Origin of the sequence: Pseudomonas marvdashtae (assembly GCF_014268655.2) — a bacterium.
Classification (GTDB): Bacteria; Pseudomonadota; Gammaproteobacteria; order Pseudomonadales; family Pseudomonadaceae; genus Aquipseudomonas; species Aquipseudomonas marvdashtae.
In genome coordinates, this window is sequence record NZ_JABWQX020000001.1 from 2994104 (window position 1) to 3109446 (window position 115343).

At 61.9% G+C, this 115343-nt stretch carries 86 protein-coding genes and 4 pseudogenes (2 of these 90 running past the window's edge); 35 read left to right on the top strand and 55 right to left on the bottom strand.

The annotated features are described in order from the left end of the window. The 6 genes from HU742_RS13370 to HU742_RS13395 all read right to left on the bottom strand — a co-directional run. A protein-coding gene (locus tag HU742_RS13370) for a nitric oxide reductase activation protein NorD (protein WP_186642786.1) crosses the window boundary here: on the bottom strand, positions 1 to 1739 show its 5' portion. 100 nt of this gene lie to the left of the window's left edge; the window shows 1739 of its 1839 coding nt (coding positions 1–1739); it begins with the start codon at positions 1737 to 1739; its stop codon lies off the left edge, out of view. Positions 1740 to 1934: 195 nt separating this feature from the next. Continuing rightward, positions 1935 to 3362 (bottom strand): cbb3-type cytochrome c oxidase subunit I, encoded by a 1428-nt coding sequence (locus tag HU742_RS13375; RefSeq protein WP_186632777.1) that lies wholly within the window; start codon positions 3360 to 3362, stop codon positions 1935 to 1937. Between the two features lie 3 nt (positions 3363 to 3365). After that, the gene (locus HU742_RS13380) at positions 3366 to 3806 is read right to left on the bottom strand and encodes a c-type cytochrome (RefSeq protein ID WP_003202495.1); all 441 of its coding nucleotides are present in this window, start codon (positions 3804 to 3806) and stop codon (positions 3366 to 3368) included. Between the two features lie 279 nt (positions 3807 to 4085). Then, on the bottom strand, positions 4086 to 4343 hold the full coding sequence (locus HU742_RS13385) for a cytochrome C oxidase subunit IV family protein (protein ID WP_186642787.1): 258 nt from the start codon (positions 4341 to 4343) through the stop codon (positions 4086 to 4088). A 12-nt stretch (positions 4344 to 4355) separates the two neighbouring features. Beyond that, complete coding sequence (locus HU742_RS13390; RefSeq protein ID WP_186642788.1) at positions 4356 to 4940, bottom strand: cytochrome c oxidase subunit 3 family protein; 585 nt, start codon at positions 4938 to 4940, stop codon at positions 4356 to 4358. Next, positions 4924 to 5727 carry a CbbQ/NirQ/NorQ/GpvN family protein gene (locus HU742_RS13395; RefSeq protein ID WP_186632786.1) on the bottom strand — a complete coding sequence of 268 codons (804 nt, stop codon included), beginning with the start codon at positions 5725 to 5727 and terminating at the stop codon, positions 4924 to 4926. The genes HU742_RS13390 and HU742_RS13395 overlap by 17 nt, the downstream gene beginning before the upstream one ends. Positions 5728 to 5924: 197 nt before the next feature. On the opposite strand from HU742_RS13395, the gene nirS reads away from it, so the two are divergent. The 11 genes from nirS to HU742_RS13450 all read left to right on the top strand — a co-directional run bounded on the left by nirS (position 5925) and on the right by HU742_RS13450 (position 14997). Next, positions 5925 to 7604: a nitrite reductase gene (gene nirS / locus HU742_RS13400; RefSeq protein ID WP_186642789.1), complete on the top strand. Its 1680-nt coding sequence runs from the start codon at positions 5925 to 5927 to the stop codon at positions 7602 to 7604. Between the two features lie 24 nt (positions 7605 to 7628). Continuing rightward, positions 7629 to 7937, top strand: a complete 309-nt coding sequence (locus tag HU742_RS13405) for a c-type cytochrome (protein WP_186642790.1) — start codon at positions 7629 to 7631, stop codon at positions 7935 to 7937. 71 nt (positions 7938 to 8008) lie between these two features. After that, positions 8009 to 8338: a c-type cytochrome gene (locus HU742_RS13410; RefSeq protein ID WP_186632795.1), complete on the top strand. Its 330-nt coding sequence runs from the start codon at positions 8009 to 8011 to the stop codon at positions 8336 to 8338. Further along, positions 8335 to 9510 (top strand): cytochrome D1 domain-containing protein, encoded by a 1176-nt coding sequence (locus HU742_RS13415; protein ID WP_186632798.1) that lies wholly within the window; start codon positions 8335 to 8337, stop codon positions 9508 to 9510. The genes HU742_RS13410 and HU742_RS13415 overlap by 4 nt, the downstream gene beginning before the upstream one ends. Before the next feature lies 1 nt (position 9511). Then, positions 9512 to 9970 (top strand): Lrp/AsnC family transcriptional regulator, encoded by a 459-nt coding sequence (locus tag HU742_RS13420; protein WP_186632801.1) that lies wholly within the window; start codon positions 9512 to 9514, stop codon positions 9968 to 9970. Then, entirely contained in the window at positions 9967 to 10479 is a 513-nt protein-coding gene (gene ahbB / locus HU742_RS13425) for a siroheme decarboxylase subunit beta (protein WP_186642791.1), read from the top strand. The genes HU742_RS13420 and ahbB (HU742_RS13425) overlap by 4 nt, the downstream gene beginning before the upstream one ends. Beyond that, on the top strand, positions 10472 to 10915 hold the full coding sequence (locus tag HU742_RS13430) for an Lrp/AsnC family transcriptional regulator (protein WP_186632806.1): 444 nt from the start codon (positions 10472 to 10474) through the stop codon (positions 10913 to 10915). Before ahbB (HU742_RS13425) ends, HU742_RS13430 begins: the two co-directional genes overlap by 8 nt. Further along, entirely contained in the window at positions 10890 to 11411 is a 522-nt protein-coding gene (gene ahbB / locus HU742_RS13435; protein WP_186632809.1) for a siroheme decarboxylase subunit beta, read from the top strand. Before HU742_RS13430 ends, ahbB (HU742_RS13435) begins: the two co-directional genes overlap by 26 nt. 28 nt (positions 11412 to 11439) lie before the next feature. Then, positions 11440 to 12624, top strand: coding sequence for a heme d1 biosynthesis radical SAM protein NirJ (gene nirJ, locus HU742_RS13440; RefSeq protein ID WP_186632812.1), 1185 nt, complete (start codon positions 11440 to 11442; stop codon positions 12622 to 12624). Positions 12625 to 12661: 37 nt separating this feature from the next. Further along, positions 12662 to 13504: a uroporphyrinogen-III C-methyltransferase gene (gene cobA, locus HU742_RS13445; RefSeq protein WP_186632815.1), complete on the top strand. Its 843-nt coding sequence runs from the start codon at positions 12662 to 12664 to the stop codon at positions 13502 to 13504. Then, the gene (locus HU742_RS13450) at positions 13501 to 14997 is read left to right on the top strand and encodes a nitrite reductase (protein ID WP_186632818.1); all 1497 of its coding nucleotides are present in this window, start codon (positions 13501 to 13503) and stop codon (positions 14995 to 14997) included. The genes cobA and HU742_RS13450 overlap by 4 nt, the downstream gene beginning before the upstream one ends. Positions 14998 to 15308: 311 nt before the next feature. On the opposite strand, the gene HU742_RS13455 is transcribed toward HU742_RS13450, so the two are convergent. The 6 genes from HU742_RS13455 to nosR are packed head-to-tail and all read right to left on the bottom strand — an operon-like array spanning position 15309 to position 23071. After that, a complete protein-coding gene (locus HU742_RS13455) occupies positions 15309 to 15836 on the bottom strand; it encodes a nitrous oxide reductase accessory protein NosL (RefSeq protein WP_186642792.1) in 528 nt (175 codons plus the stop codon). A 29-nt stretch (positions 15837 to 15865) separates the two neighbouring features. Continuing rightward, positions 15866 to 16696 carry an ABC transporter permease gene (locus HU742_RS13460; protein ID WP_186632822.1) on the bottom strand — a complete coding sequence of 277 codons (831 nt, stop codon included), beginning with the start codon at positions 16694 to 16696 and terminating at the stop codon, positions 15866 to 15868. Continuing rightward, positions 16693 to 17610, bottom strand: coding sequence for an ABC transporter ATP-binding protein (locus HU742_RS13465; RefSeq protein WP_186642793.1), 918 nt, complete (start codon positions 17608 to 17610; stop codon positions 16693 to 16695). Before HU742_RS13465 ends, HU742_RS13460 begins: the two co-directional genes overlap by 4 nt. Continuing rightward, positions 17607 to 18920 (bottom strand): nitrous oxide reductase family maturation protein NosD, encoded by a 1314-nt coding sequence (locus HU742_RS13470; protein WP_186642794.1) that lies wholly within the window; start codon positions 18918 to 18920, stop codon positions 17607 to 17609. The genes HU742_RS13465 and HU742_RS13470 overlap by 4 nt, the downstream gene beginning before the upstream one ends. Before the next feature lie 26 nt (positions 18921 to 18946). Beyond that, the gene (gene nosZ, locus HU742_RS13475) at positions 18947 to 20866 is read right to left on the bottom strand and encodes a TAT-dependent nitrous-oxide reductase (RefSeq protein ID WP_186642795.1); all 1920 of its coding nucleotides are present in this window, start codon (positions 20864 to 20866) and stop codon (positions 18947 to 18949) included. Between the two features lie 54 nt (positions 20867 to 20920). Next, positions 20921 to 23071: a transcriptional regulator NosR gene (gene nosR / locus HU742_RS13480; protein WP_186642962.1), complete on the bottom strand. Its 2151-nt coding sequence runs from the start codon at positions 23069 to 23071 to the stop codon at positions 20921 to 20923. A gap of 153 nt (positions 23072 to 23224) precedes the next feature. On the opposite strand from nosR, the gene HU742_RS13485 reads away from it, so the two are divergent. Beyond that, positions 23225 to 25882, top strand: coding sequence for an excinuclease ABC subunit UvrA (locus tag HU742_RS13485; RefSeq protein ID WP_186642796.1), 2658 nt, complete (start codon positions 23225 to 23227; stop codon positions 25880 to 25882). A 269-nt stretch (positions 25883 to 26151) separates the two neighbouring features. Here the strand turns inward: HU742_RS13485 and hemN are convergent, their stop codons facing one another. The 3 genes from hemN to HU742_RS13500 all read right to left on the bottom strand — a co-directional run bounded on the left by hemN (position 26152) and on the right by HU742_RS13500 (position 29420). Next, the gene (gene hemN / locus HU742_RS13490) at positions 26152 to 27540 is read right to left on the bottom strand and encodes an oxygen-independent coproporphyrinogen III oxidase (RefSeq protein ID WP_186642797.1); all 1389 of its coding nucleotides are present in this window, start codon (positions 27538 to 27540) and stop codon (positions 26152 to 26154) included. Beyond that, the gene (locus tag HU742_RS13495) at positions 27537 to 28892 is read right to left on the bottom strand and encodes an oxygen-independent coproporphyrinogen III oxidase (RefSeq protein WP_186642798.1); all 1356 of its coding nucleotides are present in this window, start codon (positions 28890 to 28892) and stop codon (positions 27537 to 27539) included. Before HU742_RS13495 ends, hemN begins: the two co-directional genes overlap by 4 nt. Before the next feature lie 84 nt (positions 28893 to 28976). Then, a complete protein-coding gene (locus HU742_RS13500) occupies positions 28977 to 29420 on the bottom strand; it encodes a CopD family copper resistance protein (protein WP_186642799.1) in 444 nt (147 codons plus the stop codon). Between the two features lie 303 nt (positions 29421 to 29723). Here HU742_RS13500 and HU742_RS13505 point away from each other — a divergent pair, with 303 nt between their 5' ends. Continuing rightward, positions 29724 to 35336 carry a putative Ig domain-containing protein gene (locus tag HU742_RS13505; protein ID WP_186642800.1) on the top strand — a complete coding sequence of 1871 codons (5613 nt, stop codon included), beginning with the start codon at positions 29724 to 29726 and terminating at the stop codon, positions 35334 to 35336. Positions 35337 to 35443: 107 nt separating this feature from the next. On the opposite strand, the gene HU742_RS13510 is transcribed toward HU742_RS13505, so the two are convergent. From HU742_RS13510 to tspO, 5 genes are all read right to left on the bottom strand, one after another. Next, positions 35444 to 36793: a TolC family outer membrane protein gene (locus HU742_RS13510; RefSeq protein ID WP_186642801.1), complete on the bottom strand. Its 1350-nt coding sequence runs from the start codon at positions 36791 to 36793 to the stop codon at positions 35444 to 35446. 2 nt (positions 36794 to 36795) lie between these two features. Further along, a complete protein-coding gene (locus HU742_RS13515) occupies positions 36796 to 38166 on the bottom strand; it encodes an HlyD family type I secretion periplasmic adaptor subunit (protein ID WP_186632849.1) in 1371 nt (456 codons plus the stop codon). Then, positions 38159 to 39880, bottom strand: a complete 1722-nt coding sequence (locus HU742_RS13520) for a type I secretion system permease/ATPase (RefSeq protein WP_186610138.1) — start codon at positions 39878 to 39880, stop codon at positions 38159 to 38161. The genes HU742_RS13515 and HU742_RS13520 overlap by 8 nt, the downstream gene beginning before the upstream one ends. Positions 39881 to 40180: 300 nt before the next feature. Then, positions 40181 to 41581, bottom strand: coding sequence for an amino acid permease (locus tag HU742_RS13525; RefSeq protein WP_186642802.1), 1401 nt, complete (start codon positions 41579 to 41581; stop codon positions 40181 to 40183). 261 nt (positions 41582 to 41842) lie between these two features. After that, positions 41843 to 42283, bottom strand: coding sequence for a tryptophan-rich sensory protein TspO (gene tspO / locus HU742_RS13530; RefSeq protein WP_186642803.1), 441 nt, complete (start codon positions 42281 to 42283; stop codon positions 41843 to 41845). 148 nt (positions 42284 to 42431) lie between these two features. On the opposite strand from tspO, the gene HU742_RS13535 reads away from it, so the two are divergent. The 4 genes and pseudogenes from HU742_RS13535 (at position 42432) to HU742_RS13550 (ending at position 45818) form a co-directional block, all read left to right on the top strand. Beyond that, entirely contained in the window at positions 42432 to 43145 is a 714-nt protein-coding gene (locus tag HU742_RS13535) for a hypothetical protein (RefSeq protein ID WP_202884256.1), read from the top strand. A 698-nt stretch (positions 43146 to 43843) separates the two neighbouring features. Then, complete coding sequence (locus HU742_RS13540) at positions 43844 to 44125, top strand: fructose-bisphosphate aldolase (protein WP_186642804.1); 282 nt, start codon at positions 43844 to 43846, stop codon at positions 44123 to 44125. 994 nt (positions 44126 to 45119) lie between these two features. Then, positions 45120 to 45290, top strand: a pseudogene (locus HU742_RS13545) (fructose-bisphosphate aldolase); the annotation flags it as partial. Between the two features lie 207 nt (positions 45291 to 45497). Beyond that, entirely contained in the window at positions 45498 to 45818 is a 321-nt protein-coding gene (locus HU742_RS13550) for an isochorismate lyase (protein WP_186642805.1), read from the top strand. A 383-nt stretch (positions 45819 to 46201) separates the two neighbouring features. Here the strand turns inward: HU742_RS13550 and HU742_RS13555 are convergent, their stop codons facing one another. Genes HU742_RS13555 through HU742_RS13570 form a run of 4 tightly spaced genes read right to left on the bottom strand, consistent with a single transcriptional unit; the run spans position 46202 to position 51328 of the window. Further along, the gene (locus HU742_RS13555; protein WP_186642806.1) at positions 46202 to 46423 is read right to left on the bottom strand and encodes a formate dehydrogenase subunit delta; all 222 of its coding nucleotides are present in this window, start codon (positions 46421 to 46423) and stop codon (positions 46202 to 46204) included. Then, positions 46420 to 49296 (bottom strand): formate dehydrogenase subunit alpha, encoded by a 2877-nt coding sequence (gene fdhF, locus HU742_RS13560; RefSeq protein WP_186639368.1) that lies wholly within the window; start codon positions 49294 to 49296, stop codon positions 46420 to 46422. The genes HU742_RS13555 and fdhF overlap by 4 nt, the downstream gene beginning before the upstream one ends. Beyond that, entirely contained in the window at positions 49293 to 50852 is a 1560-nt protein-coding gene (locus HU742_RS13565) for a formate dehydrogenase beta subunit (RefSeq protein WP_186642807.1), read from the bottom strand. The genes fdhF and HU742_RS13565 overlap by 4 nt, the downstream gene beginning before the upstream one ends. Next, on the bottom strand, positions 50846 to 51328 hold the full coding sequence (locus tag HU742_RS13570) for a formate dehydrogenase subunit gamma (RefSeq protein ID WP_030138762.1): 483 nt from the start codon (positions 51326 to 51328) through the stop codon (positions 50846 to 50848). The genes HU742_RS13565 and HU742_RS13570 overlap by 7 nt, the downstream gene beginning before the upstream one ends. Positions 51329 to 51778: 450 nt before the next feature. On the opposite strand from HU742_RS13570, the gene HU742_RS13575 reads away from it, so the two are divergent. The 4 genes and pseudogenes from HU742_RS13575 to HU742_RS27110 all read left to right on the top strand — a co-directional run. Further along, positions 51779 to 53263, top strand: coding sequence for a DUF6531 domain-containing protein (locus HU742_RS13575; protein WP_186639364.1), 1485 nt, complete (start codon positions 51779 to 51781; stop codon positions 53261 to 53263). Positions 53264 to 53280: 17 nt separating this feature from the next. Further along, positions 53281 to 55905 carry an RHS repeat-associated core domain-containing protein gene (locus tag HU742_RS13580; RefSeq protein WP_186639363.1) on the top strand — a complete coding sequence of 875 codons (2625 nt, stop codon included), beginning with the start codon at positions 53281 to 53283 and terminating at the stop codon, positions 55903 to 55905. Positions 55906 to 55953: 48 nt separating this feature from the next. After that, positions 55954 to 56382 (top strand): hypothetical protein, encoded by a 429-nt coding sequence (locus HU742_RS13585; RefSeq protein WP_186639361.1) that lies wholly within the window; start codon positions 55954 to 55956, stop codon positions 56380 to 56382. Between the two features lie 508 nt (positions 56383 to 56890). Then, positions 56891 to 57073: pseudogene (locus HU742_RS27110) on the top strand (GyrI-like domain-containing protein); the annotation flags it as partial. A 24-nt stretch (positions 57074 to 57097) separates the two neighbouring features. Here HU742_RS27110 and HU742_RS13595 read toward each other — a convergent pair. The 6 genes from HU742_RS13595 to HU742_RS13620 all read right to left on the bottom strand — a co-directional run bounded on the left by HU742_RS13595 (position 57098) and on the right by HU742_RS13620 (position 63232). After that, on the bottom strand, positions 57098 to 57541 hold the full coding sequence (locus HU742_RS13595; protein ID WP_186639360.1) for an HIT family protein: 444 nt from the start codon (positions 57539 to 57541) through the stop codon (positions 57098 to 57100). A 21-nt stretch (positions 57542 to 57562) separates the two neighbouring features. Then, positions 57563 to 57925 (bottom strand): response regulator, encoded by a 363-nt coding sequence (locus tag HU742_RS13600; protein ID WP_186642808.1) that lies wholly within the window; start codon positions 57923 to 57925, stop codon positions 57563 to 57565. Further along, positions 57922 to 60108 (bottom strand): PAS domain-containing sensor histidine kinase, encoded by a 2187-nt coding sequence (locus HU742_RS13605; RefSeq protein ID WP_186642809.1) that lies wholly within the window; start codon positions 60106 to 60108, stop codon positions 57922 to 57924. The genes HU742_RS13600 and HU742_RS13605 overlap by 4 nt, the downstream gene beginning before the upstream one ends. A gap of 118 nt (positions 60109 to 60226) precedes the next feature. Beyond that, entirely contained in the window at positions 60227 to 61057 is an 831-nt protein-coding gene (locus HU742_RS13610; protein WP_186642810.1) for an amidohydrolase family protein, read from the bottom strand. A gap of 30 nt (positions 61058 to 61087) precedes the next feature. Next, entirely contained in the window at positions 61088 to 62377 is a 1290-nt protein-coding gene (locus tag HU742_RS13615) for an MFS transporter (protein ID WP_186642811.1), read from the bottom strand. A gap of 123 nt (positions 62378 to 62500) precedes the next feature. Next, the gene (locus HU742_RS13620; RefSeq protein ID WP_186639352.1) at positions 62501 to 63232 is read right to left on the bottom strand and encodes a GntR family transcriptional regulator; all 732 of its coding nucleotides are present in this window, start codon (positions 63230 to 63232) and stop codon (positions 62501 to 62503) included. Between the two features lie 329 nt (positions 63233 to 63561). Between HU742_RS13620 and HU742_RS13625 the strand changes: the two genes are divergently transcribed. Then, on the top strand, positions 63562 to 65283 hold the full coding sequence (locus tag HU742_RS13625) for an amidase (protein WP_186642812.1): 1722 nt from the start codon (positions 63562 to 63564) through the stop codon (positions 65281 to 65283). Between the two features lie 82 nt (positions 65284 to 65365). On the opposite strand, the gene HU742_RS13630 is transcribed toward HU742_RS13625, so the two are convergent. After that, positions 65366 to 66145: an EAL domain-containing protein gene (locus HU742_RS13630; protein ID WP_186642813.1), complete on the bottom strand. Its 780-nt coding sequence runs from the start codon at positions 66143 to 66145 to the stop codon at positions 65366 to 65368. Positions 66146 to 66468: 323 nt separating this feature from the next. On the opposite strand from HU742_RS13630, the gene HU742_RS13635 reads away from it, so the two are divergent. The 3 genes from HU742_RS13635 to HU742_RS13645 all read left to right on the top strand — a co-directional run bounded on the left by HU742_RS13635 (position 66469) and on the right by HU742_RS13645 (position 69328). Beyond that, the gene (locus HU742_RS13635; RefSeq protein ID WP_186642814.1) at positions 66469 to 66888 is read left to right on the top strand and encodes a helix-turn-helix domain-containing protein; all 420 of its coding nucleotides are present in this window, start codon (positions 66469 to 66471) and stop codon (positions 66886 to 66888) included. A gap of 42 nt (positions 66889 to 66930) precedes the next feature. Further along, positions 66931 to 68280 carry an OprD family porin gene (locus HU742_RS13640; protein ID WP_186642815.1) on the top strand — a complete coding sequence of 450 codons (1350 nt, stop codon included), beginning with the start codon at positions 66931 to 66933 and terminating at the stop codon, positions 68278 to 68280. Positions 68281 to 68377: 97 nt separating this feature from the next. Next, positions 68378 to 69328 carry a DNA/RNA non-specific endonuclease gene (locus HU742_RS13645; RefSeq protein ID WP_186639345.1) on the top strand — a complete coding sequence of 317 codons (951 nt, stop codon included), beginning with the start codon at positions 68378 to 68380 and terminating at the stop codon, positions 69326 to 69328. 51 nt (positions 69329 to 69379) lie between these two features. Here HU742_RS13645 and HU742_RS13650 read toward each other — a convergent pair. The 4 genes and pseudogenes from HU742_RS13650 to HU742_RS13665 all read right to left on the bottom strand — a co-directional run. Then, positions 69380 to 69493 (bottom strand): annotated as a pseudogene (locus HU742_RS13650) (SDR family oxidoreductase); the annotation flags it as partial. Positions 69494 to 69610: 117 nt separating this feature from the next. Next, positions 69611 to 70903: a PQQ-dependent sugar dehydrogenase gene (locus tag HU742_RS13655; RefSeq protein WP_186642816.1), complete on the bottom strand. Its 1293-nt coding sequence runs from the start codon at positions 70901 to 70903 to the stop codon at positions 69611 to 69613. Next, complete coding sequence (locus HU742_RS13660; RefSeq protein WP_186639342.1) at positions 70900 to 71328, bottom strand: DUF2231 domain-containing protein; 429 nt, start codon at positions 71326 to 71328, stop codon at positions 70900 to 70902. Before HU742_RS13660 ends, HU742_RS13655 begins: the two co-directional genes overlap by 4 nt. 137 nt (positions 71329 to 71465) lie before the next feature. Continuing rightward, the gene (locus HU742_RS13665; RefSeq protein WP_186642817.1) at positions 71466 to 72389 is read right to left on the bottom strand and encodes a LysR family transcriptional regulator; all 924 of its coding nucleotides are present in this window, start codon (positions 72387 to 72389) and stop codon (positions 71466 to 71468) included. 115 nt (positions 72390 to 72504) lie between these two features. Between HU742_RS13665 and HU742_RS13670 the strand changes: the two genes are divergently transcribed. The 3 genes from HU742_RS13670 (at position 72505) to HU742_RS13680 (ending at position 77317) form a co-directional block, all read left to right on the top strand. Continuing rightward, the gene (locus HU742_RS13670; RefSeq protein ID WP_186642818.1) at positions 72505 to 73500 is read left to right on the top strand and encodes an aldo/keto reductase; all 996 of its coding nucleotides are present in this window, start codon (positions 72505 to 72507) and stop codon (positions 73498 to 73500) included. Positions 73501 to 73607: 107 nt separating this feature from the next. Continuing rightward, complete coding sequence (potE, locus tag HU742_RS13675) at positions 73608 to 75017, top strand: putrescine-ornithine antiporter (protein ID WP_186642819.1); 1410 nt, start codon at positions 73608 to 73610, stop codon at positions 75015 to 75017. Next, positions 75014 to 77317 carry an Orn/Lys/Arg family decarboxylase gene (locus HU742_RS13680; RefSeq protein ID WP_186642820.1) on the top strand — a complete coding sequence of 768 codons (2304 nt, stop codon included), beginning with the start codon at positions 75014 to 75016 and terminating at the stop codon, positions 77315 to 77317. The genes potE and HU742_RS13680 overlap by 4 nt, the downstream gene beginning before the upstream one ends. A 20-nt stretch (positions 77318 to 77337) precedes the next feature. Here HU742_RS13680 and HU742_RS13685 read toward each other — a convergent pair whose 3' ends face one another. Further along, a complete protein-coding gene (locus tag HU742_RS13685) occupies positions 77338 to 78033 on the bottom strand; it encodes a tRNA (adenine(22)-N(1))-methyltransferase (RefSeq protein WP_225923571.1) in 696 nt (231 codons plus the stop codon). 194 nt (positions 78034 to 78227) lie between these two features. Between HU742_RS13685 and HU742_RS13690 the strand changes: the two genes are divergently transcribed. After that, positions 78228 to 78962: a substrate-binding periplasmic protein gene (locus tag HU742_RS13690; protein ID WP_225923628.1), complete on the top strand. Its 735-nt coding sequence runs from the start codon at positions 78228 to 78230 to the stop codon at positions 78960 to 78962. Between the two features lie 15 nt (positions 78963 to 78977). On the opposite strand, the gene HU742_RS13695 is transcribed toward HU742_RS13690, so the two are convergent. Next, complete coding sequence (locus HU742_RS13695; RefSeq protein ID WP_186642822.1) at positions 78978 to 79439, bottom strand: winged helix-turn-helix transcriptional regulator; 462 nt, start codon at positions 79437 to 79439, stop codon at positions 78978 to 78980. A 102-nt stretch (positions 79440 to 79541) separates the two neighbouring features. Here HU742_RS13695 and HU742_RS13700 point away from each other — a divergent pair, with 102 nt between their 5' ends. Both HU742_RS13700 and HU742_RS13705 read left to right on the top strand, forming a co-directional pair. Continuing rightward, positions 79542 to 80798: an MFS transporter gene (locus HU742_RS13700; protein ID WP_225923572.1), complete on the top strand. Its 1257-nt coding sequence runs from the start codon at positions 79542 to 79544 to the stop codon at positions 80796 to 80798. Further along, positions 80774 to 81046 carry a YceK/YidQ family lipoprotein gene (locus HU742_RS13705; RefSeq protein WP_186642823.1) on the top strand — a complete coding sequence of 91 codons (273 nt, stop codon included), beginning with the start codon at positions 80774 to 80776 and terminating at the stop codon, positions 81044 to 81046. Before HU742_RS13700 ends, HU742_RS13705 begins: the two co-directional genes overlap by 25 nt. A 21-nt stretch (positions 81047 to 81067) precedes the next feature. Here the strand turns inward: HU742_RS13705 and HU742_RS13710 are convergent, their stop codons facing one another. Further along, the gene (locus HU742_RS13710; RefSeq protein ID WP_186642824.1) at positions 81068 to 81958 is read right to left on the bottom strand and encodes a LysR substrate-binding domain-containing protein; all 891 of its coding nucleotides are present in this window, start codon (positions 81956 to 81958) and stop codon (positions 81068 to 81070) included. A gap of 106 nt (positions 81959 to 82064) precedes the next feature. Between HU742_RS13710 and HU742_RS13715 the strand changes: the two genes are divergently transcribed. Then, the gene (locus HU742_RS13715) at positions 82065 to 82520 is read left to right on the top strand and encodes a PACE efflux transporter (protein ID WP_186642825.1); all 456 of its coding nucleotides are present in this window, start codon (positions 82065 to 82067) and stop codon (positions 82518 to 82520) included. Positions 82521 to 82531: 11 nt separating this feature from the next. Here HU742_RS13715 and HU742_RS13720 read toward each other — a convergent pair whose 3' ends face one another. Then, positions 82532 to 83386, bottom strand: a complete 855-nt coding sequence (locus HU742_RS13720) for a LysR family transcriptional regulator (protein ID WP_186642826.1) — start codon at positions 83384 to 83386, stop codon at positions 82532 to 82534. A 74-nt stretch (positions 83387 to 83460) separates the two neighbouring features. On the opposite strand from HU742_RS13720, the gene HU742_RS13725 reads away from it, so the two are divergent. Further along, a complete protein-coding gene (locus HU742_RS13725) occupies positions 83461 to 84405 on the top strand; it encodes a DMT family transporter (protein WP_186642827.1) in 945 nt (314 codons plus the stop codon). On the opposite strand, the gene HU742_RS13730 is transcribed toward HU742_RS13725, so the two are convergent. The 3 genes and pseudogenes from HU742_RS13730 to HU742_RS27120 form a co-directional block, all read right to left on the bottom strand. Beyond that, positions 84402 to 86456 carry a 2Fe-2S iron-sulfur cluster-binding protein gene (locus tag HU742_RS13730; RefSeq protein WP_186642828.1) on the bottom strand — a complete coding sequence of 685 codons (2055 nt, stop codon included), beginning with the start codon at positions 86454 to 86456 and terminating at the stop codon, positions 84402 to 84404. The genes HU742_RS13725 and HU742_RS13730 overlap by 4 nt on opposite strands. A gap of 257 nt (positions 86457 to 86713) precedes the next feature. After that, the gene (locus HU742_RS27115; RefSeq protein ID WP_437179899.1) at positions 86714 to 87298 is read right to left on the bottom strand and encodes a methyl-accepting chemotaxis protein; all 585 of its coding nucleotides are present in this window, start codon (positions 87296 to 87298) and stop codon (positions 86714 to 86716) included. Positions 87299 to 87301: 3 nt separating this feature from the next. Continuing rightward, positions 87302 to 88105: pseudogene (locus tag HU742_RS27120) on the bottom strand (PAS domain-containing protein); the annotation flags it as partial. Between the two features lie 239 nt (positions 88106 to 88344). On the opposite strand from HU742_RS27120, the gene yghU reads away from it, so the two are divergent. Then, a complete protein-coding gene (yghU, locus tag HU742_RS13740) occupies positions 88345 to 89184 on the top strand; it encodes a glutathione-dependent disulfide-bond oxidoreductase (RefSeq protein WP_186642829.1) in 840 nt (279 codons plus the stop codon). 220 nt (positions 89185 to 89404) lie between these two features. Here the strand turns inward: yghU and HU742_RS13745 are convergent, their stop codons facing one another. Continuing rightward, positions 89405 to 90331, bottom strand: coding sequence for a Gfo/Idh/MocA family protein (locus HU742_RS13745; protein WP_186642830.1), 927 nt, complete (start codon positions 90329 to 90331; stop codon positions 89405 to 89407). 91 nt (positions 90332 to 90422) lie between these two features. After that, a complete protein-coding gene (locus HU742_RS13750) occupies positions 90423 to 91208 on the bottom strand; it encodes a DeoR/GlpR family DNA-binding transcription regulator (RefSeq protein WP_186639313.1) in 786 nt (261 codons plus the stop codon). 208 nt (positions 91209 to 91416) lie between these two features. Between HU742_RS13750 and mqo the strand changes: the two genes are divergently transcribed. Beyond that, positions 91417 to 93066 (top strand): malate dehydrogenase (quinone), encoded by a 1650-nt coding sequence (gene mqo / locus HU742_RS13755; RefSeq protein ID WP_186639311.1) that lies wholly within the window; start codon positions 91417 to 91419, stop codon positions 93064 to 93066. 62 nt (positions 93067 to 93128) lie between these two features. Here the strand turns inward: mqo and HU742_RS13760 are convergent, their stop codons facing one another. The 11 genes from HU742_RS13760 to HU742_RS13810 all read right to left on the bottom strand — a co-directional run. Beyond that, on the bottom strand, positions 93129 to 94106 hold the full coding sequence (locus HU742_RS13760) for a LysR substrate-binding domain-containing protein (protein WP_186639309.1): 978 nt from the start codon (positions 94104 to 94106) through the stop codon (positions 93129 to 93131). A gap of 41 nt (positions 94107 to 94147) precedes the next feature. Further along, positions 94148 to 95113, bottom strand: coding sequence for a peptidylprolyl isomerase (locus tag HU742_RS13765; protein ID WP_186642831.1), 966 nt, complete (start codon positions 95111 to 95113; stop codon positions 94148 to 94150). Between the two features lie 5 nt (positions 95114 to 95118). After that, positions 95119 to 95601 carry a YbjN domain-containing protein gene (locus tag HU742_RS13770; protein ID WP_186639305.1) on the bottom strand — a complete coding sequence of 161 codons (483 nt, stop codon included), beginning with the start codon at positions 95599 to 95601 and terminating at the stop codon, positions 95119 to 95121. Positions 95602 to 95637: 36 nt separating this feature from the next. Then, positions 95638 to 96285: a DNA repair protein gene (locus HU742_RS13775; RefSeq protein ID WP_186642832.1), complete on the bottom strand. Its 648-nt coding sequence runs from the start codon at positions 96283 to 96285 to the stop codon at positions 95638 to 95640. 16 nt (positions 96286 to 96301) lie between these two features. Further along, positions 96302 to 97993: a putative porin gene (locus HU742_RS13780; RefSeq protein WP_186639301.1), complete on the bottom strand. Its 1692-nt coding sequence runs from the start codon at positions 97991 to 97993 to the stop codon at positions 96302 to 96304. Between the two features lie 35 nt (positions 97994 to 98028). Beyond that, positions 98029 to 98748: an energy transducer TonB family protein gene (locus HU742_RS13785; RefSeq protein WP_225923573.1), complete on the bottom strand. Its 720-nt coding sequence runs from the start codon at positions 98746 to 98748 to the stop codon at positions 98029 to 98031. A 3-nt stretch (positions 98749 to 98751) separates the two neighbouring features. Further along, positions 98752 to 99177 (bottom strand): ExbD/TolR family protein, encoded by a 426-nt coding sequence (locus HU742_RS13790; RefSeq protein ID WP_186610023.1) that lies wholly within the window; start codon positions 99175 to 99177, stop codon positions 98752 to 98754. A 10-nt stretch (positions 99178 to 99187) separates the two neighbouring features. Further along, positions 99188 to 101020, bottom strand: coding sequence for a DUF2341 domain-containing protein (locus HU742_RS13795; protein ID WP_186642833.1), 1833 nt, complete (start codon positions 101018 to 101020; stop codon positions 99188 to 99190). Between the two features lie 31 nt (positions 101021 to 101051). Beyond that, a complete protein-coding gene (locus tag HU742_RS13800; RefSeq protein ID WP_186642834.1) occupies positions 101052 to 102647 on the bottom strand; it encodes a ShlB/FhaC/HecB family hemolysin secretion/activation protein in 1596 nt (531 codons plus the stop codon). A 147-nt stretch (positions 102648 to 102794) separates the two neighbouring features. Next, on the bottom strand, positions 102795 to 103394 hold the full coding sequence (locus HU742_RS26965) for a transposase (RefSeq protein WP_186642835.1): 600 nt from the start codon (positions 103392 to 103394) through the stop codon (positions 102795 to 102797). Positions 103395 to 103646: 252 nt separating this feature from the next. Beyond that, positions 103647 to 115343: the 3' portion of a filamentous hemagglutinin family protein gene (locus HU742_RS13810; RefSeq protein WP_186642836.1), read on the bottom strand. Its footprint extends 813 nt past the window's final position; 11697 of the gene's 12510 nt are visible here — the last part of the coding sequence; the start codon falls outside the window, past its right edge; it ends in the stop codon at positions 103647 to 103649.

A 115343-nucleotide genomic window follows, 5' to 3' on the forward strand; every position in this document is an offset into this window, starting at 1 on the left:
AGGTAGTCCCCCGCTTCCCGGTCGATGGTAATGCAGAACGGTGTCAGCCCTTGGCGCCGGGCTTCCAGCACGGCCTGGCGGGTGTCCTCGACGCCGTAGCGGCCTTCGTAGAGGTCCAGGTCATTGGGTTTGCCGTCACTGATCAACAGCAACAGTTTTCGCCGCCGCTTGCACCCGGCCATACGTTGGGTGGCTTGGCGGATCGCGGCGCCCATGCGCGTGTAATAACCGGGCTTGAGGCCCTGGATCCGGCCGCGGGTCTGGTCGTCGTAGCGCTGGTTGAATGCCTTGAGCTCGTGCATCCGCACGCTCTGGCGGCGCAGGGAAGAAAACCCGTACAAGGCGAAATCATCCCCCAGCACAGACAGTGTTTCAGCGAACAGCAACAGACTGTCTCGGATCACATCGATGACCCGGTGCTCATCATTGAGGTGGGCATCGGTGGACATCGACAGGTCGGCCAGCAGCAGGCAGGCCAAGTCTCGGCGGGTCTGACGCTGGTCCAGGAACAGGCCGCGTTCGCTGCACTGCCCGTGTTGGCGCTCGACGTGAAAGTCCAGCCAGGCTTGCAGGTCCAGCTCCGAGCCTTGGGTCTGCTGGCGCAGCCATTGGCGATCGTTGCGCAGGTGCTCGAACTGGCGGCGCAAACGCTGGGCCGGTCCGCGCAGGCGTAACGGCAGTGGCTGGGGTTCGCAGTCGCGGGGAACATAGGTCTGCACGCTGACGAAATCCGCTTGCAAGCGTTGTTGGCGATAGTCCCACTCCGGCAGGCGAATGCCCTCGCCCAGCGGCAGGTCATCGACATCGGCCGGCGGCAGGTCCAGGTGCAGTTTCAGGCCGCCGCCCTTGCGCAAACGGGTCCGGGAAAGGGTCAGCTGATCGAGGTCTTCGGCGACGCGGGCGGCGTCCGGGTCTTCGCTGTCGTCCGACCAGCGATCCAGGTCCACGTGCTCGGTCCAACTGAACAGATTTTCCAGGCGCACGATCAGCAGGCCACCGTCGCGGCTGACGTCATCGATGCGCTCGGCGCGCTTGCGTCCACCTTGTTGCTCACCTGGCGGCGTCGCCAGGTATTGCTCCGACTCCTCCAGGTCCGCCGCCTGGGGAAGGGCCAGGTTTCGGGGCGGATACAGCCATAACGGCAACGGCCAGGCTGCCCGTTCGCTGCGCGGGAAATGCTCGACACTGCCCGGCTCGCGTAGCGCCTGGCACAAGGCTCGTTCCAGCGCGGCTTCGGCCGGAGCCAGCGATTCAGGATCGGGGCGCAGCGACAGGTGCGCTTCCACCAGTCGCCGGTAGCGCGGGCGCAGCGCCGGGTAGCGCTTCAACACCGCCAGGGTCCAGCGCTGATTGTCGCGGCCCCAATGGGTCATCGGCCCCGACTGCGCGGCCAGCAACGCCAGCCAGCGATACAGCTCCTCGTTCAGCCCCACATTGGGAAACGCCGCCAGACTCGCCGGCAAGCGCAGATTGTCGCCGTCGCACCATGCCAGCGGTACTTGTTTGCAGGTGCCGGCGATCTGCTGCAAGAGGTTGCGGCGCACTAGCAGCTCGCGGTCGCTGGCCGCTTCCACGCCCTGGTGACGAGCACCGCCAGTGGCGCGAAACAGCACTTGCAGCGAGCGTTGCCGGGACACCAACTCGACCCGCGCCTCGGGAAAATCGGCACTGGCCCGGCGCGTGATGAACCGGTGCCAGACACTGCCGACCCATTCTTCCAGCTCCAGGGTGAATGCCATGGTTATTTCCTCTTGAGCCGAACCCATTGTGGCGAGGGGATTTAGCGAAACGTCGCACCGCCCCGCTGGGGCGCGAAGCGGCCCCCTACATCCTGTCTGATACACCGCAGTAGCAGACATTTTGGGGCTGCTTCGCAGCCCAGCGGGGATAAATCCCCTCGCCACAAATGGGTCCGGATTAACAACTGTGATGACTTATGAAGGCACCACCGCCGCCGGCGCACGCAGGGCCGCGCGGCCACGTTGACGGAAGCTGAACAGGTAGCAGAGCAGCCCGGCCAGGAACCCGACGCCACTGACCAGTCGCGCCCAGAACAGCGGCTTCAAGTGATCCATCGTCGCCATGAACGGCAAGGCACTGCCATCCTCCATCCAACGCTGCAGCCAGACCTGGACAACACCGGCTGCGGTGAGGAACAAGGTGATCATCACCATGGACAGGGTCATCAGCCAGAAGCCCCAGATTTCCAGGCGCTGGGAGCGCTCGTCCGCGGCTTCACCCAAGCCGCGCAAGCGTGGCATGGCGTAGCTGATCAGGGTCATGACGATCATTGCGTAGGCACCGTAGAAAGCCAGGTGTCCGTGGGCTGCGGTCAGTTGCGAACCGTGGGTGTAGTAGTTGACCGGTGCCAGGGTGTGCAGGAATCCCCAGACGCCCGCACCGAAGAACGCGGTGACCGTGGTGCCCTTGGCCCACAAGGTCGCGGCGCGGTTCGGGTGCTGGCGACGGCGGTTTTTCACCATGCTGAAGGCGAACACAACCATTGCCAGGAACGGCAGCGGTTCCAGCGCCGAGAAGATCGAACCTACCCATAGCCAGACCTCGGGCGCGCCAATCCAGAAGAAGTGGTGACCGGTGCCGATGATGCCGGTGATCAGCGCCATGGCAATGATCACGTAGAGCCATTTTTCCACCACTTCGCGGTCCACGCCGGTGATCTTGATCAGGACGAAGGCAAGCATCGAACCCATGATCAGTTCCCAGACGCCTTCCACCCAAAGATGCACCACCCACCACCAGTAGAACTTGTCGCGCGCGAGGTTTTCCGGGTTATAGAAGGAGAACAGGAAGAACACCGCCAGGCCGATCAGCCCGGTCATCATCACCATGCTCACCGTGGTCTTGCGACCCTTGAGCATCGTCATGCCGATGTTGTAGAGGAATCCCAGGCACACCACCACGATGCCCATCTTGGTGATGGTCGGCTGCTCGAGGAACTCACGGCCCATGGTTGGCAGCAAGTCGTTGCCGGTGAACTTCGCCAGCGTCGCATACGGCACCGAGAGATAACCCAGGATCGTCGCCACACCTGCGGCGGCGAACACCCAGAACAGCACCAGCGCCAGTTTCGGGCTGTGCAGTTCACGGTCGGCCTCCTCCGGTATCAGGTAATACGCCGCGCCCATGAAGCCGAACAGCAGCCAGACGATCAGCAGGTTGGTGTGGACCATGCGGGCCACGTTGAAAGGGATCAGCGGGAACAGGAAGTCGCCGACCACGTATTGCAAACCCATGATCAAACCGAACAGCACCTGCCCCAGGAACAGCATCAGGGCAAACACGAAGTACGGTTTGGCGACGGCCTGCGAGGCGAATTTCAGATGCGGATTAGCCATGCTCATCTCTCAGCCCTCCTTGTTTGGCGGCCAGCCATTGGTGTTGATTTTCGAGCTCCATTTGAGGAACTCGGCGATGTCGTCGACTTCCTGCTCGCTCAGGTTGAACTGCGGCATGGCCCGCCGGCCCGGAACGTTCAGCGGCTGCATTTTCATCCAGGCTTGCAGGAACGGCTTGAAGGCTTCGTCGCCCCCGCGCCGGTTCACCACGTTGCCCAGCTCCGGCGCAAAATACGCGCCCTCGCCCAGCAGGGTGTGGCAGCCGATGCAGTTGTTGCGCTCCCAGACGCCCTTGCCGCGTATCACCGATTCCGTCAGTTGCGCCTGGTTGCTGCGCTCCGGAAAGGTCTGTTCCGTGTGGTAGGTCAGGGCCAGGAATATCAGGAAAAAGAAGATGCTTCCCCCGAAGTAAATATTCCTGGCCATGCCTTTGGTGAAGGTATCTGACATGGTCACTTCCTCATTGCTTGGCGTGACCATTCTAGGAACTGAGGGGTCGGAAACCGCTTGATGGCGATCAAGAATCTCCGATGGTTTTGGTGGGTTGTTCAATGGGCACCGCGATGATGGAGAACGGCTCTTGTGGCGAGGGAGCTTGCTCCCGCTGGGTTGCGAAGCAGCCCTAAAACCTGCTGGCGCGGTGCATCAGATGGATTGAGTTGCTGCAATTGGGGCTGCTGCGCAGCCCAGCGGGAGCAAGCTCCCTCGCCACGGGGGTTGCGTCGGGATTCAGAGGGCAGATGAGATGACGATCCCGATCACAACCGCCAGCACCACCGCCCAACTCAACACCAACCGCCGCCACAATCGCGGCGCATGGCGCAGTTCCATGAAGCCGTCGGCGATCAGCCAGGCCTTGGCCACCGCGACCGCCAGGATGGCGATTGACACCAGCCCGCTGGTGGCGACCTGGCCCAGCGCAACGGTGCCAGTGCTCAGCACCGCAAGCGTTATCCAACAGGCGATCAAGACATGGGAAGCCGACATGTGCACCTGCGCTCAACCGAGAATGTAGACAACCGGAAACAGCAACACCCACACCAGATCCACCATGTGCCAATACAGCACGCCGGACTCCAGGCCACTGCTTTGCCGAGTACCATAGCGCCGACGCCGGCAACCTTCGGCCAGCCACGCGAGGATCACCATGCCCAGCAGCACATGAAGGAAATGGAACGCGGTGAGAATCCAGTACAAGGTGAAGAAGGTGTTGTGCTCCATGCCCAGGCCGTTCGCCAGCAGATGGGCATACTCAGTGAGCTTGATCGCCACATAACCGCAGGCAAGCAACAACGCCCCACACAACAACAGCGCGGCTCGACGCGGCCGGTCCTGCCTGACTTTCTCTTGGGCCAGTGCGGCGAACAGGCCGGCGGTCAGCAGGCTGAGGGTCATCGCCAGGCCCGTGGACCGGTCCAGCAACTGCCGGCCTTCGCTGAACATCTGCGGGTGTAACACCTGGGCAACGGTGAACGCCAGGATCAGCAAGGCGAATACCGACAGTTCGGCGAGGATGAAAAACCACATCGCCAGATCCCCGGGCAACCGCCGGGACACGCCAGCGGTTTCAGCCGAAGTGGACATCGACCACATCCATCAACGCGGCAACGGTCTGCGGGTCGTCGCTCAAGGGTTCGGCCAGACACCCAAGGCAGGCTTGGCGCGGGTCCATGCCGGCACCGATCATGCGCGCGGTGAAAATCAGCAAACGGGTGGACGCGACTTCTTCCAAGTCATGCTGATCGAGCCGGCGCAGCGCTTGCCCCAGTCGCACCACCTGGGCGGCCAGAGCCATATCGACCCCAGCCTCGCGGGCGACGATCCGCTCTTCATCGGCAATCGCCGGATAACCAAAGCGCATCGCCACGAAACGTTGCCGCGTGCTGGGTTTCATGCCTTTGAGCAGGTTCTGGTAGCCGGGGTTATACGACACCACCAGCATAAACGACGGCGGTGCCTGCAATACCTCGCCGGTGCGCTCCAGATACAACTGCCGACGGTCGTCCGCCAGTGGGTGCAGCACCACCGCTGTGTCCTGACGCGCCTCGACCACTTCATCCAGATAACAAATGCCGCCCTCGCGCACTGCCCGGGTCAAGGGCCCGTCCTGCCACCAGGTGCCCTGGGCGCCGATCAAGTGACGGCCCACCAGGTCGGCGGCGCTCAGGTCGTCGTGGCAGGCCACGGTGTACAGCGGCAGTTTCAGCCGATGGGCCATGTACTGGACGAAACGGGTCTTGCCGCAACCGGTCGGCCCCTTGATCAGCACTGGCATGCCGTGATGCCAGGCCTGCTCGAACATCGCCTGCTCGTTGTCCTGGGGTTGATAGAAAGGTTCGTCCGGACGTGGGGCGGTAGAGATAGCGTTCATGGAAAGACCTGCTCAGACAACTCGATTGCCCATCACGCTACGAGGCCCTGCGACAACCTGGCAAGGCTTGCGGCCGGCAAACTTGATCGCCGTCAAGCGGTTAACCATCCCCCCGGCATAGCCTTGCATCGCACCAAGAATCTGCGCGCCGGACGACATTTGCAGGGCAGCGCGGGTCATGCCTGAGGAGAAATGGAATGCTGATCAGCCACAAAAAAACGTGGGCCCTGAGGGTGACGGCGCTGTGTACAGCGCTGGTTGCTCCCTACGCCTTCGCCGACCTACCCACCACGCCGGAGTCACCCCGGGTGGTCAAGACCGAAGGCGCGCCAGACCTGAGCCAGGCCGACTTCGACTCGGCCAAGGAAATCTACTTCCAGCGCTGCGCCGGTTGCCACGGCGTGCTTCGCAAGGGCGCCACCGGCAAGCCGCTGACACCCGACATCACCCAAGCGCGCGGCCAGCCCTACCTGGAAGCGCTGATCACTTACGGTTCGGCCGCCGGCATGCCGAACTGGGGCACCTCCAATGCCCTGACCAAAGACCAGATCACGGTCATGGCCAAGTTCATCCAGCACACCCCGCCAACGCCGCCGGAATGGGGCATGGCTGAAACCCTCAAGACCTGGAAAGTCTTGATCAAACCCGAGGACCGGCCAACCAGGCAGCTCAACAACCTCAATCTGCAAAACCTGTTTTCAGTCACCCTTCGCGACGACGGCAAGATTGCCTTGATCGACGGCGACAGCAAGAAAATCGTCAAGCTGATCGACACCGGTTACGCCGTGCACATCTCGCGCATCTCCGCGTCGGGGCGCTACCTGCTGGTGATCGGCCGGGACGCCAAGATCGACATGATCGACCTGTGGCCGAAGGAGCCGACCAAGGTCGCGGAAATCAAGGTGGGCATCGAGGCTCGCTCGGTGGAAACCTCCAAGTTCAAGGGCTACGAAGACAAGTACACGATTGCCGGTTCGTACTGGCCGCCGCAGTTCACGATCATGGACGGCGAGACCCTGGAGCCCAAGCAAATTGTCTCGACCCGGGGCATGACCGTCGACACCCAGCAATACCATCCCGAGCCTCGCGTCGCGGCCATCATCGCGTCCCACGAGTGGCCCGAGTTCATCGTCAACGTCAAGGAAACCGGCAAGGTGATGCTGGTCAACTACCAGGACATCAAGAACCTCACCATCACCAGCATCGATGCCGCGCCGTTCCTGCATGACGGCGGTTGGGACAGCAGCCATCGCTATTTCATGACGGCCGCCAACAACTCCAACAAGGTCGCGGTGATCGACTCCAGGGAGCGCAAGCTCACCGCCCTGGTGGACGTCGGCAAGACGCCGCATCCGGGGCGCGGCGCCAACTTCAATCACCCGCTCTATGGACCGGTCTGGGCCACCAGCCACTTGGGCGATGCCGGGGTTTCGCTGATCGGCACCGACCCGGTCAAGCACCCGCAATACGCCTGGAAACAGGTCGCTTCGCTCCAAGGCCAGGGCGGCGGTTCGCTGTTCATCAAGACCCACCCCGCATCGCGCCACCTGTATGTCGACACCACCCTCAGCCCCGACGCCAAGCTCAGCCAATCGGTGGCGGTGTTCAACATCGACAAGCTTGACGCTGGCTACACCGTGCTGCCGATTGCCGAGTACGCCGGCATCAAGAAAGGCGCATTGCGCGTGGTGCAACCGGAATACAACAAGGCTGGCGATGAGGTCTGGTTCTCGGTCTGGAGTGGCCAGGAAGACGAGTCGGCGCTGGTGGTGATCGACGACAAGACCCTCAAGGTCAAGAACGTGATCAAGGACAAGCGCCTGATCACCCCGACCGGAAAATTCAACGTCTACAACACCCAACACGACATCTATTGAGCCCCATCAATAAGAGGAAAAACCATGAAGCCTATTCTGATCGCACTGGCCTTGACCGCCGCCTACAGCCTGCCGGCGTTGGCACAGGACGGCCCGACGCTGTTCAAGAGTAAACCTTGCGCGGCCTGCCATTCCATCGACACCAAGGTGGTGGGTCCGGCGCTCAAGGACGTCGCGGCGAAAAACGCCGGCGTCGCTGGGGCCGAGGCGGTACTGGCCAAACACATCAAGGAAGGCACGCAAGGCAACTGGGGGCCGATGCCGATGCCAGCCAACCCGGTGACGGAAGAGGAAGCCAATATCCTGGCTGCGTGGGTCTTGACCCTCAAGTAATCACATGACCCGTGGCGAGGGAGCTTGCTCCCTCGCCACGAAAGCGGTGCAATTTCATTCAGGAGGACGTCATGGAACGACACAGCTTCACCACCTCGATCACTGCCCTCCTCCTGCTTATCCCCGCCTGCGCGCTGGCCACTCCCGATCATCAGCGCCAGGCCCAGCTTCAACATCTTCTGGACCAGGACTGCGGTGCCTGCCACGGCCTGTACCTGACCGGAGGCCTCGGCCCGCCGCTGACCCGCGAAGCCCTGGCGGGAAAATCCCGCGACAGCCTCATCGCCACCGTCACCCTGGGCCGCCCCGGCAGTGCCATGCCCGGCTGGGCAGCGCTGTTGCCCCCCGACGACATCCGTTGGCTGGTGGACCGGCTCCTTCAAGGAAAACCTGCCTCATGATTCGCTCCCTGCTTTCTTCTCTGGCCATCGCCCTGTCGCTGGTCGCTTGCACGCAGGCACCACTGCGCGGCACCGGCGACTTGGGCGTGGTGGTGGAACGCGCCACCGGCAGCCTGCAGATCATCGAAAGCGACACCCGCTCCACACTTGCCCGCGTGGAGGGCCTGGGCGATTTGTCCCACGCCTCGGTGGTGTTCTCCAGGGATCAACGCTACGCCTTCGTATTCGGCCGCGATGGTGGCTTGAGCAAAGTCGATCTGCTGACGGCCCGCATCGACCGACGCATCATCCAGGGCGGCAACAGCATCGGCGGGGCGATCAGCCAGGACGGCAAGCTGATCGCCGTTTCCAACTACGAGCCCGGCGGCGTCAAGGTGTTCGATGCCCGGACTCTGGAACAAGTGGCTGACATTCCCGCTACGCCCCTGCCGGATGCGGGTAAACGCTCACGTGTCGTGGGACTGGTGGACGCGCCGGGCCAGCGCTTCGTGTTCAGCCTGTTCGACACCGGCGAAATCTGGACGGCTGACTTCAGTAACGGCGTCGTACCGCAAATCGAACGCTTCACCGGCATCGGCCAACAACCCTATGACGCGCTGATCACCCCGGACGGGCGCTATTACATGGCCGGGCTGTTTGGCGAAGACGGCATGGCGCAGCTCGATCTCTGGCATCCGGAACGCGGCGTGAAACGGGTACTGGGGCATTATGGACGCGGCCAGGCCAGGTTGCCGGTGTACAAGATGCCGCATCTGGAAGGCTGGGCCATGGCTGATCAGCAAGCGTTCGTGCCCGCCGTCGGCCATCACCAAGTGCTGGTGATGGACACCACCTGGCAGCAAGTCGATGCCATCGCCGTCGCCGGCCAGCCGGTCTTTGTCACGGCGCGACCGGATGGACGCCAGCTCTGGGTCAACTTCGCCTACCCCGACAACGACCGCGTGCAGGTCATCGACACCCAGACCCACGCCATCGTCGCCGACCTGCGGCCAGGGGTTGGCGTGCTGCACATGGAGTTCACCGCACGCGGCGATCAATTGTGGTTGTCCGTACGCGATGGCGGCGAGGTGCAGGCCTGGGATCCCTACCGGCTCGAACGGCTCACTGCGTTACCGTCCCTGAGCCCCAGCGGGATTTTTTTCAGCAGCCGTGCGCACAAGGCGGGCTACTGACATGACCCAAAGCCCGCTTGCCCGTCGCCTGATCGATCGATTCCAGCATGGCATGCCGGTGTGCGCCGAGCCCTATCGGGTCATGGCCCAGACCCTGGGTTGCAGCGAGGCGCAGGTCCTGGAATGCCTCCAGCATCTGCAACTGGCCGGCACCTTGTCGCGCGTCGGCCCGGTGTTCGAACACACCCGGGCCGGCGCAAGCACCCTCGCCGCCTTCGCCGTACCGCAGGAGCGATTGCAACAGGTGGCGGAACGCGTCAACCAGTACCCGGAAGTCAATCACAACTACGCACGCGAACATCGCTACAACCTCTGGTTCGTGCTGACCGGCCCAACCCGTGCTCACCTGGACAGCATCCTCCAGGAACTGGAGCAGGACACCGGCCTCACGCCGCTGGATTTGCCCATGCTCACCGCCTACCGCATCGACCTGGGCTTTGCCCTGGAGGCCACCCCATGAACACCGCCCTGACCGAGTCTCAATCCCTGGCGCTGCGCCGCCTGCTGGAAACCGGCTTGCCCCTGACCCCGCGCCCGTTCCAGGCCTTGGCCGAACAGATCGAAGCCAGCGAGCCTCTGGTGCTGGAGCAAATGCGCCAATGGAACGAACAGGGTCTGTTTCGCCGCGTCGGCCTCGTGGTCAACCACCGGGCGTTGGGGTTTTCCGCCAACGCCATGCTGGTGCTGGACGTGCCGGACGCCCTGGTCGATGAAGTCGGGCGACGCCTGGGCCAAGCCCCTGGCATCAGCCTGTGTTATCAACGACCACGGCGCCTGCCGCAGTGGCAATACAACCTGTTCTGCATGATCCACGGGCGCCAGCGGGACCGTGTCGAGGCCCAGGTCCAAGCGCTGCTCCAGGAACATCTGCTGGACGACCTGCCCCATCAGTTGCTGTTCAGTACCCATCTGTTCAAGCAGTGCGGTGGACGCTTCGCCGCACCTGCCGGAGCCGCCATTGATGGATGACCTCGACCGGCGCCTGATCAACCGCCTGCAACTGGGCCTGCCGCTGGTGCGCCAGCCCTGGGAACACTTGGCCGGCGAACTGGAAAGCAGCAGTGCTGAATTGCTCGACCGTCTGCACGAATTGCTCAACGACGGCGTCCTTACCCGATTCGGCCCGATGTTCGATATCGAGCGTTTGGGCGGCGCTTTCACCCTGGCCGCCCTGGCGGTGCCGGAACCGCGTTTCGACACCATCGCCGACCTGCTCGCCGACATGCCCGAAGTGGCCCACAACTACCGCCGCGAGCACGCCTGGAACATGTGGTTCGTACTCGCTTGCCCCAGCGAACAGGCGATTGCCGAGACCCTGCTGCGCATCGAGCGCCTGACCGGCCTGGTGCCGCTGAACCTGCCCAAGGAGGAGACCTACCATGTCGGTTTGTATTTCCCGGTCTGAAACGTTGCCCCTGGAGCAAACGCCGTTGGCCCTGCGCCTGGTCGAACTGACCCAGGCCGGCCTGCCGCTGCTCGAAGATCCCTGGGCCTGGCTGGCCGAGCAATTGGGCCTGAGCGTCGAGTCCACTCTAGACCTGCTCAAGCGCCTGCAGGCCGAAGGGGCGATCCGCCGCATCGCCGCGGTGCCCAATCACTATCGCCTGGGCTACCGCCACAACGGCATGACGGTCTGGGACGTGGCTGACGCCGACATGCCGCGCCTGGGTGCGCTGTTGGGCGCGCAGCCCTTCGTCAGTCATTGCTACCGCCGACCGCGCCGGCCCGGCTGGCGCTACAACCTGTTCGCCATGGTGCATGGCCGCAGCCGCGAGGAAATCGACAGTTACCGCGATCACTTGCGCTACCTGCTGGGGGAGGCCTGCGCCGCCGACGACATGCTGGTGAGCAGCCGCATCCTGAAAAAAACCGGCCTGCGCCTGTCGCCCCCCTCGCGCTGAACCGGCACATCGATCGAAGGAGCGTTGTATGTTAAGGATCAGCCATTACCTGCGTGCACTGGCCGGGCAATGCCCCGCCCCACGCGTCGCGCCGCCGGGCAGCAGTCGCCCGCCGGTGGTGATCTGGAACCTGCTCAGGCGTTGCAACCTGACCTGCAAGCACTGCTACGCGACGTCGGCCGACAGTGTTTTTCGCGATGAACTGGACACCGCCGCAGCGCTCCAGGTCATCGATGACCTGCATGACGCCGGGGTACGTGTGTTGATCCTGTCTGGCGGCGAACCATTACTGCGCGAAGACCTGTTCCAGCTCAACGCCCATGCCCGCGCCAAAGGTTTCTTTATTGCCCTGTCCACCAACGGCACGCTGATCGACGCCTCGAACATAGAGCAGATAACGGCGGCGAATTTCGACTACGTCGGCATCAGTATCGACGGCCTGGAAACGACTCACGATCAATTCCGCCAGCTCAAGGGCAGTTTCGCCCGTTCCATGGCGGCCATCCGGCTCTGCCGCGAGCGAGGGATCCGGGTCGGGCTGCGTACCACCCTCACTCAGCAGAACCATCCCCAGTTGCCTCGGTTGCTGGACCTGATGGATGAATACGATGTGCAGAAATTCTATCTGTCGCATCTGAACTACAGCGGTCGCGGCAGGCGCAGTCGCAAGCTCGATGCCCAGCAGCAGATGAGTCGCGAGGCGATGACGTTGATCTTCGAGCGCGCGTGGGCGGACGTCGAGCAAGGGCGCGACAGCGATTTCGTCAGCGGCAACAACGATGCCGACGCGATCCTGTTGCTGCAGTGGGTATCCCGGCGCCTCCCTCAGCAATACCCCGCACTGGAGCAGATGCTACGGGCCTGGGGCGGCAACGCTTCGGGCAGCGGCATCGCCAACATCGACAATACCGGTGAGGTCCACCCCGACACGTACTGGTGGCAGCACTCGGTGGGAAACGTGCGCCGAACGCCCTTCAAGGCACTCTGGCTGGAGCACCCCGACGCCCTTCTCTTGAAGCTGCGCGAACATCCACGCGCCGTGGGTGGACGCTGCGGCCAGTGCCGTTGGTTGAGTATCTGCAACGGCAACACCCGCACCCGCGCCTGGGCCGATGGCGATTTGTGGGGCCAGGACCCGGGGTGTCACCTGAGCGATGACGAAATCGGCTTGCAGGCGATTCCCAACGTTGCGCTGTACCCATTAGCCCGATAACCCGACGGCGAATCTGATGACGAAACAAGGAAGCCCTATGCCTGCCTCCATCGCTTTGCCCGCTGCCCTGCAATCACCGTTCAGACCGGGTGAAGTCGCCCTGGTCGGCGCAGGCCCCGGCGATCCGGGCCTGCTGACGCTACGCGCCTGGAGCCTGCTGATGCAGGCTGACGCGGTGGTCTACGACCGCTTGATCAGCCAACAACTGCTGGGCCTGGTCCCACTGACGTGCGCCCGGCATTACGTCGGCAAAGCCGCCGGTTGCCATAGTCTGCCGCAGGCGCAGATCAACGAGCTGTTGGCCGACCTCGCGGACCAGGGCCAACGGGTGGTCCGTCTCAAGGGCGGCGACCCGTTCATTTTTGGCCGGGGCGCCGAAGAGCTGGAATATCTTTTATTCCGGGGAATCGATTGCCAGGTGGTGCCTGGCATCACCGCCGCGGCCGGGTGCAGTGCCTACGCCGGTATTCCGCTGACCCATCGCGACCTGGTCAATTCCTGTCGTTTCATCACCGGCCACTTGCAGCGCGAAGGCGAGTTGGACCTGCCGTGGCGAAGCCTGGCCGACGACAGCCAGACGCTGGTGTTCTACATGGGGTTGTCGAACCTGGGCCTCATCGCCGAGCGGTTGGTGGAGGCCGGGCTGCCGGCCGATACCCCTGCGGCGTTGATCAGCAACGGCACGCGCCCCGACCAGCAGGTGCTGCGAGGCACGCTTTCACATCTGCCGGAGATGGCTCGGGGATGCGCCGAGGGCCTGCCGACATTGACGGTGATCGGCAAGGTGGTCGGTTTGTTTGCCCATCAGCCAGTACAGCATCCGGCACGTATTCATCCGCTGCCACAGCCGACAACCCACGCCTCGAAGGTGGCGTCATGAGAGGTTGGTGGTTCACGTCGCTACTCATGGTCGGCGCGGCTCATGGCGAGGTCATGGACCCGCCGGACCTGGCGTTGGCCGAGCGCAATTATCAGCAGCATTGCCAGCAATGCCACGGCGTCAATCGCATCGGCGGCGCCGGGCCTGCACTGTTGCCGCAAAGCTTGAGCCGGATCAAACCCGATGAAATCCGCCGCGTCATTGAAAACGGCCGTCCCGCCAGCCAGATGGCCTCGTTCGGCGGAATGCTGGACGGCGCGCAGATCGATGGCCTGACTCACTATCTCCAGCGCGCGCCCGCCGTCGAACCGACTTGGAGCGAAGATGACACGCGCCATAGCCATCGCCTGCTGGCGAATGTCGCGAGCTTGCCCACTGCACCTCAGCACAGCGCCGACCCGCTGAACCTATTCGTGGTGGTGGAGGCTGGTGATCATCATGTCGACATCATCGACGGCGATCGTTTCGAAGTCCTGGCGCGCTTCGCCTCGCATTTTGCCGTGCATGGCGGGCCGAAGTTTTCGCCGGACGGACGCTTCGTCTATTTCGCCTCCCGGGACGGCTGGATCAGCCTGTACGACCTGCACAACCTCAAACTGATCGCCGAAGTCCGGGCCGGGCTCAATACTCGTAACCTGGCGGTGAGCAAGGACGGGCGCTGGGTGCTGGTGGGCAACACCTTGCCCGGCAATCTGGTGGTGCTGGATGCCCGCGACCTGTCACCGGTCAAGACTATTGCAACAGTGGGGCTGGACGGCCAGGGCTCGCGAGTCAGCGCGGTGTATACCGCGCCGCCGCGCAACAGCTTCATCGTCGCCTTGAAAGACGTCAAGGAGGTCTGGGAGCTGTCCACCGGGCCGAACCCGGACTTCGTGCCGAGGCGTATCGAGGCCGAGGATTACCTGGATGATTTTTCCTTCTCGCCCGATTATCGGCAACTGCTCGCCACGTCGCGCAAGGCCAAGGGCGGGCAAGTCATCGACCTCGACACCGGGCATGTGGTGAAGGACATCGCATTGCCGGGGATGCCGCACCTGGGCTCGGGCACTTATTGGAGGCGCGATGGGCACTGGGTGTTCGCCACGCCCAATATCAGCAAAGGGCTGATTTCGGTGATTGACTTCGACACTTGGAAAGTCATCAAGCAGATCCCCACCCTGGGGCCGGGCTTCTTCCTGCGCAGCCATGCCAACTCGCGCTATGCCTGGACCGACGTGTTCTTCGGCCCGGACAACGATGCCATCCACCTGATCGACAAACAAACCCTGGAAATCGCCCACACCCTGCGCCCAATGCCCGGCAAAACCGCCGCCCATGTCGAATTCACCCGCGACGGCCGCTACCTGCTGCTGAGCATCTGGGACACCGACGGCGCACTGATCGTCTACGACAGCAACACCCTGAAGGAGGTCAAGCGCCTGCCGATGAACAAGCCGTCCGGCAAGTACAACGTGGGCAACAAGATCGAGTTTGCCGAAGGCACCTCGCACTGACCGCTCTCCTGGAGGACTGCTCTCGCTGGGTTGCGCAGCGACCCCAAAAAGGCTGGACGCGATCGATCGTTCCCACGCTCCTGCGTGGGAATGTCGCCAGGGACGCTCCGCGTTCCGCTTTCGGAAGGTGACGCAGAGCGTCACGGGATGCATTCCCACGCAGAGCGGGGGGAACGATCAAACGCGGTCAACCTGCCCCACCTCAGTGGCTGAGCCAAGGGACTGCTGCGCAGTCCAGCGGGAGCAAGCTCCCTCGCCACAAAAGCGGTGTCGGTCTATGTATCCCAAGACAATCGAAATCCCTGTGGTGATCAGTGGCTCATTGGCGACATGGCGGTGGCTTGCCCCAACAGCTTCTGGTCGATGTCGTCCAGGCGCAGGACTTTGCCGCCCGTCTCGCTGGCAAGCTTTTGAGCGGCCTTGGGGTCGGAGAACGAGGCCAGGACGACGCCCATGGCACCCTCGAGGCCGGAGCCGATGACAAAATAAGCGGTCCGGGCGTCGATCAGGTGAGCATCGTCCGGCGTGTTCCAATGGCTGCGACCCATGTCGTGGACATACAGCTCGACATCGTCGCGGTGGTTTTCTGGCTGCAGCCACCAGCCGAGCATTTCCGCTGGCGAGCAGAACTTTTTCGTCCCGCTGGCGCCGACAGCCGCGCCCTTGGGCCCTGGAAAATCAGTGATGACCATGCCGCACACATGGCATTCATCAGCAGGATGGAACGCCAGCGCCGCCTCGGCGGCAGGTGGCGATTGAGCCTTGTCGCAGGCCACCAGCGCCAGGCATACGAGCACCCCAGCCAGTACACGGCTCGCCTTGAAATAAACCCCGTTCATCACATGCTTCCTTCATCAAGATCAGAAACTCATGGGCACCGGCGATTGAACAGCCGATAGGCCAACCACAACGGCATCACCAACCACAGCCCCAGGCACAGCCACAGCAGCGGGCCGGCAACCGGCAAATCGCTGCCCAGCGTCAACACGCTCGCGCCGCTGGAGCCGGTGTCGAACCCGGACACATTGATCAGCCGATACACATCGGTCGGGTTCAACAGCAGCAACCAGGGCAGCAGCTCCGGGCTGAAGCGACCTTCGCTCAGCACCAACAGCGCCAGCAGCACCAGGTCGAACACCAACACGAAGAAAAACCACACGCCCAGCGCCAGCCCGGCCGCGGTGGATTTTTCCGCCGACAGGCAACTCAACACGTAGGCCAATCCGAGGAATACCCACCCCAGCAGCGTGCTGGACAACATGAAACGACCGAAGGCCCAGAGCAGCAGACTCAGCTCCACATCGTCCACCAACACGGCAATCGCCAACATTGCGCAGCCGAAACCGATCAAGGTCGCCAGGGCCAGGATCAGGCCATGACCGACAAACTTGCCCAGCAGCAATTGCCCGCGCCCCAACGGATAAGTGAGCAACAACAGCAACGTGCCGCTTTCGTCCTCGCCGACAATCGCGTCATAGGCCAGCAACAACGCGATCAAGGGCATCAGGAACGTCGCCAGGCTGGCCAGGCTCGCCACCGTCGCCGGCACCGAAGTGAAACCCAATTGGCCGGACGCCGCGGCGCCCAGCCAGGCAATGCCGATCGCCAGTACCGCGAACAACAGGCTGATCGCCAACAGCCAGCGATTGCGCAGCCCATCGCTGAATTCCTTGCGGGCCATGTTCCAGATCGGGTTCATTGGCTGGCCTCCTCGGCCGCTGCACGGGCCATGTAATGACGGTACAAATCCTCCAGCGACGGCGGCTTGATCTCGACATCGGTCGGGTCATCCTGGGCCAATAACTGGCGCAGCAATTTGAGCTTGCTGCCGTCTGGGGCAGACACCTGGACCCCTTCGGCGCCCCAGCCTTGGGTGGCGTGCCCTTCGCTGCGCCAATGCTGTCGCAGCCAATCGGCTCGTGACAGGCCCGAGGCGCGGATCAGCGTCGGCAGCCCCGCGTCCTCCCGCAACCTTGCCAGGCTGCCCAGGGCCAACAGCCGTCCACGGGTGAGAATCGCGGCGCGGTTGATGTGCGCTTCCACGCCCGGCAAGACGTGAGAGCAAAGGATGATGCTGGTGCCCTGCCAGCGCAGGCGATCGAGCAACTGATAAAGATCCTGGGTGGCGATGGGGTCCAGGCCCACGGTCGGTTCGTCGAGCAATAGCAGGCGCGGTTGGCCGAGCAAGGCTTGCGCCAGGCCCAGGCGTTGGCGCATGCCCTTGGAATAAGTGCGCACGCGCCGTTGGGCGGCGCCCGCCAGTCCCACTTCCGCCAACAGCCGCTCGACCTGTTCCGGCGCCGCGCCTTTGAGCCGGGCAAAGTGCTGCAAGGTCTCGCGCCCGCTCAACTGCGGATAGAACATGACGTTTTCCGGCAGGTAGCCGAGCATCCGCCGCACGTTCGGGTCACTCGGCTCGCGGCCAAAGACCCGTACCTGGCCTTCGCTGGCGCGCAACAAACCGAGTATCAGCTTCATGGTGGTGGTCTTGCCCGCGCCGTTGTGCCCGAACAGCCCGAGCACTTCGCCCTGGGCCAGGGTCAGGTCAAGCCCATGCAGCACGGCGACGTCGCCGTAACGCTGGTTGACGCCTTCGATTTCGACGATGTTCAAGACGCGTCCTCCTGGGCAATATTGCGTTGAGGGGGTTGGCTGGGCACCTGCATCAACGGATGGCTGTCCATCACCCCGGGAGATTTCATCACCGGAAACGCCCGCTGCACCCAGCGCAACACTTCCACGCCTGGACTGTTCATCAACAGGCGAACCTGCGGGTACAGCCACAGCAGCCGGTCGACGTTGTCGTTGGGTTCATAAGCCACGTCCCCCAACCCGTCGCCGTTGCGATCCCAGCCCAAGTAGTCGCTCCAGTAATTGCCGCGCCCTTCCTGCGACCATTCCTGCAGGCGCGTGGCGACGTATTTGACTTGGCGCTGGTTGTGGACGAAGGCATTGCCGGCGATGCGGTTGTCCTCCGAGCCTGCGGTGAGGTGGATGCCCACCGCGCTGCGCTCGAAATGATTGCCCTCTATGCGGTTGAACAACGAGTTGTAGATGAACAGCGCCTTGCCCTCGGCGCCGGTGATCATGGTGTCGCCGGTGGACCCGTCGCGCACGTCGGTGACGAAGTTGTCGCGCAGGGTGGAATAAGTGATGTAGTTCATCAGGATCCCGTAGTTCTGGTCCTGCTCGGAGCGGTTGCCGATCACAGTCAAATGGCGGCTCTGCATCAGGGCATAGCCGGTGCGGGTGCGCCGGGTGATGTTGTCCAACAGTTGGTTGTCGTTGGCGAACATGTAATGCACCCCGTAGCGCAGGTCCTCCAGGGTGTTGCCCTGGAGTAGGTTGCCGTTGGAGGTGTCGATGTAGATGCCGTCACGGGTGTCGCGAACGTGGTTGCCGATGACCCGGGCACCGCGCACCGCGTACAGGTGAATGCCATTGCCACGGTCCTGGGAACGCAAACCTGGATCGCCCTGGATGCGGTTGTCGATCAGGCTGACGTCCCGCGTGCCATCAACCCAGATGCCGAAGCCCTGGCCCTGCATGCGGTTCGCCCGCACCACCGCGCCTTGGCCGGCAGGCTGGATGAACACGGCGGCGTTCATGGCCGTCAGGTCATGGCCCCAATCCAGGAACGTGCAGCCCCGGACTTCGACGTTCGGCGCGCGAATGATCAACCCATTGCCCTCGCCCTGCCCCTGGAATACCGCATCGGGCGCACAGATGAGCGTCATGGGTTGATCGATGCTGAAAGAACCCAGGTACTGGCCCGCGGGCAGGCGCCATTGCTGGTCGCCCTCGGCCTGCAACGGCAAGTCGGTGATCGGCTGCGGCGAACCCAGTGCGCCGCCCGACAACAGGCAAAGCACCAGCGCAATGACCGGTCGATCAACCTTCGGGTACTGCGTATTCCCGGTCATTGCGCCTGTCTCCTCATTGAGCCGACTCAGGCCTTTTCAACCAACATGCGCCCGACCATTTCCATGTGCAGGGCATGGCAGAACCAGCTGCAGTAGTACCAATGCAGGCCGGCCTTGTCGGCGATGAAGGTGATCGACGACGTCTGTTGCGGGCTGATCTCCATGCTGACGCCGTGGTTGGTCATGACGAAACCGTGGGACACGTCCTCGATCTGGTCGATGTTGGTGATCGTCACCGTCACCTCGTTGCCTTGCTTGACGGTGAACTCCGTCAGGCCATAGGCCGGTGCCATGGACGTCATGTAGACCCGCACCTGGTTGCCGTCGCGGATGACCTTGTTGTCGGTTTCCAGATTGATGCCATCCTTCTTCGCCAGCTCCACGGTGCCCGCGAAAAACGGATCATTGCGGCTCCAGATTTTCTGAGTCTTGATCTGGTCGCGCCGGGCGAGGATGCAGTCATGGGGTTCGGCGAACGCCGGGCCGTCGTGCACCAGTTTCATTTCTTCGCCGGAGATATCGATCAACTGGTCGTTTTCCGGGTGCAACGGCCCGGTCGGCAGGAAACGGTCCTTGGAGAACTTGCACAGCACCACCAGCCACTTGCCGTCCGCCTCGCTGGTTTCGGTGAGCGAGGCATGGTTGTGCCCGGGTTGATACTGCACGTCGAGTTTCTGCTTGATGTAGTTGACCTTCTCGCCCTTGTAGGCGCGGACGGCCTCTTCCATGTTCCACTTCACCACCTGGCTGTCGATGAACAGCGTGGTGTACGCGTTGCCGCGCCCGTCGAAGGTCGTGTGCAGCGGCCCGAGGCCCAATTCCGGCTCGGCGACGATCACTTCCCGCGGGTCCTTGTAGCGGTCGTTGAACAGGTCATCCAGGCGGTCGATGGCGATCATCGAGACCGTCGGCGAGAGTTTGCCGTTGGCGATGAAATACTTGCCGTCCGAGGAAGTGTTGAGGCCATGGGGGTTCTTCGGCACTGGAATATAACGGGTGAATTCGCTGTCCTTGCCGTTGACCTTGCGCCCGTCCACCACCGGCACTTTGGAACCGTCCAGGGTGATGAACTTGCCGGCCTTGATCGCCGCCTCGATGCGCGGGATGTTGTAGACCACCACCCAGTCGCGCTCATTGCGCATCATGCCGCCCAGGTCGTAGGCCTTCTCGGAGTTGTAGCAGGTACTGGCGGCGTATTTGCCGGTGTAGTCGGCGTCGGTGTTGTCCAGGTTGCCGTCGACGATGACCTGGAAGGCCATCTCCATTTTCTCGGCGTCGATGGCGTTGAACATCGTGAAGCTGTTCTTGTCTTGGAGGTCGAACGTGCTGCCGTCGTTGGGATGAGGGATGACGAATTCGCCATTGGCGAATACGTATTTGGTGTGCGGGACCTTTTGCAGGCGCAGGCCGTGGATAGCCTGGACGTTGGGCACGGTGAGGATCTTGTCGCACTTCATGATATCCAGGCGAATGCGCGCGACCCGGGAGTTGGCCTTGTCATTGATGAACAGGTATTTGCCGTCGTACTTGCCGTCGGTCATGGAGATGTGCGGATGGTGGCAGTCACCGTTCTGGTACTTGGCGCTGTCCCCCAGGATGCGCTTGCTCTCGTTGGTCAGGCCCCACCCCGTGGCCGAGTCGACGTTGAACACCGGGATACGCATCAGCTCGCGCATCGACGGTACGCCCAGCACCCGCACCTCGCCTTGGTGGCCGCCACTCCAAAAGCCGTAGTATTCGTCCAGCTCCCCGGGCCCGACGTGGACCTTGGACTTGGCTTCCTTGGCGGCCGCCGCCCAGGACTCTCGGGTGAATGTCCCCGCCCCCAATGCGGTGGCGCCGGCCAGCACCGCGCCGGTGACCGCGCCGGTGCCGAGAAAACTGCGGCGGCTGACGCCCCTGGGCTCTTGCACTGCGTCAGGCGTTGGGAGTTTTTTATCGCTCATGCTGTGTGTGCTCCGTGAAGAATGAAAGGGTCAGGGCCAGGTCGTCCGCAGCGCTCAGGGCGTCGGATCCACCTGCACCACGGGGATCCGTTGCGGGTCAGTGGCCGTCGCCTTGCTGCGCTTCTTGCGCTTGTTGATCAACGGCGGGCATTTGTTTTCGTTGTGCCAGGTCATCTGGCAGTCGAGGCAGTAATGGCATTCATTGGCGTTGATCCGGCCATCAGGGTGGATCGCCTGGATCTCGCATTCCTTGGCGCACAGCTGGCAAGGGTTGCCGCATTCCTTGCGGCGCTTGAGCCAATCGAACAGTCGCAAACGGGTCGGCATCGCCAGGGCCGCGCCCAGCGGGCAGACGTAGCGGCAATAGACTTTGCGGGTGAACAGGTTGATGACCAGCAGCCCCGCCGCGTACGCGACGAACCACCACTGGCGGTCGAACTTGAGGGTGATGGCGGTCTTGAACGGCTCCACTTCGGCCAGCCGCTCGGCGCCGGACATCGATTCCAGCGAGACGCCGAACAGCACCAGCAAAATGATGTATTTGATCGCCCACAGCCGTTCATGGACGGCGAATGGCAGCTCGTATTGCGGCACCTTGAACTTGCGCGCCAGCTCGTTGATCAGCTCTTGCAGCGCGCCGAACGGGCAGAGCCAACCACAGAACACGCCGCGCCCCCAGAGCAGGATGCTGGCGGCGGTAAACACCCACAGGATGAAAATCAGCGGATCGCTGAGGAACAGCTCCCAACGGAAGTCTTCGAACAGGGCATGGATGAAGGTCAGCACGTTGACCACCGACAACTGCGCCAGCGCAAAGCCGCCCAGGAACACCACGGTGAATGCCAGGTAAGCGCGACGCACCCAGTGCAGCAGCGCCGGCCGCCGGGCCAATGAGTCTTGGAAAAACAGGATCGCTGTCAGCACCAGCAAGGCCGCCCCGAGCGCCGAAATCTCGACGCTTTTCTGATACCAGAGGGTCAGCCACATCGGCCGGCTGGCCTCCTCGGCTGCCGCCAGTTGCTCGGGAGTGGGCAGCGGCCGTTCCAGGTAAGGCTCGGGCAGTTGGTAGCTCAACTCGAAACTGCTGAAGGTGCCGCTGACCGGCCCGGTCTGGCGACGCACCAGCAGCTCCAGGCTCCAAGGCGCGCCGGGGTCGAAACGGTGGGAGGCGCGGATAATGAAAATCGCCATTTCATCGAAGTCCGGCATGTCATCCATCGCCACGTCATTCAGGCGTTGGAAATCCAGGTCGCGAAAGCTGATGGTGTCGCCGGACTGGCGTAACTGCACGCGGTCGAAAATGCCGCCACGCACGTAGCCCGAACCCTTGAAGGAATAGCGACCGCTGCCCATCACCGCGATCGCCTGTTCGCCCGGTTTGAGTTCGGTCATCAACGTGCGGTACTGCGTCTCGCCCAGCAGGTTGCGGCCGATGGTGGGCGCGTTCAGGTGCGTGACGTAGAGGTCGATGAACGTGTCATTGACTTGCTCGCCGCTGGCGGTTTCAACCTGCTCGGCTTCGGTGCCTTTGAATGATGCATCGACCTGGCTACGAGTCAGGTGCAGGCGCCGGATCGCGCCGTTGCCGGTCAAGGTCGTCCAATCGGCAGGCTGGAAAATATCGCTACGCACCCGCGCGGGGGCAAGGGCCAGCCCTGCATCACCCTTGACCAATCCCAGGGACACCGCCACGTCGTGGGCCGCGCGCATGATGACTTCGTTGACCACCATGGCGGTCACGGTAGCGCCAGCGATGGCATCGACTGTCACCGCACTCGGATCGCTGGAATGCCCCACTACGACGCGCCGGTTGACGTTGATGCCGCTGTAGCGCGCGCTGAAGGCGTGGAGTTTTTCTTCAGCTATGCCGATCAGCAGGATCGGTTCATGGTGTTCCAACACGTAGGCGTCGAGAATCACCCCGGCGGGATCGAGGATCACCTGTACGTTGATTGGCTTGCCGGAGTACGCCGGAATGTCCACCACATCCAGGCTCTGGAAGACGTAACCCAGGACCTTGCCGGCGGTGGAGAGCTTGCGAACCTTGAATGGGCCTTCGGGCCCGGAAGTCGAGTCGACCTGACCCAGGACGTGGTGGATGCGCTGTTGCTGGATGTCACCGTAGTCCTTGGCCTGGACGATTCCCGCAAACATCAGCAGTACAACAAACAGCCCGGGGAGCCAGGAGCGGGATGGGTGCAACATCACAAAGGGACGGGTCATGAGCGCCAGGGCTTGAAGACAGGATCTTGGCGATCATTGTGGGGGCCGTCCCTTGCCTGGGCCCTTGATTGAAATCAACTTGCGGCGGTTATCATTGCTCCACCGCATTGCACCGACGCACACAAGGAACGCTCAATGCCCGCTCGCACCAGCCCCGAATCAACCGCTTCATTGCCTGCAAGTACCGGGTTCGTCCGGGTGCGAGGCGCCCGCGAACACAACCTCAAGAATGTCGACGTCGACATCCCTCGCGATGCACTCGTGGTGTTCACCGGCGTGTCGGGTTCCGGCAAGTCGTCACTGGCTTTCTCCACGCTTTATGCCGAAGCCCAGCGGCGCTATTTCGAATCGGTCGCGCCCTACGCGCGGCGCCTGATCGACCAGGTGGGCGTGCCGGACGTGGACAGCATCGAAGGCCTGCCGCCAGCGGTGGCCTTGCAGCAGCAACGCGGCACGCCCAGCGCGCGCTCCTCGGTGGGCAGCGTCACCACCTTGTCGAGCCTGATCCGCATGCTCTATTCCCGCGCCGGCAGCTACCCGGCCGACCAGCCGATGCTGTATGCCGAAGACTTCTCGCCCAACACGCCGCAGGGTGCTTGCGCGCAATGCCACGGCTTGGGACGGGTCTATGAGGTGACCGAAGCGTCCATGGTGCCCGATCCTTCGTTGACCATCCGCGAACGCGCGGTGGCGGCCTGGCCGATGGCGTGGCAAGGCCAGAACCTGCGGGATATCCTGGTGACCCTGGGTTATGACGTCGATATTCCCTGGCGCGACCTGCCAAAGAAACAGCGCGACTGGATCCTGTTCACCGAAGAAACGCCGACCGTCCCGGTGTACGCCGGGCTCACCCCGGCCCAGACCCGCGAAGCGCTCAAGCGCAAGCTCGAACCCAGCTACCAGGGCACCTTCAGCGGCGCCCGGCGCTACCTGCTGCACACCTTCATGCATTCGCAAAGCGCCCAGATGCGCAAGCGCGTGGCCCAATACATGCGCGCCAGCCCCTGCCCGGTGTGCGAGGGCAAACGCCTCAAGCGCCAGGCACTGACGGTGACGTTCGCCGGCCTGGACATCGCCGAACTGTCGCACCTGCCATTGCTGGAATTGGCCGAAGTGCTCAAGGGTGTCGCCGCGCCCGACTACCTGCGTCAGCCTGAAGAACCCAGCGACGTCCTCAGCCACCGCCAGACCCGTGAAGCCCGCGAGCAACGTGCCGCCCGGGGCGAAAATCCCCACGCGGGCGGACCGGACGCGCGCCACACACCCAACCTGTCCCTGGAAAAACGCCTGGCCGCCCAGCGCATCGCCGCCGAGCTGTTGGAGCGGATCACCACGCTGATCGACCTCGGCCTCGGCTACCTGGCCTTGGAGCGCAGCACGCCGACGCTGTCCTCCGGTGAACTGCAGCGCCTGCGCCTGGCCACCCAGCTCAACTCCCAGTTGTTCGGGGTGATCTACGTGCTGGATGAACCCTCCGCCGGCTTGCACCCAGCCGACAGCGAAGCGTTGTTCGGCGCCTTGCAGCGCCTGAAGGCGGCGGGCAATTCGGTGTTCGTGGTCGAGCACGACCTGGACACCATGCGCCGCGCCGACTGGCTCATCGACGTCGGTCCCGATGCGGGTGAGCAAGGCGGAAAAATCCTCTACAGCGGGCCACCTGAAGGCCTTGGCCAAGTGCCTGAGTCCCGGACCCGCGCCTATCTTTTCTCGGACAGCCTTGCCGCCGCGCGCCCCCCGCGTGAACCCAAGGGCTGGTTGCGCCTTGAAGGCATCACCCGCAACAACCTCGAGAACCTGAGCGCGGCCTTTCCCCTCGGCTGTTTCACGGCGGTGACCGGCATTTCGGGCTCAGGTAAATCCAGCCTCGTCAGCCAGGCCTTGCTTGACCTGATAGGCGCTCACCTGGGCCAGGCCGGCCCCACCGCCGAGACCGATGAACAAAGCCTGGAAGACGAACCCGTGCAAACCAGTGGCGGCCATGTCACCGCCGGGCTCGATGCGATCAAGCGACTGGTGCAGGTCGACCAGAAACCCATCGGCCGCACGCCTCGCTCCAACCTCGCCACCTACACCGGACTGTTCGACTACGTGCGCAAACTCTTCGCCGCTACCGAACAGGCAACAGCGCTGGGATTCGATGCCGGACGGTTTTCGTTCAACGTCGCCAAAGGCCGCTGCGAAACCTGTGAAGGCGAAGGTTTCGTCAGCGTGGAATTGTTGTTCATGCCAAGCGTGTACGCCCCCTGCCCTACGTGCCATGGCGCCCGCTACAACCCGCAGACCCTGGAGGTGATCTGGCAGGGCTTGAACATCGCCCAAGTGCTGCAACTGACCGTGGACCAGGCGCTCGAGGTCTTCGCCGGCCAAGCATCGGCGCGGCGCTCGTTGCAAGTGCTGCATGACATTGGCCTGGGCTATCTGCGCCTCGGCCAACCGGCCACCGAACTGTCTGGCGGCGAGGCCCAGCGGATCAAACTGGCAACGGAACTGCAACGCAAGGCCCGGGGCGCGACGCTATATGTGCTGGACGAGCCCACCAACGGCTTGCATCCCCAGGACGTCGATCGCTTGCTGGTGCAATTGAACCGTCTGGTGGACGAAGGCCACAGCGTGGTGGTGGTCGAGCATGACATGCGCGTCGTGGCCCAGAGCGACTGGGTCATCGACATCGGCCCGGGTGCGGGGACGCAAGGTGGCAAAGTCGTGGTCTGCGGCACACCGGAGGCGGTCGCGGCGTGTCGGGAAAGCCGCACGGCACCGTTTCTGGCGAGGGCTTTGCAGCCGAAACACTGAACCGTGGCGAGGGAGCGGCCGCCGCGTCTTCGGCGCTGCGCTGTCGCGCAGGGAACTGGAGCGACGTCTACGAGATGTCGGTTTTTTGATCGTTCCCACGCTCTGCGTGGGAATGCATCCCGTGACGCTCTGCGTCACCCGCCAGAAGCGGAACGCGGAGCGTCCCTGGCGACATTCCCACGCAGGAGCGCGGGAACGATCGGTATGTATTTTTAGCCTTAAAAATCAGTTGGTTGTAATTTGTTCCATGAGAGCTTGCTCCCGCTGGGTCAAACCGTGCGCGAATACTGCACCGTCTGCTCTCCCGCCAGGTACGCATCGAACGCCATGGCCACGTTGCGCATCATCAGTTGCCCCTGGGGCAACAACACCAGCGAGTCCTCATGGATCTCCAATAATCCATCGCCCACCAACTCCTGGAGCCGCTCCAGCGCGTCAGCGAAGTACTCGGCAAAGTGGATGCCATGACCCGCTTCGATCCGACCGAAATCAATCCGTCCGTGGCACATCAATTCGCTGATCACTTCGCGCCGCAAGCGGTCGTCATCGCTCAGGTGGTAGCCCCGTTGCACTGGCAACAAGCCCTGGTCCAGCCACGCGTAGTATTGGGAAAGCTCCTTGACGTTCTGGTTGTAGCTGTCACCGACCTTGCCGATTGAAGACACGCCCAGGCCAATCAGGTCGCAGTCGGCATGGGTGGAATAGCCCTGAAAATTACGCTGCAAGGTCCCCCGGGAACGGGCACGTACCAGCTCGTCGTCCGGCAAGGCGAAGTGATCCATGCCGATGTAGACGTAACCGGCCGCGGTCAGCCGGTTAATGGTCAGTTCCAGCAGCTCCAGCTTACGTTCGGGTGGCGGCATGTCTTCGGGCCGGATCATCCGTTGCGCCCTCACCCGTTGCGGCAGGTGCGCGTAGCTGTACGCGGCGATCCGGTCAGGGCGCAAGGCGATGATTTTGCCCAAGGTGACATCGAAACTGGCCAGGGTTTGCAGCGGCAGGCCGTAGATCAGATCGACGCTGATCGACTTGAATCGAGCCAGCCGGGCCGCCTCTACCAGCTCGGTGACCTGGGCTTCGCTTTGCACCCGATTGACCGCGGCCTGCACTTGCGCATCGAAATCCTGGATGCCGAAGCTCAGGCGGTTGAAGCCAAGGCGACGCAAGCCTTGGATCTGTTCGGCATCTACCGTGCGGGGATCGACCTCGATGGAAAACTCATGGTCGTCACTGTCGTCCATGTCGAATGACTGGTGCAGGCAGTCCATCAGGTCAGCCAGTTGTTCATGGGTCAGGTAAGTCGGCGTGCCTCCGCCCAGGTGCAGTTGGGTCAACTTGCGCGAGCGCTCGAACAAGGCGGCTTGCAAGGCGATCTCGCGCTTGAGGTACGTCAGATACTCGACGGCGCGATGGGTCTTGCGCGTGATGATCTTGTTGCAGGCGCAGTAGTAGCAAAGGCTCTGGCAGAACGGGATATGGATATACACCGAGAGCGGCTTGGGTACCTGCGCCAGGTGGCTGCGCCCGGCCGCCTGGCGGTATTCATCCAGGGCGAACGCTTGGTGAAATTGCGGCGCGGTGGGATAGGACGTATAGCGTGGCCCCGGGCGATCATATTTTTCGACCAGGGCGCGATTGAAACCGGTGGCTGCGTTCATGAAGGGTTCAACTTTTCAAAATAGTGTAGGCCCGCGCCCGCAGCTTCCGGGTCGAACAGGTTGCAGATCGCGTCTACGCTCAGGCGCCCAGCGGGCAGGATGCCGATGAAACGGCTCGACAGCTCGATCAATCCCTGAACGTGCAACTGTTCCAACAAAGGCCAGACGCCTGCGAAATACTCGCGAAACACCAGGCCGAAACGCCTTTCAACCGCTGGGATATCCAGCTCCAGGTCACACGACAACTGCTCGGTGACCGTGGCCCCGATCAAGTCCTGCGCCTCACAACGCCAGCCACGGCACACGGGTAATTGCCCGGCATCGAGTTGCTGGCAGTACTGGAGCAGGTCGTCGGTGTTCTGCACGTACAGGTGCTCGATCTGGGTGATGGCCGACAAGCCGAAACCCACATGATCGCAGCAACCGTGACGGGTGAAACCCTGGCAGTTGCGATGCAGGCGCCCATGTTCCTGGGCGACCGCTAGGTCATCGTCAGCCCGGACAAACTGCCCCAGGCCGATGTAGTGGTAACCGGCCTCGAGCAGCTGTTCGCAGCAGCTGCGACGCATCGCGCCCTTGTCGGTCTCGCTGCAAAAGGCTCCGACCTCTGAGGCGTTCTTGGAACGGTAGCGATAAGGCGCGCGGGCGTAATCGAAGACGTACAGGCGATCCGGTTCCAGCTCGATCAATGTGGCCAGTTTCTGGGCGAAACTTTGGGGAGTCTGCCAGGCATGACCGTAGCCCAAGTCAATGCTGATCGAGCGAAAACCAAAGGTCCGCGCCGCATCGATCAGCGAGTGAATCGGGGCTGGGTTCTGGTAGCAATCGACGGACAACTCGCTGTCGCGCCCGATGTCCGGAACGCCGATGCTGACATGGGTGAAACCCTGGTCGCGGATCAGCCCCATGGTCGACCAGTCGGTATGGTGCAAGTCGACTTCGATGCTGTGGTCACCGCTTTCGCAGAAATCGAAACGCTTGCGCAGGTCGCTCATCAACCTTTGCAGGTGCGTAATCACCGGCGTTCCGCCGGTCAGGCAGAACTGCTCGACCCGCCGCCCCGAGCCCAGGTGACAGGCAACCAGGCCCATCTCATAGGTCAGGCGTTGCAGATAGCCGTCGATTTCCCCACATCGGCACACGCTGGCCAGGGTCGAGCAGGAGGCCAACCTCAAGCGCGACGGCAAATGCACCGTCAGCGACAGGGGCCGGCGCTTTTGCCGACTGGAGCGTAACCCCCTGAGCAGGTCGAGCGAGCCGATGCCAGGGTGGAATTTACGCGCACCGATCGGGCAATCCGCCTGCGCAACCGCTGGCGCAGACTCATCGAGGGTATGAAACAGGTCGAACATGACGATCTCCGAGTGGCTGCGCGACAACAGTGTCAGGCTTATCCCACGCGGCCACCTTGACCTGTATCAAGCGCCCTGCTCGCTCTACCCATTGAGGTAAAACATGCCCTTGGCCAACAGCACGATCGCGACCAGATGCAAGAAGACGCTGGCATGGATGAATCGGACGTAACCGGCCTTCATGCGCCCGCTTCGAAACAGCCACATCGCCCAGAGGAAATGCCCCAGCACACTGGCCGCCAGGAGGATCTTCAACCCAAGCAACACGCCAAACGACGATTGCAATGGCGACGCCAGCACCGCCCGGTAACGCAGCCAGACCATTGCCACGCCCGCGCCGAACAACACCAGCAATACCCAGGGCATCAATTGTCGGGCACGCCGGCTGATGCCCTGCTCAAGCAGAACCATCACTTTGGTGGGCAGTTGTTGGCGGATGCTTTCCAGGAACAGCACCTCGAAGAACACCGTGCCAATGAAGATCAGCGCGGCGAACAGGTGCAAGGTCAGAAACAGCAGATACGTCATGAGGCTCCCCGGCGGCACTTGGGGCGCTGCCTTTATCCAAGGCTAACGCCGGTCGAGCATGGGGAGGTTGATGCCAATCAAGGAAAGCACGGGCTCATCCATTCCACCGTTGATCGTCAAAAAGCGTCAACAAAACGTTACACATCGGCAGGATCGAGACAACCGCCGATCAGATCATCCAGTTTTTTGACACTTCGCCGATGTGCGGTCACAACTTTTTCGCTCCGCTGGGTCTTAACACCGAGGTCGCTGATGGAATATTGGCAGCCAATGAGGTTTTGAGCCTGATACGGAGATAAGTCCATGATTTTCAATGTACAAAATTTTGGCGCCAAAGGAGATGGCGTTACTGACGACACGGCGGCCATTCAAAGTGCGATCGATGCGGCAGCGGCCGCGGGCGGCGGTCAGGTGTACATGCCGACCGGAACCTACATCGTTTCGGGGGGAGAGGAACCTTCCGATGGCTGCCTGATGCTCAAGAGCAACGTCTACCTGTACGGCGACGGCATGGGCGACACCACGGTCAAGCTGGCCGACGGCTCCGACGCCAAGATCACCGGCATTATTCGCTCGGCCTACGGCGAGGAAACCCACGATTTCGGCGTCAGCAACCTCACCATCGACGGTAACCGCGACGCCACCACCGGCAAGGTGGACGGCTGGTTCAACGGTTATATCCCCGGCGAAGAAGGCTACGATTCCAACGTCACCCTCGACAGCGTCGAGATCAAGGACTGCTCCGGGTACGGCTTCGACCCCCACGAGCAGACCGTCAACATGGTCATCAAGAACAGCGTGTCCCACGGCAACGGCCTGGATGGGTTCGTTGCCGACTTCCTCAGCGACAGCACGTTCGAAAATAACGTCGCCTACGACAACGACCGCCACGGCTTCAACGTCGTCACCAGCACCCACGACTTCACCCTCACCAACAACGTCGCCTACAACAACGGCGGCAACGGCATCGTGGTGCAGCGGGGCAGCGAAGACATCCCCTCGCCCAGCAACATCACCATCACCGGCGGCGAGGTGTACGGCAACGGCGCCGAAGGCGTGCTGATCAAACTGTCCAGCGACGTGACCGTCACTGGCGTCGACATCCACGACAACGCCAGCGCCGGGGTCCGTATCTACGGCAGCAATCACGTCGAGGTCCTCGACAACACGCTCAACAACAATGCGTTGGGCAGTGCGGTCCCGGAAATCATCATCCAGTCCTACGACGACACGCTTGGGGTGTCCGGCAAGTACTTCAACGGCAGCGACAACCTGATCCAGGGCAACGTCATCAGCGGCAGCAACCTTTCCACCTACGGCGTCGCCGAGCGCAACGAAGACGGCACCGATCGCAACGCAATCATCGCCAACACCATCAGCCACACCAGCAAGGGCGCCACGCTGGTCTACGGCGACGGCAGCTACGTCAGCGCCACGGTGCCGATGACCACGGTTCAAGGCACGGCGGGCAATGACATCCTGACGGGCACCAGCGCCAGCGAGATCTTCTACGGCGCAGCCGGCAACGACACCATCAACGGCGCGGCTGGCAGCGACATCCTGGTGGGCGGCGCGGGCGTCGACAAACTCACCGGCGGCACAGGCGCGGATGTGTTCCGCTTCGCCAGCCAGTCCGACAGCTACCGCAATGCAACCGCAAGCTTCGATGACACCATCACCGATTTCGACGTCACCCAGGACAAGATCGACCTCGCCGACCTCGGCTTTACCGGCCTGGGCAATGGCCGTGGCGGCACCTTGCAAGTCAGCTACAACGCCAGCAGCGACCGCACCTACATCAAGGATTACGACGCCGACGGCAGCGGCAATCGCTTCGAGCTGATTCTCTCGGGCAACCTGGCAAGCACCCTGACGGCGGACAACTTCATCTTCAACCGGGTGATCACCGGCACCGCCGGCAGCGACTCGTTGCTGGGCACCGATGCGGCCGACACCCTGCTCGGCCTGGCCGGCAATGACAGCCTCAGTGGCGGCGCGGGCGGCGACAAACTCAACGGCGGCGCCGGCATGGATACCCTCACCGGCGGCGCCGGGGCGGATACCTTCGTGTTCGCCAATCGCATGGACAGCTACCGCAACTACAATACCGGTGGCGCCAACCTCGGAGACCTGATCACCGATTTCGACATCGGCGCCGACAAGATCGACCTTTCCGCCATGGGTTTCACCGGCCTGGGCGACGGCAAGAACAACACCGTCTACCTGGTTCTCAACAGTGCCGGCACCAAGACCTATATCAAGTCGCTGGAGGCCGATGCCAATGGCAACCGCTTCGAAGTGGCCCTGGACGGCAATTACCTCAACACCCTGACCAGCGCCAACTTCGTCTTCGCCACCTCGTCGCCGACCAACCAGGCGCCGGTGCTGGCCACGCCCTTGCTAGACCAGAACGCGAATGAAAAAACACCGTTCAGCTACGTGGTGCCTGCCACCAGTTTCACCGACCCGGACAATGACACCCTCAGCTACACCGCCAAGCTGGCCGATGGCAATGCCTTGCCCAATTGGCTGACATTCGATGCCGCCACGCGCACCTTCAGCGGTACGCCACCGGACACGGCGTCGGGCACCTACTCGATCCAAGTCACCGCAACCGACGGCAGCAACGCTACCGTCAGCGACAGCTTCACCCTGGCCGTGCAAGACGTGCCCAGTTCCGTGGTGATCAATGGCACGCCGAACAACGACACGCTGACCGGCACCGTGGCCAACGAGCAGATTTTCGGCGGCGCGGGTAACGACACGATCAATGGCGCAGCCGGCAACGACATTCTGGTGGGCGGCACCGGCGTGGACAAACTCACCGGTGGCACCGGCGCCGATGTGTTCCGCTACACCTCCAAGCTCGACAGCTACCGGACAAGCTCCACCAGCGCCAGTGACCAGATCCTCGATTTCGACGTGGCCGCCGACAAGATCGACGTCTCGGCCCTGGGCTACACCGGGCTGGGCAACGGGCTCAATGGCACGCTGCAGGTCAGTTACAGCGCATCGACCAACCGTACCTACCTCAAGGACCTAACGGTCGATGCCAATGGCAACCGCTTCGAAATATCCATGGCGGGCAACTTCGTCAGCAGCCTGACGGCCAGTCATTTTGTCTTCGCCGACCAGAACACCCCGACCAACGTGGCGCCGGTGGTGGTCATCCCGCTCCTGGACCAGAACACCAGCGAAAGCACGCCATTCAGCTACACCGTGGCGAGCAATAGCTTCACCGACGCCAACCAGGATGTGCTGACCTACACCGCGACCCTCGCCAACGGCAGCGCCCTGCCCTCATGGCTGAGCTTCAATGCCAGCAACCTGACCTTCAGTGGCACGCCCACCAGCACCGCGTCGGGCAACTATGACGTACTGGTCAAGGCCACCGATCCGTCGGGGGCATCGGTCAGCGACAGCTTCGCCCTGGTGGTGGCCGATGCCCCCGCCAACACCATCACCGGCACGGCCAATGCCGAGAGCCTGAACGGCACGGCCGGCGCGGACCTGATCCTGGGCCTGGGTGGTAACGACACCATCAAGGCCGGCACCGGTGCCGACATCGTCGATGGCGGTGCCGGGCGCGACTCGCTGTATGGCGGCGACGGCGGCGACACGTTCCGCTACAACAACCTGTCCGACAGCTACCGCGACTACGACACCGGAGGCGTCACCGCCACGGACACGATCTACGACTTCACCGCGGGCGTCGACAAGATCGACGTGTCCGGGCTGGGTTTCCTCGGCCTGGGCGATGGCAGCAATGGCACGCTCTACATGACCTTGAACGCGGCCGGCGACAAGACTTACGTCAAGTCGAGCCAGGCCGACGCCGATGGCAATCGCTTCGAGATCGCCCTGAACGGCAACTACCTCAACACCCTGACCGCCGATGATTTCGTCTTCGGCGAGCGCGCCCAGCAGGACATTCTTTACCTGCCGACGCTCGGCCAATCCAACGCGCGCCTGCTGCGCATGAGCGAAGACGACGATCAGTCCGGCACCTCGATGCTGGTCAACGACCTGAACAAATACACCACCTACGACGTGCGCAGCCAGTTCAGCGATGCCGACGGCAACGGCATCGACATTGCGGTGGGTGGCAGCACGGTCAACGGCTTGTCGACGCTCGGCGCCGAAGAGTTGAAATTGTGCTGGTGGTTGACCGACACCAACCAACCCGGGCCGGCGCTGTTGCGTGCGGTGACGTTGCTGCGCGACCAGCTCACGGAGCTGAAATCCATCGACAACGTCACGATGGGCATTGTCTGGGGCCAGGGCGAGGAAGCCGCCCAGGAAATCGCCCGCGCCACGGACAAGGAAGCGGCAGCGGCGGCCTACAAGGCGGCGACGCTGAAGGTCTTCGATTACCTGCACGCCCAGTTTGGCAATTTCAATGTGTACATGATGGAGACCGGTCACTACGAGCAGGACGCGGCGCGTGCCCGTGGCTACTCGGAAGAGAAGATCGCCGCCATCGTCGCGGGCGTCGGCTATGTCCGCGCCACCCAGGAAGCCATCGCGGCCGAGCGCGCCGATGTGAAGCTGGCGGTGGATTACACCGATCTGCCGCTGCGCTACGAAGTCGACCCGCTGGTGTATCCCGACGACGTCTGGCATCTGCATGAGGAGTCGGCGGAAATCGTCGGCCAGCGCCTGGCGGACTACATCGCAGGTGACCTCGGTTTCCAGGGCAACCCCAACGACAACAACAGCGTCCAGGATATTTTCGACGGCGCGCAGAATGAAGGCGGAAAGATCTCCGGCACCGATCAGGCGGACACGCTGGTGGGCAGTTCCGGCAACGACATACTGGACGGCGACTTGGGTGCCGACTCGTTGACCGGTGGCGATGGCAACGACATCTACGTCGTCGACAACGCATTCGACAGCGTGGTGGAAACCAACACCTCGACCTCGCAGATCGATACGGTCCAGGCGTCGGTCAGCTGGACGCTCGGCGCCAACCTGGAAAACCTGGTATTGACCGGCGTGTCGGACATCGACGGGACCGGCAACGAGCGTCGCAACTTCATCACCGGCAACGCCGCCAACAACGTGCTCAATGGCGCTGCGGGGGCCGACAGCATGAGCGGTGGCGACGGTAACGACACCTACTATGTCGACAACACCAGCGATACGGTGATCGAGACCAGCAGCAATCCGGTGTCCGGCGGTATCGACAGCGTCCACAGCAGCCTGGCCACCTACACGCTGGGCAACAATGTCGAGAACTTGTACATCGATAATGCGGGCGCTGCCAACGGGATCGGCAATGCGCTGGGCAATACGCTGTTCGCCGGTGCTGGCGACAACATCCTCGACGGGCGCGATGGCAATGACACGGCGTCGTTCGAGCGCGCGTCGGCCGGGGTGACCGTGAACCTGTCGACCTCCGCGCAACAAAACACCGTGGGCTCGGGGCTCGACACGCTGAAGTTCATCGAGAACCTGACGGGCAGCGCCTATGCGGACACCCTGTCGGGCAACAGTGCCGGGAACATCCTCAACGGCGGCGCGGGCAACGACACCTTGGTGGGCGGCTCGGGCGACGACCGCCTGATCGGCGGTGCCGGCACTGACAACCTCACCGGCGGCACGGGCGCGGATACTTATGCGTTTGGTGCGCTGTCGGACATGGGCGTCGGCGCGGCGCGCGATGTGATCAACGGTTTCAAGACGACGGAGCTCGATAAACTGGATTTCACCGGCCTGGACGCCAACCCGCTGACCGCCAATGTCGATGCGTTCAACTTCATCGGCAGCAACGCCTTTGACGCCACCAACGCCACCGGCCAACTGCGCTTCGTCGACGGCATCCTCTACGGCAGCATCGACGCCGACGCCACCGCCGAGTTCGAGTTCGAACTGGTTGGCGTCAAGGAGCTGCACGCCAGTGACTTCACTGCCTGAGTGATGGGGGCTGCTACGCAGCCCAGCGGGGCGGTGTGACGTTTGGCTAAATCCCCTCGCCACGGACTGCCTCTGTGGCGAGGGAGCAACAGCCGTGGGGGCCGGCCTTAGAACAAACTTTGCACCTGTTCCAGCACCGCGCGATTCATCTGGCCGGTGTGGATGTGCAGGCTTACATAGCTTTGCAGCATGTCCAATTTGGTGTCGAGCAGGTCCCGCCGCGCCTGGAATAGCCGCTGCTGGGCATCGAGAATGTCGACCGTCGAACGTACCCCGCCTTGAAACCCCTTCTCCGTCGACGTCAGCGCCCGTTGGTTGGATTCCACTGCCCGTTGCATCGCCTTGCTCTTGGCAAAACCTGCGACCACGCCCAGGTAATCGGTTTCGATGTCTTCGGCCAATTGCTGACGCTGCACGTCGTAATCGGACTGGGCGCCTGCAAGCTGTGCCTCGGCCTTGGCCACCGAGGCGCGCACCGCGCCGCCGCGATACAACGGAATGTCCAACTGCACGCCAACGTAATAAGTGTCCTGGCGCGGGTCCAGCTCCTGGTACTGACGGGTTTCCCGGCGGGTCAACTGAGTGGTGAGCGACAACGTTGGGTAGTGCCCGGCGCGCTGGCTGTCGGCCTGCGCCTCGGCCACTTTCACCGCCGCCAGCCGGGCCGCCAGTTCCGGGCTGGCCTCGCGGGCAATTGCCGTCCAGTAAGGTAAATCCTGCTCCGGCGGGATCGGCGTTCCGGTGGGAAGTTCTTCGCGCATCGGTTGGATGTCATCAATCGGTACATTGGAACGGCCCGACAGCGCCCGCAGCGCAGCCACGCGCCGGGCGTTGGCTTCGGCTTCCTGGGCCTCCACCAGATCGAGCCGAGCCTGGGCCTCGTCGATGTCGGTGATTGCGCCCTGGCCACCCTGGTAAAGCTTTTTGCTCTGGATCACCAACCCATTGATCGCGGTTTTCTGCTGGGCGATCAACTTGAGCTCGTTCTCGGCCCGAGCGACGTCGAAATAGCCCTTGGCAACCCGATCGAACAGCGCCTGGCCGGCCACATCGAACTGTTGGCTACCGAGTGCTCCCCGAGCCTTGCCTTCCTGATACGCCGCCCAACGGCCCTTGTCATACAGCGGCTGCTGCGCAGCCAAGGTCACGTTATTGGCCTGGTAATCGTTGCTGTTGACGTAGCCGCTGTCATCGCCGCCATCGGTACGCCCGCCATACCCATAACGTGATGACAACGACACTTGCGGGTACAGCCCGCCCCGACCGATCGCCTCTTCCTGGCGCGACGCATCAAAGGCATGGGTCGCCGCTTGCAAGGTCGGGTCGTTGAGACGCGAGGCATCGTAAGCGGCGATCAGGCTCAACCCGCCCTCCGCCGCCCACACCGGGCCGATCACCGCCCAACTGGTACACAAACTCAACAGCACACGGACGCCGTAACGGCAACGGTCGGTCATGCTCATTCCTCTTTGAAGGCAGCCAGCAAGCGTTCGCGCAAAGGTTTCATCAGATAGTTCATCAAGGTCCGCTCTCCGGTCACCACGGTGACATCGGCGAGCATGCCCGGGCGCACCAGCAGCCCGGCCTCTTGCAGCGAAGCCACCGTGTCGGCGGGAATCTCGACCTTGGCGGAGAAGTACGGCTGGTGGGTTTGCTGATCGATCAACTGGTCCGCCGACACCGTGGTCACGGTGCCCGTCACCGTTGGCGTATCCACCCGTTGCAGCGCGGTGAAATGCACGTGCACCGGCAACCCCGGGCGCAGCTTGTTGGCCATCAGCGGCTCAAAGCGCGCGGTGATCGCCATCGGCGCGTCCAGCGGCACAACCTGCATCAGGGTTTGCCCGGCCTGGGCGACGCCCCCGACCGTGTGGATCGACATATCCATCACCTGCCCGGCCACCGGTGCCCGGATCGCGCCGTTGTCCACTTCGAATTGTAAGGCGCGGATCTGATCGGCATAGCCCGCCGCCTCGGCGGATACTTCACTGAGCTGGGTTTCGGCATCGCGGCGAAATTCCTGCTGCGCCTGCAAAGCCTTGAGCCGGCTTTCGTTGATGGCCTGGCGCGTCCTGCCGACGTCACCGATGCCGGAAGCAATCTGTCCGGCCAGTTGCGCGGCATTACGCTCGGCCTCGAAGAGCTTGTTGCGCGGCACGTAGCCTTCCCGGGCCAGCTCGCGCAGGCCTTCGAGTTCCTGCTGCTGGAAACGCATTTGCGCGTCGTAGTTGCGCTTGACCCCTTCATACCCCTGCAACTGCTGCTGCAAGGCGCCAATTTCATGCTCGATGATCTGCAGGCGGCTACCCAGCTCGGCACGCCGCGTCAGGAACAATTGACTCTGCAGCGCCATGGCCGCCTTGACGCGCGGCTCTTCGGCCCGCTCCAGCAATTGCGCCGGCCACTGGATTTCAGCGGCGCCCAGGCGTTCGGCAATCAATCGCGCCTCGATACTGCGGTCGTTGAGCAGCTTGCCCAGGGTGACGTCCAACTGCGATTGCGCCTGCACGGTGTTCAGCTGTACCAGCAACTGGCCCTGGCTGACGCGGTCACCGTCGCTGACCAGCAGCTTCTCCACTACGCCGCCCACCAGCGATTGCACCGCCTTGCGCTCGCCCGCCACCACCACCGTGCCACTGCCCACCACGCCCTGGTCGAGTGGCGCCAAAAAAGCCCAGAGCAGGAATCCGCCCAGCGTCAGGGCCAGGAAGATCACGCCGTAGCGCGCCGCGCCACCGGCATCGGTGCTGGCGCTGGGCAAGGTGTTGCTGCTGAGTACGCTCAAGCCGTGCTCGCCGTGGACCGCCGCGGTCGGTTTCAAATCACGCATCTTTGCCTGCCTCCCGCACGGCGGTTGGCCTTGGTCCCGGCATCAACGCCTTGAGCACCCGATCCCGAGGCCCAAACGCTTGTTGAGTCCCGTCCTTCAACACAAGGATGTGATCGACCACCGCCAGCACGTTGGGCCGGTGCGTGATCAGCACCACGGTGCTGCCGGCGGCCTTGAGCACGCCGATGGCCTGCACCAGCGCCAGTTCGCCGGCTTCATCCAGGTTGGAATTGGGCTCGTCGAGCACGATCAGCGATGGGCTGCCATACAGCGCGCGGGCCAGGCCGAGGCGTTGCTTCTGGCCGCCGGACAAACCAAGCCCGCCGGGGCCCAGCGGCGTGTCGTAACCCTTGGGGAATCTCAGGATCATTTCGTGGATGCCCGCATGGCGACCGGCGGCAATAATCTTGTCGGCGTCCTGCTCGCCGAAGCGGGCAATATTGTCGGCCACGCTGCCGTCGAACAGCTCGATGTCCTGCGGCAGATAACCCAGGTACGGGCCCAAGGCGTCGTGGGACCATTGGCTGATCTCGGCATCGTCCAGCCGCACCGAGCCGCCCATGGCCGGCCATACCCCGACCAGCGCCCGGGCCAGCGTCGATTTACCGCTGGCGCTGGGACCGACCACCGCAAGCACCTCGCCTTTGCCGAGGCTGAAATTGATGCCCCGCAGGATCGGCTGCGAAGCGCCGGGCGGCCCGACATACAACTGTTCCAGGCGCACCGCGCCGGTGGGCGCAGGCAATGGCATGCGCAAGCGTTCGCGGGGGTGTTGCGCCAGCAGTTGGCTCAGGCGCTGGTAACTCTGGCGCCCGGCGTTGAACTGCTTCCACGAGCCGATGGCGATTTCCACCGGCGCCAGGGCACGCCCCAACAACAGCGACATGGCGATCATCATGCCCGCCGACAACTGGCCTTCCAGCACCAGCAGCGCGCCCAGCCCCAAGGCCAGGGACTGACCGGAGATACGCACGAAACGCGTCGCCGAGGTGATACGCGCCCCCCGATCACTGGCATGGGCCTGCGCCGCGATAATCCGTTGTTGCAGCAGGCTCCAGCGCTGGCGCAGCGGCCCGAGCATGCCCAAGGCCTGGATGACTTCGGCGTTCTGCAGCGTGCTGTTGACGTAGATCGATGACTGCACGCCCAACCGATTGGCCTCTCCCAGCCGGACGCGGGTTGCCAGCTCGCCCCACAGCGCCAGCCCGACCAACGCCAGGGCGAGCACCAGGGTCAGCACGCCGAACCAGGGGTGGAAGATGAACGCTACCAAGAGGAAGATCGGCAACCACGGCGCATCGAGCAAGGCAATCAGGCCCTGGCCGGTAATCAGCTGTCGCAGAGTGGCCAGGTCGCTCAGGACCTGTGCCGGGTTGGCGTTGTGCTCACGCAGGCTGCGGGCAAAGGCCGCATCGAAAATCCGCTCGCCCAGGGCATCGTCCAGCCCGGCGCTCATGCGAATCATCACCTCGCCGCGCACCCACTCGATCAAGGCACTGAACATGAACAGTCCGAGGGCGATCAGCGTGAGCATGAACAAGGTGGTTTCGTTGCGGCTGGTCAGGACCCGGTCGTAGACCTGCATCATGTAGAGCGACGGCACCAGCACCAGCAGGTTGATCACCCCGCTGAACAGCGCCAGCGACCCGAACACCCGGCGATAACTGAGCAAAGCGGCGTCGATGTCGTGCCGAGGATCGAGGAGCAAACCCATAGATATCAACCCGCAAAAAGAATAAACGGTCCCGGCGCAATCCATCGCGAGTTATTTCGCCCGCAGGCGTCAAAAAAAGAGCGTCAGGTAGCTGACATTGTCGCTATATGAGCCGAACGTCGCCGCTACGGACGCCAAGTACTGACAACGTAACCTAAGGTTAGTGCCAGCATGGGATCGCTGTTTTTTAGCATTGTTAATGCAAAACGGGCGCGTAAAAAAGGGCTGCTGCGCAGCCCAGCGGGAGCAAGCTCCCTCGCCACGATGAGGTGCGGACCCGGAAACGGACCCGCAGGGAGGCTAGCTCAGGGAAACCGCTTCTTCAGGCTGCGCAGGATGTCGCGACGTCACCAGGCCGATAAACGAAACGACCAAGGCCAGGCCAAGGGTCACGCTCACCTCGCTGCGGTGCTCGGGTGTCACCATCATGACCGCCAGGGCGCCACCGATGAACAAGATCACCGCCCAGGTCAGCCACGGGAACAGCCACATGCGAAAGGCCGGCTCGACGCCTTGCTGACGCAGTAACCGGCGCATGCGCAGCTGGGAAACGGCAATGACCAGATAGACCAGCAGAGCGATGGCACCAGAACTGGCGAGCAGGAACTGGAACAAGCCGGCCGGCATGAAGAAGCTGAACAAGGTGATGCCCAATCCCAGAATCGTACTGGCAATCACTGCCGCCCGGGGTACGCCAGCGGACGAAGTCGCTTCCACCGCCCTCGGCGCATCGCCACGACGGCCGAGGGAATACAACATGCGCGAGGCGATGTAGATTGATGAATTCATGCAACTGGCCACGGCGATCAACACCATCACATCCACCATGAATTTGGCGTGGGGAATATTCATCAATTCCAGTGCCCGCTGGTAAGAGCCCACGGAAGCCAGGAGCGGATCGTTCCAGGGCACTACGGAAATGACCACGAAGATCGACAACAGGTAGAACACGCCGATGCGCCAGATCACCGAGCGGGTGGCCTTGGCGATGTTTTGTGCGGGATTACTGGACTCGGCGGCGGCGATCGTCACCGCCTCGGTGCCAATGAAACTGAACATGATGGTGATGAAGGCGCCGACGACGGCTGACAATCCGTTGGGCGCAAATCCGCCGTGCTCTTCCATCAATCGACCCAAGCCACTGGCTTCACGCTCGGGAATCCAACCCATCAACACGGCGAACCCCAGGGAGATGAAACCGACGATCGCCACGACCTTGGCCATCGCGAACCAGAACTCGAACTCGCCGTACTTCGAAACGCTGAACAGATTGGTCACAGCCAGGGCAACGATCGACACCGAAGCGAACAGCCAGGCATCGACGGAGGGAAACCATTGGTTCAGCACATGACCTGCGGCAAGCGCCTCGATGGGGATTACCAGCACCCAGAACCACCAATAGAGCCAGCCGATGGTGAAGCCGGCCCAGCGTCCGATCGCCTGGTCGGCGTAGGTGGAAAATGAACCGGTGTCCGGGCGGGCGACGGCCATCTCGCCGAGCATGCGCATGACGAGCACCACCAGCAGGCCAGAGAAAAGATACGCCAGCATCACGGCAGGTCCTGCGGCAGCGATGGCATGGCCCGATCCGACAAACAGACCGGCGCCGATGATCCCGGCAATTGAAAGCATGGTGACGTGACGAGGCTTGAAGCCCTGTGCAAGGTGGCCGTTCGAATCCTTGAAGCTCGGGCTGGTCATGTTTTTGTTCTCTTATCGACATTGAGGCGTGCCGAGGGATCGTCGGTGCTTTTGGTTTTCGCTCCCTCCTGAAAGCGGCACACCCTGGATGTCTGATCCGTCCCTCGCGAATTGGGCTTTGCAGTTGAAATGTTGAGCCACGTTACCTGCCTACGCTCCCGGGTCAGTTACCTGTGAGCGCCGCCTTTTTGTCTGATTTCGCCAAACGGCATATCAGGAAATAGTGGCCATAGTCCCTACGCTGCGTTCTCGGGTCGATCATCAACGGTTGTTGCGCAGGATGGAGAAATTCAGCGCAGCAGCCACGCACAGCCATGCCAGGTAAGGGAACAGAATCAACCCGGTGATCACGTCCAGGCGCAACGCCAACACCACCATCGCGGCGACCACAAGCCAGAGCAGCGTGATCACCACCATCCCCGCCAAGACCTGATGCGCGCCAAAAAACACCGGGGTCCATAACGTGTTGAGCGCAATCTGCGCCGCCCACAAAGCCAACACCAACTGGCTTCCCGGTATCAGGCTCAAGCGGTAGCCGGCCCAGGCAAGCAGCAGGTAAATAACCGTCCAAGCCACGGGAAACAGCCAGTTGGGCGGCGTGAAACGGGGTTTGACGAGGGACTCATACCATGGACCCGGTTTGAAAATGACACCGGTGCTCGCCGCAGCGCAGCAGGCGAGGAGAAAAATAAAGAAGGTCATTGTCCGTCCTTAGCTGGGGTCAGCTGTCGTGGTGGGGAGCATGGCAGGCAGGGTTGGGTCGCGAATCGGTTCCTGCGTCCCTTCAAAGACTCGATCGGGTTCACATAAATTCAATGCGCGTTCACAATGCCGGAAAAAAGGAGCGCACATGCCGCTGAAAACCCGCGACTTTATTATTGAAGCGCTTGATGACCTGGGTATCGGCGCCTTTCCTGCCCGCCCCTTTGATTGCGCCTTCGAGTTGCTTGCAGCGCCCCCGACTCGCAAGCGCCTGATCATGGTCGGCTTCAATGGCTCGCTCGCCGACGCCATTCACACCAATGCAGGCGCAATTCATGCCGGGTATGAACAGCCGGCCTTTTCCAACGTCGCCCATGGACTGGAGGGCGGTTGGGGTCCTAAGACCCTGGCCAGGCGCCTGACGCAATTGCCTGCCGACCTGGGTTTCGACTGGCGCGATACGATCTACACCAACGCCTTGCTGCTTTGCTCAGCCGATGCCGCTTCGATTCAGAAAGTGGCACGCCAGTCCTCCGCGGCCAGTCTGGAAGCGCTGACTCGCAAATCGATGGATTTCTTTCAGCGCGTGACCGTAGCGCTCGCCGAGCCCGAATTGATCATCGCTTACAGCAATGGCCTGGGCAGCCCGTCGGCGGCGAGAATTCTCTGGGAAGCATTCGGCAACGGAGAGCTGCTGGACCATATCGATTCGTCGTCCTATCGGGCCACGTATGGATTTACGGCGACAATCAACGACCGTAAGGTTCCGGTAATAGGGGTTCGGCATATGTCCAGGTTCGTGCCGAACATTGAGGCCATTAAACTGGCCTGGGCGCGACAGCGGGCACGCCTCGCGTCCTGATCCGGTCGTTTCGGAGCGAGACATGTTTGCGAAACCTTTTTCCATCGACATCACCGAGCAGGCTCTTCAGGACCTTCGCCATCGCTTGCAAAACACCCGGCTTCCGGTGTCACTGGCCGGGCAAATAACGTCAGGCGCTGGACGCAGATGCCGTGCGGTGGTCATTTTGCGGCGTTGGAGCAGCCGGAGTTGTTGGCGGAGGATATTCGGGCGTTTTTTCGGGACTTTCGATGAGCCAAGGCGGTCCGCAAATCTTGTAGGAAATGACTACCCGTGGCGAGGGAGCTTGCTCTCGCTGGGGTGCGAAGCGGCCTAGGATCGGCGGCTCCGTTTCGTCAGACGTACCGCAGCGCCCGGTTTTGCGGCGGCTGCGCCACCGAGCGGGAGCAAGCTCCCTCGCCACGGGTTCTGCATGCGTCCTACAGGTCGGTTGTGGGGGTTGGGGTCGACTTCTATAGTTGGGCCGTCGCTGGCTTTGGCTGGTGGCTGGGTTTCGCAGCCCGAGTGAACAATCTGGATACCGTCAAATGAATTCAGGCAAACTTGCCCCGTTCATTTTATGGCGGTTGCGCGCGGGAGACTTTCGGGTCTGCCGAGTTTTGGATTGGTTCCTCGGTCTGCGAACCCTCGCGCAACTGCCACCCATTTGGTTCGCAGCAAAAAGGTGGCGATTCCTTCTACCGAATGAGTGCAACCTTATGACAACGAATGAACCGTCCGTCCGCTACACCCCGCTTACCCAGACCGCCACCACCCACCCGGTCCTGCTGATCGACACTCACGCGCCACTGCCCGAACTCCACGCCTGTGTCAGTGAACGACTGCATGCGACGCTCGATTACCTGACGCTGGTGGCCTGCTCCAGCCTGCGCGATTCTTCCTCCAGCGACCTCAACACTTTGACCAATGTCGCCCGGATCCTGGTGCAGGATGCGGCGGATGTGTTCGGCGTCATCGAACGACGGGGTCTCGAAGGCTGACCCTACTGTGGAGGCGAGCTTGCTCGCGGTATAGGCCTGGCACTGAGTACATATCCATTGCTGCGGTGATGGCGGCTAATGGTTTCGCTTTTACAGCGACTCACTTTTATGAAGCGCAAAAGTAAGCAAAACGCTTTTGCCCCACCACTCGGCACCTCGCCTAGGCTCGGTGTGCCTGAGCGAAGGCATTGCTCCGCGGGCCGCCGCGAAGGGTCATCCATGACCCAGCGCGGCTAACCCGGCATCCATGCCGGGTTGCCCACTGCGCAATGCCTGCGTTCGGCCAGCGTGGTTAACGGGGCGCCGAGATCAACGTCCACCTCGAGGCGGCCTGAAAGCCGACCTGGTTTTGGTTGGGATTGCGTTTCTTCTGAGCGAGCCTGCTCGCGATGGCAGTTGGCAATTGGCAGTTGGCGGGATGACGAAAGTACCTTGATCTTCACTCCCACAAGCAAACGCCGCTTTCGAGAGCAAACGATAAACCTGTGTCGAGGGAGTCGCCGACGCTACGCTGTCGCGCAGGGAACTGGAGCGACGTCTACGAGATGTCGGTTTTTTGATCGTTCCCACGCTCTGCGTGGGAATGCATCCCGTGACGCTCTGCGTCACCCGCCAGAAGCGGAACGCGGAGCGTCCCTGGTGGCATTCCCACGCAGGAGCGTGGGAACGATCAGTATGTATTTTCAACCTTAAAAATCAGATGGTTGCAATTTGTTCCATGAGAGCTTGCTCCCGCTGGGCTGCGTAGCAGACCCAAAACCATTCAGCGACGTGTATCTGGATAATCGCAGGGTTGCATTTTACGACTGCTGCGCCATCGAGCGGGAGCAAGCTCCCTAGCCATGGGTTCTGCGTGCGTCCTACAGGTCGGTTGTGGGGGTTGGGATCGACTTCTATAGTTGGGCCGTCGCTGGCTTTCGTCAGTGATCTGATTTCGCAGCCCGATAGATACGGTGGCAACCAAGCACCATAAAAGTAACAATGTGCGCCTTTGGCGTCCGACGTCGTTTTAGCCACGCTCGATTACCTGACGTTGGTGGCCTGCTCCAGCCTGCGTGATTCCTCCCACAGCGACATCAATACCCTGACCAACGTCGCCCGGATCCTGGTGCAGGATGCGGCGGATGTGTTCGGCGTCATCGAACGACGGGGTCTCGAAGACTGACCAAAACTTATGGCGAGGGGATTTAGCGAAACGTCGCACCGCCCCGCTGGGCTGCGTGAAGCAGCCCCAAACCTGACACCGTGTCGCATCAGGTTAAGCGTGCCAGTCCGATATGCGACTGCTGCGCAGTCGAGCGGGGGATAAATCCCCTCGCCACAAAGAGCCCTACCGGGGTTACATCAGCGTTCAACAAACGGAGTTAACCACATGGAAGTCAACAATCAGCTAACCCCCGCGCAATGCACCGGCATGGAAGACATCCGCCGGGAAATCGATGCCCTCGATCAGGCCGTTATCAAGCTGTTGGGCAAGCGTTTTCAATACGTGCTCGCTGCGTCGAAGTTCAAGACATCGGCTTCATCGGTACGTGCGCCGGAGCGTTTCCAGGCCATGCTGGAGATTCGACGGGAATGGGCCGAGGCCGAAGGCCTTAGCCCAGATGCCATCGAGAAGATGTACAGCGACCTGGTCAATCACTTCATCGCTGAGGAAATGAAACAGTGGACGGCTCATCAATCCGAAACCTGAGCCGGCACACAACCCCGTGGCGCCCTACGGGCCGGCTCCCACATGGATTGGAATACGACCGGAGAACCAGGTCGGCTATCAGGCCGCCTCGTGGTGGACGTTGATTTCGGCGCCCCGTTAACCACGATGGCCGAACGCAGGTATTGCGCAGTGGGCATCCCGGCATGGATGCCGGGATAGCCGCGCTGGCCCATGGATGGGCCTTCGCGGCGGGCCCACGGAGCAATGCCGGAGTGCGGGCATGCCGAGCCTTAGCGAGGCACCAAGTGGTGGGGCAAAAGCGTTTTGCTTACTTTTACGCTTCATAAAAGTGAGTCGCTGTAAAAGCGAAACCATTAGCCGCCATCACCGCAGAAACGGATATGTACTCGATCAAAAAGAAGTCAGGTAACCCCCTCCGGCTCCTCCAACGCCGCCAACACCAACGGATGCAACACCGCATCCGGATGTTTTTCCTGCCACGCCCCGAGATCCCGGCGCATCCCCGGCGTCCAGAAATTCTTGATGTGCTGTCGAACCCCACTCACCGCCAACGCCTGATCAGGCTCCGTGGCGAAATACCGAGCGATCTCGTTGACCATCTTGATCAGGTTCTGCGAGCTCATCGGCGCACCTCGGCTTTTTCGGCATGGCGACGTTCCTTCAGCAAGCGGCCTTGTTCATCACTGAACGCCTGGTAACGCTTCTGCCATTCCGAAGGCTGGCTGACCCGCACGATTTCCACCGCCGTGACCTTGTATTCCGGACAATTGGTGGCCCAGTCGGAGTTGTCGGTGGTGATCACGTTGGCCCCGGATTCAGGGAAGTGGAAGGTCGTATAAACCACCCCCGGCGCGACCCGCTCGGTCACCTTCGCGCGCAGCACCGTCTGCCCGGCGCGGCTGCCGATACCGACCCAGTCTTCGTCGACAATCCCGCGGTTCTCGGCATCGGTCGGATGGATTTCCAGGCGATCCTCTTCATGCCAGGCCACGTTCTCGGTGCGCCGGGTCTGGGCGCCGACGTTGTATTGGCTGAGGATCCGGCCGGTGGTCAGCAGCAGCGGATAGCGGCCGTTGACCTTCTCTTCGGTGGGCACGTAGCCGGTGAGCATGAAGCGCCCTTTGCCGCGCACGAACTCGTCGATGTGCATGGTCGGCGTGCCGTCCGGCGCGGCATCGTTGCATGGCCATTGCAGGCTGCCATGGCGTTCCAGTTCGGCGTAGCTGACGCGGCTGAACGTCGGCGTCAGGCGGGCGATCTCGTCCATGATTTCCGAAGGATGGTTGTAGTGCATCTTGTAGCCGAGGGCATCGGCCAGGGCGATGGTGGCTTCCCAGTCGGCCTTGCCGGCCAGCGGATCCATCACTTTGCGGACCCGCGAGATGCGGCGCTCGGCGTTGGTGAAGGTGCCGTCCTTTTCCAGGAACGAGCTGCCCGGCAAAAACACGTGGGCGAACTTCGCTGTTTCGTTGAGGAAGATGTCCTGGACGATCACGCATTCCAGGGCAGTCAAGGCCGCGGTCACATGCTGGGTGTTGGGGTCGCTCTGGGCGATGTCCTCGCCCTGGCAGTAAAGCGCCTTGAAGGTGCCGTCCAGCGCCGCCTCGAACATGTTCGGGATGCGCAGGCCCGGGTCGGGTTGCAGGGTGACGTTCCAGGCTTGTTCGAACTGGGCGCGCACCGCTTCGTTGGAAATGTGTCGGTATCCGGGCAGCTCATGGGGGAACGAGCCCATGTCGCAGGAACCCTGGACGTTGTTCTGCCCACGCAGCGGGTTGACGCCGACGCCCTCGCGACCGATGTTGCCGGTAACCATGGCCAGGTTGGCGATGCCCATCACCGAGGTGCTGCCCTGACTGTGTTCGGTGACGCCGAGGCCGTAGTAGATGGCCGCGTTACCCCCGGTGGCGTAGAGCCGCGCGGCGGCGCGGATCTGGGCAGCAGGCACGCCGCAGACCGGGCCGAGGATCTCGGGCGCGTTCTCTGGCAGGCTGACGAAATCGCGCCAACGGGCAAAATCTGTCGCCTCGCAACGCTCTTTGACGAAAGGCTCGTCAACCAGGCCTTCAGTGACGATCACGTGGGCCAGCGCATTAAGCATCGCCACGTTGGTGCCCGGACGCAGCTGCAAATGCAGTTCGGCACGAGCGTGGGGTGAATCCACCAGGTCGATGCGCCGTGGGTCGATAACGATCAGCCGCGCGCCCTGGCGCAAGCGACGCTTGAGCTGGGAGCCGAACACCGGGTGAGCGTCGGTGGGGTTGGCGCCCATCACCATGATCACGTCGGCTTTCATCACCGAGTCGAAGTTCTGCGTGCCGGCGGATTCGCCCAGCGTTTGCTTGAGGCCGTAACCGGTCGGCGAATGGCAGACCCGGGCGCAGGTGTCGACGTTGTTGTTGCCGAACGCCGTGCGCACCAGTTTCTGCACCAGGTAGGTTTCTTCGTTGGTGCAGCGGCTGGAGGTGATGCCGCCGATGGAATCGCGGCCGTACTTGAGCTGGATCCGCCGCAACTCGCTGGCGGCATAGGTGACCGCCTCTTCCCAGCTCACTTCCTGCCACGGGTCGCTGATGTGCTTGCGGATCATCGGCTTGGTGATGCGGTCCGGGTGAGTCGCGTAGCCCCAGGCAAAGCGGCCCTTGACGCACGAATGGCCGTGGTTGGCCTGGCCGTTCTTGTCCGGGACCATGCGCACCAGTTGTTCGCCTTTCATCTCGGCGCGGAACGAGCAGCCCACGCCGCAATAGGCGCAGGTGGTGACGACGCTGCGTTCCGGCTGGCCGATCTCCACCACGCTCTTGTCGATCAGCGTGGCCGTCGGGCAGGCCTGGACGCAAGCGCCGCAGGAGACGCATTCGGAATCGAGGAAGTTGTCGCCGCCGGCCGCTTCCACCCGGGAATCGAAACCACGCCCGGTGATGGTCAGGGCGAAGGTGCCCTGGATTTCCTCGCAGGCGCGCACGCAGCGACTGCAGACGATGCATTTGCTCGGGTCGTAATCGAAATAAGGGTTGGACACGTCCTTGGCTTCGGCCAAGTGATTGGCGCCTTCGTAGCCATAGCGCACCTCGCGCAGGCCCACCTGCCCCGCCACCGTTTGCAATTCGCAGTTGCCGTTGGCCGGGCACGTCAGGCAGTCCAGCGGGTGATCGGAAATGTACAGCTCCATCACATTGCGGCGCAGCGTGGCGAGCTTGGAGGTCTGGGTGCGCACCACCATGCCCTCGGTCACGGGCGTGGTGCACGAGGCCGGGTAACCGCGCATGCCGTCAATCTCGACCAGGCACATGCGGCAGGAGCCGAAGGCTTCCATGCTGTCGGTAGCGCACAGCTTGGGGATGGTGGTGCCGAGCAAGGCCGCCGCGCGCATCACCGAGGTGCCGGAAGGCACATTGATTTCGCGACCGTCGATGGTCAGGCTGACTTGCACGTCGCTTTCGCGCGCCGGGGTGCCCAGGTCGATGTCGCTGGCTGGGTCGAAGATGGTAATCATTGGTCGGCCTCCGTGGTCGCCAGACCGAAGTCGGCGGGGAAGTACTTGAGGGCGCTGGCGACGGGGTAGGACGTCATCCCACCGAGGGCACAGAGCGAGCCGTATTGCAGGGTGTCGCAAAGGTCTTGCAGCAACGCCGCCTGTTCCTGACGGGCGTTGGCATCGGTGCTGGCAATCAAGCGATCCACCACCTCGACGCCACGGGTTGAACCAATGCGACACGGCGTGCATTTGCCGCAGGATTCCTCGGCGCAGAACTGCAAGGCGAACCGGGCCATCCGGGCCATGTCCAGGCTGTCGTCGGCGACCACCACGCCGCCGTGGCCGAGCATCGCGCCCATGGCCGCGAACGCTTCATAGTCCAGCGGTGTATCGAACTGCGCCGGAGGCACCCAGGCGCCCAGCGGTCCGCCGACTTGCGCGGCCTTCAGCGGACGCCCGCTGGCGGTGCCGCCGCCGTACTCTTCCACCAACTCGCGCAGGCTCAGGCCGAACGCGCGCTCCACCAGGCCGCCGCGACGAACATTGCCGGCCAGCTGGAACGGCATGGTGCCCAGCGAGCGACCCATGCCGAAGTCGCGATAGAACTGCGCGCCCTTCTCCAGGATCACCGGCACCGAGGCCAGGGTCACGACGTTATGGACCAGGGTCGGCAAGCCGAACAGGCCCTGTAACGCTGGCAGCGGCGGCTTGGCGCGGACCATGCCGCGCTTGCCTTCGAGGGATTCCAGCAGCGCCGTTTCCTCGCCGCAGATGTAGGCGCCGGCGCCCACCCGGACGTCAATGTCGAAGGCGCAACCGCTGCCGCCCACGTCCGCGCCCAGGTAACCGGCCTCGCGGGCGATGTGCAGGGCTTGATTCAATGTGCTGATGGCGTCCGGGTATTCGGAGCGTACGTAGATGTAGCCCATCGTCGCGCCGACGGCGATCCCGGCGATGACCATGCCTTCGATCAGCAGGAACGGATCGCCTTCCATCAACATGCGGTCGGCGAAGGTGCCGGAGTCGCCCTCGTCGGCGTTGCACACCACGTATTTCTGCGGGCCTTGGGCGTCGCGCACGGTGCGCCACTTGATGCCCGCCGGGAACGCCGCACCACCGCGACCGCGCAAACCGGAGTCCAGCACATTGGCGACAACCTCGGCGCCGTCCATCTGGATCGACCGAGCCAGGCCGAGGAACCCACCTTGGGCGCGGTAGTCGTCCAGGGACAAGGGTTGGGTGATGCCGGCACGGGCAAACAGCAAGCGTTGCTGGCTTTTCAGGTAGGGAATGTTTTCCACCAGCCCCAACGCTGATGGATGGCTGCCTGGGTCGTGGGCGAGCGCATCGAGCAGGCCCGGCACGTCTTGTGCGGTGAGCGGGCCAAAACCCAAGCGCCCTTCGGGCGTCTCGAGCTCCACCAACGGCTCCAGCCAATAAAGGCCTCGGGAACTGGTACGCCGCACCTGAAGCGGCAATTGACGACGCCCGGCCTCATGGACCAGCGCCTCAGCCACTTTGTCCGCGCCGACGGCACGGGCCACTGAATCACGGGGAATGCAGAGGGTCAGCATGGACCATCCTCCAGGCAGCCATTGACCAGTTGGCGCAGGCGTTCAGGGGTCAGTCGTGCGTGCAACTCGCCGTCCAACTCCAAGGCCGGCGAGCAGACGCAGGCACCCAGGCAGTAGACCGGCCGCAAGCTGATGGCTCCGTCGGCGCTGGTGCCGTGATCATCCAGCGACAGTTGCTCGCGTAATTGGGCAGCCAAGCCCTCGGCCCCCATGCTCTGGCACGACTCGGCCCGGCACAGGCGCAGCGTATGGCGCGCAGGTGGCGTGGTGCGAAAGTCATGGTAGAAGCTGATCACCCCGCGCACTTCAGCCTGGCTGAGGTTCAGGGCATGGGCGATTTCCGGGACGGCGGCGTCGGGCACGTACCCGCAACCTTCCTGGATGGCATGAAGGATGGGCAACAAGGCACCGGGGGTGTCCTTCTCGCGCGCCAGCACGCTGTGGATCAGAGGCAGGTGAAGCGTCTCATCAGGCATAAACGTACCTCGGCATCTCGAACGGCAGCGCCGCGTGGCGGTAGTCGTTCGGAGTCTTGGCTGCGGCGTGCGGCCCACGTCACGGTAGCGTGGCAAATCCGATCGCCATTCTAGCTCTCCGGCCGTGTGTCTTTGGTGCACCAGGTCCGGGGCATCTTTACAGCTTGCCACTCCCGGGGGGTGGCGATTGCACGTGGACGACGAAACGTGTTCTGAAAGCGACCAAGCGTGAGAAGTTGTCCTGCATCCACGAAAGGCAAATGCACAAGTGAGTGTAGGCGATCCACAGCTATCAGTGGCTATCGGCCGTTTTCCTGACTGCCAGCGTGGCGAGTGCTTTGCTGGATCACCACATAAGGTTACAAACACAATATATATCTATCGTTTTACAGCGTTCCATCTCGCCATCATCCAGGAGGACAACAACCTGACACCAGAAGGAACCCTGGAATGCTATGCAAACAGCTTTTTACGTACTCATTACTGCTTTTATCACTTGCAGTAAACCTCCAAGCGTTGGCAGAAGAATACTATTGGACGATTCAACAGTTCCCGGAACATCTTCAAAAACGACAGCCCTCACCCGAATTGGCTTGTAAATGGCTACATGAAGAGTACGAAGAAATCTGGAATTACACACCACCGGTGGCAACGGAGGACGATCACATCTGGCATTGCCACATGATATATGGCAAGGATTCCTTAAACGATTCTTATGGCGCTGTATCCATTCTCCGCAGCGGCAACACATGCAGCGAAAACCAACAATTCAATAAGACCTCAGACCAATGCGAGACTCAAGGCGTCGACAGTGGCTGCCCCATGAGCCTGGCGGGAAACCCGATAAATTTCGCAACAGGTTACAAAATACAAACAGAAAACGATTACTCAACTGCACATGCACACCCAAGCGCAAATCCACTCGATTTTTCAAGATTCTACAGAAGCGTTGATGGGGTATGGCGGCACAGTTATTCATCTTGGCTCAGCCTCGAAGAAAACTTGATCACACTTATTCACCTGAATGGCAGTCGATCGTTTTTTGAAAAAAAGGGAACGTCTTATGAGGCTAGGCCACCCGAAACAGGAACGCTCGTCTATCAGTCGGACCGTTGGAGCTATCACGCCCGCAATAATCGCTCACTTGAATTTGATAGCAACGGAAGGTTAATTGCGCTTATTAAATCAGGTAGCACGCTGAGCATTACCTATTTAGACAATATTGCGACCGTCACTGATGGTTTTGGTAACACCTTAAAATTTACCGAGGACACGTTAAAACAACCTCTTACCGTCACAGCGGACAACGTAAACATTAGCTACACCTATAATGATCACAAACAACTTACTTCCATGACCATAAACCATCCCAACCACACTGAAAACAAACAATACCTCTATCAAGACCCCAACAACAGCAGATTGCTGACCGGCATTATCGATGAACGCGGGGTGCGTTACGCCACATGGACCTATGATGAACAAGGACGCGCCATTTCAAGTGAGCACGCTGCTGGAGCTGAAAAGGTCCTGGTCAGTTACAACAGTGATGGATCGTCCAATGTCACTAACGCGTTGGGCAAGCAGACGCACTATCAATTTGAATTGATTCAAGGCATCAAACGCATCAAATCCATTACAGGTCTTCCATCGGTCAACCGGCCCGATAGCAACTCAACTTTCACCTACGACACCCGCGGTCTGCTGACAACAAAAACAGACAACAATGGCAATATAACCACCTATCTCTACAACGACCGTGGCCTGGAAACCTCTCGCACGGAAGCGAGCGGCACTTCTCAAGCAAGAACGATCACCACCGAATGGCACCCGACGCTGTATTCCCCAGTGCGCATCAACGAACCGGATCGCTCCATTCAATACACCTACGACACTCAAGGGCGCCAGCTCAGTAAAACAATCATTTCACGTTAATTCAGAAGGATCTGAATATGAACATATTGACATGCAAGGTGGCTCTGTTCGCTCTCGCTTTGGGCGGAACCATTACCACCCTTCCTCTTTGCCAAGCTGCCGAACGTGGCTGGTCGTTCACCTACAATACCCAGGGGCTGCTGGAATTGTCAGATGGGCCCCGAACAGATGTAAGTGACATTACCCGCTACGAATACGATCCAAAAGGGCGTCTGGCGCGCATTATCAACGCGCTCGGGCACACCACCACGTTTTCCAACTTTGACACCACCGGCAACCCTGAGACAGTTGTCGACTCCAATGGGGTTATTACAAACCTGACCTATTCACCACAAGGCTGGGTGAGGTCGTTGAGTACCGCTACCGGCAATGTTCGCCTTGAATACAATGCCGTGGGCGACATCACCAAGATCGTTAGCGCAGACAATAGCTGGTCGACTTACACCTGGGACGAGGCAAGGCGGCTCATTCGAGTGACCAATAACGCAGGGGAACAGATCGTATTTGATCTCGATCCGATGGGGAACCGAACTGCGGTACGAATCAAGGACAAGACCGGTCATCTGACCAAACAACATCAATGGGTGTATGACGAACTGGGTCATTTGCTGCGCTCAGTGGGGGCTACCGGCCAGACAAGCCGGACACAGTACGACCTCAACGATAATCCGATCGCGCTGACCACCCCCCGCAATCACAGCCATCAACGGGCCTTTGACCCACTGAACCGATTGGTGACCAATACTGACCCGCTGAATGGCATCACTCAACTTGAGTACGACGCTCAAGACAACCTCACGCAAGTCCGCGACCCACGTGGTGCGACCACTCAATATCAATACGACGGCCTCGGTAATCTGACACGTTTGAACAGCCCTGACAGCGGCAGCAGCACCTATCAGTACGATGCCGCAGGCAACGTAACGCAACAGGTGGACGCGCGTGGTGTGGTCACGACTTTTAGCTACGATGCGCTCAATCGCTTGACCGCCCGCCGCTATCCGACGAACCCGGCACTGGATGTTCAATTCCACTACGATTCAGTTGCCGCAGGTAACAAAGGCATCGGCCGACTGACAGCTTTGGTGGACCTCAACGGTGTACTGAATTACACCTACGACGACCAAGGCAACGTTACAGCCCAGCGGCAAACAGCGCCCGCAAACACAGCGACTCAGCCAGAACAAATCGGCTATGGATACGATGTCGCCAATCGGTTGAGCAGGATCGATTATCCAACAGGTTTCAGCATCGTCTACTCGCGTGACACCACAGGACAAATCAGCCAAGTACAAATTCGGCAGGGCACGGGGCAGCCGACCGCGTTCGCCAGTAACATCACGTATCAACCTTTCGGTCCGCTTAAAAGCCTGACCTGGGCCAACGGGACTACGCTTCAACGCACCTATGATCTGGACTATCAGCTGACCGCTCAAACCGTCGCAGGCCAGAGCGAGACCTATACCTACGACGCCCAGGGAAATATGACTCAATTGCAACGCGACTCAGTCGACGCCCATGGCTACAGCTATGACCCGCTGGATCGCCTGGTAGGAGAATCTACTGCTTTCAACCAGATGACTTACGTTTATGATCCGGCGGGAAACCGCACCCGAAAAGCATTCAGCACCCTGATTGACGGCGAGTTGCGTGTGACCGCTGGCACGTCTTATCAGTATGGGGCGAGCAACAATCAGTTGACGCAGGCAGGCACCCACTCGGTAGACTTCGACGCGGCAGGCAACCTGACCGCAGACCGCGCCAATCGTCAGTTTTCCTACGACGAGCAGAATCGCCTGAGCAAAGTGAAAATCAAGGGTGCTGTCAAGGCTAGGTTCCGCTACAACGCTCTCGGCCAACGAACCAAAAAAATCACCTCTCAAGGCACTACAACATTTATCTACGGGTTGAGTGGCGAACTTCTTGGCGAGCACCTGTTCGATAACCAAGGCAAGAAGCTGAGAAGTCAGTTTTATATCTGGCTCGAAGGGGTGCCCTTGGGCGGGATCAGTGTGAGCTACGGTGCAACGGGCGCGCCAGCAAACAGCACCGCGTTCTACCTCCATAGCGACCACCTCAACACACCGCGAATCGCGACGAACGCTGCGCGAACCAAGGTATGGGAATGGGTTTCCGATGCATTCGGTACAAAGAAAGCCAGCGGGCAACTGGAAATCAATCTGCGTTTTCCCGGCCAGTACTACGATGTCGAGACTGGACTCCACTATAACTATTTTCGTGATTACGACCCGAAAACTGGACGCTACATGCAGAGCGATCCGATTGGGTTGGCGGGTGGGCTAAACACCTATGGATACGTGGAAGGAAATCCGATTAGCTTTTTTGACTCATATGGCCTTGCCAAGCCAGACCTAGGCAGCGGGGTGGAATCGCACAATGGTGGCAAGGAGCATGTGCATTGGGGAGATAAATCCAACCCTCGGGAAAATGCTGTAAACAGGGATGGTTCAATCAGACACGGTAAAGAGCCACCAAAAAAAATAAAAGACAAGATAAATAACAAGTTCAATTGGAATTTAAGAATTCCTTCCATGCTAATCCCGCTCTCCCCTGAAATATTGGATAAAATAAATCCTGAGCGCCTACCTGACCCAATGGAGGGTATACCAAGAGAGTGTTAATACATCCAACTAGAACCAAATCCCCGAAGCGAAACCAGAGGTACCCAAATGATTTACATTGAAGAAAATAGCTTCGAGAGGCAATTAGACTTGATCTCTGCACTGGCAAGCCAGGCACCTTTTGATTTGGTTGCCTGGCTGTATCCGGAGTCGACCATCGACACCATATTAGGCGTCAGTATTTATAAATCAACCACCGTAAATGCGGTACCAGCTACAAATTACGCAAATGACTTTATCGCAAGCTGCACTCCGCGGCTTCGGGCAACCGATGCAGTAATAAATAACATCGCACAAGAAAAAAACCTCATAGTAAACAACTGTGACAGTCTATGTATCTATAGCCCCGAAAATCCTGAATGGCAAGCATGTACAATAGGTCACGAAGGAATGATATTGGTTAGAGATGTGGCTCTACTTGATTATTTAAAATCCCTAGATTTCAATGCATCACTGGATGCCCCACCTTGGTGGTGACTCACCGTCACAAAACATGTAATGCGTAGAGCGCTACGATCCACTCATCCGCACAGGACGTAGCGCTCCACTCTTGAACACGTCGTCGACCGCTGATGGTGGAGTCAAACGCTGGGGCATCTGGCTTGCCTCTCGATTAATATCGCAGAGAAGCAAACTACGCGCGCGTGATTGATCGATAAACCGTGCCAATGGCATAGGACCTATATCGGTATCACATAAATCCAAATAACCGAAGACGTGACGCTGTTTGAGCAAACGCGGCTAGGCAGGCTCGCCGCGTATAGTCGATGGTTATGTCGACCACACCTACAAGAGCCGTATCCATGCCTGAGCTACCTAACGACTGCGCTTACACCAAACGCTTCGACGCCGTACTGGCCTATATCGAGGCCAATCTTGAAGGCGATCTTTCGGTGAAGACGTTGAGTCACGTGGCGAACTTCCCGGCGTTCCACTTCCATCGCCAATTCACGGCATTCGGGGGCGTGCCTGTTTCCCCTATGCCGTGGTGCGCCACGCGGGGTCTCCCGATCACATCGGCGAAACGATCTATCCGATCTACCGCGACTGGCTTCCCGGGAGCGGCGAGGAACTGCGGGACCAGCCATTGGTTTTCCACTACCTGACTGTCTATCCCGAGACACCGCAGGATCAATGGCAGACTGTTGTGTATGTTCCGCTGCTGTAGCGATTCGATCCGTAGGCCCGCGCATCACCCCTCAGAACGAATACGCTCCACCAACCGCGCCTGCAATTGCTCGAGCTCCTGCGGATCAGCTTTCCCCTGCCCATGGGCGCCAGGCGCCTGGCCTTCCCAGCGTGGAATGATGTGCACATGGATGTGGTAGACCGTCTGCCCCGCTGGCGCGCCATTGAACTGGGCGATCTGCACACCGTCCGGCTGCAACTCGTCGACGATGACGCGGGTGAGGCGCTGCACCGCTGACATCAGCTTCCCCAGCACCGCGGGGTCGACCTCCAGGATATTCCGGGCCTGGGCCGCCTTGGGAATGACCAGTACGTGACCGCGCGACTGAGGGAAGAGGTCGAGGAAAGCCAACACATCCGCGTCTTCGTAGATCTTGTAGCAAGGGGCTTCGCCGCGAAGGATAAGCGCAAAAATATTCTGCGGATCGTATTGGCCGTGCAAGCTCATGGTCGCTCCTTGGAAGGTACTTTAACTTTTTAGCGTCAGCGCTATCTTCTGCTGCAATTCGCTTTCTGAGAATGGTTTATGCAAAACCGGGTATTTGGCAAATTCGCCAGGCACACCGCTAGCACCGTATCCGGTACTGAACAGGAAAGGAATATCGCGTTTACGCAGTATTTCTGCAACGGGAAAAACCCGCTCACCGGCCAGGTTGACGTCCAGGATCGCCAAGTCAATCTGCGCCGTGTCTGCCATTTCCCGGGCCACGGCGAGCCGTGGAACGGACGCCACCACGGTGCACCCCAGCTCTTCGAGCATTTCCTCGATCAACATGGCGACTGTGCCTTCGTCTTCGACAAGGAGCACCCTGATACCCGCAAACAGGGTCATGCGTGGTTCTCAGCGACCATAAACGAGAAGCGACAAAGAACGCCCTCAGGAGCAAAGGTGAGCACGAATATCCCGCCAAGGTCACGCTCGATGCAACGCTTCATCAAACGGGAACCGAGCCCCTCGCGCTCCGGCTGGAGCACCAGCGGTCCACCCTGCTCGCGCCAATCCACCGTCAGCAAGGTTCCGTTCGGTTGCGGCTGGACGTTCCAGTTCACCGAAAGCCTGCCGGTCTCGACGGACATCGCGCCGTATTTGAGGGCGTTGATCGCCAGCTCATTGAGGGTCATCGTCAGGCCAAGCGCGATTCGCGTATCGACATCGATGGCATCGCCCGCGATGGTGATCCGACCGGGCTCGGCTCCGAATATCGGGGTGAGCACTTCCTGCGCCAGGGAAGCGAGGGGTGTATGGCCCCAATGCCGCCTCGTCAGCAGGTTGTGGGCTCGGGACAAGGCGAGAAGACGCGCCTCGAACCGGGTGTAGCCGTCCTTGGCGTCCTGGGCGTTGCGCGCCGTTTGGGCTGCCAGGGATTGCACGGTGGCGAGGGTGTTCTTGACCCGGTGATTGAGTTCGTCGATCAGTGTCTTCTGCCGGTCTTCCGCCTGCTTTCGCTCGGTAATATCCACCAGCATGTTGATGGCGCCCACCAAGTTGCCTTCGGCATCGTGCAGCGGCGTGGGATACGGGGTGAACGGTACGCGGGTGCCATCGGGCCGTTCTGCTATCGCCTCGACACCGCGTATCGGTCGGTTTTCCTTCAAGGCGACCGCCATCGGACACTGGTCGTGGGGCAGCAGGTTCCCGTCGGTGGTGAACAGTTTCCAGGTCACGCACCAGAGGTCGCCCAACCGAGGCGTGCGACCTGATAGTTCGACCGCCGCCCGGTTGAAGAAGTTGATACGGCCGTCGGCGTCGGTGGTGTAGACCGCTGCGGGCAATGCTTCGAGCAGATTGCGCATGTGCCGCTCGCTTTCGCGAATCTGGTTCTCCATCCGTCGCGCCAAGGTGACATCCTGGAGCACGCGCACGCCATAGCAAAATACCCCGTCGGCGTCCCTGACCGATGAGCTGTGGATGTCCAGGTACACGGTCTCGCCGTCAGGCTTGAAAGCGCGCTTGCGCAGCACGTAGTTGTCCAGCTCGCCGGCCACTTGGCGCGCATACAAGGCAGCATCCTCGTCGGTGCTGTCGGAGTGGGTGTAATCCAGGAAAGTCATTTGCAACAGTTCTTCGCGCGACCGACCGAGCATATTGCAAAGGGCGTCGTTCACCCGCAGCAGGCGTCCGTCCGCGCTGGCCTCGGCGATGCCGATCGTCGCCGCTTCGTACGTCGCCGACAGCCTGTCGTCGCTCTCCTTGCGTGCGGTTTCGGCCGTGTGGACACAGGTCATGTCCACCGTGAAGCAGCGCGTATTGAAGAGCTTGCCCTGTTCGAAGCGCCCGTTGGAAGTGATCGAGACATGCTTGATCGAGCCGTCCTTGGCCCTCAAGCGCGCCGGATAGTTTTCCAGGCATTCGCCGCTGCTCAACTTGCCCAGAATGTCGCAGATGACGGGCTCGTCGACATGAAACTCGGTGATGTTGCGGCCGATATATTCTTTTGCCGAATAGCCCAGCAGGGTCAGCTCGGCCTTATTGGCGCGTAGAATGATGCCCTCGCCACTGACGATGTGCAGGCCCACCGCGCTGTTCTCGAAAAAATCTTCGAGGTCGGCGTTCTTGTGTCGAAGCTCTTCGGCCACGGCATGGTGGGCCGAGACATCCTGGAAACAGTTGATCGCGCCCTGGATGCCTCCTTGCGAGTCCTTCAGGGCCCGGATGTTCACCAGTGCCACGAACCGCGCTCCGTCCGGACGTTCGATGATCACTTCCTGGTTGCGCGTCGGTAGACCCGTTTCCAGGGACGTCGCCATCGGGCAGTCTTCCAACGCAAGCGGGGTACCGTCGGGCAGGAAAAGGCGATAAGAACCGCAGAAGCGGTCGCCACCCTCCCCCAGCATCGGCACTCGCCCCCACATGGCCGCCGCCTCGCTGTTATACCGGACCAGCCAGCCTGCGCGATCGCAGACGTACACGGCGCCAGGAATGGCATCGAGCGCGTTCGTTCCAATCGCCACGAGACTTTCGTACTCGCTCGGCGGCGTACGCGTCTCTGTGGGAAGCGCTTCAATATTCGACATGGTTCATCCTCAATCCGCCTGGCCTTGCCATCGCTGCGGTCCTGCGACTTCGCAATGGACACTAGACCCCCTGTTCATCCTGCGAGTTCAGGGAAACTCGACACCGCATGAATTCAGGTCAGAACCTGAACAAATGGCGCGGTGTTTCCACCATGAGCGCGTGCATAAGGTGCGCCGAACCCTCCAGTGCTTGCAACTGTTGCATCACCGTATCGAAACCGACGCTGCCTTCATGTTGGGTGTGCGGCCAGTCACTGCCCCACACCAGCCGACGCGGGCCGAAACTCTGCTCCAGCAACGCCATTGCGGACCGGGCGAATTCGAGGTTCTCCCGATCCGTCCCCGCCAGCCGGTAGATGCCGGAGACCTTCATCCACACCTGGCCGCCAGTGCCCAGCTCCAGCAGCTTGGCAAAGCCTGGCTGGTCAAGGCCCAAACGGGCATCCGGGCGACCGAAATGGTCGATCACCACTTGCACGCCAAACGGCATCAGTTGACCAATCAATGCCGGCAACGCATTCACGGGCGCATGCAATTCGACGTGCCAGCCCAATCCAGCGAGATCTCCCAGGAAAGCTTTCCACGCCGTCTCGCGAAAATCAGGCAGGGCCTTGCCCATCAGGTTCAAGCGCACACCGACCACTCCCAGTCGAGCCATGTCATCGAGCACGGCGCGGCTGATACCGGGCTCCACGACCACGACGCCGCGAAGTCGCCCCGGCGCCTGTCGCAGCGCAGCCAGCAAGTAGCCGTTGTCGTTGCCGAGAAAGCTCGGCTGGACCAATACCCCATGGCTCAGGCCATGGGTTTCCAGGTGCTCCAGATAGTGCGCCAGCGTGGCGTCATAGTCAGGCGTGTAGCGCCGAACAGCCGCCAGCTCCAGCTCGCGGCTGAACACATGAGCGTGGCAGTCGACGCCGGTAATCGGCGTAGTACAGGTATCAACCATTGCTTTTCATCTATCGCAAATAAGGAGTGATCAGGCCCGGGCGCTCTCGCTGCCAGCCGAAACGGCGGTTGCCGGGGGCGCGGTCGCTTCGAGGCTGCGGCCGCGGGTTTCCGGCAGGCACAGCGCCGCGAGCACCGCCACGCCGTAGGCAATGCCGGCGTCGATGCCGATGGCCGACCCGAGGGACATGGAATCGCTCATATGGCCGACCAGGAACGGGAAGACCGCCGACAGCACCCGACCAAAGTTGTAGCAGAAACCTACGCCGGCACCGCGCACGTCCGCCGGGTACAACTCGTTGAAAAACGCCCCGAGGCTCGCCGGAATGCCCGCAGCGAAGAAGCCCAGCGGGAAGCCGAGGAACAGCATCTGCGTGTTGCTCAGCGGCAGGAACACGTAGCACTGCACGGTCACCACACAGCACAGCGCGAACAGCAGGATGTTCTTGCGCCGGCCAATGCGATCGATCATCAAGCCACTGACGATACAACCGCACCAGAAGGCAAAGATGATCACCGCCAGGTAGCCGCCGGAATTGAGCACCGACAGATTGCGCTCGGTCTTGAGAAACGTCGGTAACCAGGTCATCACCGCGTGATAACCGCCGTGGGCACCCAACCCCAACAAGCCACCGAACAAGGTCACGCGAATCAATTCAGGACGAAAGATGCCGCCCAGGGATTTGAAGAAACTCTGCGCGATGGCTTGTTCCTTTTGCAGGCGCTGGAAGCTGTCCGGCTCCTCGACGTTGCGACGCACCCAGATGATCAGGAACGATGGCAACAGGCCGACAATGAACATCACTCGCCAGGCCATGTCCTGCGGCACCAGGGAATAGATCAAGGTAAACACCCCGACCGCCAATCCCCAACCCACCGCCCAGGCGCTCTGGACGGTGCCCATGACTTTGCCGCGGTATTTCGGATTGATCGTCTCGGCCATCAGAACCGCGCCGGCAGCCCACTCCCCACCGATTCCGAAGCCCTGCAGGGCCTTTACAATCAGCAACTGGTGGAAGCCGGTGACGAACGCCGACAAGAAGGTGAAGAACGAGAACCACAAAATCATCCATTGCAGCGTGCGCACTCGACCATAACGATCCGATAACGTGCCGCCGACCCAGCCGCCGAGGGCCGACGTGACCAGCGTGACGCCGCTGATCAGCCCCGCATCGCCCTTGGACAAGGCGAACGCGGCGATCAACGCCGGGATCGCCAGGCCGAACATCTGTACTTCCAGGGCGTCGAGCGACCAGCCGCCGAAACACGCCCAAAACGTTTTACGCTCCCGAGAAGTGATTTGGCGATACCAGTTGAACATGATTCTTGTCCTTATGAGTGGAACGAAAGGCAGCCGAGAGCGAACCGCGCCGCTGCAGGGCCAGTCAGGAAAAACACACAGGGCAAGGGCCGCGGAGATCGAGACGCCGCGTGCCCGCCGAACTCAGCGGATTTCGACGCTGTAGCGGAAGTGCTCGGCATGCCCGCGCGAACGGCGCCACTCCAGCGGGTTGCCAGCGTAATCGCGGGCGAGACGCTCGATTACCACCACCGGGCTGTTGACCGGGACTTGCAACAAGCGCGCGTGCACTTCGTTGACCGATTCGGCCGTGAGGGTTTCCTGCGCGTAGGCAACCACCTGCCCGCAGGTTTCCTCGTAGATGGGATAGAGCAACGGCCCTTTCTGGTTCAGGTCGATCTCCAGCAACGGCTGGAATCGGCTGCGTGGCAGCCAGATTTCTTCGGCGAGCACCGGCTCGACTTCCAGCAGACGTACCCGGACGATGCGGATCACCGGCGCATCGACCGGCAGACCCAAGGCCTGCGCGACCGCCGACGGCGCAGGCACGGGTTCGACAGACAGGATGCGACTCTCCGGAACCCGACGTTCGCCCGACGCGCTCTGGAAGCGGAAAAAACGAAACAGTGACGACTGGAATTGCGGACGACGAATAAACGTACCCCGACCCTGCTGCCGCTCCAGCACGCCCTCGCTGACCAGCGCATCGATCGCTTTGCGCACCGTGCCGGTGGACAGCTGGTACTCGGCTGAAAGCGCCGCCTCAGTGGGAATCGCCTCGCCAGGACGCCAGCGATTGTTGGCGATCTGTTCGGCCAACTGGTCGCGCAAACGTTGATAAAGCGGCAGGCGGGCGTCGCTGGACAGGGCGTTCATAGGACTATTTTCACCTTGTTATCTAGTCATCTATATGAATATTGGCGGAGTATTTCCTTCTGTCGACCTGGTTGTCAAGCAGGCCCCCTGCGCTTTACAGACGAGTGGAAGGCTCAATGACGATGCTGCACAGCCGGTCAATGCTGATATCCCACAGACGCCCCTTGCCACAGGTCATCATTATTCCTGTGAAGGGCAGTGCCCTCCCATCGCGCTCTCGTAGTAGAGTCTCCATCCGATGTCAGAACCCATTTCGAAAGACGTGAGCACCGGACATATCGTTCGAACGACTTGCATCACGTCATTCGCCCAGCCGCAGCGATAACAACATGATTGAAATCACCGAAATCTCGATTGCCCAGCTCCGGGCTGCGCTCGAATCCGGCCAGGCCATGGCGGTCGAACTGGTCCAGGCGTACCTTGCCCGGATCGACGCCTACGACGGCCCGGACACCTCCACCGCCCTCAATGCGGTGGTGGTTCGCAACCCCGATGCGCTGGACGAAGCGCGGGCGTCCGATGCCCGTCGGGCCAAGGGCCAGACGTTGGGCCCGCTCGACGGCATTCCCTACACCGCCAAGGACAGTTACCTGGTGAAGGGGCTCACCGCCGCCTCCGGAAGCCCGGCGTTCAAGGATCTGGTTGCCTATCGCGACGCCTTCACCATTGAACGACTGCGCGGCGCCGGGGCCATCTGCCTGGGCAAGACCAACATGCCGCCGATGGCAAACGGCGGGATGCAGCGCGGCGTGTATGGCCGCGCCGAAAGCCCATACAACGGCGATTACCTCACCGCGCCGTTCGCCTCGGGTTCCTCAAACGGCGCGGGCACTGCCACTGCCGCCAGTTTCGCCGCCTTCGGCCTGGCTGAAGAAACCTGGTCGAGCGGACGCGGCCCGGCCTCGAACAATGGCTTGTGTGCCTACACCCCTTCGCGCGGGGTGATATCAGTGCGCGGCAACTGGCCGTTGACGCCAACCATGGACGTCGTCGTGCCTTACGCCAGGACCATGGCCGACCTGCTCGAAGTATTGGACGTGGTAGTGGCGAATGATCCCGATACTCGCGCAGACCTTTGGCGCCTGCAGCCTTGGGTACCGATTCCGCCCGTGGACTCGATTCGTCCCGCCTCGTACCAAAGCCTCGCCGCCCAACCGGATACGCTGGCCGGCATCCGTTTCGGCGTCCCGCGGATGTACATCAACGCCGACCCGGAAGCGGGCACGGCGCAAAAGCCGGGAATCGGTGGCCCGACCGGGCAACGAATCATCACTCGTGCGTCGGTGATTGCCCTTTGGGAAGAGGCCCGCAAGGCGTTGGAGGCCCAAGGCGCGGAAGTGATCGAAGTGGATTTCCCGTTGGTCTCCAACTGCGAGGGCGATCGTCCTGGCGCACCGACCGTCTTCACTCGCGGCCTGGTGTCCAAGGAATTCCTCCACCATGAATTATGGGATCTGTCGGCCTGGGCATTCGATGATTTCCTGCGGGCCAACGGCGATCCGAAACTCAATCGCCTGGCTGACGTCGACGGACCGCTGATTTTTCCTCACGATCCCGGCACCCTGCCCAACCGCGAGGATGACCTGGCCGCCGGCATGGACGAATACGTGAAGATGGCCCAGCGCGGCATCACGCCGTGGGACCAGATTCCCACCTTGCCTGACGGATTGCGTGGACTCGAAGAGACACGCCGGATCGATCTCGAAGACTGGATGCAGCGGCTTGGCCTGGATGCGGTGATCTTCCCCACCGTGGCCGACGTCGGCCCAGCGGACGCGGACGTCAATCCGGCATCTGCCGACATCGCCTGGAGCAACGGGGTTTGGGTCGCCAACGGCAATCTCGCCATCCGCCACCTGGGCGTGCCCACGGTCACCGTGCCGATGGGCGTGATGGCGGACATCGGCATGCCTGTAGGGCTGACATTTGCCGGCCGAGCCTATGACGATTCGAAGCTGTTGCAGCTGGCCTCGGCGTTCGAGGCGATGGGCTCGAAACGAATGATTCCGCCGCGCACGCCGCCGTTGTCGAGTGATAAGCAACAGGCCTGACGGCGACTGAAGCCTATCTGGCGAAAGCAGGCCCACCGCTGCGTTGCGGTGATGCCTGCGCCGCCAATACTCGAACTACCGACTAATCGAAGCAGCCAACCGCCAGCCGGCCTATCTCGGGCCGGGCGTAGAGATACCCCTGCATCAGCTCGATTCCCATTGCCAGCAACGTTGCGCTTTCTTCCCGCGTCTCGACGCCCTCGGCGATGACGATGATGTCCAGGCGACTGGCGACCAGGATAATGCCCTCGACGATGGCGCGCTTGACGGGGTCCTGGTCGATGTCACGGGTCAACGCCATGTCGATTTTCAATACCTGGGGCTGGAACAGCGCCAACAGGTTGAGGCCCGAATAGCCTGAACCGAAATCGTCAATGGCGGTGGTGAACCCCTGGCGTTCGTACTCCAGGAAAATCGATTTCAGATGGTCAGGATCGTCCACCCGCTCGCCTTCGGTCACTTCGAACATGAGCCTGTTCGATGGAAAATCCGATTGGCGCGCGGCCTCCAATGTCGCCCGTATACAGGTCTCGGCCCGGTACACAGCGTTGGGCAGGAAGTTGATGCTGAGCAAGCAATCGGAGATATCGAGAATCCCCAGCCTCGCAGATTCTTCGATCGCCTTCACTCGGCAAGCCTGGTCGAACCGATAGCGGTTGCTGTCATTTACAAGCCCGAGGATATGGGCTGCCGATTCGCCATTCACCCCCCTGACCAACGCTTCATAGGCAAACGCCGTGCGCGTGCGGACGTTGAAGATCGGCTGGAAAGCCATGGTGAAATCAAACCCCAGCACCTCATGGTTGCGACATTCGGCGCAACCAAGGGATTTGAAGGTTGGATGAGAAGAAGATTGGCTCATGATCAGTGTTCCGGTCGCGGAAAACGGGGTCGCTGTTGTTGCACAAACTATAGGCGATACCCTTGAGTCGGCACGGGCCACGCTTTCTGAAGTTCTGTCGGGCCCGTCAATCCGCTAACCGCTGAATGCTGGGCTTTTATTCGATCATTGCACCTTCGCGGTGCGCCAGATGAGCGTATCGACGCCATGATTAACAACGTTTAACTCGCGCGATCGCGCGGCCTCACCAAGAATGGGACGCTCTGTTCAGACCCTTTAAAGCGGGAGGCGGTGCCCTATCGGGCAGTACGCCGGTGCGCTTCCTACTGGCACGGATTTTCGTCATGGCCCACGCATCGCTCATCGCCGTCAGCACGCCCGTCACGCCAACAGCCAAGACCACGGGCGGCCTGTCGCCCTGGCGCGAAAAGCTGGTCAAGAAAATGATTCTCGATGGCCTGAGCGAGACGTTGGAAATCACCCGACTGGCCGAAGCGTGCGCCTTGTCCCGCAGCCATTTCTCCCGAGCCTTCAAGCGCAGCACCGGCCAATCCCCCCAAGCCTGGATCCGTGCCCAGCGCATTGCCAGGGCCAAGCATCTGATGCAGAGCACTGATCTGACCCTGACGCAAATCAGCCTGGAATGCGGCTTCTGCGACCAGGCGCATTTCTGCCACCTCTTCACCCACAGCGCAGGCATCAGTCCGTTTGCCTGGCGATCTCGGGTCCAACGTGCGCAGCCCTATGCCCTCGGCGCCGGGTGATCCCCACGCATTTTTCGCCAAACTATTCACAGGGAATGAAGCATGTCGCCTGCATCAAACAACATTGTCGGTCCCGGACCCATGCCAGCGGCCCTGAAGCCGCTTTGGCTCCTGGCCTTGCTGGCGGGAAGCGCCCCCACAATGGCGGCGCAAACCGCCGATGGTTTTGTAGAAGGCGCATCGCTTGAAATACTGAGCCGCAACTTTTACCTCAACAATGACTACCGCTCCCCTACCCCGGCGGGCAAAAGCTACAAGCAGGAATGGGCCCAGGGTTTCATCGCTTCGTTCGAGTCCGGTTTCAGCACCGGCACCGTTGGTGTCGGCATCGACGCCCATGGTTTCCTGGGGCTGAAACTGGACGGTGGCAAAGGCCACTCCGGAACCGGGTTATTGCCGCTGGATGATGACGGCCGTAGCGAGGATCAATATTCCAGCGCAGGCGGTGCGTTAAAATTCAAGGCGTCTCGAACCACCCTGGCACTGGGCGAAATGACCGTGCAAACCCCGGTGTTCGATACAGCGGACAAACGCCTGCAACCGGAATACGCCAGCGGCGTGTTGCTGACCAGTCGCGAGACCGAGGGGATCGACCTGCAGGCCGGCCATTTCCATGCATTCAAGAACCAGGACGCCTCCACCGCCAGAGGAGATTTTTCCGGATACGGGGCAACCACCCGCCACGGCAGCATCGACTTCGTGGGTGCCGATCTGTTCAGCGGCCGCCCAGTGGGTGGCGCCGTGTACGCCTCCGAGCTGAGCGACACCTGGCGGCAGTACTACACCAACCTGCACGCCACCGTTGGCGATCTGTTCGTCGACGGCAATCTGTATCACACCCGCGACCAAGGCCAGGCCGCCGCAGGCGCCATCGACAACACCGCCTACAGCCTCTTGGGCAAATACCGGCGCGATGCCCAGGCGTTCACCGTGGCCTATCAGAAAATCAACGGCGACACGCCGTTTGACTTCGTCGGTGGCGACTCCATCTACCTACCCAACTCGATCAAATACGCCGACTTCAATGGCCCCGGCGAACACTCCTGGCAAGCACGCTATGACCTCGACCTTGGCGCGCTGGGCATCCCCGGCCTGGGCTTCATGGCCCGCTATGTGACGGGTAGTGGAATAGATGGCAGCCATGCCCCCCAGGGCGGCGCCTACAACACGTTCGACACCGACACCGGGACCTACAGTCCGCAACAAGGAGACGGCGGCCGTCACTGGGAACGCGACCTGGACCTGCACTATGTCGTGCCGTCGGGGCCGGCCAGGGACCTGTCGCTGCAGCTGTCCCATGTCACCCACCGTGCCAACGACGCCCAGGCGGGCGACGACATCGACAGGCTCTACATCGTTATCCAATACCCGCTCAAGCTGGGGCCGTCCTGAAGGAACACATCATCAAAGCTTCACGGCGCCGATGGCATGATGATCGTTATTATCGAGCCCGCTCGTAGCAACGTATCAGCCCAGCGAGGAAGCGCCCATGTCGTCCGCAGGAACACCGATAGATGTCTCCCATCGACCACGCCTGGCGGATCTCAAGCCGCTCGTTCAGCCAGTGCGACCCGTCGCCAATGAGCTGCGCCCGCCGACAGAACCCAAGGTCACCCCGGCAACGCAGTTGGAAAACCGAGAGGGATACCGCAGCGATTTCCTCGGCGATTTCATTGTGCCCTGGCCCGCCCTTGATGCCGAGCAGGCAAAGGACGTCTATTCAACAGGCAACACTGGTGACCGCCTGGATTACACCCATTTCTCCATCACGATGTCGCGGCGTCGACGGTTGGCGCTCATTGCCGGGGTTAACATCGACGGCGCCAGCAGTGTCGAAATCGACCGCAAGCGCGATGCCTGGACCTATGACGGTCGGCTGCCCAGCGACGCACAGATCGGCGAAGCACTCTATGCCGACAACCTGTTGGATCGCGGCCACCTCGTCAGGCGCCAGGATCCGAACTGGGGACAAGAGGCGCACACGGCCAATGGCGACACGTTCCACTTCACCAATTGCTCACCGCAAATGGCGGCCTTCAATCAGAAAACCTGGTTGGAGCTTGAGGACTACATCCTCGACAACACCCGCCGCTGGAAAGGCAGAGCGACGGTGTTCACCGGGCCGCTGTTTCGCGAGGATGATCCCACCTACAGAGACGTACAAATTCCCACCGCATTCTGGAAAGTCGTGGCATTTCTCAGCGACGACGGCAAGCCATCCGCCAGCGCCTACATGATCGATCAGCAGCGGGAGCTCGGGAAACTTCAACTCGTATTCGGCGCGCTTAAAACCTACCGGCACAGCGTCGACCAGATTGAATCACTCACGGGCATTCGCTTCGGCGGCCTGGCTGACTACGATGGTTTTTCCAACGAGGAACGCTTGACGGGAACACGGATTGAAGCGGCGATTCGGGGGCCTGAGGATATTCTGCTTTGAGCGGGCCGACCGGCGCCCCGCATCGTGGGCGGTCGGTCCGGCTCCGCAGGATCAGCCAGCGGTGACGGTCATGCCGCCATCGGCCATGACCACCGAACCGACCATGAAACTGGCGCGGTCCGACGCCAGGAAGGCGACCACCTCGGCGATTTCTTCCGGCTTCGCTGTCGCGCAACGAGGGTCAACGGGCTTTGGTGATGTTGCGGGGACTGTCGGGGTTTTGCGCGAATCTGCAAACCGGCGGGATAGCCCGGGGCGACGGCGCGCCCCGGACCTCATGCGCTATGGCTTGCGCGTGACCCTCCACACTGTGTTCGCCAGGTCATCAGCAATGATCAACGCACCTCGCGGATCGACCGTCACGCCGACGGGGCGCCCACGGGTCTTGCCATCGGAACCGCGGAAGCCCGTGGCGAAGTCCACCGCCTCACCCGCAGGGCGACCGTCGCGGAACGGCACGAAGATCACTTTGTAGCCCACCGGCTGATCACGGTTCCAGCTGCCGTGCTCGCCAACGAACGCGCCTTCGGCGAACTGTTCGCCCATGGCCGGAACCGAGAAATCGACACCGAGCGCGGCGACGTGGGATCCCAGGCTGTAATCGGGTTTGACCGCAGCGGCGACTTTTTGCGGATCCTGTGGCTGCGCGCGCGGGTCGACGTTCTGCCCCCAATAGCTGTAGGGCCAGCCGTAGAACGCACCTTCGCGCACCGAGGTCAGGTAGTCCGGCACCAGGTCGGGGCCCAACTCGTCGCGTTCGTTGACCACCGCCCACAACTGCCCGGAGCCAGGCTCGACCTTCAGCGCCGTCGGGTTGCGCAGGCCGGTCGCAAAGGGTTTGTGGGCGCCCGTCTCGGCGTCGATCTGCCAGACCATGGCCCGGTCGATCTCGACTTCCATGCCGCGCTCGGTGACGTTGCTGTTCGAGCCTATGCCGACGTACAGCGAGCGCCCGTCGGGGCTAGCGGTCAAGGCCTTGGTCCAGTGGTGGTTGATCGCCGACGGCAGGTCGGTGACCTTGACGGGGGGACCGCTGGCCTTGGTCTGGCCGTCTGCGTAATCAAAGCGAACCAGCGCATCCTGGTTGGCCACGTACAGCTTGCCGTTGGCAAACGCCAGGCCATACGGCGCGTTGAGGTTTTCGGCGAAAACCGTCTTGAGCTCGTAAGTGCCGTCGCCATCTGCATCGCGCAACAACGTGAGGCGGTTGCCGCCCTTGACCTGGGTGTTGCCCTTGGCCTTGATGACGCTGGCGATCACGTCCTTGGGCTTGAGCTTCGCGGCGTTTCCGCCACGGCCCTCGGCGACGATAATGTCGCCGTTTGGCAAGACCAGTGTTTGACGCGGGATCTTCAGATCGGTCGCAATGGCAGTGATGTCGTAGCCTTGGGGCACCGTCGGCTTCTGGTCTCCCCACGCCACCGGCTCGGCGATTTTCATGCTGGGCAACAGGCCACGCTGGGGCTCTGGCAATTTAGGGTCGGGACCCAGTGTCTGGGTCGCGTCCCCTTCTCCTCCGCAAGCGCTGAGCAGCAGCGCCATGCTCAAGGCGGTCAATGCGATGCGCGGCTTCATTGCTCACCTCCCGAACTCAGGTTGGTAAGGCCGACCCACGCCGCCACGCAGGCCAGCAGCGTCGCGATGACAGACAGCACGAGGCCCTGGGGCATGATCGCCCAGGCGTCCTTGGCGTGCTCGAAAGCGTTGACCAACCCGAGTACCCAAGTGACCAGCAACAGCAGGAAATACGCTACGGGACGCCCGGCCTTGCGTTCGGCCCTGAGCAGGTTGACCAGGGCGAACACCAGCGCCAGCCCACAAAAAACCAGCCCACCGGCAATTAGCCACGAGGCAAAATTGCTCCACTGGATCTGGTACGTCTTGAAGTAAGCGATGTCGCTAAATAGCGCGCCGAGAAACAGGGGAACGGTGCCCGCCAGCAAGACCGCGTGGAGCGGTCCTGGCGTGCTTCGGTAGAGGGGATGAGCGGTAACGGTCATTGGCAACTCCTTTTCGTTCAGCGGCCCTGATCGTTATCCGGTGAGAAGCCGATCAGGGTTGCGTTGATGACGCTAGGAAAATGATCGCGCTGCCAAAGCGTTAGTTCCGATATTTTCGTTGGCCCAGGATTTTCTGGCTATATCTTCACCATCAGTTCCCCCTGCGCCTCCGCCACGCCATGCAGCAGCTCGATCACCCAATCGATAAACACCCGTACCCGGGGCGACAGTTGTCGATGCGGTGGGTAGACCACTGAAATCGGCCATAACGGCACCGGATGGTCTTTCAACACCTCTAACAGCCGGCCCTCGGCCAACTGCCGTTGAACGTGATAGCGGGGCACCTGGACCAGACCGAACCCGGCTTCGCAGGCCGTCACGTAGGCGTCGGCATTGTTGACGGTCAGCTCGCCCGGCAGGTGCAACTCGCGCACGTGCCCTGCGACTTCGAATTCAAACGGAAAAAAACGTCCGCCGCCGGATGCAAAGCGGATGGCCTGGTGCGCAGTCAAATCCTCCGGTCGCAGCGGCGTTCCGGCGCGAGCCAGGTAACTCGGGCTGGCGCATGTGAGCTGGGACAACCGCACGATTGGCCGCGCCACCAATGCCTGGTCAGTGATGTTGCCGGCGCGGATTGCGCAGTCCACGCCCTCGCGCTGCAAGTGCACCTGGCGGTCATGAAAACCGATGTCCAGTTGCAAATGTGGATAGCGCCGATAAAAATCCGGCAGGTTCGGCACGATCCAGGTGCAGCCGAAAGCGATGGGCATGTCCACCCGCAAGGTGCCGCGAGGCTGGCTGCGTTGCGCAGACAGCGAGGCTTCGAGATCGTCCAGTTCATCCAGCAATTGGCCGCAGCGCTGGTAATAGGCTTCGCCATCGAGCGTGGCTCGCACTTGCCGCGTCGTGCGCTGCAGCAGTTGCACGCCCAGATGACCTTCGAGTTGTTGAATCAACAGGCTGACCGTGGCCCGTGGCAAGCCAAGATCATCGGCCGCCTTGCCAAAACCGCCCAATTCAACGATGCGCCGGAACACCTGCATGGCTTGTAATCGGTCCATAAACGACGCTCACTATTCAGGAATCACGAATAGTTAAGCCAGATTTACCGGGTTTATCCAGAAATTCATGTACGGGACACTGGCCCTGTCATTCATTTCTTTTGGAGTCAACCGCATGATCACTCGCCAACTCGGCCAACAAGGCCCACACGTCAGCGCTATCGGCCTGGGCTGCATGGGAATGTCGGATTTCTACACCACCGGGATCGATCCGCGAGAAGCCATTGCCACGCTCCACCGCGCCGTGGAGCTGGGCGTGACACTGTTCGATACCGCCGACATGTATGGGCCCTACACCAACGAGACACTGCTCGGGCAAGCCTTGCGTGGCAAGCGTGAAGGGATCTACCTGGCGAGCAAGTTCGGCCTGGTGCGCAGCGAAGATCCCCACGCCCGGGGCGTCAACGGGCACCCCGATTACGTCCGGCAGTCCGTCGACGGCAGTCTCGAGCGCCTCGATACCGATTACTTGGACCTCTATTACCAACACCGCATTGACCCGCAGGTGCCGGTCGAAGAAACGGTCGGCGCCATGGCGGAGCTGGTCAAGGCCGGCAAGGTGCGCCACATCGGTCTCTCGGAAGCCAGCGCCGAAACTATCCAGCGGGCGCATGCGGTGCATCCTTTGGCGGCCGTGCAAAGCGAATACTCGCTGTGGTCCAGGGAGCCCGAGCACAACGGCGTGCTGGAAACCTGCCGGCGCCTGGGGATTGCCTTCGTCGCCTATAGCCCATTGGGTCGCGGTTTCCTGACGGGCGAACTGAAGGCCCCGGAGGATTTTGCCGCCGATGACTATCGCCGCTTCAATCCACGCTTCGAGGCCGACAATTTCTATCGCAACCTCGCGCTGGTCGAGCGAGTCAAGGCGTTGGCTGCGCAGAAAGACATCAGCGCCTCGCAATTGGCCCTGGCCTGGGTACTGGCCCAAGGGAGCAACGTGATCCCGATCCCAGGAACGAAACAGCGCAAGTATTTGGAGAGCAACGTAGCCGCGATCGGGGTTTCCCTGAACACCGATGAATTGAATCATCTGGATGAAATTTTCGGCGCCCAAGGAGCCGTGGCGGGCGCGCGATACGACGCTCAGGTGATGACCTTGCTCGACGGCTGAACAGCAACACGGTTGAGGGGGTGAAGGTAACGGCCCGGCCTTTCCTTGCTTAACAAAAAACCTCTGCTATAGCTTAAACCCTTCACTTTCTAATGCGAGGCAAGGGAATGTCAGCCGCCAAGAAAATGAGCGTGGGGCAGCTGACCATGCTGACTGCCGTCAATATGCTAGGGTCCGGCATCGTGCTGCTGCCGACCAAGCTCGCCGAAGTGGGCGGTATTTCGATCCTTTCCTGGCTGATCACAGCCACGGGCTCGCTCGCATTGGCCTACGCCTTTGCCCGCTGCGGCATGCTCAGCCGCAAGACCGGCGGAATGGGCGGATACGCTGAATACACCTTCGGCAAGTCCGGCAACTACATCACCAACTACACCTACGGCCTTTCACTGCTGATTGCCAACGTGGCGATCAGCATCACCGCCGTCGGCTATATCCAGACGCTCTTCAGTGTCCAGCTCGACTCGCTGCAGGTCGGCCTGGCAACCATCGCATTATTGTGGCTGACCACCTTTGCCAATTTCGGCGGGGCACGCATTACCGGCAAGATTGGCGCCGTGACCGTGTGGGGCGTGATAGCCCCGGTGGTGCTGGTTTCGACGGTCGGTTGGTTCTGGTTCGACAGCAGCATCTACGCAGCCGGCTGGAACCCTCACGACATGAGCTGGTACGAAGCGGCCGGCGCTTCCGTGGCGATCACCCTCTGGGCGTTCCTGGGGTTGGAGTCGGCGTGCGCCAACGGCGACGCGGTGGAGAACCCCGAGAAAAACGTGCCGATCGCGGTACTCGGTGGCACGCTGGGCGCTGCGGTGATCTACATCGTTTCAACCAACGTCATTGCCGGCATCGTCGACAACGCCGAGCTGGTCTCCTCCACGGCGCCGTTCGGCCTGGTCTTCGCCAAGATGTTCAACCCCCTGATCGGAAACGTCGTTATGGGCCTGATGGTGATGGCGTGTGTCGGCTCGCTGCTCGGCTGGCAGTTCACCGTCGCACAGGTCTTCAAGAGCTCGGCGGACACCGGTTACTTCCTGCCAATCTTCGCCAAGGCCAACAAGCATGGTGTGCCGATCGTCAGCATGCTGATCCTGCTGGCGATGCAGACAGCGTTGGCATTGCTGACCATCAGCCCTGACCTCGCCAAGCAATTCGATACGCTGGTGAACCTCGCCGTGGTCACCAACCTGGTGCCCTACATCCTCTCCATGGCGACGCTGGTCACCCTGCAAAAAATATCGAATGTCCCGGCCAACAAGGCTTTGCTCACCAACATTGTCGCGGGCATTGCCGCGGCCTACAGCTACCTGGCGCTCTACAGCTCGGGGGAACAGGCGTTGATGCTGGGCGGCGTGGCAGTCATCGTCGGCTATACGCTGTTCGGTTACGTCAATACCCGCCTGATCCGTCTTGAAGCGTTGAACAATAGCGTACCGACCCAGACCGTCGCGGCGCAGCACATCGTTGGCGAGCCCATTCCCGTCAACCACCTGAAGACGGCCAACCTGGAGGCCTTGCCATGACGGAACAGCGAAATCTTTTGGGAATGCTGGCCTTGCTGGTGTCCAACGCGCCAGACAAGCGCAGCGTGTTCGGTCGAGCGCTGATCCAGTTGATCAGCGATGTGGAAGAGCGCGCCGTCAGCGTGCTGACCTCCGAAAACCTGAGCGATGCCAAGTCGATCCTGAGCTCCGACCCGGCGATCCAGTGTGTGCTGCTCAGTTGGGAAATAGACACCAGCGAAGACCACCGCGAATGCATCGACTTGCTCACCGCGCTGCGCGAGCGCAACACCCGGGTGCCGGTGTTCCTGATCAGCGATCGCAGCACCGCATCCAACGTACCGCTGATCGTCATGCAATATGCCGACGACTTCATCTGGCTGCCCGAGGACACCAGCCGCTTCCTGAGCGGGCGGATCCTGGCGGCCATCGAGCGCTATCGCCAGGCGGTACTGCCGCCGATGTTCGGCGCCCTGCTGAAGTTCGCCCGCAGCTACGAGTATTCCTGGCATACGCCGGGGCACGCCGGTGGCACGGCTTTTCTGAAAAGCACGGCGGGCCGGGCGTTCTACGAGTTTTTCGGTGAAAACCTGCTGCGTTCGGACCTGTCGATCTCCGTCGGCGAACTGGGTTCGCTGCTCGACCACAGCGGCCCTATCGGCCAGGGCGAGCGCTACGCCGCCAAGGTGTTCGGCGCGCATCGCACCTACTACGTCACCAATGGCTCGTCGATGTCCAACCGGGTCATCCTCATGGCCAGCGTGACGCGCGACCAGATCGCGCTGTGTGATCGCAACTGCCACAAATCCGCCGAGCACGCGATGACCCTGTCCGGGGCAATTCCGACCTATCTGGTGCCGACCCGAAACCGCTTCGGCATCATTGGCCCGATCCTGCCACAGACCCTCAGCGCCGAAGGCGTGAAGGCGGCCATCGCCAGCAATCCACTGGTCAAGAGCCACATCGACCCGACGCCGGTGCACGCCATCATCACCAACTCCACTTACGATGGCCTGACCTACAACGTCACCCGCGTCGAGGAGCTGCTGGGGCAAAGTGTCGACCGCCTGCATTTCGACGAAGCCTGGTATGGCTATGCGCGGTTCAATCCGTTGTACAAGGACCGCTTTGCGATGCACGGCAGTCCGGACGATCACGACCCGTCGAAACCGACCGTGTTCGCCACCCAGTCCACGCATAAATTGCTCGCGGCGCTGTCCCAGGCCTCGATGATCCACGTGCGCAACGGGCGCAACCCGATTCCTCATGGGCGCTTCAATGAGTCGTACATGATGCATGCCTCCACCTCGCCCAATTACGCGATCATGGCCTCATGCGATGTCAGCTCGGCGATGATGGAGGCGCCCAGCGGGCAGATCCTGACCAGCGAAGCGATCGAGGAAGCCGTCGCCTTCCGCCAGGTCATCTCCCACATGCAAAGCGAGATGTTCAGCCATGACGACTGGTTCTTCTCCTGCTGGCAACCGCCATCGGTGCAGGTGGACGGACAGGCGATTCTATTTCACGAGGTCGATCCGGCCAGGCTCAAGGCTGACCCGAGTTGCTGGGTGCTGCACCCCAATGAGGTCTGGCATGGCTTCGGTGACATTGAAGACGGCTACTGCATGCTCGATCCGATCAAGGTCTCGGTCCTCAGCCCCGGAATGGGCGATGACGGCAACCTGCTGGACTTCGGCATCCCGGCATGCGTGCTCACCGCCTACCTCGGCAGGCAGGGTATCGTGGTGGAAAAAACCACCGACTTCACCATCCTGTTCCTGTTTTCCATCGGCATCACCAAAGGCAAATGGGGCACCTTGGTCAACGCCCTGCTCGACTTCAAGCGCGACTACGATGAGAACCTGGAACTGGAGCTGTGCCTGCCCGACCTGGTGAGTGCCAACCAGCAACGCTACGCGGGCATGGGTCTCAAGGACCTGGCTGAAGAGATCTTCGCCGCCATGAAAAAAACCAAGACCACCGCAGCCATGGCCGAGGCCTTCGGCATGCTGCCCACGGCGCAGTTCAGCCCGGTGGAGGCTTATGAAAAACTGGTGAGGAACGAGATCGAAACGGTGACCTTGGAAGAAGCCGCCGGCCGGATTGCGGCAACGGGCATCGTCCCGTACCCGCCGGGAATTCCCCTGCTGATGCCAGGGGAAAACGCAGGACCTGCGGACGGGCCAATACTGACCTACCTCAAGGCGCTGGAAAACTTTGACCGATCATTCCCCGGCTTCACCCATGACACCCATGGGATTGAAAACGAATCAGGCGTCTATCAGCTGCTGGTACTGAAACAGGACGCAGCGGGCCAGTGACCGATTGGCTGGACAATGGCTCACGCCAACAGCTCGCTGATCCAGCGGACCTGAAGAGCCATATCCTGCACCTTCTCCTCGGCCACGGCCTGCTGCGCCTGGGCAAAACTGACCAAGGTCTTTTGCTTCAGTCGTAGCAGACGCTGCCACTTTGCCAGGAAAACCGGGCTTCGGGCCTGCAACTGCAACGGGCCGAAGTACAACTCCTGGGCGGAGTACGCCACCGGCCCGTCGCGCTCGGCGACGATGATTTCGTAGTAGAAGCGGTTCTCTCGCAGCACTTCCTCGCTCACGATGCGGTAATCATTGTCCATCAACCATTGACGCAGTGGCTGCTCGCCGCCGTTGGGTTGCAGGATCAGACGCTCTTGGCCACTCAAGCGGCCCTTGCCGCCGTCGAGAATGTCGCGAATCGTCTCGCCGCCCATGCCACACAGACTGATCGCCGTGATGCCGTCCCCAGGCTCGATGGCCGCCAGGCCGTTGGCCAGGCGCACGCTGATTTTCGCGTCCAGTGCGCTTTCGCGCACGGTGCGTTCGGCCGAGCGGAACGGCGTCACTGCCACCTCGCCCGCCAGCGCCGCCGCGATCACACCCCGGTTGATCAGCGCCACCGGCAGATAACCATGATCGGAGCCGATATCGGCCAGGCGCGCCCCTGCCGGCACATGCCTCGCCACGCGCTCCAGGCGCATGGACAACGTTTGTTCGTTCAAACTTCCAACCCTTTTCTCGGCGGCACATAGACGTCCGTCCAATTGTGCCACGGACTGTTTCTCTCCAGGCAACTGAGGGACCGTTCGCATAACGGCGCCACAGCCGACGTCAGCCACGTGATTGGGTCTATGCTTGTGTTGGGTTCGCCCAGGAACAGCGGACCACCCCAACAGGAGAACACGTGAAGCATTCGATGCCTGCCGCAGCGCTGCTTTGTCTGATGCTCGGCTCAGCGACCGCCGCCGAGCCCTATCAAGTCGTGACCGAGGAATGGGCTCCCTACAATTACGTGGAGAACAACCAGCTCACCGGCATGACCACGGAAATTGTCCGGGCCATCATGACGCTGACCGGAGACGACTTCGAAATATCGTTGCAACCGAGCATGCGCGCCACGCAGATATTGAAGAACCGGCCCAAGACCATCATGTATTCGCTGTTCCGTACACCGGAGCGCGAACCGTTATACAAGTGGGTCGGGCCAATCGTCGAAGAATCCATCCACGCCTACCAGCTGTCCGATTCGCCGCCGATCAACTCCCTGGAACAGCTACTGCGCGCCCCGCAGGTCACCACGCGGCATGCCGGCCTGGTGCCCCAGATGTTGCAATCGCTGGGCTTCAATAACCTGGACAAAAGCGCAACCGAAAGCAAACTGCTCTACCGCATGCTGCTGGCCGGGCGAACCAACATCATTGTCGGCGACACCGCTGCGGGAGTGGCTTACTACAGCCGGCAATTGAGCATCGCCCCCGGCACCCTGCGCAAAATCCCCATCGAGCTTTACCGCTCCTCGCTGTACATCGCTTTCAGCACTGACAGTGACGACGAACTGATCGCCGCATGGACCCGCGCGTTGGAGAAACTGCGCCAGTCCGGTGAATTGGCACGCATCCAGCGGCGCTACGAACAACCGACCCAACAGTAGAAAACAGGCCTGGCCTCAAGGCTCTTCGCCTATCCGCCTTACCCGGTGACAATCCCAGGGCTCGACCTTCTGGCCGCTCGACGAGCGAACCTCGATCGGCATCAGCGGCTGTCCGGATGCGTTGTCCAACAGCTCCGAACGCGTCTCCTGCGGCGCGAACAGGAACCGCTCGCCCCACTGCCTCAAGCTGACCACGACCGGAAAAATTTCCTGTCCTTTTTCCGTCAGGACATATTCCTTGTAGGCGCTTCCATCCGAGGCAGGTCGCACGTCGAACACGCCGACCTCGACCAAGGCTTTCAGGCGCGACGCCAGAATGTTCTTGGCCACGCCCAGGTTCTTCTGGAACTCGCTGAATCGGCGGATGCCATCGAAGGCATCGCGGATGATCATCAGCGACCAGCGATCGCCAATCACGTCCAAGGTCCGGGAAACCGGGCATTCGCTGTTATGTGATGGAGCGTCTTTCAAGATCATGTTTGGCCTGCACTCGGTCAAAGTGGTTGCTATTTAAAACCTAAACCAGCAAGAATCAAATCAGGTATTCAATTGCAACCAGATTACACCATGGAGGTGCGCATGACCGCATACACCGACGTGAACCGAGGCTTGTCAGCGACGCTCACTTTATTGTTATCAGTAACGTGCGCCCTCGCTGTCGCCAACGTCTACTTCGCGCAACCCTTGCTCGCCTCGATAGCGCAAAGCCTGGATGTTGCCCCCGGGTTGATCGGTATCGTGGTAACGGCGACTCAGATCGGATACGCGCTCGGACTGTTGTTCATCGTGCCGCTGGGGGACAAGGTCAATCCCCGGAAACTGATCTTGACCCTCGTTGCGCTGTCCGTGGTGGCGTTGGCGGCGGTCGGCGCATCACGCCATTGGTCGGTTCTGCTGGGCGCCATGATTGTGACAGGGTTATTGGCAGTGGTCGTCCAGGTGCTGGTCGCCTACGCCGCCACGCTGTCCGCGCCATCGCAACGCGGGCAGGCGGTGGGCACTATTACCAGCGCGATTGTGCTGGGCATTCTCCTGGCACGGTTTACCTCAGGATTGATTGCCGACCTGGCAGGCTGGCGTGCGGTTTATTTCGTCTCCTCGGGGCTGATGCTGCTCATCGCCGCGGTGTTATGGAAAGTGATTCCCGCCACGGCGTCGCCCCGCCACCGACAATCCTACCCTGTGCTGATCGGGTCTCTGTTCAAGCTGTTCTTGACCGAACCGGTCTTGCGAATCAGGGGTCTGTTCGCCATGCTGATCTTCGCTGCCTTTTCCGTGCTGTGGACCGCCATGGTCCTACCGTTGAGCGCCCCGCCGCTGTCACTTTCCCACACCGCCATCGGCCTGTTTGGCCTGGCCGGTGTCGCCGGAGCCCTGGCGGCCAGGGGAGCCGGTCGCTGGGCCGATCGAGGTTTCGGACGACGTGTGACCGGCCTGTCGCTGGGGCTCTTGGTGATGTCCTGGCTGCCGATCGCTTTTGCCGAAAGCTCGCTGGTGGCCTTGGTCTGTGGAGTGATCTTGCTCGACTTCGCCGTACAAGCGGTGCACGTCACCAACCAAAGCCTTATTTTCGCCGCCCGCCCCGACGCACAAAGTCGCATGGTCGGCGCCTACATGTGTTTCTACTCGATCGGCAGCGCGCTCGGGGCTGCCGCCGCCACTCAGGTGTATGCGCTTTGGGGCTGGACGGCGGTCAGTCTGCTGGGTGGGTTGATCAGTGCGCTGGCGTTGGCTTTGTGGGGCATTTCGATTCATATGTCGGGCCGTCCATCGGCGGTGCTACAGTCGCGCACCAACAACGAGGGAACGTCATGCGCATCATCGGAACGGCTCTAATCATCGCACTGCTGACGGGATGCGCGACCGCCAACGAAACCTTTGGCACCGGCGGCCTTTGCGGTGTCAGCCCGTATTGCGGCGTGTATTTCGATTACCAAGTGCTCAAGGAAGCGGTGACGGAAGATAACTCAACGTTCGCCAGTGCATTCGCGCCGTTCGCGGCCATCGACCTGCCCCTGAGTTTCGTCGCCGATACGTTGATCCTGCCCTACACCATTTTTCACATGAGACCGTCCGAGGAATAAGGGTATTGGCGCGACGAACATTCAGCCGCCAAGCGCGCCCTGTGCAAGCAACCACTCACTGAACGCCCGCACCGCCGGCTGCCGCTCTCGCCCGGGCACACACACCAATGTGTAACGCGCGCCCGCGAGGCGAATCTCCGGGCGATAGGCGATCAACTGGCCGCGCGCGACAGCTTCGGCAACCAGCACCTGGCTGGCCAACACCAATCCGTGCCCGACGATGGCTGCCTGCAGGGCATGCTGTTCCTCGTCATAACGCCGCAGACGGGCGCTCTCCAACCAATCGCCAATGCCGGCCTTGGCGCACCAGGCCGGCCAATCGACCGTGACGGCGGAGCTGCTCAACCACGGCACATCAATCAGTTCAACGGGCGCCCCCGTAGCAGGCGGTTGCCAGTCGGGACGACAATACACACCGAAATACTCATCCATCAGCGGCTGCTCGACCAATTGCGGGTCAGGCGTGAACAGGGCACGGATTGCCAGGTCGATGCTCGCGTCACGCCGCAGGTCCACCACCTCGTTGCTGCTGTGCAGCCGGACGCTGATTTCCGGGTGCAAGCGATAAAACCCTCCGAGCCGTGGGATCAGCCAGAGGCTGGCGAAGGCCGGCGTGGTGCTCACCACCAGCGATTGCGCCACGCAGGACGGGGACAGCACTTGCAGGCCCTGCTGGATATCGAGCAGCGCCCGGTGGACGTAGGTGTGCAGACACTCACCATCGGCGCTCAGGCGAACGCTTTGGCTGGAGCGTTCGAACAGGCGCACGCCCAGTAAGGTTTCGAGATTCTTGATCTGATGGGAGATCGCCGCGGCGCTGATGTTCAGCTCCTGGGCGGCAGCCTTGAAACTGCCTAGCCGTGCGGCAGACTCGAAGCCGCGCAAGGCGGTAAGGGGCAATTTGGCAAACATGGGCGCAAGCGTTACTCACGTTGAGCGAGGCTCAATTTAGCTCAATTGTGCGCGCACGCTCAACTCGCGAGGCTGTGCTCCTGCCCCCAAGATCCGGAGACTACCGATGCAAGGCGTACCTCGCAAAATCCTCCAGGCCATACTCTACGAAGCGGGCGGTGTCCTGTTCGTGGCACCGGCGCTGACGCTGATCTACCAGCAAGGCATGGGTTATTCTACCTTGCTGTCCCTGGTGATATCTGGCGTCGCGCTGGGCTGGAACATGCTATTCAACGGCGCGTTCGAATGGTGGGAGCGCCGCCAGCACAACCGTCAGCGCAACTGGCAACGGCGGTTGTTGCACTCCTTGGGATTCGAAGGCGGCTTGACGTTGATCCTCACACCGGTGATTGCCGCGTGGCTAGGCATCAGCCTGTGGCTGGCGCTGGTAACCAATCTGGGACTGTTTGTGTTTTTCTTCTTCTACTCGCTGGTTTTTCAATGGGGATTCGATCGGGTGTTCGATGTCCCACTGTCGGCGCAGTCCGCACAGACCTCGACCTCCAAGGCCAACGCCACGTGATGGCGTCTGCTCTACAGCCGAAAGCGCTGCTGGATGGCCTGGCCAAGCAAGTCGACCGTTTCATCGTCACGGGATGCCTGGGATCGCATGAACACTACGTCGTGATCCGGGATCACCGGCAGCTCATCAAGGATCCGCATGTTATCCGTCACCCGGCCACGGTCGATCAGGCTGATCGCCAACCCGGCCTCCACGCAGGCCTTGACGGCCTGGTTGGAGGGGCTTTCGAGGACGATTCGCACCTTGCGCCCGCTTTGTCGGAGCGCTTGCAGCATGACCTGTCGGTAAGGGCATTGCGCCGCGTGCACGGCCAGCGCCAGCGGCTCGGTCAAATTCGCCGTGGCGTGAAGCGCCGCGACCCAGACCGGTGTCGTGGTGACCAGGAACTCAACCTCAGCGTTGCGCAACTCCTTCGGCTGGGTGAGCACGGCGGCTTGTAGCTTGCCGCGCTGGACCTGCTCACGCAGGGCATAGCTGGGGGCGGTCTTGAGCTCCAGGATGACGTTCGGCCAGGCTGCGGTGAACGTTGGGACGATGTCGCGGATGACATGGTCGGCGTATTCGTCGGGCACACCCAAGGTGATCCGTCCCGCCAGCCGCGTGCCGTGCAAGTCGGCCAATACCCGGTCGTGGGTCGTGAGCAGCTCCGTCGTGGAAACGAGCAGGCGTTTGCCCAACGCGGTCAGGGAGACCGCTTGATTGTCACGGTCCAGCAGCCGGCCACCGGCGACCGCTTCCAGTCGCTGAATGTGCACGCTGACCGCCGCCGGGCTCTTGTGAAGCTCCTGCGCCGCAGCGCTGAATTTGCCTATCCGCGCGACCGCATGAAAGGTTCGTATCAGCTCGATGTCCAGTATGGCTGCCATGATTCACCGTTCGTGAACGACTTCTACAAGATATTTTGATTTATTAGATTAGTCGGCTTTCGTAGCCTGTGACCATGAACTCGCCCAAATCGATCACTTCCCCTGCCACGCCCAGCTTGTATTGGCTGATTCCGTTGCCCTTGCTGGAAGCGGCGCTGGTCCTGGCCTGGAGCTCAGGGTTCGTCGGTGCGCGCTTCTCCATCGATTACGCGCCGCCGTTGCTCGTGGTGTTCTGGCGCTGCGTCCTGGTCACGCTGATCCTGTTTCCCTTCGTCGTCGGCCAACTGCGACGAATCCCCTTCGCCGCACTCTTGAAAAACGCCGGTATCGGTCTGCTAGCGATGGCGGGTTATCTGGCCGGTATCACCCAAGGCATCGCCCTGGGTGTTCCGGCAGGCCTGGCGGCGCTGTTTGCCGACTTGCTGCCGATAGGCCTGGCACTGTTGGCTGCCGGTGTGCTGGGACAGCGCTTGGCGCCGGCAGTCTGGGCGGGCTTGGCCATCGGCCTGACCGGTGTTGCCCTCGGTACCCAAGGCGCGTTGGCCTGGGGCGACGCGCCTTTGTGGGCCTACGGGTTGCCGCTGCTCGGCATGCTCTCGCTCGCTGCTGCGACCCTGTGGCAGAAGCATCTTCCAGCCTCGCAATCGATTGGCCTGCTGCCCAATCTCTGGCTGCAATGTTGTGTCAGCGGCCTGGTGTTTGCGCTTATCGAAGGCGCACAGGGCAGCCTCGCACCGATACCCAGTACTGGCTTTGTGCTGAGCGTCGTATGGACGGCGGGATTGTCGACGATGGGCGGATACGGGCTCTATTGGTTGTGCCTGCGCCGGGCGACAGCCACCCGTGTCGCCAGCGTTCTCTACCTGAGCCCGCCCATTACGATGCTGTGGGCCTGGGCAATGTTCGACGAGCCGTTGTCGTGGCTCATGGCGCTGGGGATGGCGGTGTCTGCCGTCGGCATCTGGATGGTGATGCGTGATGAAGCGCGTGGTCGACTCAGCGCCACCGCCGCGCGTTAAACCTCCAGCACCAAAGGCTCACTGCCCTCGGCCGGTACTGCGCAGCAAATCAGCACTTCGCCGTCCGCGACCGGCTCGGCGGGCTGCGTCAGGTAATGCACCTGGCCTTGGGTCATGCGGGTTTTACAGGTGCCACAGGAACCGCCGCGGCAACTGAATTCCGGGTTCAGGCCCCGGGCCTCGGCCAACTCCAGCAGCGTCCCGCTACCCGGCTCCCAGCGCGCTTCCTTGGCCGAGCTGGCGAACAGGACTTTCACCGTTTCACTCGCCGCGGGCACCTGCTCGGCCACGGGCATTCGAACCTCGATATCGCGCACTAGCGTGGACGGGCCAAAGGTTTCCGCATGGATGCGATCATCGGGAATGCGCAGCTTGCGCAGGCCGTCATACAGCGCCTGGGTAAAGCTGCCCGGCCCGCACAAATAGAAGTCATAGTCGTCCAGCGGCAGCCATTGCTTGAGCAGCCCCACATCGATTCTGCCGGACACGTCGTAACCTTGCCCGGCGCTGCCGTCGGTGGGCGGTTGGCTGACCATGCGCAACACCCGCAGCTTGTCACCGGCACGGGCCGCCAGCTCGTCGATCTCCTTGCGAAAGGCCAGGTCAGCCACGTGACGGGCGCTTTGTACCAGCCAGACCGAACGCATGCGGCTGATGCGTTTCCCTTGGTAGACCACCTCGCGCAACATCGACAACAGCGGCGTGATGCCAACGCCCGCTGCCAACAGCACCAGCGGGCGGCGCTCGATGGGGTCCACGGTGAAGTGGCCTTGGGGCGCCCGCGCCTCAATTTCATGGGCCGCCTGAATTTGTTCATGCAAGTGCGAAGACACCACGCCGTCGCGCTTGACGCTAATGCGCAGGAAATCATCGGACGGCGCGCTGGACACGCTGTAGGTGCGGATCGACGGAGTTTGCTGCCCTTGCAGTAATACTCGCACCGGTAAATGCTGTCCGGCTTCGAACCGTGGCAAACCGGCGCCATCGGTGGTTTGCAGATAAAAGGAACGAATGTCGGGGCTTTCATCCACCGTCCGAGTGACCTGCAACGCACGCCATTGGGTCCTCAGGGCTTCGGCCTGCAAGCGCTCAGCGGTTTGTTCCCAACTGCCGGTCATCAGCGAATTGGGCGAGTCACCTTCGTCCTGGTTTCTCCAGCGCAACGGTATCGCTTCGGGACGGTAGACCAAGCGTTGCGGAGTCACACGCAACAACCGCTCGGCGCCCTGGAACGCAGCAATCTGCGGGTCATCCAGCAACACCTCGGCGCGACCGCTCAACTGCAACAGGTCGCCGGTTTCAAAGTCGACGAACAACAGCCCTGCGCGCGGATTCAGCAGGATATTGCCCAACGTGTTGAAAAACAGATTCCCGGAAAAATCCGGGACGGTCAGCGTCCCGTCCTCGTCCATGTGCACAAAACCGGACTTGCCGCCACGGTGCGAAGCATCGACCTGCCGTTCGCCGTCTCGGATCACGTAGGTGGCGATGTAGAACGAATCGGCCGCCGTGACCAGCCGACGAACCAAAGGGTCGTCCACCTCCAGTTCACGCGAGACGGCAGCTTGCTCATCGACAAAGCTGTATTGGCGCAGGTTGATGTAGCGCGGGCAGTTGCCATACGCCTGGCTCACCGAGATCTCCAGCCCTTGGTCGAGCCGACGGCGCACGACACCGTTCATGCGGTTACGGCGACGGGTATGCAACTCGATGCCCAGCATGCCGATGGCATCGCCCTCGCCCATGCCTTCCTGGGCTGGATCGCTCGGCTGCGGCTCGATATCGATGTGCAGCGTTTCCGGATCCGGTGAACTCATGAAGCCGGGCTGCCCGGTGCGCAGCGTCGCCCAGACATCGCCTTGACGATCCACCGCGCCCAACACCACGAAGGGCAATTGGGCGTAGAACTCACGGTGCTGATCCGGCATCCAGGTGCGTGCCAGTTGCCGCTGGCCGACACCGGCCATCATGTCCACCGCGCCGACGGAGCGCTGCAAGGTCAACTCGCCTTCATGCCAGGGCGAAGGTTGTGCTTTCGAGGCTTCGTTCATCAGCTACTCCTCGCGCCCCGGCATTGCTGCTGGGTCAGTGCGCTGTGGTCAGGGATGGTCCGTCACGCCTTTGAACAAGGTGTGCGGCTGGTGGAGCCATCTTCTGCCCAAAGCGGCGGCGCAGGAATACGCATGGATTGAAATCCACTGTTTCAGGAAATGGAATGACCTCGACGCCTGGGTCCTCGCGCGCATCGCTGGTCAATTGAGGAGCGGTCCTGGCTGACGGTCCGCCCCCCCCAGACGTTACAGCATCCTCAGCCGACCCAGCCGATCGCCGTTTTTGGAATGACTTCAGACTCGTCGAGCTTGGACGCGAACATGCTGACCGCCTCCAATGCATCCGTGGTCCCGGCCCTGATCTGCACGATGACCGATCCGGCCTGGTCCGCCAGGGTAACGCCGCGCAGCGCGCCCTCATGGGTCACGCTCATACTGGCGACCGCATCGCGGGTCTCAGAAAGGATCATGCCGATCATCTCGGCGATTTCCGCTGTCGAGCGACTCGTGCGCCCGGCCAGTTGGCGGACTTCGTCGGCCACGACTGCAAAGCCCCGGCCCTGGTCGCCCGCCCGCGCGGCCTCGATGGCAGCGTTGAGCGCCAGCAGGTTGGTCTGGTCGGCAATGCCGCGAATGGTATTGACGATGGCGGTGATCTCTTCCGAGCGCGCGCCCAGTTGCCCGACCAGGCGCGCGGAGGCGCCAATGTTTTCGGCGATCTGGCGCATCTCCTTGGCGGTTTGCTGGATCACTTGGGCGCCCTGCTCGGCGACTCGCTCAGTCTCGGAAGAAATGTGATAAGCACGCGAGGCACCGCGTGAATCCTCTTCGAACTTTTCCACCCGCTCGGTGATGTCGCTGGCAAACTTGACGATCTTGCTCAGTTTGCCTTCGGCGTCGTAGACCGGGTTGTAGCTGGCCTCCAACCACACCACCTTGCCATGCTTGCCCAGTCGCTTGAATTGTCCGCTGAAAAACTCACCGGCGTTCAGACGTCGCCAGAAATCGCCATATTCCGAACTGTTGACCAGGTTCGCTTCGCAGAACAGTCGGTGATGCTTGCCTTTGATTTCAGCGAGCGAGTAATTCATCGTCCGCAGGAAGTTGTCATTTGCAGTGAGGATATTGCCAGTCAAATCAAATTCGATCACCGCCATTGCCCGATCAAGGGCTGCGAGCCTGCCACGCGTTTCTGCGTCACTGGCCACTCGGGCGGTGACATCAAGGGCATACTTGACCACCTTCACGACTTTGCCCTGCTCATCCAGGACTGGGTTATAGCTCGCCTCCAGCCAGACGTTGCGACCTTGTCCGCTGACCCGCTGGAACGTCCCCGAAACGAACTGGCCTGCCCGCAACCGGTCCCAGAACTCGCGGTACTCAGCACTGCCCGCCAGCGCTGGGGTGCAAAAATTGCGGTGGGACAAACCGGCCAACTGATCCTCGCGGTAGCCCATGGTATTGAGGAAGTTTTCGTTGGCGCGAAGCACCTTGCCGTCGGGACTGAACTCGATCACGGCCATCGACCGCTCCAGAGCGCCTACCAATCCCTTGTAAGTTGCTAACTCGGCCTTCCTTGCCGTCAGTTCATTTTTTAGTGTTGTATTAAACATGACGTACCCTCGGCAGAAGCTGGGAATCAACCGCATCTCAAATGGCTATCGGCTAATAACCTAGAGACTGTAAGGATGCTGAGCATTTATTTTCTGGCGTCAAAAAGCCCTTGTCCGGCTTATCTATTACTGAAGGAGATACAGACAATCAACCGCCTTTGTTCGCCTGACAAAACGCCCCTGGATTAGAGTCCGTCTCTCGATGCGAGCCATTGCGCAAATGTGCTATGGCTTCATCCCAGGATCAGTGCATTCAAAACGATAAGGTACGTCTCATGAGCAAAGCGTCTTACGTCCCTCCAAAAATCTGGAAGCACGAGGCCCCCTCGGGCGGCCACTTCGCCAGCATCAACCGCCCCATTGCCGGGCCGACCCACGAAAAAACCTTGCCGGTCGGCGAGCACCCGTTGCAGCTCTATTCACTGGCGACGCCCAACGGCGTCAAAGTCACCATCCTGCTTGAAGAGTTGCTGGCGCTCGGACACACCGGCGCAGAATACGACGCCTGGCTGATTCGCATCGGCGAAGGCGACCAGTTCTCCAGTGGTTTTGTCGAGGTCAATCCAAACTCGAAGATTCCGGCCCTGCTGGATCGCAGCGTCGAGCCAGCAATCCGCGTCTTCGAGTCCGGGTCGATCCTGCTTTACCTGGCAGAAAAATTCGGCGCGCTGCTGCCCACCGACCCGGCCGGCCGCACCGAAACCTTGAACTGGCTGTTCTGGCAGATGGGTTCGGCGCCGTACCTGGGCGGCGGTTTCGGACATTTCTACGCCTATGCGCCGGAAAAACTCGAGTACCCGATCAATCGCTTCACCATGGAAGCCAAGCGCCAACTGGATGTGCTGGACCGTCGCCTGGCTGAAAACAAATACCTGGCGGGCGACCAATACACCATCGCCGACATCGCGGTCTGGCCCTGGTATGGGCAATTGGTGCGCAATAACGTGTATTCAGCGGCGCAGTTCCTCTCGGCCCACGAATACACCCATGTTCAGCGCTGGGCCGAGGAAATCGCCAACCGACCCGCGGTGATGCGCGGCCAGCGGGTCAACCGGACCTGGGGCGATGAAGCGAGCCAGGTGCCGGAGCGGCATCGGGCGCAGGATTTGGGCTAGACGCGCCTACGCGAAACCTGGTGGTGAGGGAGCATGCGCCCTCACCACGTTCGATCGTTCCCACGCTCCTGCGTGGGAAGGCCGCCAGGGACGCTCCGCGTTCCGCTTCTGGGGTGACGCAGAGCGTCACGGGGATGCATTCCCACGCAGAGCGTGGGAACGATCAAATAGCGGTAATCCACAGGCCCATCGTCGCCAGGATGATGGGCCTGTTCGCAAGTCAATCGTAAAACGGTTCGACCAGGGTCCGACTGCCCACGAAGAAGCTGTCCGCGACCAGGCGTAGCGGTTGCAAATCCATGTCGCTGGCCTTGTCCTTGATCAGCTGTTGGAAATGCCGATACACCGCCGCGTATTCGCCCTCCTCCGACACAGCCTGGCGCACGCCGTCGATACTCAGCAACGCGCCGCCATTGTCGAGCCGCAGGACGCCTTCGGCGCAGCGAATCTCGATGCTCCAGAGCTCGTCATGACCATGGTCGAAGTCAAACTCGGCACGGATATCGAGCTGGCGCGCGTCCGCCATCTTGATGCTCGCGGCAATCGGTGACTGGCAGTTGTCGGGTACGCGCAGTTCGGCCGACTCGACGAACAGCGCCAGCGGCAGCAGATGGGTAGCAATCGAGAGGGCGTTTATGCCGGGATCAAAGACGCCCAGGCCACCGGGTTGCCAGATCCATGCCTGGCCCGGGTGCCATTTGCGCACGTCTTCCTTCCAATCGATCCGGACGCTTTGCAGCGTACGGCTGGCCAGCCAGTCGCGAGCCGCTTCGATGCCGGGCGCATAACGCGAATGCCAGGCGTAGAGGCCGCTGGCGCCTTGCTCGCGCGCGAGGTCAACAAGGGCCATCGCTTCGCCCAGCGTGGCGCAGGGCGGCTTTTCCACCAGCACGTGCTTGCCGGCAGCCAGGGCTTGTCGGACCAGCCCGAATCGACCTTGTGGCGGCGTGCAAAATGCGATTGCATCAACGTGCGGGCCGTTTTCCAGCAATTCGCCCAGGGACTGCAAATTCTCCACCCCGGCGCAAGGCTGCCCTTGCGTGGCGACCGCCACCAGTTCGAACGCGGGGTTGGCGCGGATAGCGGGGACGTGTTGATCCTGGGCGATCTTGCCGTAGCCCACCAGACCGAGACGAATCGGTTGCATCGATGACTCCTGACTTTTGTACTTATGATGGGGCAGCAAACTAGACGTAAATCGCCTGGCGGACAATGGGTTCGTATCCCAATGCTCGGCGTCAGCGCTGCGCCGGGGCGGTCACGACCTTGGAAATCCGGCTGAGAAACGGTTCGAGTCGCTCCCGCGGTGCGTCGTGCTCGACCACCAAAGCCGTGACTTCCTCGCAAGACGCCACTTGATAGTGGGCAACGCTGGAAAGTTTCTCATTGGTCACCGCCACCACCAATTGGCCGCTCGCCGCCACCACCGCGCGTTTGAATTCCGCGTCATCCAGGCCAAACGCCGTGACCCCATTGTCCGAGTCAATGGCGCAGGCACCGACAAAGCACAAGTCGAAATTGAACTGGCGCAATTGCTGGACGGCCGCCAGCCCGATGGCACCGCCCGCGACCGGATTCAGGCGACCGCCCAGCAGAATGACTTCGGCGCGGGGCAGCTTCATCAGCTCCACCGCGATCAAGGGTGAGTTGGTGGAGAGGGTCAACCGGAGCTCCGGGTCGATGGCGCGGGCGATGGCCAGGTTGGTCGACCCGGCATCGAGGAACACGTGCTGCCCGGCGATGAGCAGCGAGGCAGCCGTCTGGCCAAGCGTGCCCTTGCGCGCCGAATCCTGATGGATCCGGACATCGATAGGCGCCTCGGCCGCTGGCAGGCGAATCGCGCCGCCATAGACGCGCTTGCACAAGCCCGCCGCTGCCAGCGCGCCCAAATCGCGCCGTATCGAGTGTTCCGAAACATTGAACTCAACCGCCAAGTCAGCCGCAATGACCCGGCCATACAGGGCGAGACGTTCGCTGATCAATCGCTGGCGTTCGCCGGGAAACGCTTCGTTAAAAGAACTCATGACATTGGCAACCTGCATAAACGAGCAATAATAACCACAAACGAGCACACTATGCCGCGTCCCCCCAGGATCGTCAAACCAGGCCGGATTGCCTTTCGTCACTCTCTCGCGCCGGGCCGTGAACAGTTTTTTCCCGAGGCGGGTCAACCCAAGGTCAGTAGCGTCATTTCGTAGACGAGCGACTCACCCGGTCGCCGAGGGTGGAACCATGAACAATACAATCATCGCAGCCCTGGTAAGCGCCGTCGTCCTATCGGGCGCCAATGGTGCCCAGGCCGCAGAAACGAAAAAGGTCGATGTGCTGCTGGTGGGCGGAGGAATCATGAGTTCCACGCTGGGCATCTGGCTCAACGAGCTGGAGCCAGGCTGGTCGATGGAGATGGTCGAGCGCCTGGACGCGGTGGCCGAAGAAAGCTCCAACGGCTGGAACAACGCCGGCACCGGCCATTCAGCGTTGGCAGAACTCAACTACACGCCGATGGACGAGCAAGGCAACGTCAATATTTCCAAAGCCATCGAGATCAACGAAGCCTTCCAGATCACCCGGCAGTTCCTGGCCTGGCAGGTCAAGAACAATGTCCTGAAAAACCCTCGCTCATTCATCAACGCCACCCCGCACATGAGTTTTGTGTGGGGGGACGACAACATCAAGTTCCTCAGGAAACGCTACGAGGCGCTGCAAGCGAGCCCGCTGTTCCGGCCCATGCAATATTCGGAAGATCCGCAGCAGATCAAGAAATGGGTGCCGCTGATGATGGAGGGCCGCGACCCGAACCAGAAGCTTGCGGTGACCTGGACGCCGATCGGCACCGATGTGAATTTTGGCGAAATCACTCGCCAGTACGTCGGATATCTGCAGAGCAAACCCAATTTCAGCCTGAAGCTTTCCAGCGAAGTCCGCGATATCACCCGCAATGACGATGGCTCCTGGCACGTGGAGTACAAGAACCTCAAGGACGGTGAGACGACAGCCACCGACGCCAAGTTCGTCTTCATCGGCGCGGGGGGTGGCGCGCTGCATCTGTTGCAGAAGTCGGGCATCGAGGAAGCGAAGGAGTACGCAGGGTTTCCGGTCGGCGGCTCGTTCCTGGTCGCCGAGAATCCCACCATCGCCGAGCGACATATGGCCAAGGCATACGGGATAGCCTCCACCGGCGCGCCGCCGATGTCCGTGCCGCACTTGGACACCCGGGTACTGGATGGCAAGCGCGTCATCCTGTTCGGCCCCTTCGCGACCTTCTCCACCAAATTCCTCAAGGAAGGCTCGTACTTCGACCTGTTTACCAGCATGACGCCCCACAACATCTGGCCCATGACCAAAGTCGGCGTCGAGCAGTACCCGCTGGTGGAATATCTGGCCGGCCAGCTGATGCTTTCCGACGACGACCGGTTCAAGGCCTTGCAGGAATATTTTCCCCAGGCCAAGCAGGAAGACTGGCGCCTCTGGCAAGCCGGCCAGCGGGTCCAGGTGATCAAGCGCGATGAAGAAAAAGGCGGCGTGCTCAAACTCGGTACCGAGGTGGTCGCGTCGCAGGATGGCAGCATCGCCGGATTGCTCGGGGCATCCCCCGGCGCCTCGACAGCGGCGCCTATCATGCTTGAAGTCATGCAGCGGGTCTTCAAGGACAAGGTCGCCTCCCCTGCCTGGCAGGAAAAGCTGCACCAGATCGTGCCGAGCTATGGAACCCGGCTCAACGATGATCCGGCGCGAGTCTACGAGGAATGGAAATACACCAGCGAGCTGTTGCAACTGGCGCCGCCACCGGATATTCGTGGCAACGCCGAGGCGAACGCCCCCACCAACAGCGATCCGGTGGGCCAGAAACACAGCGATTCCGACCCGGACATTGCTTTGTGAATGGCGTCAGGCTGACGTCTTATAGCTGAGCCTTCAAGCAACGGCTCAGCTACCGGCACAGCCTAGAACCACTCCTTGTGCTCTTCAAACGCCGCGCGGACCATCGCCACCAATCGCACGACTTCCTGCCTGTGCGCCTCATCGCCATGCACGGCCATCCAGACCTGCATCTGCATGTCGCCAGTGAACAATTCGGGCAAAGGCTGCAGGGTTTTGTCGAGCGAGCAAACGTAGTGCGGCAGCAGGCCGATACAGGCACTCCATTGAATCATCTGGCGCATCAACTCATAGGAGTTCACCTGCGTGACGCCTGACCGGCGCTCGCTGACGGCGCGGTTCCACGGGGCCAGCGAAGGCATTTTTGCGTAGCTGTGCAGGCTGACCAGCATGTAGTCCTGAAGCTCGGGAAGGCTGCGTGGGCGACTTGCTTCCCGGGAGTAGCGCTTGGCGATGTGCGGGATGTATTCCAGCTCGGCCAGGCAACTGAGTTCGGCCACCGGGAAAGATAGCTGCGGCGCTGTCGTCCGTGGGTCGGTGAGCCAGACGATGACATCCGCCTCAACCGACTCCTGGCCGGGTGGACCGTCGAGGCGCACCACGTCCAGGCGCACGTTGGCGTGTTGGCGCAAGAAGCCAAGCAGCGCGCGGCTGAGGACGTCGTGCAGCAACGGCTCGGCCACGGCCACCCGCACCAGGGTCTGCTCGGTGTCGAAGGCGTCAGGCAACGCCAGCAAAGCTCGGTGGGCCAGTAATTGGCTGCGCAGGTGACGGCCAGCCTGGCTGAGCATCAGCGCATTCCCTCGGTGCTCGAACAAGGGACGCCCGTAATGACTGGATAACCGCGACAGTTTTTTCCGCAATAACGACGCTTTGACATTCAGGCTGCGCGCGGCCTGCATGAAACAGCTACAGCGTGCCGCCACCAGGAAAAACTCCAGCGCTTGCGGATCCTTGAAGCCCTTCAGTGCCTGATCATCGGTTGCCACCGAAGCACCCAGCCGCACGTAATCTCGAACCTTGCCAATCTCCTCCAACGCCATACGCCCTCCTCCCTAAGGTAGCTTCACGGCTGCCGCGCCGCTTAACGAACAGACTCCAATGCCTCGTTCAGTTGCGCGCCATCGATGCTCAACGTCGCCTTGCTGACCAATCCTTCCAGATACGCCCTGGCCACCTGTTCCTGGCGCTGGTTGCGCAGCGCCTCGCGCAACTGTCCACGCACCTCATCCAGACTCGCGGGACGTGCCGGTTGCATGTCGGTGAGCTTGAGAACGTGAAAACCCGCCTCGCTGCGCAAAGCGTCGGAAACACTGCCAACTCGCTGCCGCGCCAGCACTTGGCGCATTTGCGGCACGTATTGCTGCAACGGTTGCAGGCCGCTGTCGCCACCCCGCTGCGCCGTGGCCTGGTCATCGGAAAACTCCCGGGCCAACGCGGCGAAATCAGCATTGGGAGCCTGGGCGCGGCGAGCCAGTTCGGTGGCTTTCTTGCGCACTGACTCTTCGTTGGCACCCGGCTCCAGCGCGATGAAAATCTGACTGACGCGATACAACGCCGGGCTTTGCAGCTGGCCCTTCGCTGCGTCATAGGCTTGTTGCAGCGCCTGCTCATCCGGGTACTCGGCAGGCACTTGGCTGATGGATTGCAGATAGGTGCGCAACAGGATCTGTTCGGTGGCGGCTCGGGTCATCTGTTGAATTTCCGGGCGTTCCTGCCAACCTTGCGCGTCGGCCTGCTGCAACAAGGCTTTCTCCGCCAGGCGCGTTCGAATCCAGCTTTCCAGGGCGCCACGATTGGCCCGCAGTTGCTCGCGCACCGGCGGTGCCAACGAGCCCAGCACACCGTTGAGTTCGGCGCTGCTCAATTGCAGTTCACCCAGACTGGCGACGGCCGGCGCGGTCTCGCCTTGGCCTCGGGCAGCTACCGGTTGTGTCGCCGGTACCGAGGCATGGGGGGAATCGCCAGGGTCGAGGGCCACTGCCACGGCGATGCCTCCCGCCACCAGAATGACAAGACTGGCGCCCACCCGTTTGCTGAACCTGCTCATCTCCATCAAGCCTCTTCAACCACGACTTCTGGCACTGGCGCAGCGTCCACCGCCTGTTGCTGGCGGGCCTGCTGGCTGTATTCGCGCAGGTACACCACGAACTCTTGCAGCAAGCGGTCCCAGAGCTCCAGCACGCCGCGCAAGTGATCCTCACTGACGCCTGCGGCGACGATGGCGTCCATCTCCATCACCAGGAATTCGCCCTGAAGGCTGAGGCGGGCAAAGCGGCGGCTGGCGTTCCAGACTTCCACCAGGCCTTCAGGCAACTTGCCCTCGATGCGCAACGCGCAGCTGAACGTAAAGTCGAGGAAGCTACCCTCGGCGGCGGCCGGGTTGCCGAAGCGCACGGCAAAACCAATGCCCTGGCTGGCGCTCAACAACTGCACGACCTCGCCCTGCTCGGTGCGATTGACGCGATAGCCAGCGGCTTGCAGTAACTCGCCGAGTTGCTCGGGGGTGATGCTCTGGATCAGTGCTTGTGTGGTCATCGCGAAATTTCCTGTTGGGTAAAAAGTGGACGGTGATTATTTGCCCGCGGTGGTCTTGGTGGCGTCGAACTGGGTCTGGTACAGCGCATCGCCATAACGCTGCGCCAATTCCTCGAACTTCACCCGCGCGCCGCTGGCAAAGGGCTGGCGAATCTTCAGCACATCACTGACCTCGATGTTTTCGTAGGCGCCGAGGATCTCTTTGGCGATGCCGTACATCTGCTGGTTCTTCGCCACACATTGCTGTACTTCACTCTCGCGACTGGTCAGGCTGGCTTGCAGGGTGGCGCGTGCCGCTTCGATACCGCGGGCGCGGCCCAGCAGTTCTTCGTAGGCTTGCTTGAATTTGCCGACCTGCTCGCTGCTGGCCGCCACCTGCGCCTGGGCGCTGCTGCGGACGGCATCCTGCTGGGCGCCCAGTTGTTCGTTCTGGCTGCGGGCCTTGGTCAGTTCGGCGGTCAGTTGCTTGATTTGCCCTTGCGCGGCGCTCAGTTGGCTCTCCGCTGCCTGGCGGGCAGCGGTGCCTTGCGCCTGTTCGCTCTGCAAGGCTTGCAACTGCGCAGTGGTGCTGCGCAATTGGGCACGCAGGCGCTCCTCCAAGGTTTGCGCCGAAGCGCCCAAGGCTGCGCCGAGGCCAAGCAACAACACCACAGCGTGGATGATGGGATGAAATGGCCTGATCATAGTGTCCCTCCCGGCGCTAGAAGCGCGTATTGAGCTCGAGTTGCAGAACGTCGATAGCGAACGGCGCGCCATACACTTCTTCGCTGCTCAGCCAGCGCGCGGTCGCCAATACGTTGTCTTCGATTCCATAGTTGCCGCCGAGGAAATAACCCTTGGCGTTGGTGCCCCCGAGGTGAAACGACGAATCGTTGAAGCCATCCGGCAAGGCATCCGGCTCGATGTACTTGTAGCCGGCGAACAGGTTCCAGTCGCCGCGCTTTTTCAGGTCCAGGGCACTGCCCAGGGTGAACTGCAGCATCCAGGCACTGTCACCGCTTTCGATGTCGCCGTTCTCATCCAGGTTGTTGGCCAGCGCACCGGCCGAGCGCTTGCGCATCTTGCCTTCGTCGTAGCCGAGGTTGACCAGGTAGTTGCCCTGGCTGCGCAGCTTCAGGTCGTCGAACAGCAAGGTGTCCCACACCAGGTTGAGATCGAGCACGTTGAACTCCGAGGCCAGGCCTACGAACTGCGGCTGCGGCGAGGTGGTCGGCGCGGAAGGGTCCGGCACCAGGTCGCGCAGCTCCATCAACGTGTTGCCCTTTTGCATGAAGGCCGGGCGCGTTTCGTCGCTGTCACAGGCGGGGGCGCCGTCATAGATGGCACAAGGATTGGAGCGTCGCCCTTCGATGTCATCGAACTGGTAATAAGCCAACGCGCCCTTGATGTTGTTGTCCGGGGCAAACGCCCAGCTCGCGCCAAGCTGGGCGCCGTAGAGCCACTTGTTCTCGCTGTCTTCCTTGTTGAAACCATCGCTCGACGCGCTGTCGGAGCTGTACTCCACCGGGAACGCACCGAGGGTGCCGAACATCGCCAGGTCGCGGCTCAACGGGTGATTGAACGAGCCGGCCAAACCGTCGAAATTGAGGTCGTTGGAATACAGCAGATCGGTGGACATGAACGGGTTGGGCATGCGCCCGCCGGTAAAGCTCAGTTCCTTGGTCGGGCGATAGTTGAGGTAGCCTTGGTCGAGCCACAGATCTTTTTTGTCAAAGCCGCCGCCCAGGGTCTGGGTGGTGGAGACTGGACTGCTGTCCGAGCCCGTGCCCAGGCGGATAGCCGCTGTCCATTGCGGGGAAAGCGCGGCCCGCATGCCCATGCGAGCCCGCAGGCGCAGCATGTTCTCGCGGTCTTCGCGGGTATTGAGCAACGGTGGAAGTTGCGAGCCGCTGTTGGGGTTGACGTCATAAGGCCCGCTGTTATTGAGCTCGGCAAAGTCGACGATCTCGTTACTGTTGCTGCCCGAGTAGAAGCGCGACTCGTTGCGCAAGCGCACGTCGCCTTCAAAGGTGATGCGTGAGACCCAGTCGGGGAAGGTGTTGGGCTGGGCCCAGTTTTCCTGTTTGGCTTGGGCGATCACTTCGGCTTTCACCTGGTCGCGAATCTGTTCCCGAACGATGGCCGGCACATACTGCACCCGAACCTCGCCCGGCGCGCCTGGCGCTGGCACCGGTGCGGTGTTGGCGGCCGTCTGCCGGGCTTGCGTGGCCTCGGCTTCGGCCTGGTCGATCAGCGCTTGGGCCTGGTCCTGCTTGAGCACGCCTTGTTGCACCAACAGGCGAATCAGATTGACCGTCGCGTTCTGCGAGGGTGTCTGCGCCAACGCGCTGCCCGCCAGGCTGGCGATCACCAGGCCGACGCCCAGCGCCAATCGATTAACTTTGCAGATCATGAACACAACTCCTAATGGTCTCTTGGCGACCCGGCTTAGCCCGGCCGGCGTCCTTGTAGGCGGATACGCACCGGCACCTGCAGCGAGGCGGGTGGACGTTCCAGATTGGGTGAGGCGCGCAAGGTGGCCAGCACCTTGGCGTCAAGTTCGGCATCGCCGCTGGTGCGCCCCAGTTCCACCCGGATCACCCGGCCGGCCTGGTCCAGCCAGACGTCGGCCTCCAGGCGGAAAGCCAGGTTGCGCAGCTCGGGCGACTCGCGCAGCAAGCGCTGGAAGCTGTAAGCCAGGAACTGGCTGTAGGTGCCGTTGCCGAGGCGTCCGCCACCGGCGCCAGCCATCCCGCCGCCCTTGCCCGCGCCGATATTGAAAGCGTCGGAGCCAGCCTGGGCGTCGCTGTCCATTTGCATCGGGTCAGCCAGGTCTTCGGCGGGCGAAGGCGGTGCTTCTTCCTCCGGCTTGACTTCTTCTGGTTCGGGCGTGGGTTCGGGCTCGACGATTTTTTCTTCCACCGGTTTTTCCGGCTCCGGCGGTTTTTCCGGGGGCGGCGGCGGTGGCGGCAACGGAATGATCGCGGGAATCTTCGGCGCCTCGCGACGGATGCCGCTCATATCGTTAGCCCATGTCCACAGCAGCCAGGCCAGGCCCGCGCCCACCAGCAAACCGGCAGTCCATTGCAATACGCGGCGCACCCTGCCAGTGCCGTCCCGCTGTCGTTCCAGGTGTCCGTTTTGCGGCTGTTCAGGAAAAGACGTCATGACTCAGCCCTGGCTCGGTTTGCCGGTGACCAGGCCCACCTGGGACAACTCCAGGCGGCGCAACAGGTCCAGCACTTCAATGACTTTCTGGTACTGCACGGCCGAGTCACCGCGCACGATCACCGGAAAATCCGGGCTCTGGGCTTTCTCGATGCGCAAGCGATCTTCAAGTTCGTTGAGGGTGACCGGGTAGGCATCGAGGAACACCTGGCCGCCATCATTGATGGAAATCGCCTTGGTCTTGGGCTGCGAAAGCGAGATGGTCGAGCTGGCCTTCGGCAGGTTGATCTGGATCCCGGAGACCTGGGCGGTGGCGGTGAGAATAAACATCACCAGCACCACCATGAGCACGTCCACCAACGGCGTGATGTTGATGGTGTCGACGGCGGCATCTTCGTCGTCGTCCGAGGCGCTATTGAGGTTGGCCATGGTCGCTCCCCTACACCGTCAACGATGGGCTTGCGACGTGGTTGCCCCGTCGATGCGCCGCTTCACTGGACTGGCTTTCGCCGTGGACTTCGGCCAGGCGGGTGATGAACTCGTCGACGAATACCCGCATGTCGGCGCTGACTTCCTTGTTGCGCGTGGTCAGGCGGTTGTAGCCAAACAGCGCCGGGATCGCGACGAACAACCCCATGGCCGTGGCCAGCAACGCGGCTGCCATGCCGGGGGCGATGGCGTTGATGTTTACATCACCGGCCATGGCGGTGCCGAGGAACACCACCATGATCCCCAATACAGTCCCCAGCAGGCCGATGTAAGGGCCGCCGGCGATGGCGTTGGACAAGGTCGACAACTTGGAACTGAGCTGTTGGTTTTCCCGGGTCCGTACACCGTCCATGGAACAGCGGATGGCTTCGATGGTGGCTGCGGAGATCGACGAGGTGTCGGCGCCCTGGTCGCGGCGGGTGCGGATTTCGGCAACCGCCACGCCATACAGACGCCACAGCGACGAATCGCTTAGGCGCTGCGCCAGGTCGCGGTCATCGGCGAGCAGTTCCAGCCGCGTCCCAACCTTGGCGAAATGACTGCGGAAGACTTCGTTGGCACGGCTGACTCGGCTGACATTGCGGCTCTTGCGCACCATGATCACCCACGACTGCAGCATCATCAGCACCAGGACGGCAATGATCACCCAGGCGTCCAGCGGCACCGCGTTGAGCAGGAAACCCAGGCTGCCGAAACCGAAGCCGGACTGTTCTTCGTCCACCCCATAGACCACCAGGCGCGACTCGGCGCCCTGGGCGGTGGCATCGGCCAGGATCTGCTCGGGCGAACGGGCGACGCGGGACAAGCGCAGTTCATCGAGAGCGCCGGTGAAGGCTTGATACGTAGCGGTCGGTGCCACCGCGCCGGCATCGACGGCAGGCGGTAAGTCGGCGCCGATGGCAATCGCCCCCTGCAAGGCTGGCAACGGTTGCGCCAGGTTCGCCGCCGGCTTTCCATTCACATACAAACGCAAGCCGCTGGCGTCAGCTGTCAACGCCAGGTGCTGCCATTGCCCCAGTGCCACGGCCTGGTTGGCCACGGCGCGCTGGCCGTTTACTTCCACAAAGGGCACGCCTTGGTTCACGCCCACCAGCAGCGCATTGCCGGCATCACGACGGGCCAGCAGCAGTTGCTCGCCTGCGCCCTGCTCCATTCGCAACCAGGTGCTGAAGGTCAACGCACCACCCGCGCTCACGCCCAGGGATGGACTGGCCGGCAGCAACAGCGGCTGGCCGTTGAGCTGTGCCGAGCGCCCGATGACACCGTCGATGATGTTTGCCGGGGCGTTCTGCGCGTGGTTGGCAAAGGCACTGGCGTCCCGTGGCGGTGCGCCAACGGCACCGTCAAAGTGATAGACCAGGCTGTAGTCGGCATCGAAGGCTGACTGAGCGTTGCTTGTCGCCGGCGCTTTCGGGTTGCCGTAGTACATCCAGACATCCTGGCGCTTACCGCCCTCCACCAGAGGCACGTCCACCCAGATCAGCGCCATGCCCATCAACGGGTCGAAACTCTCGATCTGGTGGTTGAGCACGGTGTGATCATCGGTGGCGACAAAACGGATGTCCGAACCGTTTTCGTTAACGCCATCGAAGGTGAAATTGCCAGTGTGCAAACGCACCAGCAGCGAGGTGCGCCCCACCGCCTGGCTGATCGCCGCGCCCTGGGGCGTGGTGTCGATGCTGATCTGTTTGCGGTAGTGCCAATCGTCCTGCCACCAGGCGCTGGCCGTTGCCGGCAGCACAAGGCCCAGGCAAGCGAGAAGAATGAAAATCAAGCGATGCATAACGGGGTGCTCCAAGGTCTGTGCCTACCGGTCAAAAGGTCGCCTGCACATTGAAGTGCACGCGTGAATCGTGTTTACGGGTGTTCGGGCCGTCCTTGAGCGGCAGGCCCCAGTCGAGGCTGCCCGACAGCCATTCGCGCAACGTGGCGCGGGTGCCGAAGCCGATACTCGCCAGGCTGTAGTCGGCCTCCTGGTCGGGCAGCGCGTCTTGCAGGGCCATCTGCGCGCCTTCGGCAAAGACGTATAAACGCCAGTTGTCGACGTAGCTGCCGAGGCCTTTACCCAGGTGCTTGCTCAACGACGGTGTGCGCAGTTCCTGGGAAAACAGCACGCCGTCATCGCCCGTGCGTTCCGCTGCGAGATAACCGCGCACACTGGTGGCGCCACCGGCGGAAAACTGTTCGTTGGAAACCAGCGGCCCGGAGGCCAATTGGAAGCTCAGCTTGCTTGCCGCTTGCCAGTCGCCGGAAAAATTCCGGGTGAAGGTGCTGTCGCCCTTGAACACCGCGAAGCTGGGATTGGCCTCGTAGCGCTTGGCCCGAAATTCATCGGCGTCGCTGCCATAGCCGAAGAAGCTGCGGGTGCCGGCAACGATGCTCAGGCCCAGGCCGAACTGTGAGGTTTCGGTGTAGCGAAAGCCGTTGTAGGCCAAGGTGATCGGCGCGTACTTGATCGGCACCTCGTCATTGGAGCCGCCAAACTGCAGGGCTTCCTCGAAATCCTTGAAGTCCACGCCCACCGACAGCGAGTTGGCCCAAACGCCCTGGGACGGCACGTTGTAGATCAGCGACGCGCCATAGGAATGCCCCTTGCCCAACACGTTGCTGCCGCCGATGGTCGCGACGTTGCTGTCGGACTGGTAGCCAGACAACTGCACGTTCCAACGCTCGCTCAGGGGCGCGTTATAGGAGCCCGACCAGACTTGCGCGTTGTCCCGGTCTTCGGGGGCGGTGAAATAAGTCAGCGAGGCCGAGTGGCCGCGTTGCCAGAGGTTGTTGTGGCCCAGCGTGACCACCGAACGCAGTTTCTCGGTGTCGGCGCTGTAGTCATTGTTCAGCCCGACACTGGCTTGCCAGGGGTTCTTGTCTTCGACTTGCAGGTCGACATCCATGGTTCCCGGACGTTGCCCTTCGCGCACCACCGGCACTACCTGGCGCCCAGGGTTGCGGTTGGCCACGGCCAACTGGCTTTGCACTGCGCTGAAATCGGCCACTTTGCCTTCTTCCAGCGCCGGCACTTCTTCGCGGACATTGACCGGTGAATAGTGCTCGGTGCCAACCACGCGCACCCGGCCGATCTTGGTTTCGCTGACTTGCAGGTACACCACGCCGCCTTCCACCTGCTGCTCCGGCAGTTCGACGAACACCGACTGGTAACCCTTGGCCTGGTAGCGCTGTTGCAGGGCGTCGCGGGCGCCTTCGATGTCGGTGAGCTTGCGTTGCGGCCCCAGGAACGCATACACCGCCTCTTCGATTTCCCGGGCATCGAGCACGGTATTGCCGCGCACTACATACTCATTCACGTCCACCAGGCGCGCAGGCGTTCCAGCCTCGGCCGCCACCGGCGTATCGGCTTCCTCGGCCCACAACGCTGGCGCCTCGGCGACGAGCATCAGCGCGAGCGCCATGGGCAGGTATGGCCTGCACCTGCCGATGTTGAAGTCCCAATGATCCACACATCCCCCTCGATTCAATTGCGCCACGCGCGCAGCGCCTGCTGCAAAGCCGCGCGCCGCATGACGCGCTGCCTTGGCATCGTGTTGTTGCCTGACGGTTTATTTGCGTTTGGAATGGCCTGCGTGCCTGGAAAGCCAGGTGTGCAACAAAGCGAAGTTCAGCGAAAACTCCGGCATGTGCATCAGGTCGCCGCAGAACACTTCGCTGACGATGCGCTCGAGCAATTTCGCCGCGTGCGGGCTGTCCAGCAGCTCGCCGATGTCCCGCACGAAGACCGAGAAAGCCCAGACACGCTGGTTCAACTCAAGACCCACAAACCAGCGGAACAACAGGTTGTAATTGAGCTGCTCGTACAGCTGTTTTTCACTGGGCAGCGAGTACAGCAGTTGCAACAGCAAAGCGAGCATCAAGGCCGATACCGGCACCTGGATCTGGTGTTCCCGCGCCCATTGCTGCAAAGGCTCGGACGCGACCTCCAGCAGTTCCTCGATCTGTGGGCGCAACATCACCAGGGAATGACCTGGCGGCACGTAGCTGGACAGTTCCTTCAAGGCACTCTGCCAATCGTCCTGGGACACGATCCACACCCAGGGCGCGCCGTAGCGGTACACCGAGACCGGTTTTTTGCGCGCGGCTTCAACAATTTTCGACAGGCGCTGGTCCAGCTCCTGCATGCCCACTTTCGAGTAACTTTCCATAGACCCCAACGCCCCTGTCACACCTGGCATCCAGCGCGAATAGCGCCAGAAAAAGTTGTCCGGCTTCCCTGCAAAAGGCCTTTTCGTCCACAGCGATCCTGCGCCGTTGCCGTTTCACACAACCTTGACCCCGGCCACCTGCCACTACCGAACTTTTGTCATCGAATCTTCATGAACGGTTACCGACAGCGACCGAGCACCCATGAAAAAGGGCGACAGTTGCCTGTCGCCCTCGGGCTTTGTTGACGGTTGTTAGAGCGTCAGGTTGCGTTGTTCCTCCGGGGTCAACTGATTACGCGCCTGGTCGTCCAACCGTCCGGCGCCCAACACCCGCACGCTGTTGTTCGGTTCATGATCCGGTGCCCGGCTGGCACCTTCCTGCGACGGTGCCAGGCGCTCGTTGCCAAAGCCCAGGACCTGCACGCTGAACACCGACGGCATGCGGTTGCGCGAGGCGGCCTGTTGCTCGCGAGCCACGCCTTCCGCCGCATCGCTGGCCGACGCCGCGGCGGAACTGGCGTTGGTCAGCGCGCCAGTGTTGACCACGGCGCTGACCGGCACGCCGTTGGACTTGCCTTGCACCTGAATGTTGGCCGCGTTCACCACATGCAAGGCGGCGATGTTGATATTGCCCGAGACCCGGATACCCGCCTCTCCCGCATCGATGGTGCCGAGCGGCGCGAGCAGGTCGATATCGCCCGGTGCGACCTCCGCAATAGGGTTGAGCGTGGCGATACCGGCGCCAGTGCTCGGCACCGACGGCGACAGGGTGACGTTGCCCCAATTGTCGTAGACACGCTTGGGCGGTGTGTACACCAGGGTGGTTTTCGAACCGCGACCGGCGTTGATATCCCCTGTCGCGGACCAGGCGAGGATGTCGCCGCCAAAGGTGGTCATGATCCGGCTTTGTCCCAGCAACACACTGCCGTTGCTGAACAACTGGATGTCGCCGACCCCTTGGGTGATGACCCCGGCACTGGACGGCGGCGCTTCGCCTTCGATACCAAAAACCTGCTGCCCGCCAGGCGTCAGCATCTGGATATCGCCGCCAAAGTTGGTGTGCACCCCCGCTCCGCCGAACATCGTGATATCGCCCTGGTAGGCCAGGGGATTGCCCGCCACGTCGTGGGTCGGGAATAGCGCGGCGATGGCGTTGCGACCGCGCAGGTAGCTACCGGAACGAGGACTGCTGGCGTTGTTGTACTCGCGACCACCGGCACGCAGTTCGGCGAAGTACACCTCGCGGGCAAACACCCGCTGCTGCTCGGCCGGCAACGCGGCGAAATAAGCCTGCGCCTGATCGGCCTCACCGCTGAAGCCATACCGCGACGCCAGCCAGGCCGCCAACTCGACCTCATAGGTTTTCGCCACCTTGCCCGGCTGTTGGGCCAGGCCGACAGCCGCGTCCGCCAGGTTGGCCGGATCCAGGTATTGACGCACGAAGCCCAGGTAATCCGGCCCCGCCGCACCCACGCCGGCCTGCATCACAATGCTTGCGCCGGGGCGATTGTCACCGGCTTTCACCGGACCGAGGCTGGTCACCGCGGCCTTATCTTCCATCAGGATATTGCGTCCGGCGCTGATCTCCAGCGTACCGGGGCCGGCGACATTGAAGGTGCTGTAGAGAATGTCCCGGCCGGCGGAGACAACGGAGATGTCGGTGGGGTCGTCGTGGACGAACAGGTTGCCGGTGCTTTTCGCATCGCCAGGGAGCTGGGGCACGGAATTGTTGGTGAGCTGTCCGCTGTTGACTATGTCGCGCCCCGCCATGATCCAGGCCGGCCGAGCAGCTTCGTACCAGATATCACCCTCGTAGGGTTGAACGGAAAAGGACAGAATCTCCCCCGTGCGCAACCCCACGATATCGCCGTTCACCGCGTAGAAGCGTGTCGGCTGGTCCGCGCCCCGGTAACTGCCTTCGGTGCCGGAGCCGCCGAAAGCGAACAGAGTACCCGTGCCATTCGTGTCGGTTCTCAGGCCGGTACTGTCCATGTAGCTGAACCCCGGACGAGCCACCGTGGCCAGGCTCGCCTGAGGAGCGTTGGTGGGGGAAATGGTAAAACCTCCCGCGTAAATCGAGTCGGACGCGAGAAACTCCAGTTGCGCCTGCGCGCCCGGCGCCAGCACTAGCGAGTAAGGCAGATTGGGCATCGCCGTGCCCCCCGTCCAAGTCCCGGAAGGTCCGTAGTAAAGGCTTCCGTTGGCGGCGGTGGCTCGAAGGATGGACGGATAGACAAAACGACCGTCGGTGGGTGCCGAGTCGCCCGGCGCCGGGGCGCTACCGCCTATGGCCACCTCGCCGACTCGCGTGAACGGCGTCAGGTTGCCCCCCGCCGTCAACAGGTCAATGGCGGTGTGATCGGTCCACAGGCTGAACCACGAGGAGCCGGTGCCCTTTCCTGCGGCCCCCAAGTTGACGAGCTGTGTACCTTGCGAGAGCAGACGCCCGGCATCGGCGGCGCCGCCCAGCACCAGATCGCCTCGGGCATCCAGGGCCACGGTGGCGTCCCCCGGCACCACGATCATGCCTCCGGTGGCACTTGCCGAAGTGGCTTGGAACGGATCGTAGGCCCGGGATTCACGCGGGTCCTGCCACAGCGCATGCGGGCCGCTGACCAGTTCGATGCCGCCAAAAGAACCGGCATGGGCCCTGACGCTCCCGCGCAAATTGATCAGACTGCCGTTCAATGCATGACGCTGGGCGACCGGACCTTTGCTGTTGGCGCTTTCCAGCGCCCGCGCGCTCAGCGATGGGTTGAGCCCACCACCGACGCGCAGGCTCAAGTCACCGCCGCCGGTCATCTGCAACTGACCATTGACCATGCGCCCCGTCGAGCCCACGGCCAGTACCAAGCCCTGGCTGCGCGTAGCGTATTGCTCGCCGGTGTCGCCACGTGGCGCCAACATGCCGGCATCACCCGCCACATCCACGGCCAGGTTGCCGCCGCCCAAGGTGCCGAGGCCGGTAAAGCCGACCAGTGCCATGTTTTGCCCTTCGGCCGCGAAGGTGCCGAAGTTGATCCACCAGGCCGTGGGGGTGGTGCCGTCGACGCCGCCGCCCTGGCGCCACAGCCAGTTGCCAACGCTTGAGCTCGCGTTCAGCCCGGTCCGGCTGATGACATCGCCGGTCAAGTCTGCGCCAACGGTCAACGACAGGTTGCCGCCCTGATCGGGATACCAGGCGCGGTAGAGGCTGCTCGGGCCGCCGTCTACCAAGGATTCATAGACACCGGCGCCCCAAGGAAGCACTTGGTCCGTCACCTGGTCGACTGAAGCATCTTTCCAGACCCCTCGGGCAAGGTTATAGCCTGCCGATTGCGCCTGGGTCAGGGTCGAAGTACCCGCCGTGTAGATGCCGAACAGCGAGTGCAGGCTCAGGTCGCCCGCACTGACCAGGTCGAGGTCGCCAGTACCGGTGCGCAGGACACTGAAACTGCTCGCCTCGGGTTTGTAGGCGTATTGGTACTCCGCCTCGGACAACTTCGCCAGGCAGGCATCGGAAGACACACAAAGCATGTCCACGGTCTGGCCCAATTCAGCCGCCAGTTCGCTCGCCGAACGTCCTTCATAAGCCGGATTGCCCAAGGCACCGGCACCGCCAACGGTAACGAACAGAGTGCTATTCGTACACACTGGGCCCATGGCACAGAAATCTTCCAGTGTCATGCCGAAACTCAATGCCATCGCTGCCGCCGGTAAACCCACAGCGCTAAAATCACCAGCGATCATCATCGAGAAATCCACCGTCGTCACCAACGGATCGCTCGCGGTGCCCGGCACCGGCGCGCTTCCCCCGGTCTGAACGCGGGTACCCTGCATTGCATAATGGGTGTCCGCCACGGTCAGCTTGCCGTTCTTCGCATAGGGGTCCGCCAGACGCGTGTCGGCGGCCTGAAGATCGGCGCCCGCCACGGTCCGCACCGACCACGATTGCGAGCCTTCGGCAAGCATCGGTGCAATTGCCCAGTTACGGCCCTTGCCATCCCCGCCACGCAAGTTGATCTTCTCCACGCCGTCGGCGAGCTTCACGTCGGTGCCCGCCGGAATCAGCGCGCCCAATGCGAGCTGCAGCGCGCCCGCTTGCATCATGACATTCGGGTTGGCCATATCGACCATGTTCAACGGACGGCTGGGCAACGCCACGCCCTTGGGCCATACCAGCCCGGTCAGCGCCATATCGCCCGCCAGCACCGAGCCGGCATCGAGAATCATCCCTGGGTCCAGGGTCAGGTCAGCACTCAGCCGGGTTCCGGCGGCGTGGGCCAGCGAGCCATCGGCGTTGCGGATATTCGCCGCCAGTACCGTGCCGGCCGGCAGGTTCACGGCTTCTGCCACTTCGCCAGGCACCGGCAAGCGAGTACCCGCAGCCAGGGTGACCGTTTGCAATGGCAGGTCGTAGTTGAGGATGACACCGGACAAGAACGTAGTGCCTTCCTGCAACTCGATGCCCGCGCGCGGCACGATCACATCACCGTTGAACAATTGCTTGCCGGGCGTCAGCACCCAGCCATCGTCGTCCGGGGTTGCCGGCGGCGGCGCGAAACCGTCGTTGATGCTGCCATATACGCTGAGGTCGCCCCCGGCGCGCAGCACCAGGCTGCCGACTTCGCCGGAACCGTACACGGCAGTTTTTGGCGTCAGCGGGTTGAGGCTGGCATAGCGGTAACCGGAGAGGTCCAGGTCGCCTTGCACCACCAGGTCACCGTCGGCGGTGGCACTGACGATTTCGACACCGGGGCGCAGGTGGAAAGCGTTGCGATAGGCGGCATTGTTGAGGCCTGCCAGCTTGCCGTAGCGTAAGGCATTGTTGTTCAAAGCGTTGTCGATAAAGTCCCGGTTGTCGTCATGGATACCGTCGAGGTAATCCTGATTGATGATTTGATACGGCCGGCCACTGGCCGCCGGGTCGGTGCCGTAGGCGGCATCGTCGTAGCGTTGCACGCCATTGAGCGCGATTAGCTTGGCGCCCTGGATGTTCAGGTTGCCGCTGGCGTCGATGGCGATGTCGCCGGCCGTGGCGCCGCCCAGGCGTGGCGCATTCAGCTCCAGGGTGCCACGGGCCTTGCCGTCGTGGCCGACCGTGGTGGCGGTGCCATGGCGCAGATCGATGCGCGCGCCACCGGCCAGCGTCAGCAGGCCATCTCCGGAACTGAGTTCAACCATGGCGCGGTTCGGCGAATCGATGATCTGGCCGTAGCTGTCGACCCGCAGCACGCGGCCGTGGGCATCGAGCACGGCGTTGCCGCCCAGGGTCAAGCCTTGCTTGCCGGCCAGGCGGATGGAACCCACGCGCTCGCCGCTGGCGTCCACGGTGCCATTGACGGTGAGTTTGCCGCCGTCCACCGACACGCTGACCACACCGGCCTTGAGGCCATCGCCGATCACCAGGTCACCCTGCTTGAGCTGGAAGCTGCGCCCGCCGAATACCTGGCCCTGGTTCAGGCGCTGGTTGAGGGCGGCAAAGTCATCGCTCAGGCTGCCATCGCCCAGGCGTTGGGCGCGGATGTCCACGCTGCCGGCCTTGTAGGGCACGGCGGTGCCGCCCGCATCGTAGTAGCCGCTGCTGCTGCCCAGCACGCTGCCCGCCAGGTCGACCTTGCCGGCGGCCGCCGCCAGTGCGGTGGCCTTGAGAGTGCCGGCCTGGTTGTTCACGGCGGACAGATCGATCACCGAGCCGGCGGCCTGGCGGATATTGCCGTTGCGGCTTTCGAGGATCAGGTCACCGCCCCAGCTGTACTTGCTGACATCATTGAAGGTGATTTTGCGTCCGGCCAGGTCGAGGCGCGCGGCATCGGTGAGGGTCAATTCATCCTCGGCGCTGAGGGTCAGCTTGCCGCTGGGCAGCACCACGTTGCCTTCGACCCGCACGTTCTTGCCGTTCAACGCCAGCTCGGCGCCCAAGCTATCGGCGCTGGCCACCGGCAGGCGAGTGCCCGCCGGAGCGCTGACGCGGATGTTGCCGCCCGCGGTGATCCGGTTGACCGACCCGGCCTCGCCGGTCATCAACGGCGTCAGGATGTTCAAGTTGCCGCCGCTGTACTGGAAGCCCTTGCCCGTGATGTATTCACCCTGACGCTGGTAAACCAGCAGGCCACCCTTATGGTTTGCGGTGATGCGTTCGTTGGCGTTGAGATTGACGTTGGCAAATCCCAATGCCAAGCGGTCATAGGCCTTGACCACCTTGGGCTCGGTGGTCGGGGCATAACCAAAACCGATGCGTTCAGCGTCGATTTGCAGGTTGCCCGCGCCCGTGCCGGCACTGTCGCGCACGATGCTGGCGGCCTCGTTTTGCGCACCGTTCCAGATCAGGTCGCGGGTGCGGATTCGTGCGGTTTCACCCGCCTCGCCCTTGCCGTAGATGGCGGGCGTGGTGAGCACCAACTCCTTGAGCCGTGATTTGCCGGTCGCCGCGTCAAAGGTATCGAGGCTGGCGTTGCCATAAAAATTCAGCGAATCGCGAGCGCCCAGCACCAGGGTTTCGAGCGCCGGCGCGCCGGCGCTGGTATCGCCGAGCAACAGGCGGTCAAGCACCTGCTGGTTGAGCGTCAGGCCATTGGGCAACAGATTGCGCGACGCCAGGTCAGCCAGGGTGTCGGCATTGCCGACGTTGATGCCGCCGACCGCCAGGGTCAGGTTGCGGGTGCCGAAGCGCACGGCATCCGTCAGCTCGAAACGATTGTCCGTGGCCGAAGCGATGGTGCCCTCGGAATACAGGCGGGTGGTGCCGGTGCAGACACCATCGCATACACCGATGCGGATACTGCCGGGGGCACTATCTGGCTCCTGCGGGTTAGGCGCTGAAGGCGCCAGCATGTTCAGGTAGCCATTGGACACGGCCAGCACGCTGTTGCGACCGGGGCTGTAGATATAGCCATCGTGCGAGTCACGGGCCACGGCGCCCATGCCCAGGGTATTGATCGACGCGCCTTGCTCCACGGTGATCCCGCCCTTCGGACTCGACGTCACCAAGAATACTTCAGGCGCCCGCAAGGTCGCGCCGCTGCGCAAGGTGATATTTTGGGTCCGGGCGACGGAGCCATTGCCATTTCCGAACTCAAGGAAGTTACCGCCCTGGCCATAGCGGGCCAAGGCGTAACCGCCGATGAACAGGCTGCTGGCGCCGATGGCATTCACCGCATCGTCAGTCAGGGTTACAACGTCCGATCCAGAACTGGCCGCCTCTCCTGCCTTGATGATTTCCAGGTTCCCGGCCCTGACCAACGTGAGTGTGGTGGTGCTGCCGCGACCCTCTTTGGCTGCTTTGCTCAGCAGTTTTCCGGCAAAACTGAAACTCGGTTGGTCACTCTGGTTGCGCTCGAACGTGACGTTGAACGCCTTGGCATCCCGGGGCAGCAGCACAGCGGGAACCCCCAGGCGCGCGGCATCCGCCAGGGCGAACTGACTGAAGCTGGTCTCGTTGTACTGCGAATAGCGGCGCAGCGTATCTGCCGCGGTGACGATCACCTGGCTCGCCAGGCTGTCGCGTACGCCCGTGCCGGCAATGCCGAGGGTGCCGGCCGTTGCCCAGGAGCCGTTACGCATGGCCTGGGTCGGCACCACCCCGCCCTGCCCGGCCAGGCCGTTGACCTCGATGCGAAACGCACCCGGCAGCAGCGCGTAGGTCGAGGGCAGCAAGGTATAGGTGCCGGCCGGCAAGCCGGGTACGCCGGCACCGAGGGTAATCTGCTGGCCGACCAAGGGGGCGACGGCGCCCGCTTCGCCACCCACCGGCGCATAGCCGGTTTGTACGCCGGGTACGATGGCGTAGACCGGGTTGCTGCTCAGTGCCGGTAACAGGAAACCGTCCGGGCCGAACTGCACCAAGGGATTGAAGCGCGCGTCAGTGGAACCGCCACGACCCGAGATGAAACCGGCGCCGGTCAATTCACCGCCGCCGGACACATCCACCACCCCCCCCGCCGCAACGTCGATGGTCTCGCCCACCAGATCGATCTTGCCTGGCACGCCATTGAGGGCTGGCTGCAGCAGGCTCTTGTCGAGCGTCACGCCATCGAACACGTAGGATTTGCCATCCGCTGTTCCGCCATAGGGCATGACGAGCCCCGCGCCGCTGACGGAGGTCAGGCTGCCTGGCAGAAGGTTCACGTCACTGCCGGGACGCGACGCCGTTTCCAGCGCCGTCTGGCCGATGATCAGGTTGCCCAAGGGCGCCCGCAGAATGCCGCCCTGATTGATGACATCCGCTTCGAGTCGCAACTCGCCGAACGCGGAGTAAGGCACCGAAGGGATCGCCGAGCCATTGCGGCCTATGTCTATTCGCTTGGCAGTCAGGGTCCCTTGCACACCGGTGCCGGGGTAGATCTGCGCGGCGGTGAGGCCCAGCACATCCGGTGTAAGAATCAACATCTTGTGATCGGTCTGGCTGCTCGCCATCCGAATGTCACCTTGGCTGTTGAGCTGCAGATCCGCAAAACCGCGACGGTCAACCTGCCGGACTTCTCCGTCGGCCATCGTCAGCGTTCCGCTGCCGCCGACCCTCACCGCGTCGCGGACCTCAAGGAGCCCGGTCGCTGTCAGCAGCAATTTCCCCGCGGCAGGTCGTGCCGACGGCGTCAGTCCTATGCCGGTGCTGCTGTTGTCAGCCCCGGCGGCCGTTTTATCCACCGCGCCAGCCAAGCGCACGTAACTGCCGCGCAAATTGACCACCGAGTCCGCGGCGGCTGTCTCTGCCATGCCGTACGCCCCCGCATAGAGTTGCAGCGCGTTGGCCATCGACAGGTTCACATTGCCGTCGAAGGTCAACAAGCCAGTGCTGAACAGCGACAACGTATCAAAGCCGCCGGCCTCGACCTGATCCACCGCTAGCCGTGCATAACCATGTTCCAACAGGGCGGCGCCCTGTTCGGGAGCGCTACCGGCGGCGATCCCGGTCGCGGAATGGTGTTGCTCGATAATCAGTTCGCGGGTCTTGCGCTGGTCGTCCGGCAAATCGGAATTGTTCGAATAAACGGTGGCCCCCAGCCCTACCGACAGACTCCCGCCCGCCGCGCCGGTACCACCGGCGGCAGCCTTGAATTGACCGTCAAGGTAGAGGCCATTGGTCGAGCCAAAACTGATGCTGCCGCCGTGGCTGGCAACCAAGCGGTTTTGCCCCGCGTCATCCAGAACGGCGCTCGCACCCGAAGCGTCGAGCAACGCGCCTTCGCGCACCACGATGAATTTGACGATACCGCCGCCGTCGCCCGTCGCATGGTCGATTTCACCACCAATGACGATACTTCCGCCGTTACGCACGAAACCGTATTGGTTCCCCCTGGCATCCGTGGCGGTGGCGGCGCGAGCGGCTACGTCCAGGACCGCGTTCTCGCCGATCCAGATCGACTTGAATTGGTCACTGTGCGGTATGGCCGCCGCTTGCGGACCAAGTGCGGAGCCGACAGTGATCGAACCGCCCCAGGCATTTAATGTGCCGTCCACGGTGATTTGGCCGATCCCACTCAAGCGGATCGCCTGCCCGGGATCGACGTTCAGCACGGCCGACTTGCCCACCAGCAGGTCCGCGGAGGCAACGTTCCCTGGGCGGGTGTTCTGGCTGCCGGCTTGCAGCGCCAGGCTGGCACCCTGGCGTTGGGTCAGCACGCCCTTGCCGGCGTCTTCGAGGTACAGCGGCGGCGTCCAGGTTTCCAGCGCGCTGCCAGGCGCGCCACCGGTGGCGAGCCCAGCGGCGGCCGGGCCTTGGCGATACACCGGCAACGTGACGTCGACTCGGGTGCCCTCGGCAACCTCCAGGCCATCGCTGCCAATGATGTCGTAGGCGGAAAAGCCTTTTTTGAAGAAACCGCCATCGAGCAACAAAGTACCCGCCGCCGCCGATGTCGCGGTGTCGCTGATCAGCACTTTACCGGCATGCAGTTGCAAGGTGCCGCCGCCCTTCACACCCTGGCCACGCAACTCACCGCCCAAGCTCAATTCCCCAGTGACGGTGCTCAGGCTGACATCGCCGCCCTTGCCGCCCTGCAACTTGCCCGAATTGAGCAAGGCCGCGCCGGAAGAGACATCCAGCACGCTGCCGGCGCCCAGCACGAGGGCGCCGCCGGTCTTCAGGGCAATGCTGCCACCGTTCTGGTAGGGCAAGGCGCTGATGTCGGCAGGGTCCAGTTGCAGATTGCTCCACAGCCCACTGGCGTCCAGGCGCACCCCTTTGCCCACGGTGATCGAGGAAGCGCCGGCGACCGGCATCGAGCCATCGACCTGAACGAAATCCCTGCCCACCTGAATGACGCCGCCGTGGGCGGTGATGTCAGCATTCACGGCCACTTTCGGGCCAAACAAACTGATGGTGCCGGCAGGGGCTACCTGCAACGCCCCCTCGACATTAATGCCTTCGCTGGCGGCTACTTTGATCGCACCCAGCTTGAAGCCGCTGAGCTGGTTGCTGTCCAGGTACAACGTACCCTGGCGATCCGTCGGCAAGGCGCTGCCGAGGTCGATGCCATTGGCAACGCCTGCGGCGCCTTTGCCGATGACGACGTTTTTTAGCGTATCGGCCGTGGCGCCAAGGGCATATTCCACGGTGCCGCTTTCCTTCACGTAGAACGGCACGTACGCGCCGACCACCAGTTGCCCACCCCGGGCTACGGCTTTTTGCGACTGCTGGTAGCCATCCAGGCCGGCCTGGGCGGCGCGGGTCTGGCGGTCACCTTGGAAGGTGTCGCTGGCGAGTGTGCCTTCGAGCACCGCATTACGCGTACCAATCACCAGGGTGCCGGCATCGCGGCCAACGGTGTAGCCCGCCTCTTGGCGCGAGCGCGGGGCGATCAGGGGATTGTAGTAATAGTTCGTTTGCCCCCAGCGCTGGGTATGGTCTTCGTAGCCTTTGTAGAGGCCGGTGTAGAGCCTGTCGCCGGGCGCGCGGTTGAGTTCATACAAGCGGCCATCGGCGCCTCTGAGCCAGGTTTGCTTGATCGTGCCGCTTTGCACGTCCAGCGTGCCGCCGGACATATTGATCTGCGAGCCAGCCTGAGTGACCAAGTCATTACCGGTAAAACTCACGGTACCGCCCTGGGCCATCCATTCGGCGGCGCTATGGCCCTGGGTGCCGAGGTAGCCGCTGACTTCCAGCAAGCCACCGGCGGTGTACCAGCGATCGGTGGCGTAGCCGTTGGTGCCGGCCGGCACGAACACCAGCTCGCGGGTATCCACCCACACATCGTTGTTATTCAACGCGCCTTCATCCCGGTTGCCGGCGGCATCACGCTGCTCGTTGCCCTGGATGTTGACCTTGATGCTGTTCGCTTCCATCGCCACCTTGACCCCGGTGGCGCCGGACACATCGATCACCGCGCCGTCGCGCACCAGGCTGCGGGTACCGGCATTCACTGCGACCTGGCCGCCGGTGGCGAGGGTGATCGAGCCTTTCTGGAAGTCGACGCTGCCGGCACTGTCGATCCGCACCAGAGACAGGTCACGGCGATAGGTGTCGGCGGGGATCACCTTGCCGTCCTGGCTGACGACCGGTTTCAACAAGCTGTCGCGCTGACTGTCCAGGGCCGTGGCGCTGGCATCCAACAGGATCGCCGTGGTGCTGCCTTCGCCCAGGGTCACGTTGGCCTCGCTACCGCGCGCGGTCAGATGCAGCGTGCCACGGGTGTCCGCCGAGGTGCTGGCGACGGCCACGCCGTTTTGCCGCACCTGGTTGCCGGTCAGGGTCACGTCGCCGCTGGCCGCCATCAACAGCCCTGTGTTGCTCACCTGCCCGGCGCCCGTGCCGCCTACTTGATGGGCGATGACCTCATTGCCGCGGGTGGTTGAAGTCGAGTTACCGTCGCTGGCGAAGCCCTTTTTGATCGTGAAGCTGTCACCGGCCGCCAGCACGGTTTGGCCGCGCTGGGTACTGATGGTGCCGGCGTTGTCGACGGTCTTGCCCAGCAACAACACATAGCCGCCACCGGCGGTCGATTTGCTTGGGGCGGCCGTGGAAATCTGCGC

Excerpts from the sequence above, each read along its gene's own strand:
- ahbB (WP_186642791.1), top strand. The coding sequence starts at position 9,967 with ATGAACACCGCCCTGACCGAGTCTCAATCCCTGGCGCTGCGCCGCCTG.
- fdhF (WP_186639368.1), bottom strand. The coding sequence starts at position 49,296 with ATGATTACCATCTTCGACCCAGCCAGCGACATCGACCTGGGCACCCCG.
- HU742_RS13470 (WP_186642794.1), bottom strand. The coding sequence starts at position 18,920 with ATGACCGGGAATACGCAGTACCCGAAGGTTGATCGACCGGTCATTGCG.
- HU742_RS13410 (WP_186632795.1), top strand. The coding sequence starts at position 8,009 with ATGGAACGACACAGCTTCACCACCTCGATCACTGCCCTCCTCCTGCTT.
- HU742_RS13610 (WP_186642810.1), bottom strand. The coding sequence starts at position 61,057 with ATGGTTGATACCTGTACTACGCCGATTACCGGCGTCGACTGCCACGCT.
- HU742_RS13380 (WP_003202495.1), bottom strand. The coding sequence starts at position 3,806 with ATGTCAGATACCTTCACCAAAGGCATGGCCAGGAATATTTACTTCGGG.
- HU742_RS13695 (WP_186642822.1), bottom strand. The coding sequence starts at position 79,439 with ATGATCTTGAAAGACGCTCCATCACATAACAGCGAATGCCCGGTTTCC.
- HU742_RS13540 (WP_186642804.1), top strand. The coding sequence starts at position 43,844 with ATGACAACGAATGAACCGTCCGTCCGCTACACCCCGCTTACCCAGACC.
- potE (WP_186642819.1), top strand. The coding sequence starts at position 73,608 with ATGTCAGCCGCCAAGAAAATGAGCGTGGGGCAGCTGACCATGCTGACT.
- HU742_RS13765 (WP_186642831.1), bottom strand. The coding sequence starts at position 95,113 with ATGAGCAGGTTCAGCAAACGGGTGGGCGCCAGTCTTGTCATTCTGGTG.
- nirJ (WP_186632812.1), top strand. The coding sequence starts at position 11,440 with ATGTTAAGGATCAGCCATTACCTGCGTGCACTGGCCGGGCAATGCCCC.
- HU742_RS13800 (WP_186642834.1), bottom strand. The coding sequence starts at position 102,647 with ATGGCGCTCGCGCTGATGCTCGTCGCCGAGGCGCCAGCGTTGTGGGCC.
- HU742_RS13715 (WP_186642825.1), top strand. The coding sequence starts at position 82,065 with ATGCAAGGCGTACCTCGCAAAATCCTCCAGGCCATACTCTACGAAGCG.
- HU742_RS13460 (WP_186632822.1), bottom strand. The coding sequence starts at position 16,696 with ATGAACCCGATCTGGAACATGGCCCGCAAGGAATTCAGCGATGGGCTG.
- HU742_RS13640 (WP_186642815.1), top strand. The coding sequence starts at position 66,931 with ATGTCGCCTGCATCAAACAACATTGTCGGTCCCGGACCCATGCCAGCG.
- HU742_RS13690 (WP_225923628.1), top strand. The coding sequence starts at position 78,228 with ATGCCTGCCGCAGCGCTGCTTTGTCTGATGCTCGGCTCAGCGACCGCC.
- HU742_RS13430 (WP_186632806.1), top strand. The coding sequence starts at position 10,472 with ATGGATGACCTCGACCGGCGCCTGATCAACCGCCTGCAACTGGGCCTG.
- HU742_RS13580 (WP_186639363.1), top strand. The coding sequence starts at position 53,281 with ATGAACATATTGACATGCAAGGTGGCTCTGTTCGCTCTCGCTTTGGGC.
- HU742_RS13495 (WP_186642798.1), bottom strand. The coding sequence starts at position 28,892 with ATGTTCGACCTGTTTCATACCCTCGATGAGTCTGCGCCAGCGGTTGCG.
- HU742_RS13390 (WP_186642788.1), bottom strand. The coding sequence starts at position 4,940 with ATGTCCACTTCGGCTGAAACCGCTGGCGTGTCCCGGCGGTTGCCCGGG.
- tspO (WP_186642803.1), bottom strand. The coding sequence starts at position 42,283 with ATGACCTTCTTTATTTTTCTCCTCGCCTGCTGCGCTGCGGCGAGCACC.
- HU742_RS13790 (WP_186610023.1), bottom strand. The coding sequence starts at position 99,177 with ATGGCCAACCTCAATAGCGCCTCGGACGACGACGAAGATGCCGCCGTC.
- HU742_RS13455 (WP_186642792.1), bottom strand. The coding sequence starts at position 15,836 with ATGAACGGGGTTTATTTCAAGGCGAGCCGTGTACTGGCTGGGGTGCTC.
- HU742_RS13550 (WP_186642805.1), top strand. The coding sequence starts at position 45,498 with ATGGAAGTCAACAATCAGCTAACCCCCGCGCAATGCACCGGCATGGAA.
- HU742_RS13720 (WP_186642826.1), bottom strand. The coding sequence starts at position 83,386 with ATGGCAGCCATACTGGACATCGAGCTGATACGAACCTTTCATGCGGTC.
- nirS (WP_186642789.1), top strand. The coding sequence starts at position 5,925 with ATGCTGATCAGCCACAAAAAAACGTGGGCCCTGAGGGTGACGGCGCTG.
- HU742_RS13450 (WP_186632818.1), top strand. The coding sequence starts at position 13,501 with ATGAGAGGTTGGTGGTTCACGTCGCTACTCATGGTCGGCGCGGCTCAT.
- mqo (WP_186639311.1), top strand. The coding sequence starts at position 91,417 with ATGAACAATACAATCATCGCAGCCCTGGTAAGCGCCGTCGTCCTATCG.
- HU742_RS13485 (WP_186642796.1), top strand. The coding sequence starts at position 23,225 with ATGCCCGCTCGCACCAGCCCCGAATCAACCGCTTCATTGCCTGCAAGT.
- HU742_RS13570 (WP_030138762.1), bottom strand. The coding sequence starts at position 51,328 with ATGCCTGATGAGACGCTTCACCTGCCTCTGATCCACAGCGTGCTGGCG.
- HU742_RS13730 (WP_186642828.1), bottom strand. The coding sequence starts at position 86,456 with ATGAACGAAGCCTCGAAAGCACAACCTTCGCCCTGGCATGAAGGCGAG.
- HU742_RS13605 (WP_186642809.1), bottom strand. The coding sequence starts at position 60,108 with ATGTCGAATATTGAAGCGCTTCCCACAGAGACGCGTACGCCGCCGAGC.
- HU742_RS13585 (WP_186639361.1), top strand. The coding sequence starts at position 55,954 with ATGATTTACATTGAAGAAAATAGCTTCGAGAGGCAATTAGACTTGATC.
- HU742_RS13615 (WP_186642811.1), bottom strand. The coding sequence starts at position 62,377 with ATGTTCAACTGGTATCGCCAAATCACTTCTCGGGAGCGTAAAACGTTT.
- cobA (WP_186632815.1), top strand. The coding sequence starts at position 12,662 with ATGCCTGCCTCCATCGCTTTGCCCGCTGCCCTGCAATCACCGTTCAGA.
- HU742_RS13555 (WP_186642806.1), bottom strand. The coding sequence starts at position 46,423 with ATGAGCTCGCAGAACCTGATCAAGATGGTCAACGAGATCGCTCGGTAT.
- HU742_RS13785 (WP_225923573.1), bottom strand. The coding sequence starts at position 98,748 with ATGACGTCTTTTCCTGAACAGCCGCAAAACGGACACCTGGAACGACAG.
- HU742_RS13770 (WP_186639305.1), bottom strand. The coding sequence starts at position 95,601 with ATGACCACACAAGCACTGATCCAGAGCATCACCCCCGAGCAACTCGGC.
- nosZ (WP_186642795.1), bottom strand. The coding sequence starts at position 20,866 with ATGAGCGATAAAAAACTCCCAACGCCTGACGCAGTGCAAGAGCCCAGG.
- HU742_RS13505 (WP_186642800.1), top strand. The coding sequence starts at position 29,724 with ATGATTTTCAATGTACAAAATTTTGGCGCCAAAGGAGATGGCGTTACT.
- HU742_RS13395 (WP_186632786.1), bottom strand. The coding sequence starts at position 5,727 with ATGAACGCTATCTCTACCGCCCCACGTCCGGACGAACCTTTCTATCAA.
- HU742_RS13525 (WP_186642802.1), bottom strand. The coding sequence starts at position 41,581 with ATGACCAGCCCGAGCTTCAAGGATTCGAACGGCCACCTTGCACAGGGC.
- HU742_RS13600 (WP_186642808.1), bottom strand. The coding sequence starts at position 57,925 with ATGACCCTGTTTGCGGGTATCAGGGTGCTCCTTGTCGAAGACGAAGGC.
- HU742_RS13670 (WP_186642818.1), top strand. The coding sequence starts at position 72,505 with ATGATCACTCGCCAACTCGGCCAACAAGGCCCACACGTCAGCGCTATC.
- HU742_RS13575 (WP_186639364.1), top strand. The coding sequence starts at position 51,779 with ATGCTATGCAAACAGCTTTTTACGTACTCATTACTGCTTTTATCACTT.
- HU742_RS13745 (WP_186642830.1), bottom strand. The coding sequence starts at position 90,331 with ATGCAACCGATTCGTCTCGGTCTGGTGGGCTACGGCAAGATCGCCCAG.
- HU742_RS13655 (WP_186642816.1), bottom strand. The coding sequence starts at position 70,903 with ATGAAGCCGCGCATCGCATTGACCGCCTTGAGCATGGCGCTGCTGCTC.
- HU742_RS13795 (WP_186642833.1), bottom strand. The coding sequence starts at position 101,020 with ATGCATCGCTTGATTTTCATTCTTCTCGCTTGCCTGGGCCTTGTGCTG.
- HU742_RS26965 (WP_186642835.1), bottom strand. The coding sequence starts at position 103,394 with ATGGAAAGTTACTCGAAAGTGGGCATGCAGGAGCTGGACCAGCGCCTG.
- HU742_RS13385 (WP_186642787.1), bottom strand. The coding sequence starts at position 4,343 with ATGTCGGCTTCCCATGTCTTGATCGCCTGTTGGATAACGCTTGCGGTG.
- HU742_RS13595 (WP_186639360.1), bottom strand. The coding sequence starts at position 57,541 with ATGAGCTTGCACGGCCAATACGATCCGCAGAATATTTTTGCGCTTATC.
- yghU (WP_186642829.1), top strand. The coding sequence starts at position 88,345 with ATGAGCAAAGCGTCTTACGTCCCTCCAAAAATCTGGAAGCACGAGGCC.
- HU742_RS13665 (WP_186642817.1), bottom strand. The coding sequence starts at position 72,389 with ATGGACCGATTACAAGCCATGCAGGTGTTCCGGCGCATCGTTGAATTG.
- HU742_RS13565 (WP_186642807.1), bottom strand. The coding sequence starts at position 50,852 with ATGCTGACCCTCTGCATTCCCCGTGATTCAGTGGCCCGTGCCGTCGGC.
- hemN (WP_186642797.1), bottom strand. The coding sequence starts at position 27,540 with ATGAACGCAGCCACCGGTTTCAATCGCGCCCTGGTCGAAAAATATGAT.
- HU742_RS13420 (WP_186632801.1), top strand. The coding sequence starts at position 9,512 with ATGACCCAAAGCCCGCTTGCCCGTCGCCTGATCGATCGATTCCAGCAT.
- HU742_RS13700 (WP_225923572.1), top strand. The coding sequence starts at position 79,542 with ATGACCGCATACACCGACGTGAACCGAGGCTTGTCAGCGACGCTCACT.
- HU742_RS13710 (WP_186642824.1), bottom strand. The coding sequence starts at position 81,958 with ATGTTTGCCAAATTGCCCCTTACCGCCTTGCGCGGCTTCGAGTCTGCC.
- HU742_RS13635 (WP_186642814.1), top strand. The coding sequence starts at position 66,469 with ATGGCCCACGCATCGCTCATCGCCGTCAGCACGCCCGTCACGCCAACA.
- ahbB (WP_186632809.1), top strand. The coding sequence starts at position 10,890 with ATGTCGGTTTGTATTTCCCGGTCTGAAACGTTGCCCCTGGAGCAAACG.
- HU742_RS13620 (WP_186639352.1), bottom strand. The coding sequence starts at position 63,232 with ATGAACGCCCTGTCCAGCGACGCCCGCCTGCCGCTTTATCAACGTTTG.
- HU742_RS13405 (WP_186642790.1), top strand. The coding sequence starts at position 7,629 with ATGAAGCCTATTCTGATCGCACTGGCCTTGACCGCCGCCTACAGCCTG.
- HU742_RS13625 (WP_186642812.1), top strand. The coding sequence starts at position 63,562 with ATGATTGAAATCACCGAAATCTCGATTGCCCAGCTCCGGGCTGCGCTC.
- HU742_RS13415 (WP_186632798.1), top strand. The coding sequence starts at position 8,335 with ATGATTCGCTCCCTGCTTTCTTCTCTGGCCATCGCCCTGTCGCTGGTC.
- HU742_RS13515 (WP_186632849.1), bottom strand. The coding sequence starts at position 38,166 with ATGCGTGATTTGAAACCGACCGCGGCGGTCCACGGCGAGCACGGCTTG.
- HU742_RS13535 (WP_202884256.1), top strand. The coding sequence starts at position 42,432 with ATGCCGCTGAAAACCCGCGACTTTATTATTGAAGCGCTTGATGACCTG.
- HU742_RS13780 (WP_186639301.1), bottom strand. The coding sequence starts at position 97,993 with ATGATCTGCAAAGTTAATCGATTGGCGCTGGGCGTCGGCCTGGTGATC.
- HU742_RS13725 (WP_186642827.1), top strand. The coding sequence starts at position 83,461 with ATGAACTCGCCCAAATCGATCACTTCCCCTGCCACGCCCAGCTTGTAT.
- HU742_RS13660 (WP_186639342.1), bottom strand. The coding sequence starts at position 71,328 with ATGACCGTTACCGCTCATCCCCTCTACCGAAGCACGCCAGGACCGCTC.
- nosR (WP_186642962.1), bottom strand. The coding sequence starts at position 23,071 with ATGTTGCACCCATCCCGCTCCTGGCTCCCCGGGCTGTTTGTTGTACTG.
- HU742_RS13775 (WP_186642832.1), bottom strand. The coding sequence starts at position 96,285 with ATGATCAGGCCATTTCATCCCATCATCCACGCTGTGGTGTTGTTGCTT.
- HU742_RS13500 (WP_186642799.1), bottom strand. The coding sequence starts at position 29,420 with ATGACGTATCTGCTGTTTCTGACCTTGCACCTGTTCGCCGCGCTGATC.
- HU742_RS13750 (WP_186639313.1), bottom strand. The coding sequence starts at position 91,208 with ATGAGTTCTTTTAACGAAGCGTTTCCCGGCGAACGCCAGCGATTGATC.
- HU742_RS13645 (WP_186639345.1), top strand. The coding sequence starts at position 68,378 with ATGTCGTCCGCAGGAACACCGATAGATGTCTCCCATCGACCACGCCTG.
- HU742_RS13510 (WP_186642801.1), bottom strand. The coding sequence starts at position 36,793 with ATGACCGACCGTTGCCGTTACGGCGTCCGTGTGCTGTTGAGTTTGTGT.
- HU742_RS13520 (WP_186610138.1), bottom strand. The coding sequence starts at position 39,880 with ATGGGTTTGCTCCTCGATCCTCGGCACGACATCGACGCCGCTTTGCTC.
- HU742_RS13705 (WP_186642823.1), top strand. The coding sequence starts at position 80,774 with ATGCGCATCATCGGAACGGCTCTAATCATCGCACTGCTGACGGGATGC.
- HU742_RS13630 (WP_186642813.1), bottom strand. The coding sequence starts at position 66,145 with ATGAGCCAATCTTCTTCTCATCCAACCTTCAAATCCCTTGGTTGCGCC.
- HU742_RS13760 (WP_186639309.1), bottom strand. The coding sequence starts at position 94,106 with ATGGCGTTGGAGGAGATTGGCAAGGTTCGAGATTACGTGCGGCTGGGT.
- HU742_RS13680 (WP_186642820.1), top strand. The coding sequence starts at position 75,014 with ATGACGGAACAGCGAAATCTTTTGGGAATGCTGGCCTTGCTGGTGTCC.
- HU742_RS13375 (WP_186632777.1), bottom strand. The coding sequence starts at position 3,362 with ATGAGCATGGCTAATCCGCATCTGAAATTCGCCTCGCAGGCCGTCGCC.